This is a genomic window from Pseudomonas sp. R3.Fl (genome assembly GCF_023516765.1).
GTDB classification, from domain to species: Bacteria; Pseudomonadota; Gammaproteobacteria; order Pseudomonadales; family Pseudomonadaceae; genus Pseudomonas; species Pseudomonas citronellolis.
Genome location: NZ_JAMGSO010000001.1, coordinates 3,928,001 through 4,040,786, shown reverse-complemented (window position 1 = coordinate 4,040,786; position 112,786 = coordinate 3,928,001). Strand labels below are relative to the sequence as shown.

The 112,786-nt window shown below is 65.5% G+C and carries 102 protein-coding genes and 1 pseudogene (2 of these 103 cut by a window edge); 63 read left to right on the top strand and 40 right to left on the bottom strand.

Translation table 11 applies throughout. The features are described from left to right. The 19 genes from M8R19_RS17830 to M8R19_RS17740 all read left to right on the top strand — a co-directional run. Positions 1 to 272, top strand: partial view of an NAD-dependent epimerase/dehydratase family protein gene (locus M8R19_RS17830; RefSeq protein WP_249918472.1) — the end only. Its footprint begins 667 nt before the window's first position; only the last 272 of its 939 coding nucleotides appear in the window; its start codon lies beyond the left edge, outside the window; its stop codon occupies positions 270 to 272. Next, positions 269 to 1,312, top strand: coding sequence for a glycosyltransferase family 2 protein (locus M8R19_RS17825; RefSeq protein ID WP_249918471.1), 1,044 nt, complete (start codon positions 269 to 271; stop codon positions 1,310 to 1,312). The genes M8R19_RS17830 and M8R19_RS17825 overlap by 4 nt, the downstream gene beginning before the upstream one ends. A gap of 48 nt (positions 1,313 to 1,360) precedes the next feature. Continuing rightward, complete coding sequence (locus M8R19_RS17820) at positions 1,361 to 2,677, top strand: ABC transporter ATP-binding protein (RefSeq protein WP_249918470.1); 1,317 nt, start codon at positions 1,361 to 1,363, stop codon at positions 2,675 to 2,677. After that, positions 2,674 to 4,653 carry a methyltransferase gene (locus tag M8R19_RS17815; protein WP_249918469.1) on the top strand — a complete coding sequence of 660 codons (1,980 nt, stop codon included), beginning with the start codon at positions 2,674 to 2,676 and terminating at the stop codon, positions 4,651 to 4,653. Before M8R19_RS17820 ends, M8R19_RS17815 begins: the two co-directional genes overlap by 4 nt. Positions 4,654 to 4,808: 155 nt before the next feature. Then, positions 4,809 to 6,782, top strand: a complete 1,974-nt coding sequence (locus tag M8R19_RS17810) for an ArnT family glycosyltransferase (protein ID WP_249918468.1) — start codon at positions 4,809 to 4,811, stop codon at positions 6,780 to 6,782. Positions 6,783 to 6,876: 94 nt separating this feature from the next. Further along, entirely contained in the window at positions 6,877 to 8,688 is a 1,812-nt protein-coding gene (locus M8R19_RS17805; RefSeq protein ID WP_249918467.1) for a sensor histidine kinase, read from the top strand. Continuing rightward, on the top strand, positions 8,685 to 10,070 hold the full coding sequence (locus tag M8R19_RS17800; protein WP_249918466.1) for a sigma-54-dependent transcriptional regulator: 1,386 nt from the start codon (positions 8,685 to 8,687) through the stop codon (positions 10,068 to 10,070). The genes M8R19_RS17805 and M8R19_RS17800 overlap by 4 nt, the downstream gene beginning before the upstream one ends. 133 nt (positions 10,071 to 10,203) lie before the next feature. After that, complete coding sequence (locus M8R19_RS17795) at positions 10,204 to 11,625, top strand: UbiA family prenyltransferase (protein WP_249918465.1); 1,422 nt, start codon at positions 10,204 to 10,206, stop codon at positions 11,623 to 11,625. Beyond that, positions 11,625 to 12,947, top strand: a complete 1,323-nt coding sequence (locus M8R19_RS17790) for an FAD-binding oxidoreductase (protein ID WP_249918464.1) — start codon at positions 11,625 to 11,627, stop codon at positions 12,945 to 12,947. The genes M8R19_RS17795 and M8R19_RS17790 overlap by 1 nt, the downstream gene beginning before the upstream one ends. Beyond that, entirely contained in the window at positions 12,944 to 13,684 is a 741-nt protein-coding gene (locus M8R19_RS17785) for an SDR family oxidoreductase (RefSeq protein ID WP_249918463.1), read from the top strand. The genes M8R19_RS17790 and M8R19_RS17785 overlap by 4 nt, the downstream gene beginning before the upstream one ends. 168 nt (positions 13,685 to 13,852) lie before the next feature. Beyond that, the gene (locus M8R19_RS17780; protein WP_249918462.1) at positions 13,853 to 14,803 is read left to right on the top strand and encodes an NAD-dependent epimerase/dehydratase family protein; all 951 of its coding nucleotides are present in this window, start codon (positions 13,853 to 13,855) and stop codon (positions 14,801 to 14,803) included. After that, complete coding sequence (locus M8R19_RS17775) at positions 14,803 to 16,098, top strand: NAD(P)/FAD-dependent oxidoreductase (protein WP_249918461.1); 1,296 nt, start codon at positions 14,803 to 14,805, stop codon at positions 16,096 to 16,098. The genes M8R19_RS17780 and M8R19_RS17775 overlap by 1 nt, the downstream gene beginning before the upstream one ends. Further along, the gene (locus M8R19_RS17770; RefSeq protein WP_249918460.1) at positions 16,095 to 16,589 is read left to right on the top strand and encodes a GtrA family protein; all 495 of its coding nucleotides are present in this window, start codon (positions 16,095 to 16,097) and stop codon (positions 16,587 to 16,589) included. Before M8R19_RS17775 ends, M8R19_RS17770 begins: the two co-directional genes overlap by 4 nt. Continuing rightward, a complete protein-coding gene (locus M8R19_RS17765) occupies positions 16,513 to 17,187 on the top strand; it encodes a class I SAM-dependent methyltransferase (protein WP_249918459.1) in 675 nt (224 codons plus the stop codon). The genes M8R19_RS17770 and M8R19_RS17765 overlap by 77 nt, the downstream gene beginning before the upstream one ends. Positions 17,188 to 17,823: 636 nt before the next feature. After that, complete coding sequence (gene arcD / locus M8R19_RS17760; protein ID WP_074980310.1) at positions 17,824 to 19,272, top strand: arginine-ornithine antiporter; 1,449 nt, start codon at positions 17,824 to 17,826, stop codon at positions 19,270 to 19,272. Between the two features lie 17 nt (positions 19,273 to 19,289). After that, positions 19,290 to 20,546 (top strand): arginine deiminase, encoded by a 1,257-nt coding sequence (gene arcA, locus M8R19_RS17755; RefSeq protein WP_116425116.1) that lies wholly within the window; start codon positions 19,290 to 19,292, stop codon positions 20,544 to 20,546. A 108-nt stretch (positions 20,547 to 20,654) separates the two neighbouring features. Next, complete coding sequence (locus M8R19_RS17750; RefSeq protein ID WP_074980312.1) at positions 20,655 to 21,665, top strand: ornithine carbamoyltransferase; 1,011 nt, start codon at positions 20,655 to 20,657, stop codon at positions 21,663 to 21,665. A gap of 69 nt (positions 21,666 to 21,734) precedes the next feature. Beyond that, positions 21,735 to 22,667 carry a carbamate kinase gene (gene arcC, locus M8R19_RS17745; RefSeq protein WP_074980313.1) on the top strand — a complete coding sequence of 311 codons (933 nt, stop codon included), beginning with the start codon at positions 21,735 to 21,737 and terminating at the stop codon, positions 22,665 to 22,667. 284 nt (positions 22,668 to 22,951) lie between these two features. After that, on the top strand, positions 22,952 to 24,856 hold the full coding sequence (locus M8R19_RS17740) for a beta-ketoacyl synthase (protein WP_249918458.1): 1,905 nt from the start codon (positions 22,952 to 22,954) through the stop codon (positions 24,854 to 24,856). Between the two features lie 409 nt (positions 24,857 to 25,265). On the opposite strand, the gene M8R19_RS17735 is transcribed toward M8R19_RS17740, so the two are convergent. Further along, entirely contained in the window at positions 25,266 to 26,090 is an 825-nt protein-coding gene (locus tag M8R19_RS17735; RefSeq protein WP_116425215.1) for an HDOD domain-containing protein, read from the bottom strand. A 243-nt stretch (positions 26,091 to 26,333) separates the two neighbouring features. Here M8R19_RS17735 and M8R19_RS17730 point away from each other — a divergent pair, with 243 nt between their 5' ends. After that, the gene (locus M8R19_RS17730; protein ID WP_009613909.1) at positions 26,334 to 27,530 is read left to right on the top strand and encodes a class I SAM-dependent rRNA methyltransferase; all 1,197 of its coding nucleotides are present in this window, start codon (positions 26,334 to 26,336) and stop codon (positions 27,528 to 27,530) included. 285 nt (positions 27,531 to 27,815) lie between these two features. Further along, positions 27,816 to 29,654 (top strand): dihydroxy-acid dehydratase, encoded by a 1,839-nt coding sequence (gene ilvD, locus M8R19_RS17725; protein ID WP_249918457.1) that lies wholly within the window; start codon positions 27,816 to 27,818, stop codon positions 29,652 to 29,654. Between the two features lie 87 nt (positions 29,655 to 29,741). Here ilvD and M8R19_RS17720 read toward each other — a convergent pair whose 3' ends face one another. Next, a complete protein-coding gene (locus M8R19_RS17720; protein WP_283939476.1) occupies positions 29,742 to 30,179 on the bottom strand; it encodes a pilin in 438 nt (145 codons plus the stop codon). Positions 30,180 to 30,498: 319 nt separating this feature from the next. Here M8R19_RS17720 and M8R19_RS17710 point away from each other — a divergent pair, with 319 nt between their 5' ends. Beyond that, entirely contained in the window at positions 30,499 to 31,887 is a 1,389-nt protein-coding gene (locus M8R19_RS17710) for a nucleobase:cation symporter-2 family protein (RefSeq protein ID WP_116425121.1), read from the top strand. A gap of 49 nt (positions 31,888 to 31,936) precedes the next feature. Beyond that, complete coding sequence (locus tag M8R19_RS17705) at positions 31,937 to 32,404, top strand: metallophosphoesterase family protein (protein ID WP_249918456.1); 468 nt, start codon at positions 31,937 to 31,939, stop codon at positions 32,402 to 32,404. 90 nt (positions 32,405 to 32,494) lie between these two features. Here the strand turns inward: M8R19_RS17705 and M8R19_RS17700 are convergent, their stop codons facing one another. Both M8R19_RS17700 and M8R19_RS17695 read right to left on the bottom strand, forming a co-directional pair. Beyond that, positions 32,495 to 33,868, bottom strand: a complete 1,374-nt coding sequence (locus tag M8R19_RS17700; RefSeq protein WP_249918455.1) for a GTPase/DUF3482 domain-containing protein — start codon at positions 33,866 to 33,868, stop codon at positions 32,495 to 32,497. Beyond that, positions 33,861 to 35,252 carry a DUF2868 domain-containing protein gene (locus M8R19_RS17695; protein WP_249918454.1) on the bottom strand — a complete coding sequence of 464 codons (1,392 nt, stop codon included), beginning with the start codon at positions 35,250 to 35,252 and terminating at the stop codon, positions 33,861 to 33,863. The genes M8R19_RS17700 and M8R19_RS17695 overlap by 8 nt, the downstream gene beginning before the upstream one ends. A gap of 170 nt (positions 35,253 to 35,422) precedes the next feature. On the opposite strand from M8R19_RS17695, the gene M8R19_RS17690 reads away from it, so the two are divergent. Genes M8R19_RS17690 through M8R19_RS17680 form a run of 3 tightly spaced genes read left to right on the top strand, consistent with a single transcriptional unit; the run spans position 35,423 to position 38,041 of the window. Then, positions 35,423 to 36,442: a hypothetical protein gene (locus M8R19_RS17690; RefSeq protein ID WP_249918453.1), complete on the top strand. Its 1,020-nt coding sequence runs from the start codon at positions 35,423 to 35,425 to the stop codon at positions 36,440 to 36,442. Beyond that, positions 36,439 to 37,500, top strand: coding sequence for a hypothetical protein (locus M8R19_RS17685; protein WP_249918452.1), 1,062 nt, complete (start codon positions 36,439 to 36,441; stop codon positions 37,498 to 37,500). The genes M8R19_RS17690 and M8R19_RS17685 overlap by 4 nt, the downstream gene beginning before the upstream one ends. A 19-nt stretch (positions 37,501 to 37,519) precedes the next feature. Next, complete coding sequence (locus M8R19_RS17680; protein ID WP_249918451.1) at positions 37,520 to 38,041, top strand: dihydrofolate reductase; 522 nt, start codon at positions 37,520 to 37,522, stop codon at positions 38,039 to 38,041. 188 nt (positions 38,042 to 38,229) lie between these two features. Here the strand turns inward: M8R19_RS17680 and lgt are convergent, their stop codons facing one another. Together lgt and M8R19_RS17670 are read right to left on the bottom strand one after the other, a co-directional pair. Continuing rightward, positions 38,230 to 39,063 carry a prolipoprotein diacylglyceryl transferase gene (lgt, locus tag M8R19_RS17675; RefSeq protein WP_074980323.1) on the bottom strand — a complete coding sequence of 278 codons (834 nt, stop codon included), beginning with the start codon at positions 39,061 to 39,063 and terminating at the stop codon, positions 38,230 to 38,232. Between the two features lie 9 nt (positions 39,064 to 39,072). Then, entirely contained in the window at positions 39,073 to 39,861 is a 789-nt protein-coding gene (locus tag M8R19_RS17670) for a sulfite exporter TauE/SafE family protein (RefSeq protein ID WP_249918450.1), read from the bottom strand. Positions 39,862 to 40,054: 193 nt separating this feature from the next. On the opposite strand from M8R19_RS17670, the gene M8R19_RS17665 reads away from it, so the two are divergent. Beyond that, the gene (locus tag M8R19_RS17665; RefSeq protein ID WP_249918449.1) at positions 40,055 to 40,807 is read left to right on the top strand and encodes an NRDE family protein; all 753 of its coding nucleotides are present in this window, start codon (positions 40,055 to 40,057) and stop codon (positions 40,805 to 40,807) included. Between the two features lie 258 nt (positions 40,808 to 41,065). Here the strand turns inward: M8R19_RS17665 and M8R19_RS17660 are convergent, their stop codons facing one another. From M8R19_RS17660 to M8R19_RS17650, 3 genes are all read right to left on the bottom strand, one after another. Beyond that, complete coding sequence (locus M8R19_RS17660) at positions 41,066 to 42,088, bottom strand: sensor domain-containing diguanylate cyclase (protein ID WP_249918448.1); 1,023 nt, start codon at positions 42,086 to 42,088, stop codon at positions 41,066 to 41,068. Positions 42,089 to 42,163: 75 nt separating this feature from the next. Then, positions 42,164 to 44,443, bottom strand: a complete 2,280-nt coding sequence (gene ptsP, locus M8R19_RS17655; RefSeq protein WP_074980326.1) for a phosphoenolpyruvate--protein phosphotransferase — start codon at positions 44,441 to 44,443, stop codon at positions 42,164 to 42,166. A gap of 21 nt (positions 44,444 to 44,464) precedes the next feature. Further along, a complete protein-coding gene (locus M8R19_RS17650) occupies positions 44,465 to 44,944 on the bottom strand; it encodes an RNA pyrophosphohydrolase (RefSeq protein ID WP_009613927.1) in 480 nt (159 codons plus the stop codon). A 145-nt stretch (positions 44,945 to 45,089) separates the two neighbouring features. On the opposite strand from M8R19_RS17650, the gene M8R19_RS17645 reads away from it, so the two are divergent. After that, positions 45,090 to 45,749 carry a histidinol-phosphatase gene (locus tag M8R19_RS17645; RefSeq protein ID WP_116425133.1) on the top strand — a complete coding sequence of 220 codons (660 nt, stop codon included), beginning with the start codon at positions 45,090 to 45,092 and terminating at the stop codon, positions 45,747 to 45,749. 6 nt (positions 45,750 to 45,755) lie between these two features. On the opposite strand, the gene M8R19_RS17640 is transcribed toward M8R19_RS17645, so the two are convergent. The 3 genes from M8R19_RS17640 to ilvA all read right to left on the bottom strand — a co-directional run bounded on the left by M8R19_RS17640 (position 45,756) and on the right by ilvA (position 48,372). Beyond that, positions 45,756 to 46,223 (bottom strand): DUF2269 family protein, encoded by a 468-nt coding sequence (locus tag M8R19_RS17640; protein ID WP_074980328.1) that lies wholly within the window; start codon positions 46,221 to 46,223, stop codon positions 45,756 to 45,758. Positions 46,224 to 46,245: 22 nt separating this feature from the next. Continuing rightward, complete coding sequence (locus tag M8R19_RS17635; protein ID WP_249918447.1) at positions 46,246 to 46,713, bottom strand: DUF2269 domain-containing protein; 468 nt, start codon at positions 46,711 to 46,713, stop codon at positions 46,246 to 46,248. Between the two features lie 114 nt (positions 46,714 to 46,827). After that, complete coding sequence (gene ilvA / locus M8R19_RS17630; RefSeq protein WP_258872510.1) at positions 46,828 to 48,372, bottom strand: threonine ammonia-lyase, biosynthetic; 1,545 nt, start codon at positions 48,370 to 48,372, stop codon at positions 46,828 to 46,830. 107 nt (positions 48,373 to 48,479) lie between these two features. Between ilvA and rpiA the strand changes: the two genes are divergently transcribed. Together rpiA and M8R19_RS17620 are read left to right on the top strand one after the other, a co-directional pair. Further along, positions 48,480 to 49,151, top strand: coding sequence for a ribose-5-phosphate isomerase RpiA (gene rpiA / locus M8R19_RS17625; protein ID WP_043317469.1), 672 nt, complete (start codon positions 48,480 to 48,482; stop codon positions 49,149 to 49,151). A 74-nt stretch (positions 49,152 to 49,225) separates the two neighbouring features. Next, a complete protein-coding gene (locus M8R19_RS17620) occupies positions 49,226 to 49,558 on the top strand; it encodes a YegP family protein (protein ID WP_074980331.1) in 333 nt (110 codons plus the stop codon). A gap of 6 nt (positions 49,559 to 49,564) precedes the next feature. Here M8R19_RS17620 and M8R19_RS17615 read toward each other — a convergent pair whose 3' ends face one another. After that, positions 49,565 to 50,293, bottom strand: coding sequence for a CatB-related O-acetyltransferase (locus M8R19_RS17615; RefSeq protein ID WP_061563066.1), 729 nt, complete (start codon positions 50,291 to 50,293; stop codon positions 49,565 to 49,567). Between the two features lie 50 nt (positions 50,294 to 50,343). Beyond that, positions 50,344 to 51,276 (bottom strand): SdiA-regulated domain-containing protein, encoded by a 933-nt coding sequence (locus M8R19_RS17610; protein WP_064584824.1) that lies wholly within the window; start codon positions 51,274 to 51,276, stop codon positions 50,344 to 50,346. Between the two features lie 140 nt (positions 51,277 to 51,416). On the opposite strand from M8R19_RS17610, the gene M8R19_RS17605 reads away from it, so the two are divergent. The 7 genes from M8R19_RS17605 (at position 51,417) to M8R19_RS17575 (ending at position 59,543) form a co-directional block, all read left to right on the top strand. Then, positions 51,417 to 52,433: an AraC family transcriptional regulator gene (locus M8R19_RS17605; protein ID WP_043268257.1), complete on the top strand. Its 1,017-nt coding sequence runs from the start codon at positions 51,417 to 51,419 to the stop codon at positions 52,431 to 52,433. 396 nt (positions 52,434 to 52,829) lie between these two features. Further along, positions 52,830 to 53,879 (top strand): ABC transporter ATP-binding protein, encoded by a 1,050-nt coding sequence (locus tag M8R19_RS17600; protein WP_249918446.1) that lies wholly within the window; start codon positions 52,830 to 52,832, stop codon positions 53,877 to 53,879. After that, positions 53,876 to 54,790: an ABC transporter permease gene (locus M8R19_RS17595; RefSeq protein ID WP_074980333.1), complete on the top strand. Its 915-nt coding sequence runs from the start codon at positions 53,876 to 53,878 to the stop codon at positions 54,788 to 54,790. Before M8R19_RS17600 ends, M8R19_RS17595 begins: the two co-directional genes overlap by 4 nt. Further along, complete coding sequence (locus tag M8R19_RS17590) at positions 54,787 to 55,575, top strand: ABC transporter permease (RefSeq protein ID WP_116425138.1); 789 nt, start codon at positions 54,787 to 54,789, stop codon at positions 55,573 to 55,575. Before M8R19_RS17595 ends, M8R19_RS17590 begins: the two co-directional genes overlap by 4 nt. Positions 55,576 to 55,615: 40 nt before the next feature. Further along, entirely contained in the window at positions 55,616 to 56,668 is a 1,053-nt protein-coding gene (locus tag M8R19_RS17585) for an ABC transporter substrate-binding protein (protein ID WP_249918445.1), read from the top strand. Positions 56,669 to 57,098: 430 nt separating this feature from the next. Further along, positions 57,099 to 58,463, top strand: coding sequence for an APC family permease (locus tag M8R19_RS17580; protein ID WP_249920192.1), 1,365 nt, complete (start codon positions 57,099 to 57,101; stop codon positions 58,461 to 58,463). A gap of 48 nt (positions 58,464 to 58,511) precedes the next feature. Further along, positions 58,512 to 59,543, top strand: coding sequence for a histone deacetylase family protein (locus tag M8R19_RS17575; RefSeq protein ID WP_043268250.1), 1,032 nt, complete (start codon positions 58,512 to 58,514; stop codon positions 59,541 to 59,543). 360 nt (positions 59,544 to 59,903) lie between these two features. On the opposite strand, the gene M8R19_RS17570 is transcribed toward M8R19_RS17575, so the two are convergent. From M8R19_RS17570 to M8R19_RS17555, 4 genes are all read right to left on the bottom strand, one after another. Continuing rightward, on the bottom strand, positions 59,904 to 60,278 hold the full coding sequence (locus M8R19_RS17570; RefSeq protein WP_249918444.1) for a NirD/YgiW/YdeI family stress tolerance protein: 375 nt from the start codon (positions 60,276 to 60,278) through the stop codon (positions 59,904 to 59,906). Between the two features lie 82 nt (positions 60,279 to 60,360). After that, entirely contained in the window at positions 60,361 to 61,293 is a 933-nt protein-coding gene (locus M8R19_RS17565) for an SdiA-regulated domain-containing protein (protein ID WP_249918443.1), read from the bottom strand. An 82-nt stretch (positions 61,294 to 61,375) separates the two neighbouring features. After that, positions 61,376 to 62,041: a fumarylacetoacetate hydrolase family protein gene (locus M8R19_RS17560; RefSeq protein ID WP_116425143.1), complete on the bottom strand. Its 666-nt coding sequence runs from the start codon at positions 62,039 to 62,041 to the stop codon at positions 61,376 to 61,378. Between the two features lie 143 nt (positions 62,042 to 62,184). Then, a complete protein-coding gene (locus tag M8R19_RS17555) occupies positions 62,185 to 63,579 on the bottom strand; it encodes a D-2-hydroxyglutarate dehydrogenase (RefSeq protein WP_074980338.1) in 1,395 nt (464 codons plus the stop codon). A 191-nt stretch (positions 63,580 to 63,770) separates the two neighbouring features. On the opposite strand from M8R19_RS17555, the gene serA reads away from it, so the two are divergent. Further along, positions 63,771 to 65,000, top strand: coding sequence for a phosphoglycerate dehydrogenase (gene serA / locus M8R19_RS17550; RefSeq protein WP_009613962.1), 1,230 nt, complete (start codon positions 63,771 to 63,773; stop codon positions 64,998 to 65,000). Between the two features lie 281 nt (positions 65,001 to 65,281). On the opposite strand, the gene M8R19_RS17545 is transcribed toward serA, so the two are convergent. Together M8R19_RS17545 and M8R19_RS17540 are read right to left on the bottom strand one after the other, a co-directional pair. Then, positions 65,282 to 65,719, bottom strand: a complete 438-nt coding sequence (locus tag M8R19_RS17545; RefSeq protein WP_043268240.1) for a DUF4399 domain-containing protein — start codon at positions 65,717 to 65,719, stop codon at positions 65,282 to 65,284. Between the two features lie 161 nt (positions 65,720 to 65,880). Continuing rightward, the gene (locus M8R19_RS17540) at positions 65,881 to 66,375 is read right to left on the bottom strand and encodes a 2-thiouracil desulfurase family protein (RefSeq protein ID WP_249918442.1); all 495 of its coding nucleotides are present in this window, start codon (positions 66,373 to 66,375) and stop codon (positions 65,881 to 65,883) included. Positions 66,376 to 66,567: 192 nt separating this feature from the next. Here M8R19_RS17540 and M8R19_RS17535 point away from each other — a divergent pair, with 192 nt between their 5' ends. Continuing rightward, the gene (locus M8R19_RS17535; RefSeq protein ID WP_116425144.1) at positions 66,568 to 67,122 is read left to right on the top strand and encodes a DUF6160 family protein; all 555 of its coding nucleotides are present in this window, start codon (positions 66,568 to 66,570) and stop codon (positions 67,120 to 67,122) included. Positions 67,123 to 67,125: 3 nt separating this feature from the next. On the opposite strand, the gene M8R19_RS17530 is transcribed toward M8R19_RS17535, so the two are convergent. Next, positions 67,126 to 67,749 carry a 2OG-Fe(II) oxygenase gene (locus M8R19_RS17530; RefSeq protein ID WP_249918441.1) on the bottom strand — a complete coding sequence of 208 codons (624 nt, stop codon included), beginning with the start codon at positions 67,747 to 67,749 and terminating at the stop codon, positions 67,126 to 67,128. Between the two features lie 98 nt (positions 67,750 to 67,847). Between M8R19_RS17530 and M8R19_RS17525 the strand changes: the two genes are divergently transcribed. After that, positions 67,848 to 68,579: a DUF2059 domain-containing protein gene (locus M8R19_RS17525; RefSeq protein WP_043268232.1), complete on the top strand. Its 732-nt coding sequence runs from the start codon at positions 67,848 to 67,850 to the stop codon at positions 68,577 to 68,579. On the opposite strand, the gene bipL is transcribed toward M8R19_RS17525, so the two are convergent. After that, complete coding sequence (gene bipL / locus M8R19_RS17520) at positions 68,576 to 69,514, bottom strand: phospholipase BipL (RefSeq protein WP_043317445.1); 939 nt, start codon at positions 69,512 to 69,514, stop codon at positions 68,576 to 68,578. The two genes, M8R19_RS17525 and bipL, sit on opposite strands and share 4 nt — an antisense overlap. A 77-nt stretch (positions 69,515 to 69,591) precedes the next feature. Between bipL and M8R19_RS17515 the strand changes: the two genes are divergently transcribed. Together M8R19_RS17515 and M8R19_RS17510 are read left to right on the top strand one after the other, a co-directional pair. After that, entirely contained in the window at positions 69,592 to 70,233 is a 642-nt protein-coding gene (locus tag M8R19_RS17515) for a DUF6436 domain-containing protein (RefSeq protein ID WP_074980342.1), read from the top strand. 32 nt (positions 70,234 to 70,265) lie between these two features. Further along, a complete protein-coding gene (locus M8R19_RS17510; protein WP_064584833.1) occupies positions 70,266 to 70,769 on the top strand; it encodes a hypothetical protein in 504 nt (167 codons plus the stop codon). Between the two features lie 17 nt (positions 70,770 to 70,786). Here the strand turns inward: M8R19_RS17510 and M8R19_RS17505 are convergent, their stop codons facing one another. Further along, positions 70,787 to 71,821: an AraC family transcriptional regulator gene (locus M8R19_RS17505; protein WP_116425147.1), complete on the bottom strand. Its 1,035-nt coding sequence runs from the start codon at positions 71,819 to 71,821 to the stop codon at positions 70,787 to 70,789. 106 nt (positions 71,822 to 71,927) lie between these two features. Between M8R19_RS17505 and M8R19_RS17500 the strand changes: the two genes are divergently transcribed. Then, positions 71,928 to 74,318: a penicillin acylase family protein gene (locus M8R19_RS17500; protein ID WP_249918440.1), complete on the top strand. Its 2,391-nt coding sequence runs from the start codon at positions 71,928 to 71,930 to the stop codon at positions 74,316 to 74,318. A 408-nt stretch (positions 74,319 to 74,726) separates the two neighbouring features. Here the strand turns inward: M8R19_RS17500 and M8R19_RS17495 are convergent, their stop codons facing one another. From M8R19_RS17495 to M8R19_RS17460, 8 genes are all read right to left on the bottom strand, one after another. Further along, positions 74,727 to 75,599 carry an ABC transporter permease subunit gene (locus tag M8R19_RS17495; protein WP_074980345.1) on the bottom strand — a complete coding sequence of 291 codons (873 nt, stop codon included), beginning with the start codon at positions 75,597 to 75,599 and terminating at the stop codon, positions 74,727 to 74,729. After that, complete coding sequence (locus tag M8R19_RS17490; RefSeq protein WP_173427895.1) at positions 75,596 to 76,477, bottom strand: ABC transporter permease subunit; 882 nt, start codon at positions 76,475 to 76,477, stop codon at positions 75,596 to 75,598. The genes M8R19_RS17495 and M8R19_RS17490 overlap by 4 nt, the downstream gene beginning before the upstream one ends. Before the next feature lie 26 nt (positions 76,478 to 76,503). Continuing rightward, positions 76,504 to 77,658 (bottom strand): ABC transporter ATP-binding protein, encoded by a 1,155-nt coding sequence (locus M8R19_RS17485; RefSeq protein WP_074980346.1) that lies wholly within the window; start codon positions 77,656 to 77,658, stop codon positions 76,504 to 76,506. 55 nt (positions 77,659 to 77,713) lie between these two features. After that, on the bottom strand, positions 77,714 to 78,787 hold the full coding sequence (locus M8R19_RS17480; protein ID WP_245323049.1) for a polyamine ABC transporter substrate-binding protein: 1,074 nt from the start codon (positions 78,785 to 78,787) through the stop codon (positions 77,714 to 77,716). A gap of 244 nt (positions 78,788 to 79,031) precedes the next feature. Next, the gene (locus M8R19_RS17475; protein ID WP_074980348.1) at positions 79,032 to 80,132 is read right to left on the bottom strand and encodes a polyamine ABC transporter substrate-binding protein; all 1,101 of its coding nucleotides are present in this window, start codon (positions 80,130 to 80,132) and stop codon (positions 79,032 to 79,034) included. Positions 80,133 to 80,248: 116 nt separating this feature from the next. After that, complete coding sequence (locus M8R19_RS17470) at positions 80,249 to 81,613, bottom strand: aspartate aminotransferase family protein (RefSeq protein ID WP_074980349.1); 1,365 nt, start codon at positions 81,611 to 81,613, stop codon at positions 80,249 to 80,251. 62 nt (positions 81,614 to 81,675) lie between these two features. Beyond that, positions 81,676 to 83,034: a glutamine synthetase family protein gene (locus M8R19_RS17465; protein ID WP_074980350.1), complete on the bottom strand. Its 1,359-nt coding sequence runs from the start codon at positions 83,032 to 83,034 to the stop codon at positions 81,676 to 81,678. A 42-nt stretch (positions 83,035 to 83,076) separates the two neighbouring features. Beyond that, a complete protein-coding gene (locus tag M8R19_RS17460) occupies positions 83,077 to 83,829 on the bottom strand; it encodes a gamma-glutamyl-gamma-aminobutyrate hydrolase family protein (RefSeq protein WP_074980351.1) in 753 nt (250 codons plus the stop codon). A gap of 277 nt (positions 83,830 to 84,106) precedes the next feature. Between M8R19_RS17460 and M8R19_RS17455 the strand changes: the two genes are divergently transcribed. The 5 genes from M8R19_RS17455 (at position 84,107) to aguA (ending at position 89,771) form a co-directional block, all read left to right on the top strand. After that, on the top strand, positions 84,107 to 85,483 hold the full coding sequence (locus M8R19_RS17455) for a glutamine synthetase family protein (protein ID WP_074980352.1): 1,377 nt from the start codon (positions 84,107 to 84,109) through the stop codon (positions 85,481 to 85,483). 164 nt (positions 85,484 to 85,647) lie between these two features. Next, complete coding sequence (locus tag M8R19_RS17450; RefSeq protein WP_249918439.1) at positions 85,648 to 86,706, top strand: polyamine ABC transporter substrate-binding protein; 1,059 nt, start codon at positions 85,648 to 85,650, stop codon at positions 86,704 to 86,706. Between the two features lie 86 nt (positions 86,707 to 86,792). Further along, on the top strand, positions 86,793 to 87,425 hold the full coding sequence (locus M8R19_RS17445; protein ID WP_009614000.1) for a TetR/AcrR family transcriptional regulator: 633 nt from the start codon (positions 86,793 to 86,795) through the stop codon (positions 87,423 to 87,425). Between the two features lie 295 nt (positions 87,426 to 87,720). Continuing rightward, complete coding sequence (gene aguB / locus M8R19_RS17440) at positions 87,721 to 88,602, top strand: N-carbamoylputrescine amidase (RefSeq protein ID WP_249918438.1); 882 nt, start codon at positions 87,721 to 87,723, stop codon at positions 88,600 to 88,602. Positions 88,603 to 88,667: 65 nt separating this feature from the next. Next, the gene (gene aguA, locus M8R19_RS17435) at positions 88,668 to 89,771 is read left to right on the top strand and encodes an agmatine deiminase (protein ID WP_249918437.1); all 1,104 of its coding nucleotides are present in this window, start codon (positions 88,668 to 88,670) and stop codon (positions 89,769 to 89,771) included. A 253-nt stretch (positions 89,772 to 90,024) separates the two neighbouring features. Here the strand turns inward: aguA and M8R19_RS17430 are convergent, their stop codons facing one another. The 4 genes from M8R19_RS17430 to desA all read right to left on the bottom strand — a co-directional run bounded on the left by M8R19_RS17430 (position 90,025) and on the right by desA (position 95,719). Next, positions 90,025 to 91,197 carry an IS4 family transposase gene (locus tag M8R19_RS17430; protein WP_249918175.1) on the bottom strand — a complete coding sequence of 391 codons (1,173 nt, stop codon included), beginning with the start codon at positions 91,195 to 91,197 and terminating at the stop codon, positions 90,025 to 90,027. Between the two features lie 276 nt (positions 91,198 to 91,473). Further along, positions 91,474 to 92,838 (bottom strand): OprD family porin, encoded by a 1,365-nt coding sequence (locus M8R19_RS17425; RefSeq protein ID WP_249918436.1) that lies wholly within the window; start codon positions 92,836 to 92,838, stop codon positions 91,474 to 91,476. Between the two features lie 601 nt (positions 92,839 to 93,439). Next, positions 93,440 to 94,411: a GGDEF domain-containing protein gene (locus M8R19_RS17420; RefSeq protein ID WP_074980357.1), complete on the bottom strand. Its 972-nt coding sequence runs from the start codon at positions 94,409 to 94,411 to the stop codon at positions 93,440 to 93,442. Between the two features lie 126 nt (positions 94,412 to 94,537). Continuing rightward, positions 94,538 to 95,719: a delta-9 fatty acid desaturase DesA gene (gene desA, locus M8R19_RS17415; RefSeq protein ID WP_249918435.1), complete on the bottom strand. Its 1,182-nt coding sequence runs from the start codon at positions 95,717 to 95,719 to the stop codon at positions 94,538 to 94,540. A 162-nt stretch (positions 95,720 to 95,881) separates the two neighbouring features. Here desA and M8R19_RS17410 point away from each other — a divergent pair, with 162 nt between their 5' ends. The 7 genes from M8R19_RS17410 to M8R19_RS17380 all read left to right on the top strand — a co-directional run bounded on the left by M8R19_RS17410 (position 95,882) and on the right by M8R19_RS17380 (position 103,183). Next, positions 95,882 to 98,158: a putative bifunctional diguanylate cyclase/phosphodiesterase gene (locus M8R19_RS17410; RefSeq protein WP_249918434.1), complete on the top strand. Its 2,277-nt coding sequence runs from the start codon at positions 95,882 to 95,884 to the stop codon at positions 98,156 to 98,158. Positions 98,159 to 98,287: 129 nt separating this feature from the next. Continuing rightward, entirely contained in the window at positions 98,288 to 98,470 is a 183-nt protein-coding gene (oscA, locus tag M8R19_RS17405) for a sulfur starvation response protein OscA (RefSeq protein ID WP_009614015.1), read from the top strand. Positions 98,471 to 98,559: 89 nt separating this feature from the next. Continuing rightward, positions 98,560 to 99,558, top strand: a complete 999-nt coding sequence (locus M8R19_RS17400; RefSeq protein ID WP_074983137.1) for a sulfate ABC transporter substrate-binding protein — start codon at positions 98,560 to 98,562, stop codon at positions 99,556 to 99,558. Positions 99,559 to 99,647: 89 nt separating this feature from the next. Further along, complete coding sequence (gene cysT / locus M8R19_RS17395) at positions 99,648 to 100,466, top strand: sulfate ABC transporter permease subunit CysT (protein ID WP_074983139.1); 819 nt, start codon at positions 99,648 to 99,650, stop codon at positions 100,464 to 100,466. Between the two features lie 10 nt (positions 100,467 to 100,476). Beyond that, the gene (cysW, locus tag M8R19_RS17390) at positions 100,477 to 101,349 is read left to right on the top strand and encodes a sulfate ABC transporter permease subunit CysW (protein WP_058070856.1); all 873 of its coding nucleotides are present in this window, start codon (positions 100,477 to 100,479) and stop codon (positions 101,347 to 101,349) included. 3 nt (positions 101,350 to 101,352) lie between these two features. Further along, the gene (locus M8R19_RS17385) at positions 101,353 to 102,342 is read left to right on the top strand and encodes a sulfate/molybdate ABC transporter ATP-binding protein (RefSeq protein ID WP_249918433.1); all 990 of its coding nucleotides are present in this window, start codon (positions 101,353 to 101,355) and stop codon (positions 102,340 to 102,342) included. Between the two features lie 91 nt (positions 102,343 to 102,433). Continuing rightward, the gene (locus tag M8R19_RS17380) at positions 102,434 to 103,183 is read left to right on the top strand and encodes a sulfite exporter TauE/SafE family protein (protein WP_249918432.1); all 750 of its coding nucleotides are present in this window, start codon (positions 102,434 to 102,436) and stop codon (positions 103,181 to 103,183) included. 436 nt (positions 103,184 to 103,619) lie between these two features. Here the strand turns inward: M8R19_RS17380 and M8R19_RS17375 are convergent, their stop codons facing one another. Next, a complete protein-coding gene (locus M8R19_RS17375) occupies positions 103,620 to 104,192 on the bottom strand; it encodes a TetR/AcrR family transcriptional regulator (protein WP_249918431.1) in 573 nt (190 codons plus the stop codon). 99 nt (positions 104,193 to 104,291) lie between these two features. Between M8R19_RS17375 and M8R19_RS17370 the strand changes: the two genes are divergently transcribed. After that, a complete protein-coding gene (locus tag M8R19_RS17370; protein WP_061563079.1) occupies positions 104,292 to 105,035 on the top strand; it encodes an SDR family oxidoreductase in 744 nt (247 codons plus the stop codon). 29 nt (positions 105,036 to 105,064) lie between these two features. Further along, entirely contained in the window at positions 105,065 to 105,655 is a 591-nt protein-coding gene (locus M8R19_RS17365) for a 2-hydroxychromene-2-carboxylate isomerase (RefSeq protein ID WP_249918430.1), read from the top strand. A gap of 36 nt (positions 105,656 to 105,691) precedes the next feature. Here M8R19_RS17365 and M8R19_RS17360 read toward each other — a convergent pair whose 3' ends face one another. Then, entirely contained in the window at positions 105,692 to 106,096 is a 405-nt protein-coding gene (locus M8R19_RS17360; RefSeq protein ID WP_249918429.1) for a hypothetical protein, read from the bottom strand. 129 nt (positions 106,097 to 106,225) lie between these two features. Between M8R19_RS17360 and M8R19_RS17355 the strand changes: the two genes are divergently transcribed. Next, positions 106,226 to 107,014: an MmyB family transcriptional regulator gene (locus M8R19_RS17355; RefSeq protein ID WP_249918428.1), complete on the top strand. Its 789-nt coding sequence runs from the start codon at positions 106,226 to 106,228 to the stop codon at positions 107,012 to 107,014. Between the two features lie 6 nt (positions 107,015 to 107,020). On the opposite strand, the gene M8R19_RS17350 is transcribed toward M8R19_RS17355, so the two are convergent. Beyond that, positions 107,021 to 107,545 carry an Mpo1 family 2-hydroxy fatty acid dioxygenase gene (locus M8R19_RS17350; protein ID WP_249918427.1) on the bottom strand — a complete coding sequence of 175 codons (525 nt, stop codon included), beginning with the start codon at positions 107,543 to 107,545 and terminating at the stop codon, positions 107,021 to 107,023. 79 nt (positions 107,546 to 107,624) lie between these two features. On the opposite strand from M8R19_RS17350, the gene M8R19_RS17345 reads away from it, so the two are divergent. Both M8R19_RS17345 and M8R19_RS17340 read left to right on the top strand, forming a co-directional pair. Continuing rightward, positions 107,625 to 108,320 carry a Crp/Fnr family transcriptional regulator gene (locus tag M8R19_RS17345; protein WP_043315039.1) on the top strand — a complete coding sequence of 232 codons (696 nt, stop codon included), beginning with the start codon at positions 107,625 to 107,627 and terminating at the stop codon, positions 108,318 to 108,320. A gap of 224 nt (positions 108,321 to 108,544) precedes the next feature. Further along, a complete protein-coding gene (locus M8R19_RS17340) occupies positions 108,545 to 109,309 on the top strand; it encodes a hypothetical protein (RefSeq protein ID WP_249918426.1) in 765 nt (254 codons plus the stop codon). Here the strand turns inward: M8R19_RS17340 and ppk2 are convergent. Continuing rightward, positions 109,284 to 110,215, bottom strand: a pseudogene (ppk2, locus tag M8R19_RS17335) (polyphosphate kinase 2). The gene M8R19_RS17340 and the pseudogene ppk2 overlap by 26 nt on opposite strands. 226 nt (positions 110,216 to 110,441) lie before the next feature. Further along, positions 110,442 to 111,428, bottom strand: coding sequence for a magnesium transporter CorA family protein (locus M8R19_RS17330; RefSeq protein ID WP_043315036.1), 987 nt, complete (start codon positions 111,426 to 111,428; stop codon positions 110,442 to 110,444). A gap of 89 nt (positions 111,429 to 111,517) precedes the next feature. Between M8R19_RS17330 and M8R19_RS17325 the strand changes: the two genes are divergently transcribed. The 3 genes from M8R19_RS17325 to M8R19_RS17315 form a co-directional block, all read left to right on the top strand. Continuing rightward, positions 111,518 to 111,790: a hypothetical protein gene (locus M8R19_RS17325; protein WP_074983159.1), complete on the top strand. Its 273-nt coding sequence runs from the start codon at positions 111,518 to 111,520 to the stop codon at positions 111,788 to 111,790. A 61-nt stretch (positions 111,791 to 111,851) separates the two neighbouring features. Further along, complete coding sequence (locus M8R19_RS17320) at positions 111,852 to 112,085, top strand: TIGR02647 family protein (protein WP_249918425.1); 234 nt, start codon at positions 111,852 to 111,854, stop codon at positions 112,083 to 112,085. A 132-nt stretch (positions 112,086 to 112,217) separates the two neighbouring features. Continuing rightward, positions 112,218 to 112,786, top strand: the start of a protein-coding gene (locus tag M8R19_RS17315) for a class I adenylate cyclase (RefSeq protein ID WP_249918424.1). 2,275 nt of this gene lie beyond the right edge of the window; 569 of the gene's 2,844 nt are visible here — the first part of the coding sequence; it begins with the start codon at positions 112,218 to 112,220; its stop codon lies off the right edge, out of view.

Genomic DNA, 112,786 nt, shown 5'->3' with positions numbered 1-112,786 from the left:
ACTCTTCGATCTCCGGTGAAGTATTCAACATCGGCACTGGCACCGGCACCTCTATCATCGACTTGCTCGAAAAACACTTACAGCCGCTGGTCGAAGCCTCCGGGTATAGCCTAATCCTAGAAAGGAAACCCGTTCGCAGTATGGATGTCGGTTACAACGTCCTAGATAGCGAAAAACTCAAAACGCACATTGAGTACTCTCCCATTCCGCTAAGGGATGGCCTGCCGGAAACCTGGGGGTGGGTGAAGGACCAATGGAGCAAAGTGACATGAACAAAGTTTCGGTAGTCATTCCCAGCTACAACCACAGAGTTTATATCGGCAAAGCTATCGATAGCGTCCTGACCCAGAGCCACGAAGATCTGGAGCTTATCGTCATCGACGACGGCTCCAGCGATGACTCGCTGGAGTACCTGCGGGAGATCAAGGACCCGCGCTACACGTTGGTCGAGCAGGCCAATGCCGGCGCGCACAATGCAATAAACCGGGGCTTGGACCTGGCCACTGGAAATTACCTGGCCATCCTGAACTCGGACGATATCTTCCATCCGGATCGCCTGAAGCGTTGCCTCGAGGCCATGCGGGCGAACGACAGTGAACTGGTCACCAGTTGGATCGAAGTCATTAACCAGCAGGGGCAACCACTGGGGGTGAAACAAGGCTGGCAGAACATGTTGCCATGGCCGATTGCTGATCTGAAAAACTCCTTTGCCGGAACCAATAGTTTCGAGTTGAATCTGTTCGTTTCCAATTTCGTGTCTACAACCAGCAACATGTTATTCACACGAAATCTCTATAAGACCATCGGTGGCATGCGAAACCTGCGATTCGCCCACGACTGGGACTTCATGTTCAGAGCAGTGCAACAGTTCCGCTGCTCGCTCATTGAGTCACCACTGATGCAATATCGGATTCATGGCAGCAATACCATTTCCTCCAACAGAGCCTGGATGCTGTTCGAGATATGCTGGGTACTGGCCAGCGGCATGCGCCGCTTGGAATCTTCTCTGTTCTATACCGGCACCGACCATCAGCAATGGATGCGCGACGCCGAGCGCATCTACAACTCGGTAAACCTGCAGGGCAATGACAAGATCTACTGGATGATCCGCCAGTTCGTCGATGTCCAGGAGAAGCAGGGAAATACAGATGCAGAACTCCTCCTGCTGGATGACGCCGAGCTTCGCCAGGCTTTCATCAGACATATAGTGACAGGAGCCGACGGCGCCCCGACTAACTCGGCACAAACGGCCGGAACAGAGAACGTCATAAGCCGCCTGAAACGTCGCCTACGTCAGTCGCTGAAAAGCTGACCTCTGCTGTCAAGCCCTCAGAAAACGAACTCTCTCAAAGATATAAGCATGCCATCTAACAGCGCGATAATCGTTTCAGGCGTCAGTAAATGCTACAACATTTACGACTCACCCCAGGACCGTCTGAAACAGATGATCCTTCGCGGGAGGCGAAAGCTCTATCGCGAGTTCTGGGCGCTTCGAGACGTTTCCTTCGAGGTTCCTCGCGGCGAGACGGTCGGTATTGTGGGACGTAATGGATCCGGCAAGTCAACACTCCTGCAGATCATCGCAGGCACCCTCACTCCCACCTCCGGCAGCGTCACCACAAGCGGACGAGTCGCGGCGCTTCTGGAGCTTGGCTCGGGCTTCAACGCCGACTTTACAGGACGTGAAAACGTCTATCTCAATGCCGCCCTGCTGGGACTGACGCAGGAAGAAATCGACGATAGATTCGACAGTATCGCCAGCTTCGCGGACATCGGCTACTTCATCGACCAGCCGGTCAAGACCTACTCCAGCGGGATGTTGGTTCGCCTCGCCTTCGCAGTGCAGGCACAAATAGACCCAGAGATTCTCATCGTCGATGAGGCACTTGCCGTTGGTGATGCGAAATTCCAAGCCAGATGCTTCGACAGGCTCAAGAAGCTCAAGGACTCGGGCACCAGCATTCTTCTCGTCACCCATAGCAGCGAGCAAGTTGTTACCCACTGCTCTTCCGCGGTCCTGCTGGACAGTGGCTCGGTCGTCACCCAGGGTAAGCCGCGCGAAGTCATCAACAACTATCTCGACCTGCTATTTGGTCGCGAGAAGCTTGATATCAGCGAGCCCACTGCAACTGCACTGCCCCCTGACCGAGGGGAAGCCACTGTCGAGCCAACCTACTCACAAGTCGATACCGCCAACGATGTATTCTCCTCCCGGCAACTCTACAACCCCTACGAGTATCGCTGGGGTGATGGCTCAGCGATCATCACCGACTTCGCCCTGATCAGTGATGGAGCCGAATACCCCACCTTGGTCAGGAACGGATCCGAGGTCATCCTGAAAGTAGGAGTGAAGATTCTCAGTCCCCTGGTCCGTCCTATTCTCGGCGTTACGATAAAGACCAAAGACGGTGTAACCCTGTCCGGAAGCAATTCCGAGCTGCTGCAATGCGAGGAGACGAAATCCGAGTACGCTACTGGCAGCACCTTTGTCGCTACGGTTCGTTTCGACTGCACTCTGGGCGAAGGTGACTTCTTCATCTCGCTTGGCGTTGCGACGCGGAACGGCGAAGACATAGTCCCCCACGATCGACGCTATGACTCGATTCATTTCGCGGTGGGCACAGATTCCCGGTTCTTTGGCCTGACGAACCTCAACATGAAAATGAGCATAGAATGAGCCAGATTTCTCAAGAGCTGGAACCACTCGGCTACATCTACCAACCGGAAAGTCGAATTTGGGCTCGCTCAAAGCCTGTCGACTTCGACTACAGCGATGGTGACGAAACCGAAAACCGTATCCATAGAATCATCGCGCAAGCCAACGACATTTCGGTTTTTTCCCGGGAACTTCAAGCTGCCTGTACCGACTGGCCTACCACCTATCACTTGAGTTCGGCTCGGGGAAATCTCCTGCGCCCACTGGAGCGCTTCCTGCGTGCAGAAGTGCTCGAAATCGGCGCAGGCTGCGGCGCCATCACCCGTTTCCTCGGGGAGGCTGGCGGTAACGTCATCGCCATCGAAGGTAGCCCGCGCAGAGCCGCTATCGCGGCACAACGCACCCGTGACCTAGCCAACGTCACTGTGGTCAATGACCAGTTCGAGAATTTCGGGACGACAGCGAAGTTCGACGTCATCACCCTGATCGGGGTTCTCGAATACGCTGGAAAATTCAGTCCGTCAGACGATCCCGTCAATGCAATGCTTCGATCCGTGAAGCAACTACTGAAGCCAGATGGAATCCTTATCATCGCCATCGAGAACCAATTGGGGCTCAAGTATCTCGCTGGAGCTCCAGAGGATCACTTAGGAGTTCCTCGTCTCGGCATCCAGGGTCTTTACGAAAATCCAGGGGTAGAAACCTTTGGTCATGTCGCACTGCGGCAAAAGTTGACTACAGCCGGCTTCAAAAATATAGAGACTGCGCTTCCCTTCCCGGACTACAAAATTCCAGCCAGCATAATATATCCGGCAGCCCATACGACTGAAACAAATTTTGACGCATCATCCTTGGCAGCTCAAGTTTCATCTCGGGATGTTCAAACCACCTCCAGACAAGTAAATTTCTCGCTTGAGTGTACTTGGAGGGAGATTGGAAAAAACCGGCTTTTGCCCGAACTCTCCAACTCTTTCCTAATAGCAGCCTCCAGCGAAGAAGCTGGCTCGAGAATTTTTTTTGAAAGCGATATCCTAGCTAGCCATTATTCCACGAATCGGCAACCCGCTTTTTGCAAATCTGTTGAGTTCATAAAAACACCGAGCGGAGACGTCCTAGCTCGAAATAGCCTGATAAATCCGGAAGCGGCACTAAGACAAGCGCCCACGAGATTTATGCATAAGCTCCCCGAGGAAGCATACTTTCCTGGGGAAGCGTTAAGCACCGAATTCATTCGTGAACTCCAGCGACCAACGTGGACAGCCAAAAGCGTAGCAGCCTACATGAGGCGCTATCTCTCGATTTGCCTGTACGAATCAGGTGCAATTCCAAGCACCGATACGGCTATCGACTTGTCCATGAGCGTATCAGGAAAGCACATAGACCTTATCCCACAGAATATCCTTGTACAGGGAAAGCAGGTTCAGATAATTGATCGCGAGTGGGAATACGATGGTGATATCTCCGTTGCCTATCTGACTTTCCGAGCCCTGACTACGTTAATAAGAATGATATCCAGCTTTGCCGTCCCGCAAGAGCCGAGGTGGTTGCAGCAAGGTAGATTATTCGAATGCGTCTTTGCTCATCTCGGCAAGGATTTTCTACAAAGCGACTACGAGGAGTTTGCTCGACAGGAGGCTGACTTCATGTCTTTCGTATCGTCGATACCCTGTGCCCCTATCCCGTTCAACGACTGGTATCAGCATATCCTGCCCTCCTATCTGGATCATGCCCAAGACTTGACAAGGCCTTTGCTGGCACACCTCCAAGAAGTTGAAAGTCTTGCGGAAACCTACATATCCCAGATCAAATGGCTCGAATCAGAAAACGCCTCTCTTCATACACAACTGGAAGATATGCATCAGGCCGTCTCTGAGCTGAAGTCAGGCTTCGAAGACGAACGACTAAAGCTAGAAAGCAAAATAGCACAATCAGGAGAAGAGCTTTTGGCAATTAAATCATCGAGAGCCTGGCGATTTGGCAGCCGTCTATTCAGGTAACTCCGCGGCTAGCAGGATGGGCAGCCAGCCACTCCGAAGGCCACCGCACCAGCAGTGAAAGCTCTTCGCGGTGGAAAAAATAAAAGTCCAAGGCTGTGGAAATAAATTATTGGCTGCGTCAACACAAGGACGTCACACTAAAAAAGTGAAATACCATGAAGAGCACGAGTCAAAAGAAGCAGCACTCAATGATCCAACGCACACTTCTCTCTCTGCAGACACAACTCCAGATATTGAAGCTGCTCAGCCTGGCCATTCTTGCGTTTTCATGCTTCATTGCTCTCTATTACGCCGATCAGCTACCACTTGAAGCGCATGCATTCAGACAGACACAAACCGCATTGACATCTTACTGGTTCATCAAGGACGGCTTCCAACTGGCCTATGAGACGCCTGTAGCCGGAGCCCCGTGGTCTGTTCCGTTCGAATTTCCTATCTATCAGATCATCGTTTCAGTGATATCGAAGACGCTGAGTCTTAGCCTTATAGGAACCGGCCGAATTGTCTCTTATGCATTCCTATTACTTTGCATAATACCTACCTGGGCTATTTGCAGGACACTTAAACTCCCAAAGACCACGATATACATATTTACTAGCCTTTTCCTATCCAGCCCCATTTATCTATTCTGGGGCAGGACCTTCATGATAGAAACCACCGCGCTATTCTTTTCCATACTAGCAATCTACTATTTCATAAAATATCTGCAAACCAGAAGCATCGAAAACGCTCTAATTTTTTCTTTAATAGTTTCAATATCAGCACTACAGAAAGCAACTACGGCCCTACCTACGCTGGCCACTTTATGCGCCATACTCTTGCTGATAGAACTGCAATACTCGAAAAACTTCTCTACACTTCTTTCAAGAAGAAACATCCTGCACTTGGTGATACTGTTTGCCGTGCCACTCATAGTCTGCATTGCCTGGACACATTACACTGACCTCATAAAGCTGAGAAGCCCTATGGGGCAACAACTGACATCTAGTGCCCTAAGCAAGTGGAACTGGGGTACGATCTGGCAGCGTTTCTCCTCAGACTTGTATGTCAATGTAATATGGCAAAGAACGCTCAATGGAAACCTCGGTGGTTTTCTAGGGCTATCAGTGGTACTCGGCGGGTTATCTTTCACTCCACCCAAAGCAAAGTTGGTAATAGCTGCATCGCTCGCCCTCGGTCTGGCTCCGTTCCTCATATTCACCAACCTTCATATAATCCATGACTATTATCAAACAGCAAATACCGTATTCCTTATATTCTCAGTCTCGATAGCACTAGCCTATGGACTCGAAGAGATATCGAAACCCAGCCTGATTTCTTTCATCCTACTATTCATCATTACCAATAACTATTTGCAATACAGTGGAAACTACTATCAAAGAACCCTAGCTACTTTCGGGCCAGAAACTGAAGACCGCCTGATAGCCAGCGCCATAAAAGGCAACACAGACAGCAATGAAAGCGCAGTGATTTTCGGTAAGGACTGGAGCTCTGCAATTTCTTTTCTCTCCCAAAGAAAATCACTGACAGTACCAGAGTGGCTGTATGAGCACGAGAAAGTACTAAAATTCCCTGAAAAATACTTAGGAACATCAAAGCTTGGCGCCATAGTTGTTTGCCCGAAGACAACAAAAACAACACCTGCAGAACTCATGAGTTGGGCAACAGAAAAGGGCTGGAAGGTATCTGAGCTATCAGAGTGCTACATAGCACTACCCGAAAAGAGACTTCCGCACACCAATCAAGATGCCAAATTCCCCTCGTGCATCGGCAGCCTGGATTATGCCAGACCGACCAGTCCTATTATTTCTGGAGGTCTATATGTCGGTGGCTGGACCATGAATGACTCGATGCAGCACAGCATTCCAGACGTTGTCTATATAACGCTCACGAATGAGAGTGGAGTTTCGACATTCAATGAAGCCGTGCAGTTCCCCCGCCCAGATGTAAGCGACTACTATCACCGCCCCGACCTTGGCACCGTGGGCTTCGGCCTTATCATGAGATATCCCACAGGTGCACATGAGTATAAAGTTGGGGTTGCAAGAGTTACGAACGGCCAACTGGAAATCTGTCAGTTCAGAAAGGAATTGCGCATAGAGAATGACGAAATCCGACTGATTCATTAATAGAACTCTATCGTCCTAGGCTAGTTCGTCATTAACATTCTCACTACGCTGTACTAGGAAAAATTTGCGGCACGAGGGCAGAAGTCTTTACACGATGGCAATCACATTGAGCCACTACCTGTCCCGATGGCGTGCACTGGCCATATTGGCCGGCCTTTTAGCACTGCTCCTCTGGCCCCTCCACCACTTCGCCGAGCGCTACTACAACGACCAACTGGCCAAGCAGAACCAGCAGACCCTCGACCTCTACGTCGGCAACCTGCTCGGCACGCTGCGTCGCTACGAGGATCTGCCGCCGATCCTCAGCGAGCTGCCGGCACTGCGGGCCCCCCTGCGGCAGACCGAAGACCTGGAAACCCGGGACACGGCGAACGCCCGCCTGGCGGAGATCCGCCAGCGCACCGGCGCCGACGTCATCTACCTGATGCGTCCCGACGGGCTGACCCAGGCCGCCTCCAACTGGGACCAGCCGGACAGCTTCGTCGGCCGCAACTTCGCCTTCCGCCCCTATTACAAGGACGCGATCCAGGGTAAACCGGCGCGCTTCTTCGGCCTGGGCACCACTTCCAACCGCCGTGGCTACTATTTCGCCAGCGAAGTGCGAGATGGCCCCCGGCTGCTGGGCGTGCTGGTGGTCAAGCTGGACCTGGAACACATGGAACAGCTCTGGGGCAATACTCCGGAGCAACTGCTGGTCACCGACAGCAATGGCGTGGTCATCCTTTCCTCCAACAGCGCCTGGCGTTTCCATGCCAGCCGTCCGCTGTCGCCGGCCAAGCGGCGTGAGATCGCCGAGAACATTCCCTATCCGGTGCTCGATCCCAAGCCGCTGCGAATCAATGAGAAACGCTGGATCAGCCTCAGCCGCGAACTTCCGGAAACCGGCTGGACGGTGAGCATCTATACGCCGAAGGCGCAGATCGACCGGCCAGTACGCAGCGTGCTGCTGATAGGCGGCGCGACCCTCATGACCCTGCTGCTGTTGCTCGCCCTGCTGAGCATCAGCCGCCGTCACTATCTCGAGCGCATCGCCCTTGAGGCCCAGGCCAAGCGCCAGTTGGAGATGCGCGTGTTGGAGCGTACCCAGGAACTGGAAGGCGCCAACGCCCGTCTGCAGCAGGAGGTGCATGACCGCGAGCAGGCCCAACGCGAGTTGATGCACGCCCAGGACGAAGTGGTCCAGGCTGGCAAGCTGACTGCATTGGGAACCATGTCGGCGAGCATCAGCCACGAGCTCAACCAGCCGCTCGCCGCCATCCGCAGCTATGCCGACAACGCCCGGGTGCTGCTCGACCACCAGCGCCTCGACGACGCCCGCGGTAATCTCGATCAGATCAGCTCGCTGACCGAGCGCATGGCCTCGATCATCGCCCATCTCAAGGCCTACGCTCGCGGTGCCCGGCGCGCGCCGGAGAACGTCGCACTGCAGCCTGCGATCAACGATGCCTTGGCGCTGGTAGCCAGCCGGCGCCAGGCGATGAACGTCGAACTGCAGCGCGACCTGCCCGACGCGCCGATCTGGGTGCAGGCCGGGGAAACGCGCCTGCGGCAGATTCTCGCCAACCTGCTCTCCAACGCGCTCGACGCCCTCAGCGAGAAGGCCCCGCCACGGCGCCTCTGGCTCACCGCCGAGCAGAAGCCGGACGGCATCGTCCTGTACCTGCGCGACAACGGCCCGGGGTTCTCCGAACAGGCCCTGGCCCACGCCCGCGAACCCTTCTTCACCACCAAGACCAGCGCCAAGGGCCTGGGCCTTGGCCTGGCCATCTGCGACACCCTGCTGCGCGCCCTCGGCGGCCGCCTGGAACTGGGAAATCACCCCGAAGGCGGCGCTCTCGTACAATTGCACCTGTTGCCGGGCATCCCCGGCGTGATGCCGACGCCCCAGGAGGAAACCCGCGCATGACGAGCAGCGCCGCATTCGCAGCCGATACCCAGGTCCTGCTGATCGACGATGACCCACACCTGCGCCAGGCGCTGGGCCAGACACTCGACCTCGCTGGCTTCCGCGCCACCAGCCTGGGCGATGCCCGGGAGCTGGACGCCAGCCTCGCGCGCGACTGGCCGGGCGTGGTGGTGAGCGATATCCGCATGCCCGGCGTCGACGGCCTGCAACTGCTGGAACAACTGCACGCCCAGGACCCGGACCTGCCGGTGATCCTGATCACCGGGCACGGCGACGTCCCCCTGGCGGTCAAGGCCATGCGTGCCGGCGCCTACGACTTCCTCGAGAAGCCCTTCCCCAGCGATGCCCTGCTCGACAGCGTGCGCCGCGCCCTGGAGGTGCGCCGACTGGTCCTGGAAAACCGCAGCCTGCGCATGGCCCTGGCCGAACGCAAGGAAGTGCGCGGGCGCCTGGTCGGCCAATCGGCCGGCATGCAGCGCTTGCAAGAGCAAGTGGCTGCCTTGGCCGGGCTGCAGGCCGATGTGCTGATCCTCGGCGAGACCGGCTCCGGCAAGGAGGTGGTGGCCCGTGCACTGCACGACCTTTCCGGCCGGCGCAACGGGCCCTTCGTCGCCATCAATGCCGGCGCCCTGGCCGAGTCGGTGGTGGAAAGCGAGCTGTTCGGCCACGAGCAAGGCGCCTTCACCGGCGCGCAAAAGCGCCGCATCGGCAAGTTCGAGTTCGCCAACGGCGGCACCCTGTTCCTCGACGAGATCGAGAGCATGAGCCTGGACGTCCAGGTCAAGCTGCTGCGCCTGCTGCAGGAACGGGTGGTCGAGCGCCTGGGCTCGAACCAGTTGATCCCGCTGGATATCCGCATCATCGCCGCGACCAAGGAAGACCTGCGCCTGGCCGCCGACGACGGCCGCTTCCGCGCCGACCTCTATTACCGCCTGAACGTCGCCAGCCTGCGTATTCCGCCTTTGCGCGAGCGCGGCGAGGACATCCTGCTGCTGTTCCAGCACTTCGCCGAGCGCGCCGCGCAGCGCCACGGCAGTGCGGCCCGTACCCTTTCCCCCGCGCAACGCGCGCAACTGCTGGGGCACAGCTGGCCGGGCAATGTGCGCGAACTGCAGAACGTCGCCGAACGCTTCGCCCTGGGCCTGGACCTTGGCCTTGACGAATACCAGGCCAACGCTCCCACCCAGACACTCGGCGGTTCGCTGAACGAGCAGGTGGAAGCCTTCGAACGCGCCTTGATCGCTGCAGAAATAGCCAACCAGCACACTTCGCTGCGCAGCCTGTCCGAGGCGCTGGGCGTGCCGCGCAAGACTCTGCACGACAAGTTGCGCAAGCACGGGCTGCTGTTCAACCAACCTGAAGGCGGCACAACGGAGGACTGACGGAGTTGCCATCAGGCATCGGCTTTTTCTTCTGGAACGCTGCAGTTAGTATCCAATGCCTGCGCATCTACAAGAATGTAAAAGCATCGTGCTGGATTGACTCTTTCTCATGGACTCGCCGAGGTAGCCGTAAGTGTCAGCCCCCTTGGTCGTCGATCTTGACGGCACCCTTATCCACAGCGACCTCCTCCTTGAGTCCGGACTGTGCTTCCTCAAGCGGAACCCCTTGAAAGCCTTGTCCCCTATCGGCTGGCTGGCTGGCGGCAAGGCCAACCTCAAGAGCCGACTGGCCCGATCGGCACCGCTGGACGTCTCAGTCCTGCCCTACAACGATGCGGTCCTCGAACTGATCCGGCGGAAGAAACAGGAGGGGAACCGCATCGTCCTAGCGACTGCCAGTCATCGCAGCTATGCCGAGCAGATCGCCGAGCACCTTGGCCTGTTCGACCAGGTCATGGCCAGCGACGAAAACATCAACCTCTCAGCACAACGCAAGCGCGATGCATTGGTCGCCGAGTTCGGCATACGAGGTTTCGACTATGCGGGCAACTCCAGCGATGACTTACCAGTCTGGCAGGCAGCTCGCCGCGCCTACGTGGTCAACTCTACGGGCAAGATCAGCCAGCGTGCCCACAGTCATGGCAATGTCGAGGAAGAGTTCGAGCATGACGTCCAGGTCGTCCGTACCTGGACCCAGGCCTTGCGCATACACCAATGGGCAAAAAACGCGCTGATCTTCGTCCCCTTGCTCGCCAGCCATCGTCTGCTCGAACCCCAGTTACTGCTCAACGGTCTCTTGGCATTCCTATTCTTCGGCCTGTGCGCGTCAAGCGTCTATCTGCTGAACGACCTGCTAGACCTTGAAGACGACCGCCATCACCCGAGCAAATCCCTGCGTCCTTTCGCGAGTGGCGCACTATCCATCCAGAGCGGCATGCTGGCTTTCCCGATACTGCTTCTGGCCGGATCCAGCGGTGCCCTGTTGCTGCTGCCATGGAAGTTCAGCCTGATGCTCCTGGCCTATTACCTACTCACACTGGGCTATTCCTTCTGGCTGAAACGCCGGATGGCGGTCGACGTACTGGTCCTGGCCATGCTCTACACCTCGCGCATCATCGCCGGGACCTTCGCCTTCGGGGTGAAGCTGACTTTCTGGATGTTGGCATTTTCTATGTTCATCTTCCTCAGCCTAGCCCTGGTCAAGCGCTATGCCGAACTGCGCGAGGCGCGACTGAAGGGCAAGAACCAGAAAACTCGAGGCCGAGGCTACTACCCGGATGACCTGGAAATGGTTTCTTCGCTGGGAGCTTCGTCCGGCTATCTGTCGGTAATGGTTCTGGCACTGTACATCCAGGAGGGCACCACAGCGGCGATGTACCACTATCCGCAGTTGATCTGGCTGGCCTGCCCTTTGTTGCTTTACTGGATCACCCGGACATGGATGCTGACCCACCGGGGTCTCATGCATGACGATCCGGTAATCTTCGCCATCAAGGACCGCACCAGCCTGCTGATCGGTATCTGCTTCGCGTTGATCTTCTGGGTGGCCAGCTGATGGCCCGCGAACTGGCATCCTGGGGGCGCTATCCATATGCCCCCCAGCAACTGCATCCCTGCATCTGGCGTGATGAGCTACCACCGCTGCTCCAGCGGCTGGCAACCAACACCGCGGGAACACTGCCCTACGGCAATGGCCGCAGCTATGGCGATAGTTGCCTGGCGGTCAGCGGCGAACTGCTGCAAACACGCCAACTGGATCGCTTGCTGGCTGCCGACTGGGAGCGAGGGCTGATCCGCGCTGAGGCGGGAGTGATCCTCGCCGAACTGCTGGCGGTAGCCATTCCCCGCGGCTGGTTCCTGCCGGTCACCCCAGGAACCCAGTTCGTCACCCTCGGTGGTGCGGTGGCCAACGACGTGCATGGCAAGAACCACCACGTCCGCGGGACCTTTGGCAACCATGTACACCGTTTCTCCCTGGTCCGTTCGGACCAGGCTGCCCCACTGGAATGCAGCGCCGCGGAAAACCCCGAACTCTTCCACGCCAGCATCGGCGGCCTTGGTCTGACTGGCGTCATCGCCTGGGTCGAGTTGCAACTGATGCCTATCACCTCTAGCCGGATCGACAGCCTCACTGTGCGCTTCGACTCCCTGGGCGAGTTCTTCAGGCTGTCGGACGAGTTCGACAAGACCCATGAATACACTGTGGCCTGGATCGACTGCCTGGCCAAGGGCAGTGCCGCTGGGCGCGGCGTGTTCTCGGTGGGCAATCACGCCCGACAAGGCGCTCTGGAAGTCGATGGACAGACGCGTCTGAGCGTTCCGCTGACCCCGCCAGTCACCCTGATAAATAGCCTCAGCCTGTGTCTGTTCAACAACGCCTACTACCACCTGCACAAGCCCGGGCGGCACGCCGCCCAGGGTAGCTACGCCCCCTTCTTCTACCCACTGGACAGCATCCTGCACTGGAACCGCATATACGGGCGCAAGGGGTTTCAGCAGTACCAATGCGTGATTCCCGACGCTGTCGCCGAGCCCGCGATGACGGACATGCTGGCCGCCATCGCGGCCAGCGGCAGCGGCTCCTTCCTAGCAGTGATGAAGCGCTGCGGCGATGTCCCCTCACCGGGGCTGATGTCGTTCCCAATGCCCGGTGTCTCCCTGGCCTTGGACTTTCCCCAACAGCAGCGCCTGGATTCAGGGTTGTTCCGCCGCCTCGACCAGATCGTCAGAACCGCAGGCGGGCGTCTCTACCCGGCGAAGGACGCGCACATGTCGGGTGAGGATTTCCGCACCTTCTATCCTGCCTGGCAGCAAGTCGAAGCACTGCGCGACCCGCCACTTTTATCCCTCTTCTGGAAACGTGTGACCCAAGCATGAAGAACATCCTGATCGTCGGAGCCAACTCCGCCATTGCCACCGCCTGTGCTCGGACCTGGGCCGCGGAGAGCGCCCGGTTCTTCCTGGTGGCACGCAACGCCGAAAAACTCGAGCAGGTCTCTGCCGATCTTGGCGCCCGTGGCGCCGCAGAGGTCAAGACTTACGAGTTGGACCTGAACCACCTCACCGATCACGAGACCATGCTCGCCAAGGCTTTCGACAGCCTGGGCAGGGTGGACATCTGCCTGATCGCCCACGGCACCTTGCCGGATCAAGCCGCGTGCGAGCGCGACCTTGATCTCGCCCTGTACGAGTTATCGAGCAATGGTCTGAGCGTGATCGCCCTTCTGACGCGCCTGGCCAACCGCATGGAGGAACAACGAACCGGAACCATTGCGGTGATTTCCTCTGTGGCCGGTGACCGAGGTCGCCCCTCCAATTACCTGTATGGTACGGCCAAGGCTGCTGTGAGCACCTTCTGCGAAGGCTTGCGTGCACGTCTGTACAAGGTCGGCGTACAGGTATTGACCATCAAGCCGGGTTTCGTCGACACCCCCATGACACAGGGGCTGTCGCTTCCCAAGGCGCTGCTTGCCACCCCAGGCCAAGTCGCCAGGGACATTACCCAGGCCATCGACAAGCGCTGCAATTCGATCTACACGCCCTGGTTCTGGTCGCCGATCATGTTGCTCATTCGCAACATACCTACCTTCATCTTCAAGAAAATCCATCTATGAACCCCTACAGCCCAAGTGCCTGACGGCAGGAGCTGCAGATTGCCGGCGATCATGAACGGTACCGGCGCCTGCAGCACAGGATCGTGATCAACTGGATTGTTCGGTCCCTCATATCATGTGCGCTTCCCCCCAAAAATCGTTTCAGTCCAAGGAAAGAGACAACCGCAGATGAGCCCTTCGAGTGCTGACAAAAAGATCGTCCTCCCCGGCGGAGCCGGCCTTGTCGGCCAGAACCTGGTCGCCCAGCTCAAGGAGCGCGGTTACACCAACCTAGTGATCCTCGACAAACACCGGGCCAACCTGGACATCCTGCGTAGCCTGCACCCCGAGCTGACCATCGAATATGCCGACCTCGCCGAGAGCGACGACTGGGAAAAACACTTCGAGGGTGCGGATACCGTGGTCATGCTGCAGGCCCAGATCGGCGACCCAAACCCCGAGCCCTTCGTACGCAACAACATCACCTCGACCGAACGCATCCTCGAGCTGATCAAGCGCTATGAAATCCCGTACACGGTGCACATCAGTTCCTCGGTGGTGGAATCGGTCGCCGACGACCACTACGCCAACACCAAGAAGGAACAGGAGCGCATCGTCCTGCAGAGTGGAATCAACTGCGTGGTACTGCGCCCAACCCTGATGTTCGGCTGGTTCGACCGCAAGCACCTGGGCTGGCTGTCGCGCTTCATGCAGAAGGTGCCGGTATTCCCGATCCCCGGCGACGGCCGCTACATGCGCCAGCCGCTGTACGCCGGCGACTTCAGCAGCATCATCGTCAGCTGCATCGAGTCGCGCATCGCCGGCCAGGTGTACAACATCACCGGTCTGGAAGAGATCGACTACATCGACATCATCCGCACCATCCGCAACACCACCGGCGCTAAGTGCCTGCTGCTGAAGATTCCCTACGGGCTGTTCTACGTGTTGCTGAAGATCTGGGCCCTGTTCGACAAGAACCCGCCCTTCACCGCCGATCAGCTCAAGGCCCTGGTAGCCCGCGACGAGTTTGAAGTCATCGATTGGCCGGGTATCTTCCGGGTCCGCCCCACGCCTTTCGCCAAGGCCGTGGAGGAAACCTTCAAGCACCCCACCTACAGCAAGGTCGTACTGGAATTCTGATGAAGGACAATCAACGCATCGCCGTGCTCGGCGCAGGCCCCATGGGCCTGGCGGTCGCCTATCAACTGGTCAGGGACGGCCATCGCCCGGTGATCTTCGAGGCCGACGATCGGGTCGGCGGCATGACCGCCCATTTCGACTTCGGCGGCCTGTCGATCGAGCGTTACTACCACTTCCACTGCATCTCCGACCACGCCTTCCTCAAGGTGCTGGACGAACTCGGCCTGGCCGACAGGATGCGCTGGGTGGAAACCAGGATGGGCTATTGGTACCAGGACAAGGTGCAGGCCTGGGGTAACCCGTTCGCCTTGCTGAAATTCTCCGGCCTGGGCTTGATCGCCAAGTTCCGCTACGGCCTGCACGCCTTCCTGTCCACCAAGCGCAACGACTGGCGTCCGCTGGACCACGTCGAGGCGACCGGCTGGATCAAGCGCTGGGTAGGTGCCGAAGCCTACGAGGTGCTCTGGCGCCGACTGTTCGACTACAAGTTCTACGACTATTCGGACAACCTCTCGGCGGCCTGGATCTGGAGCCGCATCCGCCGCATCGGCCGCTCTCGCTACAACCTGTTCAAGGAGAAGCTGGGTTATCTCGAAGGCGGCTCGGAAACCTTGCTGCATGGCCTGCGCGACTACATCCAGCAACATGGCGGCGAGTTCCGCCTGGGCACGCCGGCAAGCAAGGTCGTGATCGAGGACGGCAAGGTCAGTGGCGTAGAGGCCGGCGGCGAGTTGCATACCTTCGACAAGGTCGTCAGTACCATCCCGCTGCCTTATGTGCCACGGCTAATGCCGGATCTGCCGGCAGCGACACTCGACGCCTTCCGCTCGGTGAAAAACATCGCTGTGGTCTGCGTGATCGCCAAGCTGCGCAAGGCGGTAACCGAGAACTTCTGGCTCAACACCAACGACCCGGAAATGGACATCCCCGGCCTGGTGGAATACAGCAACCTGCGTCCGCTGGACGAGCATATCGTCTACGTCCCCTTCTACATGCCCGGCGAACATCCCAAGTTCCAGGAGCCGGACCAGGCTTTCCTCGACAAGGTGAAACGCTACCTGCAGAAGATCAACCCGCAGCTCACCGACGCCGACTTCCTGGAGATGCGCGCCAGCCGCTACCGCTATGCCCAGCCGATCTGCGACCCGGGCTACCTGGAGCACCTGCCGCCGATGGAGCTGCCGGTGCGCGGTTTGTGGGCGGCGGACACCTCCTACTATTACCCGGAAGACCGTGGCATCTCGGAGAGCATCGACTTCGGCCGCAAGATGGCCAGGCAGGCGGCGGAGAAATGATCAGGCATTTCTTTTCCGTACAGTTCCTGACCTTCGTCGGCGTAGGCGTTACCGCCGCGTTGGCGAACTGGTTCACGCGCTACCTCCTGAGCTTCGAGTTGAACTATTCGTTGTCGGTCGTGCTGGCCTATCTGATGGGCATCAGCGTGGCCTTCCTGCTCAACCGCCGATTCGTCTTCCCTGGCTCTCCCCGACCAATGGTCGTGCAGGCTCGGGAGTTCCTGCTGGTCAATGTCGCCTTCCTTCCGGTCGTCTGGATAGCGGCATTGGCGCTACGCCAAGTGTTCATCCATGCCGGGATGGAGTCCATGGCGGATGGACTCGCCCATGCAATATCGTTGACGGTACCGGCTTTCGCCACATTCCTGATCTATAAGTTCTTCACCTTTGGTAAGCCCCATCCAGGAGAAGAGCGTGAGAACCCAGCAGGAAGAACTCTCGAGCCTCTATCGCATACGCTTTCCGGAAAAAGAGCTGCAGAGAAAGAATGAAATCTGGAAGGTTCTGACCCGGGACTTCCTACAACGCTGGGTTGCTCCGGAGGATACGGTGGTAGATGTGGCCTGCGGCTACGGAGAGTTCATCAACAATATCCAGGCCAGGCGCAGGATTGGGGTGGACCTCAATCCTGACACCCGATTCAAGCTGGAGAGAGGCATAATCTTCCATCAGGAGTCAGCCACCCAGCTCTCCAATATCGGGGAGAGTTCGGCTAACGTAATCTTCACGTCGAACTTCCTCGAACATCTGCCAGACAAGAAGTCCCTGGACATCTTCCTCGAGCAAGTCCTCATGACACTGAGGCCCGGCGGCCGCTATCTGATTCTGGGCCCCAACCTGCGCTACCTCCCGGGTGAGTACTGGGACTTCTATGACCACCACCTGGGACTGACCCACCTGTCCCTCGCCGAAGCGCTGAAGCTTGCTGGCTTCCAGATCGAGGTCAACACTCCCCGCTTCCTGCCCTATACCACCCAGGGAAAACTTCCAACCCACCCTCTTCTGGTCAAGCTTTACCTGAAGTGCCCCTGGGCCTGGCCAGTCATGGGTAAACAGTTCTTCCTGGTCGCCAGAAAACCCGGACAGTAGTCCATGGCGGCACTGGCGGAAATCCCGCCGAAGAAGCCGACGCATAAGCGGAATCTTGCCGACTCCGGCCCTACCCGCCCGCTGAGCCCCAGGCAACATGGGCGCTCCAGCGCACCTCGCGTATGGCACGGAGCTTGCGATACGCCTCCCCGATGCCTTGCGCATCCTTCTCGCCCCGGCTCCGCGCCGTGGCGCCCGTCGGGCCACAAGCCCGGCGGTGTCCCTTCGGCCACCCGGCCCTGCGCCCCTCCACACGGTGGGCGCGCCGCCTGTGCAGCGACCCTGTATGGGCACCTTCTTATAGAAAGCAGCCCGGCCATGCCGGGCTTTTTTCTGCCTACCTGAAGCCTGCAACAAGTTCTGACAGATTTTCCCGACCGATGCCCCGACGCGGGAATCCATTCACGCAATCAATAGAAAGCCTGACGGTCACCGAAACGCCATCCAGATTTCACATGGATCCCCTCTAAATCAGGCGATAACGGCAAACCTCTCCTATCGTTGCTCTCAAGCGGACCGGCACCGCTACGTAGTTGGAAACATTTGTTAGCAGGCTATTGATTTAGGTCAGGGGGGTTCCCTGACAGTCGGCGCCTAATGACTACACTCTCCAACTCCTATAGGGAGATTCCGAAAATGTCGCAAGAAAGCAGCCAAAAACTACGACTTGGGGCACTCACCGCTCTCGTCGTCGGATCCATGGTCGGCGGGGGTATCTTCTCTCTCCCGCAAAACATGGCCGCCAGTGCAGACGTCGGCGCCATTCTCATCGGTTGGGCCATCACCGCGGTCGGCATGCTGACCCTGGCCTTCGTCTTCCAGACCCTCGCCAACCGCAAGCCAAACCTCGACGGCGGTGTGTATGCCTACGCCAAGGCCGGTTTCGGTGACTACATGGGCTTCTCCTCGGCCTGGGGCTACTGGATCAGCGCCTGGCTGGGCAACGTCGGCTACTTCATGCTGCTGTTCAGCACCCTGGGCTACTTCTTCCCGGTCTTCGGCAAGGGCGACACCATCCCGGCGATCATCGCCGCGTCAGTGCTGCTATGGGCCCTGCATTTCCTGGTGCTGCGCGGGATCAAGGAAGCGGCGTTCATCAACACCATCACCACCATCGCCAAGATAGTGCCGCTGTTCCTGTTCATCCTGATCTGCCTGTTCGCCTTCAAGCTGGACATCTTCACCACCGACATCTGGGGCCTGGGCAATCCCGACCTGGGCAGCGTGATGAACCAGGTGCGCAACATGATGCTGGTCACCGTGTGGGTGTTCATCGGCATCGAAGGCGCGAGCATCTTCTCCTCCCGCGCGGAAAAACGCAGCGACGTCGGCAAGGCCACGGTCATCGGCTTCATCACCGTGCTGCTGCTGCTGGTGCTGGTGAACGTGCTGTCCATGGGCGTGATGACCCAGCCGGAACTGGCCAAGCTGCAGAACCCGTCGATGGCGCTGGTGCTGGAGCACGTGGTCGGCCACTGGGGCGCGGTGCTGATCAGCGTCGGCCTGTTGATCTCCCTGCTCGGAGCCCTGCTGTCCTGGGTGCTGCTGTGCGCCGAGATCATGTTCGCCGCGGCCAAGGACCACACCATGCCGGAGTTCCTGCGCAAGGAGAACGCCAACCAGGTGCCGGCCAACGCCCTGTGGCTGACCAACATCTGCGTGCAGGTCTTCCTGGTCATCGTCTTCTTCACCTCGGGCGACTCCAGCGGCATGGACCCGTACACCAAGATGCTGCTGCTCTCCACCTCGATGATCCTCATCCCGTACTTCTGGTCGGCGGCCTATGCGCTGCTGCTGACGGTGCGCGGCGAGACCTACGAGCAGGACGCGAGCGAGCGCAACAAGGACCTGATCATCGCGGGCATCTCGGTGATCTACGCCGTCTGGCTGATCTATGCCGGCGGCCTGAAATACCTGCTGCTGTCGGCGCTGCTGTACGCACCAGGCGTCATCCTCTTCGCGAAAGCGAAACGTGAAGTCGGCCAACCGATCTTCACCAACGTCGAGAAGCTCATCTTCGCAGGTGTCGTGATCGGCGCACTGATCGCGGCGTACGGCCTCTACGACGGCTTCCTTACTCTGTGACATCACTGGAGACACTCATGAGCACGGAAAAAACCAAACTTGGCGTCCACTCCGAAGCTGGCAAATTGCGCAAAGTGATGGTCTGCTCGCCCGGTCTTGCCCACCAACGCCTGACCCCTAGCAACTGCGACGAGTTGCTGTTCGACGACGTAATCTGGGTAAACCAGGCCAAGCGCGACCACTTCGATTTCGTCACCAAGATGCGCGAGCGCGGCGTCGACGTCCTGGAAATGCACAACCTGCTGACCGAGACCGTCCAGAACCCCGAAGCGCTGAAATGGATCCTCGATCGCAAGATCACCGCCGACAGCGTCGGCCTGGGCCTGACCCACGAACTGCGCGCCTGGCTGGAAGGCCTCGAGCCGCGACGACTGGCCGAATTCCTCATCGGTGGCGTGACCGCCGACGACATCCCGGAAACCGAAGGCTCCAAGCCGCTGAAGATGTTCCGCGACTACCTGGGCCACTCCAGCTTCCTGCTGCCGCCGCTGCCCAACACCCAGTTCACCCGCGACACCACCTGCTGGATCTACGGCGGCGTGACCCTGAACCCGATGTACTGGCCGGCGCGTCGCCAGGAAACCCTGCTGACCACCGCCATCTACAAGTTCCACCCGGAATTCACCAACGCCGAATTCGAGGTCTGGTACGGCGACCCGGACAAGGACCACGGTTCCTCCACCCTCGAAGGCGGCGACGTCATGCCCATCGGCAATGGCGTGGTACTGATCGGCATGGGCGAGCGGACTTCCCGCCAGGCCATCGGCCAGGTCGCCCAGTCGCTGTTCGCCAAGGGCGCGGTCGAGAAAGTCATAGTCGCCGGCCTGCCGAAATCCCGTGCGGCCATGCACCTGGACACCGTGTTCAGCTTCTGCGACCGCGACCTGGTCACCGTCTTCCCGGAAGTGGTCAAGGAAATCGTCGCCTTCACCCTGCGCCCGGACGAGAAGAGCCCCTACGGCATCAACGTGCAGCGCGAGGAGAAGGACTTCATCAGCGTGGTCGCCGAGGCCCTGGGCCTGAAGAAACTGCGCATCGTCGAGACCGGCGGCAACAGCTTCGCCGCCGAGCGCGAGCAGTGGGACGACGGTAACAACGTGGTCTGCGTCGAGCCCGGCGTGGTCATCGGCTACGACCGCAACACCTACACCAACACGCTGCTGCGCAAGGCCGGCGTGGAAGTCATCACCATCAGCGCCGGCGAGCTCGGCCGCGGCCGTGGCGGCGGCCACTGCATGACCTGCCCGATCATCCGCGACCCGATCGACTACTGATCGCCACAGCCCACCCTACTCAACGCGGCGGCCCCAGCCAGGGCCGCCCGCCCCGCCAGCCACAAGCTGTACTGACGAGGCCGATCCCATCCCACAAGGAGAAAGAACATGGCTTTCAACATGCACAACCGCAACCTGCTCAGCCTGATGCACCACAGCACCCGCGAGTTGCGCTACCTGCTCGACCTGTCCCGCGACCTCAAGCGCGCCAAGTACACCGGCACCGAGCAGCAACACCTCAAGGGCAACAACATCGCCCTGATCTTCGAGAAGACCTCCACCCGCACCCGCTGCGCCTTCGAGGTCGCCGCCTATGACCAGGGCGCCAACGTCACCTACATCGACCCCAACTCCTCGCAGATCGGCCACAAGGAGAGCATGAAGGACACCGCCCGCGTGCTCGGCCGCATGTACGACGCCATCGAGTACCGTGGCTTCAAGCAGGAGATCGTCGAGGAACTGGCGACGTACGCCGGCGTTCCGGTGTTCAACGGCCTGACCGACGAATACCACCCGACGCAGATGCTGGCCGACGTGCTGACCATGCGCGAGCACAGCGACAAGCCGCTGCACGACATCGCCTACGCCTACCTGGGCGACGCCCGCAACAACATGGGCAACTCCCTGCTGCTGATCGGCGCCAAGCTCGGCATGGACGTGCGCATCGCCGCGCCGAAAGCGCTGTGGCCGAGCGACGAACACGTCGCCGCCTGCAAGAAATTCGCCGAGGAAAGCGGCGCCCGCATCACCCTCACCGAGGATCCGAAGGAAGCCGTCAAGGGCGTGGACTTCATCCACACCGACGTCTGGGTCTCCATGGGCGAGCCGGTGGAAGCCTGGGGCGAGCGCATCAAGGAACTGCTGCCCTACCAGGTCAACATGGACATCATGAAAGCCGCCGGCAACCCGCGGGTGAAATTCATGCACTGCCTGCCGGCCTTCCACAACAGCGAGACCAAGGTCGGCCAGCAGATCGCCGCCCAGTACCCGAACCTGAAGAACGGCATCGAAGTCACCGAAGACGTCTTCGAATCCCCGTACAACATCGCCTTCGAGCAAGCGGAGAACCGCATGCACACCATCAAGGCGATCCTCGTTTCGACCCTCGCCGACATGTGATCGACGGATGCGTACCCCGGGCCCGGCCTGCCGGTCCGGGGGCGTTTTCAGCTTCAGGAGGAAATGACTATGCGTATCGTCGTCGCATTGGGCGGCAACGCCCTGCTGCGTCGTGGCGAACCCATGACTGCGGCCAACCAGCGTGAAAACGTAAGGATCGCCGCCGAACAGATCGCCAAAGTGGCGCCTGGCAACGAACTGGTAATCGCCCACGGCAACGGCCCGCAAGTGGGCCTGCTGGCCCTGCAGGGCGCCGCCTACGACAAGGTCACGCCGTACCCGCTGGACGTCCTCGGCGCCGAGACCGAGGGCATGATCGGCTACATGATCGAACAGGAAATGGGCAACCTGCTGCCCTTCGAAGTGCCCTTCGCCACCATCCTCACCCAGGTCGAGGTGGACGCCAAGGACCCGGCCTTCCAGCATCCGACCAAGCCGATCGGCCCGGTCTACGCCAAGGAAGAAGCCGAAGCCCTGGCCAAGGAAAAGGGCTGGAGCATCGCCCCGGACGGCGACAAGTTCCGCCGCGTGGTGGCCAGCCCGCGGCCCAAGCGCATCTTCGAGATCCGCCCGGTGAAATGGCTGCTGGAGAAAGGCACCATCGTCATCTGCGCCGGCGGCGGCGGCATCCCGACCATGTACGACGAATCCGGCAAGAAACTCTCCGGCGTCGAAGCGGTGATCGACAAGGACCTGTGCTCCTCGCTGCTGGCCCAGGAGCTGAACGCCGACATCCTGATCATCGCCACCGACGTGGACGCGGCCTACATCGACTGGGGCAAGCCGACGCAGAAGGCCATCGCCCAGGCCCACCCGGACGAACTGGAACGCCTCGGCTTCGCCGCCGGCTCCATGGGCCCGAAAGTCCAGGCCGCCGCCGAATTCGCCCGCGCCACCGGCAAGGACGCGGTGATCGGCTCGCTGGAAAACATCGTGGCCATCACCCAGGGCAAGTCCGGCACCCGCGTCAGCACCAAAAAACCCGGCATCGAGTACCGCTGAGCCTGTTCTGCAACCCCGCCCGGGAGCCACGCTGGCTCCCGGCGCCTTCGCGCATCCGTTCCACCCCCTCCTTCCTGGCAAGTTCGTCGCCTTTCGCCGTCAATCCCTGGCCAAAAGCGTGACTCGGCAGTCATCATCCTCGTCAGCATAAGCATTCCAATCACAGAGCTGCCGCCGGGCTTGTGCCCCTGATCCGTGATGTCGCCTCCCTGCGCCTCGCGTGCACCCTGGTCGCGCCATCCGGTCCTGCACAGGACGGGCCTATATGAAGGAGTTTGCGAGAGATGTCTCGACTACCGGTCATCGTTGGTTTTGGTGGGTATAACGCCGCGGGTCGCAGTTCCTTCCACCATGCGTTCCGTCGCACCGTCCTGGAGTCCCTGGACGAGCAGGCCCGCCAGCAGACCCTCGCCGGCCTGGCCGTGATGATGAAGCTGGTGAAGTTCGAGGACGGCCACTACCTGGACGCCGCCGATGGCGCGCGCCTGGACCTGGCCGCCATCGAACGGCGGCATGCCGCGCAGATCCTCGGCTCCACCCTGATCCGCCGCATCGAGAAGCAGTACTTCGATGTCGATGCCGCGCACTGGCACAAGAACCTCACCCTGGAAGCCGACGGCGCCCAGCCGCTGAGCTTCACCACCGCGCGCAAGCAGCTGCCCGAGCCGCTGCCGGCCAACTGGTCGGTGGAAGAACTGGCCGACAACCAGGTGCGCGTCACCCTGCACGACAGCGTCGAGGTCAAGGTCGACAGCTACCGCGAGATGCCGGTGAAATCCGCCGGCCAGCTGCCCACCGGCTTCGAGCCGGGCGAGCTGTACGCCTCGCGCTTCCACCCGCGCGGCCTGCAGATGGCCGTGGTGGGCGCCACCGACGCGATCCGCTCGGTGGGCATCGACTGGCAGCGCATCGTCGACCGCGTGCAGCCCGACGAAATCGCCGTGTTCTCCAGCAGCATCATGAGCCAGCTCGACGACAACGGCTTCGGCGGCCTGCTGCAATCGCGCCTGAAAGGCCACCGCGTCAGCGCCAAGCAGCTGCCGCTGGGCTTCAACAGCATGCCCACCGACTTCATCAACGCCTACGTGCTGGGCAGCGTCGGCCTCACCGGCAGCGTCACCGGCGCCTGCGCCACCTTCCTCTACAACCTGCAGAAAGGCATCGAGGCCATCACCTCCGGCCAGGCGCGGGTCGTGGTGGTGGGCAACAGCGAAGCGCCGATCACCTCGGAAATCGTCGAGGGCTACGCGGCCATGAGCGCCCTGGCCACCGAGGAAGGCCTGCGCAACATCGAGGGCCGTCCGGACGTGGACTTCCGCCGCGCCAGCCGCCCGTTCGGCGAGAACTGCGGCTTCACCCTGGCCGAATCCAGCCAGTACGTGGTGCTGATGGACGACGCCCTGGCCCTGGAGCTGGGCGCCGACATCCACGGCGCGGTGACCGACGTCTTCATCAACGCCGACGGCTTCAAGAAATCCATCTCCGCCCCCGGCCCGGGCAACTACCTGACCATGGCCAAGGCCGTGGCCGCCGCCATGCAGATCGTCGGCGAGGAAGGCGTGCGCCGCCACAGCTTCGTCCACGCCCACGGCTCCAGCACCCCGGCCAACCGCGTCACCGAGTCGGAAATCCTCGACCGCGTGGCCAAGGCCTTCGGCATCGCCGACTGGCCGGTGGCCGCGGTCAAGGCCTTCGTCGGCCACTCCCTGGCCACCGCCAGCGCCGACCAGCTGGTCTCCGCCCTGGGCACCTTCAAGTACGGCCTGCTGCCGGGCATCAAAACCGTCGAGACCTTCGCCGACGACGTGCACAAGGACCGCATCGCGCTGTCCAACAAGGACCGCCGCCGCGACGACCTGGACGTCTGCTTCATCAACTCCAAGGGCTTCGGCGGCAACAACGCCACCGGCGTGCTGCTCTCCCCGCGCCTGGCCGAGAAGATGCTGCGCAAGCGCCACGGCGCCGCCGCCTTCGACGCCTACCAGGCGCGCCGCGAACAGACCCGCGCCGCCGCCCAGCGCTACGAGGAGCAGGCGCTCAAGGGCCAGTTCGACATCATCTACAACTTCGGCAACGACATGATCGACGACCGCGACATCCGCATCAGCGCCGAGGAAATGAGCGTGCCGGGCTTCGCCCAGCCGCTGGTGTACAAGAAGGACGAGCGCTTCAGCGACATGCTCGACTAAGGCGCCGCGGTCATGAAAAAGCCGGGCAGATGCCCGGCTTTTTTCATTGTGCTGTCCCGCGCCTTGGCGCACTTCGGTCGGTTCTCTCTTGCGCGCCCTGCGCGCGAATCGCGGGCAGGGCCCGCTCCTACGTTTCCAGGAAACACTGCTTTTCGTAGGAGCGAGCACCTCGGCGCAGCCGGCAAGACAGTTGCTCCTACGTTGCTTTCTGGGTTCCCGGGGGTATGAGGACGGTGCCTGACCTCCACGCCGCTCAGGACAGCCCCCTCTCCCGCTTGCGGGAGAGGGTTGGGGAGAGGGCGCTCTTAAAGGGCATCGGTATTCCCGCCAACGGCGTATAACCGCGAACGGTTATACGCCCTACGGTTGCGGGGAAGCACGATCGCAGGAGCGGACCCATCCGCGATCCCTAGTAGCTCCCCTGCCCCACACCCAGTTCGAGGATGCTCGACTTCAGGTTCTCGAAGTCATATTCGGTCAGCCCCACGTAATCCAGCACCAGGGCGCGGATGCTCTCCCACTCGTGGTCCTCCGGCTGGTTGCCGAGGATGCGGTGCGAGCCACAGATGTGCTCGGCCATCTTGAGGATCGCCAGGAGGTTCTTCAGCTGAGTGTTGCGGCTGCTTTCCTCGCTGAACACCGTGAGCGCGTTGTGGTGGTTGGCGATGGCCTCGCAGACGTGCTCCGGCAAGCGCCAGGAGCGCGCGGTGAAGTAGCCGACCACGGCGTGGTTGGTGTTCAGCACGCGGTTCTCGGTGTCCACCACGCGGCGCTCGTCGCTGGCGCTGGCATAGGCCTCCTCCAGCACCGCCATGTAGTGCGGGAAGCGCTTGAGCATCAGCGGGATGCCGCAATTGTGGAACAGCCCCAGGGCGTAGGCTTCGTCCACCGACTCGTAGCCGATGCGCTTGGCCAGGGTCAGGCAGCTCATGGCCACGTCCTGGGCGGTGTCCCAGAAGCGGTTGAGGGTGACGATGGTGTCGTCGCTCATCTCGCCCTTGATCGACTGGGCGTTGATCAGGTTGATCACCGAGCGGCTGCCCAGCAGGTTGACCGCGCGCTGGATCGAGGTGATGCGGTTGGCCAGGCCGAAGAACGGCGAGTTGACCAGCTTGAGCAACGCGCCGGACAACCCGGGGTCCTGGCTGATGAGCTTGGCGATGGCCTTCAGGTCGGGGTTGGGCATGACCTGTTCCATCTGCAGGTCGACCATGATCTGCGGTTGCGGCGGCACGCTGATGCCCTGCAGGGTCTGGCGGATCTGTTCGGCGGAGAGTTCTTGGACCATGGGGACGGTCTGGGAAAGTTGACGGGGCGCACAGTTTACCCAGACGGACGACTTCTGGAACTGCCGATTTGGACAGAACCGTATCGGCAGTCGCGGCGCGAACTTTATGCCTGCTCGTCACGCCCGCGCGGCATCGGCAACCCCGGCGGCCAGCGGTTATAATCTCGCTCTTTTTCCCGGAGCACCGCCATGACCCTGCCCAGCTTGCGTCTGAAAGCCAACGCCGAGCGCCGCCTGCGCGCCGGCCACCTGTGGGTCTACAGCAACGAGGTGGATGTCCAGGCCACGCCGCTGAACGCCTTCGCCGCCGGCGACCAGGCGATCCTCGAGATGGCCAACGGCAAGCCGCTGGGCGTAGTGGCGCTGAGCCCCAACAACCTGATCTGCGCACGCCTGGTTTCCCGCGATACCAAGCACGTTCTCGACAAGTCGCTGCTGGTTCACCGCCTCAACGTCGCCCTGAGCCTGCGCGAGCGCCTCTTCGACAAGCCCTTCTACCGCCTGGTCTACGGTGACGCCGACCTGCTCCCCGGCCTGGTGGTGGACCGCTTCGGCGACGTGCTGGTGGTGCAGCTCGCCTCGGCGACCATGGAGAAGCATCGCGACGACGTGCTCGCCGCCCTGCTGCAGGTGCTCAAGCCCACTGCCGTGCTGTGGAAGAACGACTCCAGCGCGCGCGATGCCGAGGGCCTGGAGCGCTACGTGGAGAATGCCTACGGCGAAGTGCCCGAGTGGGTCGCCCTGGAAGAGAACGGCGTACGCTTCGAGGCCCCGGTGCTGGCCGGGCAGAAGACCGGCTGGTTCTACGACCACCGCATGAACCGCGCGCGCCTGGCGCCCTACGTGAAAGGCAAGCGCGTGCTCGACCTGTTCAGCTACATCGGCGGCTGGGGCATCCAGGCCGCGGCCTTCGGCGCCAGCGACGTGATGTGCGTGGACGCCTCCGGCTTCGCCCTCGACGGCGTGGAGCGCAATGCCACCCTCAACGGCCTGTCCGAGAAGGTCGCCTGCGTGGAAGGCGACGTGTTCGACGCCCTGCGCGAGCTGAAGGCCGCCGACGAGCGCTTCGACGTGGTCATCGCCGACCCGCCGGCCTTCATCAAGCGCAAGAAGGACCTGAAGAACGGCGAGGCCGCCTACCGCCGCCTCAACGAACAGGCCATGCGCCTGCTCTCCAAGGACGGCATCCTGGTCAGCGCCTCCTGCTCCATGCACCTGCCCGAGGACGACCTGCAGAACATCCTGCTCGGCAGCGCCCGCCACCTGGACCGCAACCTCCAGCTGCTGGAACGCGGCGGCCAGGGCCCGGACCACCCGGTGCACCCGGCCATCGCCGAGACCCGCTATATCAAGAGTCTGACTGTGCGGTTGTTGCCGAATAGCTGATGACTGGAAGCTGGAAGGGATTCTGGGCTCTGCCCTTGCTTCCAGCTTCAGGCTTCCAGCTGCCGACCATCAGCCTTTCCCTGGCGGCGGCGGCCGGCGTAGAATCCTGCACATCCCTCGCCAACATCCCCCGGCGGGCCCGTGAGCCCCGGCCGCGCGGGCGGTGACCCCGCCCCGTCTTGCAGCCCCCTCCGAGCATGCAGCTCCATCTGCCGTTTGCATGTGCCTCGTACGACGCTCACGATAAGACTCTTACCGAAGCCTGATTAGCCGCAGGAACTCGTCATGCCCGATTACCGCTCGAAAACCTCCACCCACGGCCGCAACATGGCCGGCGCCCGCGCCCTCTGGCGCGCCACCGGGATGAAGGACGAAGACTTCAAGAAGCCGATCATCGCCATCGCCAACTCCTTCACCCAGTTCGTGCCCGGCCACGTGCACCTGAAGGACCTGGGCCAGCTGGTCGCCCGCGAGATCGAGAAGCACGGCGGCGTGGCCAAGGAATTCAACACCATCGCCGTCGACGACGGCATCGCCATGGGCCACGACGGCATGCTCTATTCGCTGCCGAGCCGCGAGATCATCGCCGACTCCGTCGAGTACATGGTCAACGCCCACTGCGCCGACGCCATCGTCTGCATCTCCAACTGCGACAAGATCACCCCCGGCATGCTGATGGCCGCCCTGCGCCTGAACATCCCGGTGGTGTTCGTCTCCGGCGGCCCGATGGAAGCCGGCAAGACCAAGCTGGCCAGCCACGGCCTGGACCTGGTCGACGCCATGGTGGTCGCGGCGGACGATTCCTGCTCCGACGAGAAGGTCGCCGAGTACGAGCGCAGCGCCTGCCCCACCTGCGGTTCCTGCTCCGGCATGTTCACCGCCAACTCGATGAACTGCCTGACCGAGGCCCTGGGCCTGTCGCTGCCGGGCAACGGTTCGACCCTGGCCACCCACGCCGACCGCGAGCAGCTGTTCCTGCGCGCCGGGCGCCTGGCCGTGGAACTGTGCCAGCGCTACTACGGCGAAGGCGACGACAGCGTGCTGCCGCGCAACGTCGCCAGCTTCAAGGCCTTCGAGAACGCCATGACACTGGACATCGCCATGGGCGGCTCGACCAACACCATCCTGCACCTGCTGGCCGCAGCGCAAGAGGCGGAGATCGCCTTCGACCTGCGCGACATCGATCGCCTGTCGCGCAAGGTGCCGCAGCTGTGCAAGGTGGCGCCGAACATCCAGAAGTACCACATGGAAGACGTGCACCGCGCCGGCGGCATCTTCTCCATCCTCGGCGAGCTGGCCCGTGGCGGCCTGCTGCACACCGACGTACCGACCGTGCACAGCCCGAGCATGGCCGATGCCATCGCCCAGTGGGACATCACCCAGACCCGTGACGAAGCCGTCCACACCTTCTTCAAGGCAGGCCCCGCCGGCATCCCGACGCAGACCGCATTCAGCCAGTCCACCCGCTGGCCGAGCCTGGACGACGACCGCGCCGAAGGCTGCATCCGCAGCGTCGAGCATGCCTATTCCGCCGAAGGCGGCCTGGCCGTGCTGTACGGCAACATCGCCCTCGACGGCTGCGTGGTGAAGACCGCCGGCGTGGACGAGTCGATCCACGTGTTCGAAGGCAGCGCGAAGATCTTCGAAAGCCAGGACGCCGCAGTGAAGGGCATTCTCGCCGACGAGGTGAAGCCGGGCGACATCGTGATCATCCGCTACGAAGGCCCGAAAGGCGGCCCGGGCATGCAGGAAATGCTCTACCCCACCAGCTACCTGAAGTCCAAGGGCCTGGGCAAGCAATGCGCCCTGCTCACCGACGGCCGCTTCTCCGGCGGCACCTCGGGCCTGTCCATCGGCCACGCCTCGCCGGAAGCCGCCGCGGGCGGCGCCATCGGCCTGGTGCAGGACGGCGACAAGGTGCTGATCGACATCCCCAACCGCAGCATCAACCTGCTGGTCAGCGATGAAGAACTGGCCGCCCGCCGCATCGAGCAGGACAAGAAGGGCTGGAAGCCGGCGCAGCCGCGTGCACGCCGCGTCAGTACTGCGCTGAAGGCTTATGCGTTGCTGGCTACCAGTGCGGATAAGGGAGCGGTGCGGAACAAGGCGTTGCTGGACGGTTGATCGTCCAGCTCTGAAAAAATAAGCCTGGCACATGCCAGGCTTATTTTTTGGCTGAAGCACTTAAGCGTCATACCCCTCAAGCAAGCATCAACGGCAACCTGACGGAATATGCGAAGTATTGGTCAGCCCAGTACATCTCCAGCGGGAAATCTGATTTGTGTTAGCAACGAAGGTTGGAGTGATTGTCAGCGTCTGGCCAGCAAGAGCACCACTTGCGAACGTGACTGCTATGGCTCCAGTTGTCGCGGTAACAACAACACCGCCGGCGTTGAAGTATTTGCCCTCAAGAGCAGCCGCTGCTGCCTGGGTTTGAGCACTTGCTGCTGGAGCTCCCGCCTCAGCAGTATCTATTGCAATATCTGCCTGTAAACCCGCAGTAGTCTTCAACCCCTCGGAGGCCTGCGCCCGAGCGGTATAGTCCTGATAAGCGGGAAGCCCTATCGCCGCCAGAATCCCGATGATCGCCACCACGATCATCAACTCGATCAGCGTAAAACCTTTCTGCGTTGCCCGATAATTTCTCATTTCACTACTCCATGGGTTCTCGTCTGAAGCCCCCATCCCCACACGGGAAATGGAGGGTGACGCGGATTTAATTCCCCACGGATAAGCCAGATATGTAGTCCCCTTCCCCCGAAAGACAGCGAAATATCCCCAATCTCGAAAATCGCTCGATAACTCTCAATAAGACCGCCAGCGCAATGCCGCTCCACGTCAGAAGCTGACACCACAGCCGTCACTTTGCGCCGAACTTCGACATCCACGCCGGAAATCCCTGCCCTATGGCACTGTGCGATCGGCACCAGTCCCCGTAAAATCCCGCTCTTTTTCCCGGACTGCCGCCATGAGCTCCCTCGAGAACCCCGTCACCGCCGACAAGGCCCAGCGCGACCTGGTCTACGGCCTGGAAGACCGTCCCGCCCTGCCCGTCGCGCTGCTCGCAGCACTGCAGCACCTGCTGGCGATCATCGTGCCGATCGTCACCCCCGGTCTGCTGATCTGCCAGGCGCTGGGCGTTTCCGCCCGCGACACCAACCTGATCGTGTCTATGTCGCTGGTCATCTCCGGCATCGCCACCTTCGTCCAGTGCAAGCGCTTCGGGCCGTTCGGCGCCGGGCTGCTGATCGTCCAGGGCACCAGCTTCAACTTCGTCGGCCCGCTGATCGCCGGCGGGGCGCTGATGGTCAAGCAGGGCACGCCGGTGGAGCAGGTGATGGCGGCCATCTTCGGCGTGGTCATGGCCGGCTCCTTCGTGGAGATGGGCGTGTCGCGCATCCTGCCGTTCGTGAAGCGACTGATCACCCCGCTGGTGACCGGCATCGTGGTGCTGATGATCGGCCTCACCCTGATCAAGGTCGGCCTGATCAGCATGGGCGGTGGCTTCAGCGCCATGGGCAACGGCACCTTCGCCAATGGCGAGAACCTGCTGCTGTCCGGCACCGTGCTGGCGATCATCGTGGTGCTCAACCGCATCCCGGTGGTGTGGATGCGCAGCGGCGCCATCGTCATCGCCCTGGCCGTGGGCTACGTGCTGGCCGGCTACCTGGGCCGCCTGGACTTCAGCGGCATGCACCAGGCCGCGCTGTTCCAGGTGCCGACGCCGCTGCACTTCGGCCTGAGCTTCTCCTGGGCGCTGTTCATCCCCATGCTGGTGATCTACCTGGTCACCTCGCTGGAGGCCATCGGCGACGTCACCGCCACCAGCCAGGTGTCGAAGCAGCCGGTGGAAGGCCCGCTGTGGATGCAGCGGATCAAGGGCGGGGTGCTGGTGAATGGCGCCAACTCGCTGCTGGCGGGCATCTTCAACACCTTCCCCAGCTCGGTCTTCGCGCAGAACAACGGGGTGATCCAGCTGACCGGCGTGGCCAGCCGCCACATCGGCCTGTGGATCGCCGCGATGCTGGTGGTGCTCGGCCTGTTCCCCAGCGTCGCCGGGGTGATCCAGGCGGTGCCCGAGCCGGTGCTCGGCGGCGCGGCCATGGTGATGTTCGGCGCGGTGGCCGCCTCGGGCATCAACATCCTCGCCGGCACCCACCTCGACCGCCGTGCCCTGCTGATCATCGCGGTCAGCCTGGCCCTGGGCCTGGGCGTGTCGCAGGTGCCTGAATTCCTCGCGCACATGCCGGCGGCGCTGCGCAACGTACTGGAGTCCGGCGTCGCCACCGGTGGCATCTGCGCCCTGCTGCTGAACTGGTTCCTGCCGGAAGCACCGGCGGCCAGGGCCCCGCACTGAGCCAGCCACGACGCCACCCTCGGGTGGCGTCGTCGTTTATGCTGGATGCATGAGCACTTCCCTGCGCGTCGGCGTGATCGCCGACACCCACAACCTGTTGCGTCCCGAAGCCCTGGAAGCCCTGCGCGGCTGCCAGCGCCTGCTGCACCTGGGCGACATCGGCAAGCCGGTGATCCTCGATGCGCTGCGCCAACTGGCGCCGCTGGACGTGGTGCGCGGCAACAACGATACCGAAGCCTGGGCCGAGGCCATTCCCGAAACCCTGAGCCTGGAACTGGGCGGGCTGCGCCTGTACCTGATCCACGACCTCAAGCAACTGGCCATCGATCCACGGGCCGAAGGCTTCGACGTGGTGCTGGCCGGGCATTCGCACAAGCCGCTGCAGGAAGTGCGCGACGGGGTGCTCTATCTCAACCCCGGCAGCGCCGGGCCGCGGCGCTTCAAGCTGCCGATCTCGCTGGCGATCATCGCTATCGAGGATGGGCGCGCCGACGTGGAGATGATTACGCTGGGTTAAGAGCGTTCGCGAGCAAGCTCGCTCCTACAGGGGGCGTGGCTCTTCGTAGGAGCGAGGGGGACGCCTAGTTCTTGCTCGCGAACCGACAGATCACGGTTCCAGCAGCTGTTGAGCCAGGGCGTCGACCTGCTCCTGGCGTTCGCTCTTGTCCACCCGCTTGCGGCCATTCAAGGTCGACCACTCCGGATGCGCCCGCGCCTTGCGCAGCGCCTCGGGCAGCTTGCCCTCGCGCCATTGCTTGTCTTCCGGCGAAGCAACGCGGATCGCCTCCATGGCCGCATGGCCCCGCGCCTGCAATGCCGCCAGCAACTGGCGCTGGCGCAGGGCGAGCAGGCGCAGCACGCTGTCGTCCACCGAGAGTTCGCGCTGGCCCTTGAGCTTGCCCAGCAGGCGCTGGCCGTAATGGCCAACGGTCTGCCAGGCACCTCCGGCCAGGGCGCCGAGGGCGGTGGCGGCGCCCAGGGTCAGGCCGCCCACCAGCAGGTCTATGCCCGCGCCAGCCGCGGCGCCGGCAGCGACTCCGCCACCCAGGCGCACGCCGAGCTGGCGCAGGGTTTCGGGGTTGAACAGATCATCGCCCCAGCGTCCATCCAGCAGCGGCAGATCGGCGGCGCGGGCGTCGTCCTTGCGGAAGGCATAGAGGCGCAGCAGGGCCTGCACGCAGGCTTCCTCGCGCTTGCGCACGCGGTCGCGCAGGGCTTCGGTGGCTTTGCGGATGGCCTCGGCATCGCCCGGAACCATGTCGCGGCAGGCAGCGACGTCCACCAGCAGTTCGGCGATCAGCTTGGCGCCGGCTTCGCGGCGAGCCACGGCCTGGGCCTCGTGGTCCCGGATCAGCCGTTCCAGCTGCGGGCGCGACTTCTCCAGCAGCAGCGCCAGGCTTTCGTAGAGCCGGCGTTCGCCGTCCAGCGGCGGCGCCACGCTGTCGAAGCGCACCAGCGCGTGCAGGCCCAGGCGCGACAGGGCCTCGCGCCATTGCTCCTCGCGGTGGTTGGCGCTGGCGACGAAGTTCAGCACCGGCAGCAGCGGCCGCGCACAGCCGGCTAGCACCGCCAGTTCGTCGCGGTACTTGGCCAGCACCGGTTCGCGGGCGTCGATCACGTAGAGCCCGGCGTCGGATGCCTGCAACTGGCGCAGCACTTTTGCCTCCTGCTCGAAGCGACCGCGCGCCTCGCTGCCGTCGAGGAAGCGGCGCAGCTTCTCCGGGCCATCCAGGCGCTCGCCGGGGCGTTCCAGGGCGTCGAGGAAGTCGCGCAGGGCGATGGCATCCTCCAGGCCCGGCGTGTCGTACAGCTCCAGCAGCGACTCGCCGTCCACCGACAGGCGCGCGCCCTCGACGTGGCGGGTGGTGCTGGGGCGGTGCGAGACCTCGCCGAAGCCGACGTCGCGGGTCAGGGTGCGCAGCAGCGAGGTCTTGCCGACGTTGGTGTGGCCGACCACGGCCAGCCTGAGGAGCTCAGTCATGTCCACTCTCCAGCCAGGCCAGGGGCGATGCGCCGCTGTGCGCCAGGTTCAGCTTGTCGATCGCAGCATGCCAGTCGGCCAGGCGGTCGCTGTCCAGGCCGCTGCCCGCTGGCGGCTGCAGCAGCCAGACGCGGGTGGCGCCGGCGCAGCGCGACAGCTCGGCGATCAGCGCCAGGGTGCCGCGGTCCGGCGAGCGCCGCGGGTCGCAGGCGATGGCCAGGCGCGCCGGCGGGTAGCGGGTCAGCTGTTCCAGCAGGCGGCGGCGTTGCGCGCCATCGTCCAGCACGCCGGCATCGGCCACGCCGGCCGGCAGCTTCGGCGGCCAGGCCTGGCTGTCGTCCAGTTCGATGGCCACCAGCAGGGCGCCATCCGCGCTGGCGGCGGGATTCTGCGCCTGGGGCTCGACCAGGCTGGCCGGCGCGGCATCGTTGACGCCCAGGCGCTCGCTGCTGGGCAGCAGGCGTTCGCGCAGCAGGCTGTAGCCGGGCAGCGAGAGGTCCAGGCGCAACGCCGCGCGGCCGCGGCGCCAGCGCCACAGGCAGAAGGCCCAGAGCAGCAGGCGCGGCAGCAGGCCGTAGACCAGCAGAATGCCCACCAACCAGCCGGCCCAGGCATGGCGCGCCGCCTCGCTGGCCACCAGGGCATCGCCGCTGGCGCGCACCAGTTCGCTGTCCGGCAGCGGGAAGCCCAGCAGCGAAGGCAGTGCGCCGAGGCCCTGGGTGAGGAAAACGAAGGTGTCGCCGCCGAGGATGGTGGTTTCCCAGACGAAGCCGTAGCGCCGCGTCGACAGCAACGCCAGCAGCACCACCATGGCCGCGCCCAAGGCCAGCAGCCACAAACCGTGGACCAGCATGCCCAGCGCCCAGCGCGTCAGACGCTGGCGGCCGAGCAGCACCAGCAACGCCGGCGCCAGTTGCGCGGCGCGGGCATCGCGCGCCAGCTTGCCGCTCAGCCATAGCCAGAGACGGCCCAGGGCGCCGGCCGCCTCGCTGCCGCCAAGGGCGAAACCCGCGGCCCAGCCGAGCAGCATCAGCAGGTCCAGGCCGAGCAGGCTGGCCAGGGCCCAGAACACGTTGACCGGGCGCTGGCCGTCGCCGAGGGCGGCCAGGGCCAGGCCGGCGCCGCTGAGCAGGGCGAGGAAGATCAGCAGGTAGAAGGCCAGTTGCGCACCCTGTTTCCACAGGTGCAGGGCGCTGTCCAGCTCGTCGCGGCCGGCCAGCCACAGGGCGCGGTTCTCGATGCGCCGGGGCAGCTCGCCGCCGGCGGCGATGGCGCGGCGGTTGGCCTCGGCGTCCTCCAGCGGGCCGGCCTGCTCCTCGCGCAGGCGCACGGCTTCGCACAGCCACAGTCGGTCGAAGGCGGAAGGTGGGGCGCTATCGCTCACAGTGTCTCCGGCACGGGTTCCTGGGGCGCAAGCATAACCGCTGTGCCGCGCCGCGTCCGCCCACCGGGGTAACACCGGCGCCCGCCGACCGAACCAAGGAAGGGCTTACCCGGCGCGCCCACGGGTATAGGGTGCAAAAGCCAACCAGAACAACAACAACGAGGCCCGCCATGCTGCGCGTCCTGCCCTGCGCCCTGCTCCTGCTGGCCGCCGCCCACGCGGCGGCCGTGGAAACGCCCCCGGTGCGCCCCTCCGACTGGGGCCCGGACACCCCGCTGATGCAGGCGGTGCCGCCGCGCCAGCTGGACGACAAGGTCGGCCAGCGCGCCTCCGACAGCGACGAGTCGAAGCTGTGGATAAGCCACACCGACTTCCGCCTGCACGACGACATCGGCTTCTTCATCCGCCGCATGCTGATCCGCATGAGCTCCAACGGCCCCAAGGGCACGCCGCTGATGCTCGACGACCCACGGGCCATGATCGCGCGCATCCAGGCCGGCGACATCTTCGTCGCCGACGCCACCCTCGCCACCCTGCTAAACGCCGAACTGCGCAGCGCCGACGCGCCGGTGCGCAACCTGGTCCTGGCCACCCGCAAGGACGGCCAGGAAGTGCGCGGCGAGCTGCTGCGCAAGGGCCGCTGGCGGCCGCTGCGGATGCTCACTGGCATCGAGCAGGCCGGCCCGCTGAAGGTGGCGCTGGTGCCGCAACGCATCTTCGTCGACGGCGTGGACGTCACCCCTTCGCTGAGCGCCGCCTCCATCGAGATGTCCGAGGTGCTGCAACTGCACACCGCGCACATGCAACTGCTCGGCAACCGCATCCTGGTCGACCTCGACGGCCTGTTCCCGCCGCCGCGCCTGGAGTTCGCCGTGAGCAGCCTGAAGCTGGCCGACGGCGGCATGGACCTGCTGCTGGGCGAGGACCTGGCCAGCCTGCAATGGCCGCAGTTGCAGGCGCCGGAGAGCTACATGTTCATCCAGGGCGGCGACATCAAGATGGCCCGCACCATCCTGGTCAAGGCCTACGCCCTGTTCACCAGCCTCAGTCCCGGGCAGCCGCTGCTGTTCAACCTCTACGACTACCGCCGCCAGCTGCAATACGGCGAAATCCGCCTACGCCAGGACGGCATGGTGCACATCGCGGTGTCGCCGGTGAAAGCTCCCGCCCCGCAGGAGAAAGCCCTATGAAGCGCCTGCTGCCCCTGCTCCTCGCCCTGCCCCTGTTCGCCCAGGCGCAAAGCGTCATCGACCGCCAGCAGCAGGAGCTGCAGCTGCTGCGCCAGGGCTGGTTCCAGCAGACGCCGCCGGACGCCGGGCACGCCGCCAGCCGCCCGGGCGGCGTGCGCGATTCCGGCCAGGACGGCGTCGGCCTGCTGCTGCACAACGTGGACATGTACTTCGAGGGCGGCATCGGCTTCCACAGCCCGCAGCTCAAGGGCTGGCTGGTGCCGCTCAAGGCCGGCGCGCCGGTGGATTTCGACCGTCCGCAGGACATGCGCATCCAGGTCACCGAGGGCGAGGTGATCCTCGACCCGCAACAACTGGCCAGCCTGTTCAACGAGCGCATCCTGGCTTATCCACAGAGCATGCTGCGCAATTTCAGCATGAGCATCGACGGCGAGCGCCTGCGCGTCAGCGGCGAGGTGCAACCCCTGGGGATCGGCCCCTGGCTGCCGCTGCGCCTGGCCGGCAGCGTGCGCCTGGAGGGCGACGAGATCCTCTACCAGCCGGACCAGGTCAAGGTCCTCGGCGTGCCGGCCTACGGCGCCATGAGCCTGGTCGGCCTGCATCTGGACTCGCTGGTCGACCTGCAGCGCCCCGGCGCCCTGCTGCGCGACAACGCCATGCGCCTGGACTACCACCAGGTGTTCCCGCTGGTGGGCATCGACGGCAAGGTCGACGCCGCCTGGCTCGATGCGCAGGGCCTGCACCTGCGCTTCGCCCGTCCGGCCGGCAGCCCGCCGCCGCGCTTCGAGCCGCCCACCCTGGCCGGCCCTTCGTACATCTGGCTGCAATCGGGCGACCTGAAGATCTTCGAGATCCTCATCACCTACGCGCAGGTGCTGCTCAAGGCCGAGCAGCCCGGCCAGACGCTGGTGTTCAGCCTCAAGGACTACCGCAAGGTGCTGGCCACCGGCATCACCCAGGTCAACGAGGACGGCACCTTCTTCATGCGCGTGCCGCCCTACGCGAACGACGCGCCGGCCCAGCAGCTGGTATCCTCTGCCACCGATGGATCACCCTGAGCACATGACCGGAGCCACGATGTCCCAAGCCCCTTCCCGCCTGCCGCTGGCGATGATCGCCGCCCTCGCCGAGAACCGCGTGATCGGCATCGACAACCGCCTGCCCTGGCACCTGCCGGCCGACCTCAAGCACTTCAAGGCGCTGACACTGGGCAAGCCGATCATCATGGGCCGCAAGACCTGGGACTCCTTAGGCCGCCCGCTGCCCGGCCGGCTCAACCTGGTGGTCAGCCGCCAGGCCGGCCTGCGGTTGGAAGGCGCCGAGGTGTTCACTTCGCTGGACGCTGCGCTGCAGCGTGCCGATGCCTGGGCGCGGGAGGAGGAAGCCGAGGAGCTGATGCTGATCGGCGGCGCCCAGCTCTACGCCGAGGCCCTGCCCGTGGCCGAGCGCCTGTACCTGACCCGCGTGGCCCTGAGCCCGGCGGGCGACGCGCGCTTCCCCGAGGTGGACGAAAGCCGCTGGCACCTGGCGTCCAGCATCGAGCATGAAGCGACGGCGGAAACACCGGCCTATGCCTTCGAGGTCTGGGACCGCGCTTGAGCGGCTCTTGGCTTGGCAGAAGCGAGCTTGCCCACTGCACCGAGGTGCTTTTCGTAGGATGGGTTGAGCTTGAGAAACCCATGCGGTCTCGGTGATGGGTATCGCTTCGCTCAACCCATCCTACGGGTGTCGCGTTTGCCGGAGGACGTAGGCGGGCTTGCCCGCTTCTACGAAAAGCCGCCGTCCCGTCAGTTGGTCGCCGGCTTCGCCGCCGCGCGGCGGTAGGCCCAGACCATCAGGGCGATGCCGCCGAGGATCATCGGCACGCACAGCAGCTGGCCCATGGTCAGCCAGTCCCAGGCCAGATAGCCCGGGCCGCCGTTGCCGCCGGCGCCCTGGTCGGCGTCGGGCAGGCGGAAGAACTCGACGAAGAAGCGGAAGCAGCCGTAGCAGAGGATGAACAGGCCCGACACCGAGGCGGTCGGCCGCGGCTTGCGCGAGAACATCCAGAGGATGGCGAACAGCACTATGCCTTCCAGGGCGAACTCGTACAGCTGCGACGGGTGGCGCGGCAGCTGCGCCGGGTCGCTGTAGGGCGGGAAGATCATCGCCCAGGGCACGTCGGTGGGCTTGCCCCACAGCTCGGCGTTGATGAAGTTGCCAATGCGCCCGGCGCCCAGGCCGATCGGCACCAGCGGGGCGATGAAGTCCATCAGCTGGAAGAAGCTCTTGCCGTTGCGCTTGCCGAACCACCAGGTGGCCAGCATCACTCCGATCAGCCCGCCGTGGAACGACATGCCGCCTTCCCAGACCTTGAACAGGTTCAGCGGGTTGGCCAGGTAGAAGTCCAGCTTGTAGAACAGCACGTAGCCCAGGCGCCCGCCGAGCACCACGCCGCAGGCGACCCAGAACACCAGGTCGGAGAGCTTCTCCTTGCTCCAGGTCGGGTCGAAGCGGTTCAGTCGGCGCGAGGCCAGCAGCCAGGCGCCGCCGATGCCGATCAGGTACATCAGCCCGTACCAGTGGATCTTCAGGGGGCCGAGCGACACCGCGACGGGGTCGATCTGTGGATAGGGCAGCATCGCTTACTCCTAGGGTTTGATCAGGAAACTCATGCCGATGCAGAACATCAGCAGAGCGAACAGGCGCTTGAGCACCTTGGCCGGCAGGCGGTGCGCCAGGCGCGCGCCGATGCGGGCGAAGAACATGCTGGTGACGGCGATGCCCACCAGCGCCGGCAGGTAGACGAAGCCGAGGCTCCACTGCGGCAGCTCGGGCCGGTGCCAGCCGACCATGATGAAAGAAATCGCCCCGGCGATGGCGATGGGCAGACCGCAGGCCGAGGACGTAGCCACCGCCTGCTGCATGGAGACGCCGCGCCAGGACAGGAAAGGCACGGTCAGCGAGCCGCCGCCGATGCCGAAGATCGCCGAGGCCCAGCCGATGAAGCCGCCGGCCACGCCCAACCCGCCCTTGCCCGGCAGGCTGCCGCCGGCCTTGGGTTGCAGGCCCAGGGTCATCTGGATGGAGATGAGCACGGCGAAGACGCCGATGATCTTCTGCAGCACCGCTCCCTTGATGGCCGAGGCGGTCAGCGCGCCCAGGGCGCTGCCGACGACGATGCCCACGGTCATCCACAGGAACACCGGCCAGAGCACCGCGCCACGGCGATGGTGCTCGAGGATGGAATTGACCGAGGTGAAGACGATGGTCGCCAGCGAGGTGCCCACCGCCATCTGCGTCAGCACCTCGACGGGAAAGCCATGGGCGGTGAAGCTGAACACCAGCACCGGGACGATGATCAGGCCACCGCCGACGCCGAACAACCCGGCCAGCACGCCCGCGCAGGCACCCAGCACCAGGTAGAGAAGGAACTCCATGGAGACCTCGGGTGGCAAAAGCGGCATGGTACCGAAAATGCGCCGGCGACGGCAGCCGCCCGCGGTGCGACGGACCTTTTGGTACCGAAATGAAGGAAATTTCATCGTGCGCCGCGCCCGGACGACGGCGGCTATTGAGTTGCCACCGCCAGTTACCTACCCTGCCAGGACCACCACCGCAGGGCCCTGCCCCATGTGCCTGATCGTCCTTGCCTGGCGCCCCGGACACGCCATGCCGCTGATAGTCGCGGCCAACCGCGACGAGTTCTATGCCCGCCCCACCCTGCCGCTGGCGGCGTGGGAGGATGCGCCGGGCGTCTATGCCGGGCGCGATCTGGAGGCCGGGGGTACCTGGATGGGCCTGGGGCCTGGCGGGCGCTTCGCGGCGCTGACCAACGTGCGTGATCCCGGCCAGCCGCTGGGGCCGCGCTCCCGCGGCGAGCTGGTGGCCGGTTTTCTGCGTGGCCGTCAGGCGCCGCTGGACTACCTGGCCGAGGTGCAGCGCCGCGCCGCCGAGTATTCCGGCTTCAATCTGCTGGTCGGCGATGCCCGCCAGCTCTGCTACTTCAACCCCCGCGATGGCGAGCCACAGGAGTTGCCGGCCGGGCTGCATGGGCTGTCCAACGCCTCGCTGGACACGCCCTGGCCAAAGCTGCTGCGTGCCCGCGCCGCGCTGGAGGAACACCTCGACGAAGCCGAACCCGGGGCATTGCTGGGGCTGCTCGGCGACCACGAGCGCCCCGGCGACGAACGGCTGCCGGAAACCGGCGTCGGCCTGGCCACCGAGCGCCTGCTGTCCAGCGTGTTCATCGCCAGCGCCAACTACGGCACCCGCGCCAGCAGCGTGCTGCGCGTGCATGCCGATGGGCGCCGGGAGTTCATCGAGCGCAGCTTCGGGCCGGAGGGGGCCCATCTGGGCGAAGTGCGCCTGGAGCTCAACGCCTAGGGAAGGTTGGTTTTGTAGGAGCGAGCTTGCTCGCGAACGAACCCCGCTGCGAAGTCCGTTCGCGAGCAAGCTCGCTCCTACGAAAAGCATCCCGGCGCCCAGGCGGCGGCGTATAACCGCGAACGGTTATACGCCCTACGGTTCCTGGGAAGCACGGACGTAGGAGCGGACTCCGTCCGCGATGGCCAACCTACCGCGCCAATCCCATGTAGGAGCGCGCCCTGCGCGCGAAATCGCGGGCAGGGTCCGCTCCTGCGCCTAGCACACCTCGATGGCGTCGCGCAGGCGCTTGGCCCGGTAGAGGGCGTCGTCCAGGCGGCGCAGCAGGTTTTCCAGGGGTTCGGCGCGGCGCATGCCGGCCAGAGCGAAGCTGGCGGTGAGCGGTTGTTCCAGGTCGGTGCAGGCCTCGCGGATATGCAGGCGCAGGCGCTCGGCCAGGCGGCTGGCGGAGGCCACCGGGGTGTTGGGCAGCAGTACGATGAATTCCTCGCCGCCCCAGCGGGCGAAGCAGTCTTCTTCGCGCAAGGTCTGGCGCACCGCCTGGGTCACCGTCACCAGCACGCGGTCGCCGACGGGATGGCCCAGCAGGTCGTTGATGCGCTTGAAGTGGTCGAGGTCGAACATCAGCAGGCTGACCGGCTGGTCGTGGCGCTGCAGGCGCTGCCATTCCTGCTGCAGGCTGCTTTCGAAGCGGCGCCGGTTGAAGATCTGCGTCAGCGGGTCGGTCTCGCTCAGGCGCACCGCCACCGCGGCCTGTTCGGCCAGGGCCAGGTTGGCCTGGCGCAGGGCCTCGGTGCGTTGTTCGACCAGTTGCTCCAAATTGCGGTTGAGTTCGTGCAGTTCCTCGTTGCGCCGTTTCAGTTCCAGCTCGATCAGCTTGCGCTCGTGGATGTTGTGGTGGGCGCCGATCATCCGTGTAGCGCGGCCCTCGTCGTCGAATTCGACGAAGCGGCCGTGATCCCTTATCCACAGGTACTCGCCGTTGGCGCAAAGGCAGCGGTACTCCTCGGCGTAGGCCGCCTGCCGGCCGTCCAGGTAGGCCTGGAAGCTGCGCATGACGCGGGGGAAGTCGTCCGGATGGATCACCGAGTGCCAGGTGGCGACGTTTTCCGGCAGGCCATCGATGGGGTAGCCGAGCATGCGGTACCAGCCGGGGCTGCGCTTGACGTCGTCGTTGCGGATGTCCCAGTCCCAGATGCCGTCGCTGACGATCTCCAGGGCATAGCGCAGGGTCTTCTCGATGGCTTCGCGGTCGCCCGCGAGCGCTTGCTGCTCGTCCATAAGCCTTCTCCCGGCACTGCCGGTTGTACAGGGCCCCGGGGACGACTCAGCTCCGGGGAGGGCAGCGCTCCAGGCTCAGCCCTGGACGGTCGCCGCCGGGTTGATCACCCGGCCGAGGCCGAGATTGCGCAATGCCAGGTGCAGGGAGCTGTGGATCACCTGCGGGTTGTCGAAGGTCATCAGTTGGCCGAGCAGCTCGCGGGCCTTGCCCAGGGTGATCTGGCGCAGCAGCCACTTCACCTTGGGCAGGTTGGTGGCGTTCATCGACAGCGAGTCGAAGCCCATGGCCATCAGCAGCACCGCGGCCGCCGGGTCGCCGGCCATCTCGCCGCAGATGCTCACCGGCTTGCCTTCGGCGTGGGCGTCGTCGACCACCTTCTTCAGCGCCTGCAGCACCGCCGGGTGCAGGTAGTCGTAGAGGTCGGCCACGCGCGGGTTGTTGCGGTCCACCGCCAGCAGGTACTGGGTCAGGTCGTTGGAGCCGACCGAGAGGAAGTCCACCTGGCGCGACAGTTCGCGGGTCTGGTACACCGCCGCGGGGATCTCCACCATCATGCCGATCGGCGGCATGGGGATGTCCACGCCTTCGTCGCGGATCTCGCCCCAGGCGCGGTGGATCAGGTGCAGCGCCTCTTCCAGCTCGTGGGTGCCGGAGATCATCGGCAGCAGGATGCGCAGGTTGTTCAGGCCCTCGCTGGCCTTGAGCATGGCGCGGGTCTGCACCAGGAAGATTTCCGGGTGGTCGAGGGTGACGCGGATGCCGCGCCAGCCGAGGAATGGGTTGTCTTCCTTGATCGGGAAGTAGGACAGCGCCTTGTCGCCGCCGATGTCCAGGGTGCGCATGGTCACCGGCAGCGGGTGGAAGGCCGAGAGCTGCTCGCGGTAGATCGCCAGCTGCTCCTTTTCGCTGGGAAAGCGGTCGTTGATCATGAACGGCACTTCCGTGCGGTACAGGCCAACGCCCTCGGCGCCGCGCTCCTGGGCGCGGGCCACGTCGGCCAGCAGGCCGGTGTTGACCCACAGCGGCATGCGGTGGCCGTCGAGGGTCTCGCAGGGCAGCTCGCGCAGCGCGGCCAGGCCCTTGCTCAGTTCCTTCTCTTCGGCGACCACTTCGCCGTACTGCTTGACCAGCTGCGGCGACGGGTTGGTGTAGATCTCGCCGTGGTAGCCGTCGACGATCAGGTCGATGCCGTCGACCTTGGAATACGGCAGGTCGACCGCGCCCATCACCGTGGGGATGCCCATGGCGCGGGCGAGGATGGCCACGTGGGAGTTGCCCGAGCCGAGCACCGAGATCAGCCCCACCAGCTTGCCCTCGGGCACCTCGCCGAGCATCGCCGGGGACAGTTCCTCGCTGACGATGATGGTCTGGTCCGGGTAGGTGAGGGTCTGCTTACGTTCTTCCTGCAGATAGGCGAGGATGCGCCGGCCGATGTCCTTGACGTCGGAGGCGCGCTCGCGCAGGTAGGCGTCGTCCATCAGCTCGAAGCGTGCGACGTGTTCCATCACTACCTGGCGCAGGGCGCCCTGGGCCCACTGGCCGGAGCGGATGATGCGCTTGACCTCCTGGCCGATGGAGGCGTCGTCGAGCATCATCAGGTAGACGTCGAACAGCGCGCGCTCTTCCTTGCGCAGCTGGGTGGCCAGCTTGCTGGAGAGGTTGCGCATGTCTTCGCGGACGGCTTCCAGGGCCTGCTTGAACAGCTCGACCTCGGCCTCGACGTCGTCGATGGGCTTGTCCGGGACCACTTCCAGGTCGGCCGGCGGCAGCACCACCACGGCCTTGCCCACGGCCACGCCGGGGGCGCCGGGCACGCCGACGAACTTGGCTTCCTGGATGCCCTTGCCGAGCTTGCCCAGGCCGCGGATCGAACCGGTGGCCTCGGCGTGGGCGATGACCCCGGCCAGCTGCGCGCTCATGGTCACCAGGAAGGCTTCCTCGCCTTCGTCGAACTGGCGCTTTTCCTTCTGCTGCACCACCAGCACGCCCATCACCCGGCGGTGGTGAATGATGGGGGCACCGAGGAAGGAGGCGTAGCGTTCCTCGCCAGTCTCGGCGAAGTAGCGGTAGCGCGGGTGCTCGGAGGCGTTCTCCAGGTTCAGCGGCTCCTCGCGGGTGCCGACCAGGCCCACCAGGCCCTCGTTGGGGGCCATGCTGACCTTGCCGATGGAGCGCTTGTTCAGGCCCTCGGTGGCCATCAGGACGAAGCGGTTGGTCTCGGCGTCGAGCAGATAGACCGAGCACACCTGGGTGCCCATGGCTTCCTTGACCCGCTGCACGATGATGCCCAGCGCCGCCCTCAGGTCCTTGGCGGCGTTCACTTCCTGGACGATCTTGCGCAGCGTGTTGAGCATGCTCAGGGCCTTATCTCCTCTTCAGTCCCGCGCCAGAAGGCGCGGCGCCAGTTCCTTCAGGGCGCGCCGGTAGACCTCGCGCTTGAAGGTCACCACCTGCCCCAGGGGGTACCAGTAACTTACCCAGCGCCAGCCATCGAATTCCGGCTTGCCGGTCACATCCATGCGTACCCGGTTCTCGTCGCCGGTGAGGCGCAGCAGGAACCACTTCTGTTTCTGGCCGATGCACAGCGGCTGGCTGTTGGTACGCACCAGCCGCTGCGGCAGACGATAGCGCAACCAGCCGCGGGTGCAGGCGAGAATGCGCACATCCTGCTCCTCCAGGCCGACTTCCTCGTTCAACTCACGGAACAGCGCCTCTTCAGGAGTTTCCCGGGCGTTGATGCCGCCCTGCGGGAACTGCCAGGCCTCCTGGTTGATGCGCCGCGCCCACAGAACCTGACCGGCCTCGTTGGAGAGGATGATGCCGACATTGGGGCGAAAACCATCGGGATCGATCACGGCGGTACATCCTCGAAAACGCGTGTGCCCGCATTGTTCCACAAAGCCTGTGACAGCGGCAACGCGAGGCTTGGCGCGCATGGGCAGGGCCGGCAAAAGCCGTTACTCTAGGCGACTTTTCCGCTTTCGCAATTAATGGTGAACCATGGCGCGTCTGGCCCTTTTCGACCTCGACAACACTCTGCTGGCCGGCGACAGCGACCACAGCTGGGGCGAATGGCTGTGCCAGCGCGGCCTGGTCGACGCCGGCGAATACCAGGCGCGCAACGATGCCTTCTATGCCGACTACCAGGCCGGCACCCTGGACGTGTTCGCCTACCAGGCCTTCACCCAGGCGATCCTCGGCCGCAACAGCCTGGAGCAGCTGGCCGTCTGGCATCGCCAGTTCATGGAGGAGGTCATCGAGCCGATCATCCTGCCCCGCGGCGAAGCCCTGCTGGCCGAGCACCGCGCCGCCGGCGACCGCCTGGTGATCATCACCGCCACCAACCGCTTCGTCACCGGCCCCATCGCCGAGCGCCTGGGCGTGGAAACGCTGATCGCCACCGAGTGCGAGATGCGCGACGGCCTCTACACCGGCCGCACCTTCGACGTGCCCTGCTTCCAGGGCGGCAAGGTGACCCGCCTGCAGCGCTGGCTGCAGGAAACCGGCATGAGCCTGGACGGCAGCTACTTCTACAGCGACTCGCGCAACGACCTGCCGCTGCTGGAAGTGGTGGCCCACCCGGTGGCGGTCGACCCGGACGAGGTCCTGCGCACCACCGCCCAGGAGCGCGGCTGGCCGGTGCTCAGCCTGCGCGACTGAGGCGCCTCACAGCGGCTTGTTGACCATCAGCCAGAAGATCGCCAGGAAGGCCAGGAACGCCGGCCAGCCCAAGGCGAACCACCAGCGCATATAGAAGAAGGCCTGCGGCGGCAACGCGGTTCCCGCCGCCGTCGCCGCCTCGGCCAGGTCGCGCACGCGAATCTGCAGCCACACCACCGGCAACCAGCAGAGCCCGGCGAACACGTACAGCCCCAGGCTCCACAGCAGCCAGCCCTGCGCCAGCGGCCAGCCGGCCCAGTACGCCAGGCCCAGGCCGCTGAGCGGCTGGAACACGGCGCTGGTGGCGATGAACAGCCAGTCGGCGCTGACCAGGTGGCGGAAGGTCGTGGCGATGACCTGCAGCTGCCCGCTGCGCCAGGCCCGCCAGGCGTAGTAGGCCGAGCCCAGGCCGGTGCCGAACAGCAGGGTGGCGGTCAGGATGTGCAGGGTCTTGAGCAGCAGGTAGGGACTCATCGGCGCTCCATCGCCATCGGATTCACAGTGGCTTGGCCAGCATCAGCGCCAGTATCGCCAGCCAGCTGAGCAGGGCCAGGGCGAAGAACGCCGCGCCGAAGCGCAGCTCGCGCACCACGCGCTCGGCCAGCGGCTCGCCGCTGTCGCGGGCGCTCGCCGCCAGGGCGCGGATGCGCCACAGGCGGCTGGTGAACAGCAGCCAGAAGATCGCCACCAGGATCAGCAGGCAGGCGCTGGCCAGCAGCCAGGTCTGCCCCAGCGGGAAGCCGGCGCGGTGGACCATCTGCCAGCCGGTCAGCGGCAGGCTGACGACGCTGCCGGCCACCAGCACCCAGGCCGCCAGGCCGATGCGCAGCAGCGCCTTGGCCAGCGCGCCGGCATCCCCGCCGCGCCAGCTGCGCCAGCCGTACCAGGCGAGGCCGGCGATGGCCAGCAGCGGCACGGCCACGGCGACGCCGTGGAGGATCTTGAGGGTCTGGTAGGTTTCCATGCGGGCGGTCCCTGTCGCGATTCGGGCTGTTCCATCAGCCTAGCAGTGCTGCCAGCCGGTGGACCGCACTGGGACAGCGGAGGCTGCCCCGGCGTTCCCCGGCGGCCCTTCGGCTCAGCCGAGGAATAGCCTGTAGGCCGGGTTTTCGGTCTCGTCCCAGTAGGGATAGCCGATTTCCTCCAGCGCCTGCGCCACCAGGTGGCGCTCCTCCTCCGGCACCTGCAGGCCGGCGACCACGCGGCCGTCGGCGGCGCCGTGGTTGCGGTAGTGAAACATGGTGATGTTCCAGCGCCCGCCGAGCTTGTTGAGGAAGTTGAACAGCGCGCCGGGGCGCTCGGGGAACTCGAAGCGGAACACCTGCTCGTCGCTGACCCGCGGCGAATGGCCGCCGACCATGTGGCGGATGTGCAGCTTGGCCAGTTCGTTGTCGGTCAGGTCCAGCACCGGGAAGCCCTGCTCGCGCAGCTGCTCGACCAGCACCGCGCGCGGGTCGCTGTCCGGGTGGGTCTGCACGCCGACGAAGATGTGCGCTTCGCTGTCGGTGTTGTAGCGGTAGTTGAACTCGGTGATCTGGCGCTTGCCGATAGCCTCGCAGAAGGCCTTGAAGCTGCCCGGGCGCTCGGGGATGGTCACGGCGATGATGGCTTCGCGCTTCTCGCCCAGCTCGGCGCGCTCGGCCACGTGGCGCAGGCGGTCGAAGTTGATGTTGGCGCCGGAATCGATGGCCACCAGAGTCTGCCCGCGGGCGTTGTCGCGCTCGACGTACTTCTTGATCCCGGCCACGGCCAGGGCGCCGGCGGGCTCGGTGATGGAGCGGGTGTCGTCGTAGATGTCCTTGATCGCCGCGCAGATTTCGTCGGTGCTGACGGTGATCACTTCGTCGACGTACCGCTTGCAGATGTCGAAGGTGTGCTGGCCGATCTGCGCCACCGCCACGCCGTCGGCGAACAGCCCGACCTGGCTCAGCACCACGCGCTCGCCGGCGACCATGGCGGCCTGCAGGCAGTTGGAGTCATCCGGCTCGACACCGATGACTTTCACTTCCGGGCGCAGGTACTTCACGTAGGCGGCGATGCCGGCGATCAGCCCGCCGCCGCCCACCGGCACGAAGATGGCGTCCAGGCGGCCCGGGTGCTGGCGGAGGATCTCCATGGCCACGGTGCCTTGCCCTGCGATCACGTCCGGATCGTCGTAGGGGTGGATGTAGACGTAGCCCTTCTCTTCCACCAGCTTCAGCGAATACGCCAGCGCCTCGGGGAAGGCGTCGCCGTGCAGCACCGCCTTGCCGCCGCGGGCGCGCACGCCCTGGACCTTCAGCTCGGGCGTGGTGCGCGGCATCACGATGGTCGCCTTCACCCCCAGCTCCTTCGCCGCCAGGGCCACGCCCTGGGCGTGGTTGCCGGCCGAGGCGGTGACCACGCCGCGCGCCAGTTCCTCGCGGCTCAGCTGCGCCAGCTTGTTGTAGGCGCCGCGGATCTTGAAGGAGAACACCGGCTGCAGGTCCTCGCGCTTGAGCAGCACCTGGTTGTCCAGGCGCTCGGAGAGGCGACGGGCCGGTTGCAGGGGCGTTTCCTCGGCGACGTCGTAGACGCGCGAGGTGAGGATCTTCTTGACGTACTGTTCGAGCATCGGGGCGGGCTTCGCAGGGACGGGGCACAAAGCCGGCAGTCTACTCCAGTCGGCGGCGGCCGGGAGCGGCGAATCCACATTCGCCCGGCGGCCCCGCTATAATCCGCGCCCCAAGCCCTCTTTGCCGGAACCCAGAGATGAACCAGGACCAGCTCAAGCAGGCCGTGGCCCAGGCCGCCGTCGACCACATCCTCCCGCACCTCGACAGCAAGAGCATCGTCGGCGTCGGCACCGGCTCCACCGCCAACTTCTTCATCGACCTGCTGGCCAGGCACAAGGCCGAGTTCGACGGCGCCGTGGCCAGCTCCGAGGCCACCGCCCAGCGCCTGAAGGGCCACGGCATCCCGGTCTACGACCTGAACAGCGTCAGCGAGCTGGAGTTCTACGTCGACGGCGCCGACGAGAGCAACGAGCGCCTGGAGCTGATCAAGGGCGGCGGCGCCGCACTGACCCGCGAGAAGATAGTCGCGGCCGTGGCCAAGCAGTTCGTCTGCATCGCCGACCAGAGCAAGCTGGTGCCCCTGCTCGGCGCCTTCCCGCTGCCGGTGGAAGTCATCCCCATGGCCCGCAGCCACGTGGCCCGCCAACTGGTCAAGCTGGGCGGCGACCCGGTCTACCGCGACGGCGTGCTGACCGACAACGGCAACATCATCCTCGACGTGCACAACCTGCGCATCGACAGCCCGGTGGCCCTGGAAGAGAAGATCAACAACATCGTCGGCGTGGTCACCGTGGGCCTGTTCGCCGCGCGCCCGGCCGACCTGCTGCTGCTCGGCACCGCCGAGGGCGTGAAGACGCTCAAGGCCTGATCTCGTCGCGCCCATGGACGGGCGCCCGGCAACGACTAGGCTTAGGCTGTTCGCGCAACGCGCCGGAGGCCGCCATGTCCGCAAAATACCATCTGAAGAAGGCCAGCGACGGCCAGTTCCATTTCACCCTGCACGCCAGCAACGGCGAGGTCGTGCTCAGCAGCGAGCTGTACCGGGCCAAGACCTCGGCCATCGAAGGCATCGAGTCGGTGCGCAGGAACTCGCAGCGCGACGGCGCCTTCGAGCTGAAGGAGGCTAGCAACGGCAAGCACTACTTCGTGCTCAAGGCCAGCAATGGCCAGGTGGTCGGGCAGAGCCAGATGTACGCCAGCCAGGCCAACGCCGAGAACGGCGTCGCCTCGGTGAAGCGCTACGCGCCGGACGCCGGGATCAGCGACGACAGCTGAGCCGCCTCAGTCGGCCAGCAGCGCCACGCCCCAGGGCTTGGAGTCGATCCGCAGGCGCCGCGGCCGTGGCGCGGCGGGCGGCGCTTGGCGCTCCAGCTGCGCCAGGCAGGCCTCGGGATCGTCCAGCGGCAACTCCCCCAGCACTTCCAGCGGCAGTTCCCACCAGCGGCTGGCCAGCAGGCGCTCGATCACTTCCGGCGGGAAGCGGTAGCGGATCACCCGCGCCGGCGTCCCGGCCACGATCGCGTAGGGCGGCACGTCGGCATTCACCAGGGATTGCGCGCCAATCACGGCCCCGGTGCCCACGTTAACGCCGTCGAGGATCAGCACGTCGCGGCCGATCCACACGTCATGCCCTAGCGAGGCCGGCCGCCACGGCGCTTCGCGCACCAGGGGCCGGCGAACCAGCTTGGGGTTGACCGGGAAGTTGTGCGTGGTCAGCCAGTCGACGGGGTGGGAGTGGCGCCCCTGGCCGATCACCACGCCGGTGGCGATCGAGCAGTAGCGGCCGATCCGCGCCACGTCGAGGAACTCGCAGCCGCTGACGGCATCGGTGTGCGCGCCTATCTCCAGCTCGCGCGAGTAGATCTTCGCCTTGCCCAGCTTCACCCCCGGCTCCAGGGTCAGGCGCGCGCCGTCGCGCAGCGACTTGATCCCGCCGGCCAGGCGGCAGCCGTGTTCGCTCAGCGCCTTGTTCAGGCGGCGGTTGATCAGGGCTTCGCGGATGATGTTCAAGGTCGCTCCAGGGGCGGGACAACAGGTGGGGCGACAATGTAAGCCTTTTGTTACTCGGACTCCACGCCCGGCGCCTTGCGGAACACGTAGAACAGGTTGGGCTCGCTGACCAGGTACAGCGTGCCCGCCTCGTCCATGGCCAGGCCCTCGGCCTGCGGCACGCTGCGCTTGAGCCCCTGCATGCCGCGCAGCAGCGACAGGCTGCTGATGGGCTCGCCATCGACGTCCAGTTCCAGCACCAGGCGCGACTCGTCCGACAGCGCCAGCAGGTGGCCGCTGCCCTCGTCGTACTGCAGGCTGGAAAGGTCGCGGACGAACAGCCGGCGGTCGCGCTTGAGGTCGTCCAGCACGTGCACGGCGAAGGGCTTGTCGGGCTGCGTGTGGGGGAAGCCGTGGACCTCGTAGATGCGCACCGGGTCGCGTTCCTTGGCGACGAACAGGCGCTGGCCGACCGAGTCGTAGGCCAGCCCCTCGAAGCCCTTGTTGCCCATCGGCCCCAGGCCCAGGGACAGTTGTTGCGCCTGTTCGGCATCCAGCTCGCGGGTGCCGTTGTCCAGGCGCACCTTGAACAGGCGCTGGCGGCGCTCGTCGCTGAGCACGTAGAGGCCGGGGCCGATGTATTCGATGGCCTCGGTGTCGCCGAAATCGTGCAGGGTGATCTTGCGCAGCACCTTGCCGTCCAGGGACAGCTCGACGATCTGCGCCGGCTGGTTGGTGACGGTGAACAGGCTGCGCCGCTCGGGATCGTAGGTCAGCGCCGAGACGTCGTCGTCCAGGCCCTCGATGGGCTGCGCCTCGATCTCGACGCGGTAGTCGGGCAGCCAGATCGAGCGCTCACGCCAGTTTTCCGCATGGTGCCATTCGCGCACGGCGAACCAGGCGCGCTCGTAGACGCGGAACTGCTGGCCGAGCCAGGCCAGGGCGAGCAGCAGGAGGATCAGCAGCGCCGCCAGGCAGCGGCGCAAGGTGAGGAAACGGAACATCGCAGGTCCATGTCGATGGGGGCACGCCGTAATAGCACAAGGCCGCTGAAGCCAGGCTTAATCCCCGTGCAGGAAAATTCCTCGAGGCTAAAGTCAGGCTAGCGTAATCCCGTGTCCTCGCCGCCCCGCAAGGAGTTCCGATGAGCGCCGTCCAGCTTCCCGAGCAGCGTACCCTGACCACCCTGCACACCGTGGTGCTGGCCACCGAGGTGCTGAGCCAGGCCGGCATCCCCCGCGGCCGGCTGCTGGAGGGCAGCGGCATCGCCGAGGCGGACCTGCTGACGCCGGAGAAATTCGTCAGCCATGCCCAGGAACTGCGGGTATTCGCCAATGCACTGAGCTGCTACCAGGATCCGGCCCTGGGCCTCTACCTGGGCCTGCGCATGCACGTTTCGGCCTACGGCATGCTCGGCTACAGCATGCTGGCCAGCCGCACCCTGCGCGACGCCCTGCAACTGGCCCTGGCCCACCCCGACCTGCTCGGCACCTACTTCCGCCTGGCCCTGCAGGACCACGGCGACGAGGTCTGGCTGAGCGCCGAGGGCTACCGCTACGCGCCGGAGCTGACGGTGTTCAACACCGAGCTGTGCCTGACCTCGCTGCTCACCGTGGTGCGCGACCTGCTCGGCGAATCGGTGCGCCCGCGGCGCCTGCTGCTGGCCTACCGCCCGCCGCTGCATGCCAGCACCTACACCGAGCGCCTGGGCTGCCCGGTGGAGTTCGGCGCCGCCACCAGCGCCCTGTGCCTGGGCCCGGCGCTGCTCGACCGCGCGCTGCCGCTGGCCGACCCGGTCAGCTGCCACAACGGCCTGCAGCAATGCCAGCGCCTGAGCGCGGCCATGAGCGGGCGCGACGACATCCTCGAACTGATCCGCCGCCACCTCGCCAACCACCTGCAGGAAGCCCGCGGCCTGGACGAGGTGGCGCGCCACCTGCACCGCTCCAGCCGCACCCTGCGCCGGCACCTGCAGCAGCACAACACCAGTTACCAGCAGGTGCTGGACGAAGTGCGCTACGACAAGGCCCGGCAACTGCTCAAGGACACCGACCTGCCCATCTACCTGATCGCCGAACGGCTCGGCTACAGCGAGACGGCCAGCTTCCGCCATGCCTTCCAGCGCTGGAGCGGGGCGAGCCCGAGTCTGTATCGCGGTTGAGCCCGAGCCGGCCTGGCGGCCGGATCGCGGATGAGATCCGCTCCTACACCATCCTCAACACCCGTGCTCCTTGTAGGAGCGCGCCCTGCGCGCGAAATCGCGGGCAGGGCCCGCTCCTACAGGAGGGGTCGACGGTGGGCGCATCGTAGGAGCGGATCCCATCCGCGAAACGCGCCGGAACCTCCGGCTATCGCGAGCAAGCCCGCTCCTGCGAAGAGCCGGCCAGGCTGGTGAAAACGGCCCTTCAACTTGGCCTGATTTATCCCTTATTGGCCTGTTCTATCGTTCTGCCGCTGCGAAAAGGAGGGCCATTATCAAGCCGCAGCTAGGTGAAGCGGCCGCCAGAGCCGTAAAACCGCAAACAATAACAACTGCTTAACTGCATGGTATTGAAGCATGACCAGCGCGATTGCCATCGAGCGAATCGGCATGGAATTCGGTACCCCCGGCCAAGGCCTCAAGGCCCTGGACGACGTGTCCCTGGACATCCGCGCCAACGAATTCTTCACCCTCCTCGGCCCCTCGGGCTGCGGCAAGACCACCCTCCTGCGGCTCATCGCCGGCTTCGAACAACCCACCTCCGGCAGCATCCGCCTCTACGGCGAGCCCATGCAGGGCCTCCCGCCATTCCGCCGCCCGGTCAACACCGTGTTCCAGAGCTACGCCCTGTTCCCGCACATGACCGTGGCGCAGAACATCGCCTTCGGCCTGGAGATGCAGGGCAAGCCCAAGGCCGAGACCGAGGCCACGGTGAAGGCCATGCTCGAACTGGTGCGCCTGCCCGACGTCGGCTCGCGGCGCGCCGACCAGCTCTCCGGCGGCCAGCAGCAGCGCATCGCCCTGGCCCGCGCGCTGGCCAGCAGGCCCAAGGTGCTGCTGCTGGACGAATCGCTCTCGGCGCTGGACCTGAAGCTGCGCAAGGAAATGCAGATCGAACTCAAGCGCCTGCAGCACGAGACCGGCATCACCTTCATCTTCGTCACCCACGACCAGGAAGAAGCCCTGACCATGTCCGACCGCATCGCGGTGATGAACAAGGGCCAGGTCCTGCAGATCGGCACCCCCACCGAAATCTACGACGCCCCGGCCAACCGCTGGGTGGCCGACTTCATCGGCGAGACCAACTTCCTCGAGGCCGAGGTCAACGGCGACGGCGTGGTCCTCGCCGATGGCCAGCGCCTGACCGCCGCCACCACGCTGCCGGGCAAGGTGACCCTGGCGATCCGCCCGGAACGTACCGAGCTGGCCCAGGACGGCGAATTGGAAGGCGTGGTGGAAACCGTGGTCTACGTCGGCACCGACACCGTCTACCACCTGAAGGTCGCAGGCGCCCCCGGCTTCCGCGTGCGCCAGCAGAACCGCCAGGGCGCGGCCGGCGCCCACGAGCCCGGCGCGCGGGTGCGCGTGCGGGTGCCCGGCGACGCCATCCGGGTGCTGGCCGAATGAGCACGCTGCGCCTGCAAGCCGAGCGCAAGAGCCTGCGCGCCCGGCTGGCGCTGACCACCCCGGCCATGCTGGTGCTGCTGGTGTTCCTGGTGCTGCCGCTGGGCATCATGTTCGCCGTGTCCGTCCAGGCGCCCGGCGACTACGGCGGCGTGAAATGGGGCCAGCACACCCTGGAGGCGTACATCAACTTCCTCTGGGAACGCGACCTGGACGACGCCCTGGTGTTCAACACCGACTACCTGGGCATCTTCCAGCGCTCCTTCTGGCTGTCCATCCTGACCACCGCCGGCTGCCTGCTGATCGGCTTCCCCACCGCGCTGTACCTGGCGCTGCAGGACGAGCGCCGGCGCAACATGCTGCTGTTCCTGGTCACGGTGCCGTTCTGGACCAACCTGCTGGTGCGCGTTTACGCCTGGATCCTGCTGCTGCGCAACGGCGGCCTGATCGACGAGGGCCTGCACAAGCTGGGCTTCAGCGACGCCGCCATCGGCCTGCTCTACACCGACAACGCAGTGATCATCGGCCTGCTCTACACCTACCTGCCGTTCATGGTGCTGCCCATCTACACCAGCCTGGAGAAGATGGACTGGCGCCTGGTGGAGGCCGCCTTCGACCTCGGCGCCAACCGCTGGAAGGCGCTCAAGCGGATCATCATCCCGCTGGCGATGCCCGGCATCGTCGCCGGCTGCATCCTGGTGTTCATCCCCTCGCTGGGCAACTACATCATTCCCGAGCTGCTCGGCGGCGGTAAGTCGCTGATGATCGGCAACCTGATCCAGCTGCAGTTCGGCACGGCGCACAACTGGCCGTTCGGCGCGGCGCTGTCCTTCGCCCTGCTCGCCTTCGTCCTCGCCGCCATGCTGGTCTACAGCATGCGCTTCAGGCAGGGCGCCGCCGGAGGTCACCCATGAATTCGCTGAACCCGCTGTGGCGCTTCGCCGGCGTGCGCCCGGCCGCCTGGCTGTTCTTCGCCTTCCTCTACGTGCCGATCCTGGTGCTGGTGGTGCTGAGCTTCAACAGCGGCCAGTCGGCAACGCTCTGGGAAAGCTTCAGCTTCAAGTGGTACGCGGTGGTGGCCAACGACCCGGAGATCGTCCGCGCGGCGAAGAACTCGCTGATAGTCGCAAGCCTGGCCACAATCTTCGCCACCCTGCTCGCCACCCTGGCGGCGCTGGGCATGCGCGGCCGCGCCTTCCGCGGGCAGAGCCTGATGAACGGCGTGCTCGGCCTGCCGCTGCTGGTGCCGGAAATCGTGGTGGCGGTGGCCACGCTGATGTTCTTCGCCTTCATCGGCCTGAAGCTGTCGCTGTTCACCATCCTCATCGCCCACGTGGTGTTCTGCATCCCCTTCGCCTACCTGCCGATCCGCGCCCGCCTGGAGGGCATGGACCCGCGCCTGGCCGAAGCCGCGGCGGACCTCTACGCCTCGCCGTGGAAGGCCTTCTGGAAGGTGACCTGCCCACTGCTGATGCCCGGCATCCTCTCCGGGGCGATGCTGGCGTTCATCATCTCGATGGACGACTTCGTCATCACCTACTTCGTCGCCGGCGCCGGGGCCACCACCCTGCCGGTGTACATCTTCAGTTCCATAAGAATGGGGATATCGCCGAAGATCAACGCGATCTCGTCGATCATCCTGCTGATTTCCATCGCGTTCGTTGCGTTGTCGTACTACGTCGGCCAGCGCCGGCGTTGACTGCCTCCCGATAAAAACCATTCGCACAGGAGCTTCACCGATGACCATCCGCCGCCTTCCCCTGGCCCTCAAGGCCGCCGCCCTGGCGGGCCTGACCCTGGCCGGCCAGGCCCACGCCGACGGCACGCTGCACTTCGCCAACTGGTCGGACTACTTCCCGCCGGAGCTGCTGAAGAAGTTCGAGAAGGACACCGGCATCCACGCCACCCTCGACTCCTACGACAGCAACGAGACGCTGCTGGCCAAGCTCAAGGCCGGTGGCGGCGCCTACGACGTGGTGGTGCCCTCGGACAGCTTCATCGAAATCTTCGTCAAGGAAGGCCTGCTGCAGAAGCTGGACAAGTCGCAGCTGCCGAACCTGGCCAACCTCAAGGACAAGTTCAAGACACTCAGCTACGACCCCGGCCACGACTACACCGTGCCCTACCTGTGGGGCAGCACCGGCTACAGCTACGACAGCGCCAAGGCCCCGGGCGGCAAGTTCGACGAGAGCTGGAAGCCGTTCTTCGAGCCGCCGGAGGCGTTCAAGGGCAAGGTGGTGGCGCTCAACTCCATCGAGGAGCTGTGGGCCCCGGCCACCTACTACCTCGGCGTGAACGAGTGCACCGAGGACCCGAAGGAGGCCGAGAAGGTCCTCGACCTGCTGCTCAAGCAGAAGCCGCTGCTGGCCATGTACAACAGCGACGGCACCATCGAGCGCATGGCCGCCGGCGAGGTGTACATGCACCAGCAGTGGAACGGTGCCTTCCACCGCGCCCACGCCCAGCGCGCCAGCCTGGTCTACGTCTATCCGAAGGAAGGCGTGCGGCTGTTCATCGATAACCTGGCCATTCCCAAGGACGCCACCAACATCAAGGAAGCCCACGTCTTCCTCAACTGGATGATGCAGCCGGAGAACATCGCCGCCGCCTCCAACTTCGCCAAGTACAACAACGCCATCACCGGTTCCGAGAAGTTCATGGACAAGGAGCTGTTCGACGACCCGGCGATCAACACCCCGGAAGACAAGATCGACCGCCTGAAGCCCTTCCAGCTGTGCTCGCCGAAGTCCCTGTCGTTGCGCGCCAAGGTCTGGACCAAGCTGAAGAAATGACCGGCCGGGCCTGCGGCGGGACGGGCGCCCGCCGCCGGGCCTGACAGTCAATCTGGCCACTTCGATCCCTTTTTGACCCTTTACAGGGTTCTGCGGGGCGGCGCGGCGGCCTAAAGTCCGGGTACTCGCCCAGGGAATGGCCGCCAGGGCCGCGATCACCGCCGCAGCACGCGCCGCGCCGGTATCCAGGGAGCGCCGCCAGCGAGCATCCACAAGAACAATGCCCCGAGAACGCTCATGACCAGCCCTTGCTCCACCCCGGTTCGCGGCCGTCACCGCGCCCACCCCTTCCTCGCCCGTTACGCCCGCCGGCAGCGCTGCGGCTGACCGCCCCGCTCCCTCCGCGCGGCCGCCAGCGGCGCCCCGCGCCAGCGCAACAACGACAAGAATTCGCGAGGAAACATCGATGGCCATCGAACAAGGCGCCCGCATGAGCGCCAGCACCGGCAACGCCCCCCAAGCCCAGGCGTACGCCCGCCTCAAACGCATCCTGGGGCTGCCCGCCCTGGTCTTCTTCGGCCTGGTCTACATGGTCCCGCTGACCATGTTCACCACCTACGGCGTGGTCACCGAGATGACCGGCGGACGCACCGCCAGCGCCTACCTGATCACCCTGCTGGCGATGCTGTTCACCGCCGCCTCCTACAGCTTCATGGTGCGCAAGTACCCGATCGCCGGCTCCGCCTATTCCTACACCAGCCTGAGCTTCGGCCCGGCGGTGGGCTTCCTGTCCGGCTGGTCGCTGCTGCTCGACTACCTGTTCCTGCCGATGATCAACTACCTGCTCATCGGCCTGTTCATGAACATCGCCTTCCCGGAGATTCCCGCCTGGGTCTTCGTGGTCGCCTCCATCGCCCTGGTCACCGTGCTCAACGTGGTGGGCATCAGCCAGGTGGCCGGCATGAGCAACGCCATCGTCGGCGCCCAGCTGGTGTTCATCGTGGTGTTCGTCGGCATGTCGCTGAAGAGCCTGGCCGGCGCCCCGGCCCTGGACCTGGCCGCGCCCTTCATCGGCGACGGCAGCAAGCCCGGCTTCGCCCCGCTGATGGCCGGCGCCGCGGTGCTGTGCCTGTCATTCCTGGGCTTCGACGCGGTCTCCACCATGGCCGAGGAAACCCGTGACGCGCGCCGCGACATCCCGCGGGCGATCATCATCACCACGGTGCTGGCCGGCCTGATGTTCACCCTGCTGGCGATCATCAGCCAACTGGTGTTCCCCGGCAGCGTGTTCGAGAACGCCGACTCGGCGGCCAACGAGGTGATGCTCAAGGCCGGCGGCCAGTTCCTCGGCAACTTCTTCACCGCCGCCTACATCGCCGGCTGCATCGGCTCGGCGCTGGCCTCCCAGGCCTCGGTGTCGCGCATCCTGTTCACCATGGGCCGCGACGGCATCCTCCCGCGCAGCCTGTTCGGCACCCTGCACGCGCGCTTCCAGACGCCGGTGGTGGCGATCCTGGTGGTCTCGGCCATATCCCTGCTGGCCCTGGTGCTGGACCTGACCACCCTGGCCTCGATGATCAGCTTCGGCGCCCTGGTGGCCTTCTCGGTGGTCAACCTGGCGGTGATCCGCACCTACCTGGGCGTCGAAGGACGCCGCGCGCCGGCCGACCTGCTGCGCTACGGCCTGGTGCCCTTCATCGGCCTGTGCCTGACCCTCTGGCTGTGGACCAGCCTGTCGCAGCTGACGCTGATCGTCGGCCTGAGCTGGTTCGCCGTCGGCTTCGTCTACCTGGCGCTGCACACCGGCGGCTTCCGCCGCAAGGCGCCGAGCGTGAGCTTCGAGGAAAACGCCTGATACCCCACGGACCCACCGGGCGCCGCCGGGCGCCCCCAGGAGTGCATGATGTTGACGATCTACACCGACGACCATCGCTTGCACCACGGCCAGCATGAGCTGATCGGCGGCCAGTTCACCCCCTGCTTCGAGAAGCCCAGCCGCGCCGACATGGTCCTGGACCGCGTCAAGGCGGTGGGCCTGGGCGAGATCCAGGCCCCGCGCGACTTCGGCCTGGAGCCGATCCGGCGCATCCACACCGAGGGTTTCGTCAACTTCCTCCAGCACGCCTGGCGCGACTGGCTGGCCACCGGCAGAACCCACGACATGCTGCCCATCGCCTGGCCGACCCGCCGCCTGCTGCAGAAGGAGCCCGACAGCATCGACGGGCGCCTGGGCTACTACAGCTTCGACGCCGGCGCGCCGATCACCGCCGGCACCTGGCAGGCCATCACCAGCTCGGCGAACGTGGCCCTGACCGGCCAGGCCGAACTGGCCAAGGGCGCCCGCTCGGTGTTCAGCCTGTGCCGCCCGCCGGGCCACCACGCCTCGGCCGACTACATGGGCGGCTACTGCTTCTTCAACAACGCCGCCATCGCCACCCAGGCCATCCTCGACCAGGGCGCGGCGCGGGTGGCCATCCTCGACGTGGACTACCACCACGGCAACGGCACCCAGGACATCTTCTACGACCGCGCCGACGTGCTCTTCACCTCGATCCACGGCGACCCGCGCTTCGAGTACCCCTACTTCCTCGGCTACGCCGACGAAAAGGGCCGGGGCGTGGGCGAAGGCTTCAACTTCAACTACCCGCTGGCCTCGGGCAGCGACTGGTCGGTGTGGAGCCTGGCGCTGCAGGCGGCGATCCGCCAGATCGCGGCGTACGGGCCGGATGTGCTGGTGGTTTCCCTGGGGGTGGATACCTTCAAGGAGGATCCGATTTCGCAGTTCAAGCTGGACTCGCCGGATTACCTGCGCATGGGCGAGGCCATCGGGAAGCTGGGGCTGCCGACGTTGTTCGTCATGGAGGGGGGGTATGCGGTGGAGGAGATCGGGGTCAATGCGGTGAATGTGTTGCAGGGGTTTGAGAGTGTCGGTTGAGCGCCATTCCCTGTAGGAGCGAGCTTGCTCGCGAAGGGAGTTCTGCCGGATGAGTTCGGTGTGCAGCTTGAGAGCGCCCTCTCCCTAACCCTCTCCCTGAAGGGAGAGGGGACCGTTCGGAGTGCGCTGATGTTTCGGCGCTAGCCGGCCACTCCGCGGGCATCAGGATGAAACCACACCTTCTCTCGACACGGACAAGCCCCCTCTCCCTTCAGGGCGGGGCGCGCAGTCGAGGGCTGGGGAGAGGGAGCGGAGCCGCCGGGAGACGCGGTTCGCGAGCAAGCTCGCTCCTACGAAAAGCCGAATGCAAAAAAGCCGCGCCAGGATCACTCCCGGCGCGGCCTTTTCATATGCATCTCGTTACTGCAGGACGTCCACCCGATCCACATCGATCTCCACGCCCTTGCGGTCATGGTCGACCTCGCCGGTCAGGCGCACCTTGGTCTTGTCGGAAACATCCACGCCCTGCGGCCAGTCCTCGTGGTCGATCTCCACCTGCATGCTGCCGGTGGCGTCCTTGAACTCGTAGTGCTCGCCGTGCAGGCGCTTGGTGATCACGCCTTCCAGCACGGCCGGGGTGTCGTCGGCGGCGGCCTGGGCGGCTTTCACGGTGTTCACCGGGCCGGTCGCCGCGGGTTTGGCGGCGTCGCTGCCCGGGCCGGTGTAGCCGGCGGCGAAGGTGGCGCCGGAGAACAGGGCGATGGCGGCGATCAAGGGAAGACGAATGGATTTCATGAAGTAGCCTCCTGGCTGTTTTCGTTGAAATCAGATTAGCCAAACAGCCTGAAACCAGCCTGAATCCGCCCTTAATCCAGGCTTAACCGCCCTTGCCATCGTCCTTGAGCTTGCGGAATACGTAGAACAGTTCCGGCTCGCTGACCATGTAGATGGTGCCCTGCTCGTCGATGGCCACGCCCTCGGCGCGCGGGATCTTGTCATGCAGGCCGTTGAGTCCGCCGAGCAGGCTGATGAAACTGACCGGCTCGCCGTTCTCGTCCAGCTCCAGCAGCAGGTGCGACTCCGCCGACAGCACCAGGGTGTGGCCGGTGCGCGGGTCGACGCTGAGCGCCGAGACGTTGCGCATGTACAGCTGTTCGCTGGGCAGCGGCCGCATGCTGCCGGTCAGGCCCGGGCTGCCGTCGCTGGCCCAGCTGAAGAGAGTCATGGGGTCGCGCTCGCGGCCCAGCAGCAGGCGTTTCTGCGCCGGGTCCCAGGCGATGCCCTCGAAGCCCTTGTTGCTCTTTTCGCCGAGGTTGCCCAGGTCGAAGCTGGCCAGCTTGGCGGTGCTCAGCTCGTGGGTCTGCGGGTCGACGTGGAAGATGGTCAGGGAGTTCTGCCGCTCGTCGGTCACCGCGACGTTGCCGTTGGGCAGCACCGCCACGCCTTCGGGGTTCGCCAGACCGAGCAGCGGGATCACCCGCAGCACCTCGCCGTCCAGCGACAGCTCGCCGAGCAGCGGCTTCTTGCCGGTCACGGTGAACAACGTGCGGGTCACCGGGTTGTAGGCCAGGTCGGAGGTTTCCTGGCCTTCCAGGCCGCCCTTGAGCGCCTTGCCCTGGATCACCGCGCGGTAGCCGGGCAGCCAGACGCTGTCGGCGCGCGCCTGCGCGCTGGTGTTCTCTTCCTGCCACCACAGGCGGGCGCGGTCGTCCCAGTGGAACAGCTTGGCCAGTACCACCAGCACCACGGCGGCGAAGAGCAAGGCCAGCAACAGCCAGCGCAGAAGACGGGAGGATCGGACCTGGGTCATCGGGGAGTTCTTGTTGTCTGGATTGGGAACGCCCCGCAGAAAGCGAAGGCCGCGCGAACGGCGGCCTTTGGCGGGGTGCGGCTCAGAGGACGCGGCTTTCGAACCGGCTGGCGCCGGGAAGTTCCAGCACCAGCTCGCTGCCGCGCTTGAGCGGGCCGACGCCCACCGGCGTACCGGTGGAGACCACGTCGCCCGGTTGCAGCGAGAAGTGCCCGCAGATGTGCTGGATCAGCGGCACGATGGGGTTGAGCATGTCGCGGCTGTTGCCGTCCTGGCGCACTTCGCCATCGATGCTCAGGCGGATGCCGATGTCGGCCGGGTCGGGGAAGCGGTCGGCGCTGACGAAGGGCGCCAGCACGAAGGCGCCGTCGAAGGACTTGGCCAGCTCCCAGGGCAGGCCCTTTTCCTTGAGCTTGGCCTGCACGTCGCGCAGGGTCAGGTCCAGCGCCGGGGCGTAGCCGGAAATGGCGTCCAGCACTTCCTCGCGGCTGGGCGTGCGCGACAGCGGTTTGCCGATCAGCACGGCGATCTCCGCTTCGTAGTGCACGTCGCCACGACCCTCGGGGATGGCGAAGCCGCCCTCGGCCGGCACGGTGCAGGAGCCGGGCTTGATGAACAGCAGCGGCTCGGTGGGCACCGGGTTGTTCAGCTCCTTGGCGTGCTCGGCGTAGTTGCGCCCGACGCAGACCACCTTGCCCAGCGGGAAGTGGATGCGGGTGCCGTCGACGTACTGATGCTGGTAACTCATGACCGACTCCTGGACGGATGAATGGGATGCCCCGCGGCGCTCGTGGCGCTGCGCGGTGCCCGCCTCCCGCGGGCGCTGCCGGCCGTTCCGTCGGCCCCGAACATGAGAAGGGCCGGTGAACCGGCCCTTCTGGGATGACTGGCTTACTCGGCGAAGATCTTGCCGGGGTTCATGATCCCGTTGGGATCGAACACCGCCTTGACCGCCTTCATGTAGCCGATCTCGGCTTCGGAGCGAGAGTAACCCAGGTAGTCGCGCTTGGTCATGCCCACGCCGTGCTCGGCGGAGATGGAGCCGTTGTACTTCTCCACGGTCTCGAACACCCACTTGTTGACCGTGGCGCACTTGGCGAAGAACTCGTCCTTGGACAGGTTTTCGGGCTTCAAGATGTTCAGGTGCAGGTTGCCGTCGCCGATGTGGCCGAACCAGACCACTTCGAAGTCCGGGTAGTTGGCTTCGACGATGGCGTCGATGTCCTTGAGGAAGGCCGGGACCTTGCTGACGGTGACCGAGATGTCGTTCTTGTACGGCGTCCAGTGCGAGATGGTCTCGGAGATGTACTCGCGCAGCTTCCACAGGTTCTGCAGCTGCTGCTCGCTCTGGCTCATCACGCCATCCAGCACCCAGCCCTGCTCGACGCAGTGCTCGAAGGTGGCCAGGGCTTCGTTGGCCACTTCCTCGGTGCTGGCCTCGAACTCCAGCAGGGCGTAGAACGGGCAGTCGGTCTCGAAGGCCGGCGGCACGTCGCCGCGGGCCAGGACCTTGGCCAGGGCCTTGTCGGAGAAGAATTCGAAGGCGGTCAGGTCGAGCTTGCTCTGGAAGGCGTGCAGCACCGGCATGATCGAGTCGAAGTCGGGGGTGCCGAGGACCATCGCGGTGAGGTTCTTCGGCGTGCGCTCCAGGCGCATGGTGGCCTCGACCACGAAGCCCAGGGTGCCTTCGGCGCCGATGAACAGCTGGCGCAGGTCGTAGCCGGTGGCGTTCTTGATCAGGTCCTTGTTCAGCTCCAGCAGGTCGCCCTTGCCGGTGACCACCTTCATGCCGGCCACCCAGTTGCGCGTCATGCCGTAGCGAATCACCTTGATCCCGCCGGCATTGGTGCCGATGTTGCCGCCAATCTGGCTGGAACCGGAGGAAGCGAAGTCCACCGGGTAGTACAGGCCCTGCTCCTCGGCGAACAGCTGCAGCTGCTTGGTCACCACGCCCGGCTGGCACACCACGGTGCGGTCGAAGGCGTTGAAGTCGAGGATCCTGTTCATGTAGTCGAACGACACCACCACCTCGCCGTTGGCGGCGACGGCGGCGGCGGAGAGCCCGGTACGGCCGCCCGAAGGCACCAGGCCGACCTTGTGCTCGTTGGCCCAGCGCACCACGGCCTGCACCTGCTCGATGCTCTTGGGGAAGGCGATGGCCAGCGGCGCCGGGGCGAAGTGCTTGGTCCAGTCCTTGCCATAGGCATCCAGGGAATCGGCATCGGTCAGCAGCTTGCCGGGCTCCAGCAGGGGCTTGAGCGATTCGATCAGGGCTTCGCGGGTCATCGAGGGAACTCTCAAATGGTTCATGGTCGTCCTGAGAACAGCTCAGGTCGCAACCGGACAAGGAAAAGGGAGAACATGCTAGCATACGCACCCCACGCAGTTCGCCACCTGGCGCCGAGCTGCGGCACCGGCCGGTTCGGCCAGAGCTGTTCATTTTCTAGCCATTATCCCGGGACTACAGGTTCAAGCAGATGAGCAAGACTTCTCTCGACAAGAGCAAGATCAAATTCCTTCTCCTGGAAGGCGTGCACCAGAATGCCGTTGATACCCTCAAGGCCGCCGGCTACACCAACATCGAGTACCTCAAGACCGCGCTGTCCGGCGACGAGCTGAAGGAAAAGATCGCCGACGCCCACTTCATCGGCATTCGCTCCCGCACCCAGCTCACCGAGGAAGTCTTCGACTGCGCCAAGAAGCTGATCGCGGTGGGCTGCTTCTGCATCGGCACCAACCAGGTCAACCTGAACGCCGCCCGCGAACGCGGCATCGCGGTGTTCAACGCGCCCTACTCCAACACCCGCTCGGTCGCCGAGCTGGTGCTGGCCGAAGCCATCCTGCTGCTGCGCGGCATCCCGGAGAAGAACGCCTCCTGCCACCGCGGCGGCTGGATCAAGTCGGCGGCCAACTCCTTCGAGATCCGCGGCAAGAAGCTGGGCATCGTTGGCTACGGCTCCATCGGCACCCAGCTCTCGGTCCTGGCCGAAGCCCTGGGCATGCAGGTGTTCTTCTACGACGTGGTGACCAAGCTGCCGCTGGGCAACGCGCAGCAGATCGGCTCGCTGCACGAGCTGCTGGGCCTGTGCGACATCGTCTCGCTGCACGTGCCGGAACTGCCGTCCACCCAGTGGATGATCGGCGAGAAGGAAATCCGCGCCATGAAGAAGGGCGGCATCCTGATCAACGCCGCGCGCGGCACCGTGGTCGAGCTGGACCACCTGGCCAACGCCATCAAGGACGAGCACCTGATCGGCGCCGCCATCGACGTGTTCCCGGTCGAGCCCAAGTCCAACGACGAAGAGTTCGAAAGCCCGCTGCGTGGCCTGGACCGCGTGATCCTGACCCCGCACATCGGCGGCTCCACCGCCGAGGCCCAGGCCAACATCGGCCTGGAAGTGGCCGAGAAGCTGGTCAAGTACAGCGACAACGGCACCTCGGTGTCCTCGGTCAACTTCCCCGAAGTCGCCCTGCCGTCGCACCCGGGCAAGCACCGCCTGCTGCACATCCACGCCAACATCCCGGGCGTGATGAGCGAGATCAACAAGGTGTTCGCCGACAACGGCATCAACATCTCCGGCCAGTACCTGCAGACCAACGAGAAGGTCGGCTACGTGGTGATCGACGTCGACGCCGAGTACTCGGACCTGGCGCTGGAGAAGCTGCAGCACGTCAACGGCACCATCCGCAGCCGCGTCCTGTTCTAAGGACCGCTCGGCAGCAAGAAAAAAGGAGGCTTCGGCCTCCTTTTTTCGTTTCTGCGGCAGGAGCAATGGCCTTACAGGCTATGCCAAGGCGCTTTTCGTAGGATGGGTTGAGCTTGCGAAACCCATGCGGGACGGTGATGGGTATCGCTTCGCTCAACCCATCCTACGTGGTGCATTGCCGGACTCCGTCCGCGATAGGTTATCCGCTGCTCAAGAGCATCGCGGATAAATCCGCTCCTACGGACATATCAGCCCGATCTTGCCGGCCCTAGAGCCAACCATCACTTCACGTTGACGGTGATCTGCTTGGATTCCACGTTCGGCTCGAAGGGCACGTGGTTCTTGTCGCCCAGCAGCAGCTGCAGGGTGTGCTTGCCCGGCGGCAGGGTGATCTTGGTTTCCGTCTGGCCCTTGCCGAAGTGGCGGATGTTGTCGGTCATCGGCAGCGGCATGTCCATGGCCGGCTGCTCCTTGAGGTCCACCAGCAGGTGGTGGTGCCCGGTGCTGGGCGAGTCGACGCCAGCCGGGGCCACGCCCATGCCTTCCAGGCCGAACTTGACGGTGAAGGTCTGGCCGACGGTGGCGCCGTCCTTCGGTTCGATGAAATACACCTTGGCCCCCTCGGGCGCCGGGGTACGCGGCATGCCGGCCGCCAGCGCGGCGGTGGAGGCGGCGAGCAGCAGGCCGGCGAGGCCGAGGCAAGGCAACGTGAGCTTCATGGAGTTCTCCTTATGAGCGGGATGGGGAGGCCCGGCACGCTGCAGCGAACCTCCGGCGGGACTCTTCAGCATAGGTCGCCACGCCGACGGCTCAAGGGAAAGAGTGCTACAAGGGCTGTCGGAAGGCTCTACGCCGAGCCCCGCAGGCTATCACAACGAACTCAGCCGCCGGCTTCCAGGCCGGCCAGGCAGACCGCCGCGGCGTCCAGCTCCTCCTCGCTGAACACCAGCACGCCCATGCGCTTGAGCGCCGCCGCGGTGACGCCCTCGCCGGGCACGCGCAGGCCGGAGAAGCTGCCGTCGTAGTTCTCGCGGTTGCCGCAGGAGGGACTGCGCGCCTTGAGGATGGCCAGGCGGATGCCGTGGCGGTCGACCAGCGCCATGGCCTGTTCGGCGCCGCGGACGAAGGCGCGGGTGACGTCCGCGCCATCCACCGTCACCACCGGCGCCCGGCCTTCCAGCACCAGGGCGCCGCGGCCGCCGGGAATCTCCGCCGGCGCGCGCGGCGTGGGCAGGCCGCCGGCCACTTCCGGGCACAGCGCGACCACCCGGCCCTGGGCCTGCCAGCGTTCCAGCAGGTCGAAGGGGCCGTGGCTGCCACCGTCGTAGCGCACCCGGTGGCCCAGCAGGCAGCGGCTGACGAGAATCTTCTGCATGGGCGAAACACTCCCTTTTCGATCGCAACAGACTAGCCCGCGCATCGGACCCGGTCACCTGGCAACCGATGGCGGCCACCCTCCGATGGTCGGGCCCATCCTTCGGCTGGAACTGCCGCGCCGGCATGGCGGGCCTGGCGCATCGCGCGCAGACTGCCTCGCCATATCGCCCACCGCGAGGGAACCGCCACCATGCTCAAGCCTCTCAGCCTGCCGCACCTGATCGGCGGCCTGCTGCTGTGCGCCGCCGGCGCCAGCCAGGCCGCGCTCGAACCGCTGGACAACGAAAACCTCGGCCGCATCACTGGCCAGGAGGGCCTGAGCATCCGCGCCGACGTCATGGCCAGCATCGGCAAGGCCGCCTGGGTCGACGACGGCGGCAGCGTCTCGCTGCGTAACCTGAAGATCGACAACGGCTGCACCAGCGCCGCCGTCTGCCCGGATGGCCGCGGCGGCGCGCTGCCCCTGGGCGCGGCGCAGCTGGGCCTGAGCCTGCCGATCTTCGGCGTCGAGCTGCCTACCCTGCAGGTCGACGTGGTCCAGGGCAGCAACGGCCAGCAGCAGCTGGCGCTGACCCTGCCGGACCTGACCACCATCAACAAGCAGCTCAATGACGGCGGCCTGCCGGCGCAGACCATCCGCGTTCGCGTGGCCGGCGACCTCTACGTCGGTGAAAGCCGCCTGGGCAGCCTGGAGGTGCGCGACATCCAGGACATCAGCGGCACCATCCGAGTTTGGGGCCACTGAGCCCTAGAGCGAGGCATCGCCGCGGCGGCGGAACCAGCCGGTCAGCGACAGGCGCTCGCGGTGAGCCGGCAGCACCTCGTGGGGGAATTCGCCGGAGAGGAACAGCACCAGGCTGCCGCCCAGCGGCGGCACATCGTCGTGGCTGCCGTCGGCGAAATACAAGCGCAGTTCGCCGGCGTGCTCGGGTAGCCAATCGTCGTTGAGGTAGAGCACCGCCGACACGCAGCGCCGGTCATCGTCGCGGAAGCGGTCCAGGTGTTTCTGGTAGAAGGCGCCCGGCGGGTACAGGGCGAAGTGGCACTCGAAATCTTCCAGGCCCAGGAACAGCGCGCGGTTGAGCGCCACGCGCAGTTCATCCATCAGCTCCAGGTAGCGGTCGCAGGCCTCGGCCTGCCCCGGTTCCAGCCACTGGATGCGGTCGCCACGGATGCCCTCGCGCACCGCCTGGCCGGCGCCGCGCCCCACCGAGGCCGAGGCCAGCTCGCCGGCAGCAGCGCGGTTGCGGCACTCCGCGGCCAGGGCGGCGATCAGGTCCGCGGGCAGGAAGTCGCGTTGCAGCGACCAGCCGCGTTCGGCCAGGTCGTCGACGGCGTTTTGCAGGGGGGAGGAATCGGCGTGCGGGTTCATGCGCTATTGTAACGCCGGCGACAAGCGCCTCGACAAGCGGGGCCGGGCTTGCCGACAATAGCCGCGGCGGATGGCCACTGCCGCCAGGAGGACCCGATTTGCGTGCACTGCTTGCCCTTGCCCTGCTGATGCTGGGCCTACCCGTACTGGCCGACGATTATCAGCGCCTCTACCAGGCCGCCGGCTGGCCGGAACAACGCGCGCACTTCAACGATGCCCTGCACGCCGCGCAGAAGCGCTACCAGGCCAACCTGCCGCCGGCGCTGTACCAGGCCCTGGTGAACAACAGCGACCAGCGCTTCGCCCCGGCGCAGATCGACGCCCGGGCGCTGGCCGGCCTGCGCCGGAACCTGGCGGACAGCGGCCCGGCGCTGGCCTTCTTCGAATCGCCCCTGGGGCGCAAGATCGCCGCCGCGGAAACCCTCGCCACCCGCAGCGACCAGCTCGCCCAGTACGCCAACGGCCTGCCGCGCCAGCAGGCCACGCCGCAGCGCCAGCAGCTCGCTCAGCGCCTGAGCCGGGCCCTGCCGGCCAGCGAGGCCGGCGCCGAGGTCAGCATGGCGCTGGCCAGCGTGGCCGCCGACAGCCTCAGCCAGATGCTCCCCGGCCTGCTCGGCCAGGGCCAGGGGCTGCTCGAAGGGCAGCGGCAGAACGTCGTGCAGCAGATCGGCGCCGACCTCGACAACACTCTGCTGTACGTCTACCGCGGGCTCTCCGACGCCGAGCTGCAGCAGTTCGCCGACTTCGCCGAGTCGCCCGCCGGCCAGGCCTACTACCAGGCGGCCCTGGCCGCGGTGAAGGCCGGGCTGGCCTCCGCCCCCTCGAACTAGCTCAGGCGCTCGCCGAGGAAGTCGAAGTAGCGCCGGCGCAGCGCCTCGCTCTCGTTGGCCAGGTGGTGCCGCGCGCCGGTGAGCAGCAGGCACTCGATGCGCTCGAACTTCTCCTCCAGCACCCTCAGGTTGTAGCGCCAGTCCACCGTCTCGTCGGCGTCGCCCTGCACCACCAGCAGGTTGCGCGCGCTGGGCGGCGCGCCCTCGATGTGCGGAATCCAGCGCGCCAGCGCGCCCACCCAGGCGGTGGGCAGGATGCGCGGCTGCAGCGGGTCGCGATCGCGGAGGAAGGCGAGGAAGCCGGCGTCGTTGGAGTTGTCGGTGAACTTGCGCGGAATGGAGTCGACGAAGGGCCGCAGCAGCTGGTAGCTGAGCTTCGACCAACCCCAGGCGCGCGGCCGCACCAGCGGCGCCAGCAGCAGAGTGTGGCCCAGCTCCGGGCGCGGCGCGCCGGTGAGCAGGTAGTCCAGCAGGATGGCGCCGCCGGTGCTCTGCCCGAAAAGGTGCCAGGGCTGCGGCAGGTCCAGCTGCGCCGCCGCGTCCAGCAGGCCGGCAAGCACCGCCTGGTACTCGGCGAAGTCGTTGATGCTGGCCGCCGCGCCGTTGGACAGGCCGTGGCCCGGCAGGTCGCAGGCGATCACCGCCAGGCCCAGGTCCAGCGCCCAGTCGATGACGTGGCCATAGAGCCCCATGTGGTCGTAGTAGCCGTGCAGCAGCAGCAGGCTGCCGCGGGCCAGGGGCGGGCGCCACAGCTGCGCGGCGATGCGGTAGCCGGCGCACTCGAAGTAGCCCAGGCGGCTTTCCAGGCCCGGGTAGCGGGCCGCCAGGTCGAGCCCGTAGAAGGACTGGTAGGCGAGGACCTGGGCGTCGCGTTCGGCTGCGGTCAGGGGTCGCAGGCGCTGGCGCAGCAGATCGGGCTGGAAGGCTTCTGGCATCGGGGTTTTCCGCGGTTTCCGGTGACGCTGGGACGAGCGCCCGGCGGCATCCGGGCGGTTCTGCCACAAGCGACGGCATGGCACTCTTGAGGGCTATCTTACCGGGATTCGCCATGCCTGCCCGCCGCACGCTCATCCTCGCCTGCCTCGCCGCGCTGCTCGCCGCCATGCTGCTGGGCGCCTACCAATGGTTCCAGCAGCGCTACATCCGCCCCTTCGACGCCCAGCCGACGCTGTTCAGCGGCGCCGGCCTGCAGCTGCCGGCCGAACTGGCCGGCCCCGGCGCCATCCGCCTGGTGCATTTCTGGGACCCGGCCTGCCCGTGCAACGTCGGCAACCAGCAGCACCTCGCCGAGTTGCTGGCGCGCTTCGCCCCGCTTGGCGTGCAGTTCTTCGCCGTGCAGAAGCCCGGCAGCCACGGCCAGTTGCCCGCCACCCTGCAGGCCCTGCGGCCATTGGCCACGCCGCCTGGCGCCGAGGCGCTGCCGGCGAGCCCGGCGGTGGCCATCTGGGACCGCCAGGGCCGCCTGGCCTATTTCGGCCCCTACAGCGAGGGCGCGGTGTGCAGCTCGGCCAACAGCTTCATCGAACCGGTGCTGCAGGCGCTGATCGACGGCCGCCCGGTGCAGTCCACCCAGAGCCTCGCCCAGGGCTGCTATTGCCCCTGGCGGGCAGACAGCCGGGCGCCAGCATCTACACTAGCCGGAGCCGGCCCATGAAGGGCCGGCGCGCGACTACCAAGGAGCCTCCCATGCCGCTACGCCCCACCCTCGCCCTGTGCGCCCTGCTCAGCCTGCCGCTGCTGGCCAGCGCCGACGACCAGGCGCCCAGCCCCGACCAGGTAATGTCCGAGCACAAGGCGGAGATCGACAACCGCCTGGCCGACATCGACTACAAGCGCAAACGCATCGTCGAAGCCAACATGAACCTCACCGGCAAGGAAGGCGAGGCATTCTGGCCGATCTACAACACCTACCGCAGCGAGGCCGAGAAGCTGAGCAAGCAGCACCTGGCGCTGATCCTCGACTACGCCAAGTCCTACAACACCGGCAAGGTCTCCGACAAAGACGCCAGCGCCCTGCTCAAGCGCGCCGAGAAGCTCCAGCAGCTGCGCCTGGACCTGCGCAACCGCTACATCGCGCGCATGGCCAAGGCCGTCTCGCCGACCCGCGCCATGCGCTTCCTGCAGATCGAGACGCAGCTCGACGCCATGGCCCTGCTGGACATGGCCAGCGAGATCCCGCTGGCCGAATGAGCCCGGCGCGGGACGCCTCAGTGCGCCTGCGCCATCTCCTGCAAACGCCGCCGGTACACCTCCGGCGGCACCCCGAACCAGCGCCGGAAGGCGCGATAGAACGGCGACAGCTCGGCGAAACCGCAGGTTCGCGCCACTTCGCGGATGGCCACGCCTTCGGCCAGCAGCTCGGTGGCGCGCTGGCGGCGCACTTCCTCGTGCAGTTCGCGAAAGCCGCTGCCCTGCCCGGCCAGGCTGCGCTGCAAGGCGCTGGCCGGCAGGCCCAGCAGCTCGGCGCAGGCCTGCAGGGTGCAGGGTTCGCGGCCCAGGCGGTGGGCCAGCAGGTAGCGCAGGCGGTTGAGCAGGTCGTTCTCCTGCAGGCGCTGCAGTTCTTCCTCCGCATAGCGGGTGAGCACGCCGTGCAAGGCGGCGTTGGCCGTGCGCGACGGGCGCCGCAGCAGGGCGCGCGGGAACAGCAGGGCGTCGTGTGCGCAGGCGAACCGCGGCGTCAGCCCGAACAGCCGGCGGTGCTCGGCCAGGCGCCGTGGCGCGGCATGGCGGAACTCGATGGCGGAACAGGCGAACTCGTCGTCGCTGACCGCCTTCAGCAACTTGATGAACAGCAGCAGCAGGCATTCCATCTGCTGGCGCAGCGGCGGGCAGTCGCGGTAGTGGATGTCGAGGACCAGCCGCGCCTGCTCGCCCTCCTCGCGCAACTGCGCGGCCAGGCCGCCGGAGAGGATGTGCTGGAAGCGCAGGAAGCTGTGCAGCGCCTGCTCCAGGTCGCGGCTGGCCAGCAGCAGATAGCCGACCACATCGAGCAGGCGCGGCTTCATCGCCTCGGCCAGGTGCAGGCCGATGTCCACGTCACCGCTCAGCTCCGGCAGCGCCGCCCAGAACAGCGGCACCTCGTCGTGCAGCAGGCGGCCGTCGGCGCTCACCGGCGCCAGGCGCACGCGCCGCAGCGCCTGGCGGTAGATGCGCGCCGGCTCCAACCCCAGGTTGGTAAGCGCCTCGTAGAGCAGGCGGCGCAGGGTGGCCGAATGGGTGAGTGGCGCGCTGGAGAGGGACATGTGGCCTCCTTTTGACCAAAGACTTTCAGCTTGCGCGCGTTTGGTCAATGAAAGCGCCCGGCGCGAATGCGCAGAATCCGCCCAGAACAACAAGGAGAGCCGCTACATGAAACGTACGTTGACCGTTCTTGCCGTGCTGGTGGCGGCCGCTGCCGCCGGGGGCGCCTGGTACCTGCATGGCAAGCAGCCGACCCGCGACGGCCTGGCCGGGCTGCCCGGCCTGCAGGCCGAGGTCGAGGTGCGCTACGACGAGCGTGGCGTGCCGCACATCCGTGCGCAGAACGAAAGCGACCTGTACCGCGCCCTGGGCTACGTGCACGCCCAGGACCGGCTGTTCCAGATGGAGATGCTGCGCCGCCTGGCCAAGGGCGAGCTGGCCGAGGTGCTGGGGCCCAAGCTGGTGGACACCGACCGCCTGTTCCGCACCCTGCGCCTGCGCGACCATGCCACCGAGTACGCCGCCCGCCAGGACCAGCAGTCGCCGGCCTGGAAAGCCCTGCAGGCTTACCTGGACGGCATCAACCAGTACCAGGCCAGCCACCCGAAGCCGCTGGAATTCGACGTGCTGGGCATTCCCAAGCGGCCCTTCACGGTGGAGGACACCCTCGCCGTGTCCGGCTACCTGGCCTACAGCTTCGCCGTGGCCCTGCGCACCGAGCCGGTGCTCACCTACATCCGCGACGACCTGGGCGCCGACTACCTGAAGGCCTTCGACCTGGCCTGGCACCCGGAGGGCGTGCTGCAGCGCCCCACCGCGCTGGCCGCCGGCGACTGGAAGGACCTCGGCGCCCTGGCGCAGATCAGCCAGCTGGCCCTGGAAGCCGCCGGCCTGCCGCAGTATGAGGGCAGCAACGCCTGGGTGGTTTCCGGCAGCCGCACGCGCAGTGGCCGGCCACTGCTGGCGGGCGACCCGCACATCCGCTTCGCCGCGCCCTCGGTGTGGTACGAGGCGCAGCTCAGCGCCCCCGGCTTCGAACTCTACGGCCACCACCAAGCCCTGGTGCCATTCGCCATGCTCGGCCACAACAAGGACTTCGGCTGGAGCCTGACCATGTTCCAGAACGACGACATGGACCTGGTGGCCGAGAAGACCAACCCGGCCAACCCCGAGCAGGTCTGGTACCACGGCCAGTGGGTGGACCTCGCGCGCGAGGAGCAGAGCATCGCGGTGAAGGGCCAGGCGCCGGTCAAGCTGGTGCTGCGCAGCTCGCCCCACGGGCCGATCGTCAACGACGCCCTGGGCGCCGCCTCGGGCAAGACGCCCATCGCCATGTGGTGGGGCTTCCTGCAGACCGAGAACCCGCTGCTGGACGCCTTCTACCACCTCGACCGCGCCGACACCCTGGACAAGGCCCGCGCCGCTGCCGCGCAGATCCACGCGCCGGGGCTCAACGTGGTCTGGGCCAACGCCCGCGGCGACATCGCCTGGTGGGCCTCGGCGCAACTGCCGAAGCGCCCGGCCGGCGTCGATCCGAACTTCATCCTCGACGGCAGCACCGCCGCGGCGGACAAGGACGGCTTCTACCCCTTCGTCGAGAACCCCCATGAAGAGAACCCGGCGCGCGGCTACATCGTCTCGGCCAACTTCCAGCCGGTGCCCGCCAACGGCCGGCCGGTGCCCGGCTACTACAACCTGGCCGACCGCGGCCAGCGCCTGGACCAGCACCTGGCCGACGCCTCGGTGAAGTGGGACCTGCAGAACAGCCAGGCACTGCAACTGGACACCGGCACCGACTACGGCCCGCGCACCCTGGCGCCGCTGCTGCCGAGCCTGCGCCAGGCCGCGGCCGGCGAGCAGGAGAAGGCGCTGGTGGAGCAGCTGGCGGCCTGGAAGGGCGACTACCCGCTGGATTCGCTTGCCGCCACCCTGTTCAGCCAGTTCCTCTACCAGCTGGCCTACGGCGCCATGCACGACGAGATGGGCGACGCCTTCTTCAACACCCTGCTGAACACCCGGGCGATAGATAGCGCCCTGCCGCGGCTGGCCGCCGACGACGCTTCGCCCTGGTGGGACGACCGCGCCACGGCGCAGAAGGAAAGCCGCGCGGACATCGTCAAGGCCGCCTGGCAGGCCAGCCTGAAGCACCTGCGCGACACCTTCGGCCAGGACCCGGCCAATTGGAAATGGGGCGCGGCGCACACCCTCACCCACGTGCACCCGCTGGGCATGCAGAAGCCGCTGGACCGCCTGTTCAACATCGGCCCCTTCGCCGCGCCGGGCGGCCACGAGGTGCCCAACAACCTCTCGGCGCCCATCGGCCCGGCGCCCTGGACCGTCACCTACGGGCCCTCGACGCGGCGCCTGGTGGACTTCGCCGACCCGACCCACGCCCTGGGCATCAACCCGGTGGGCCAGAGCGGCGTGCTCTTCGATGCGCACTACAAGGACCAGGCCGAGGACTACGTCGAAGGCCGCTACCACGCCGAGCATTTCGCGCCCGACGAGGTCGCCGCCAACAGCCACGGACTGCTCAGGCTGGTGCCGCAGGCCCGCTAGGCCGCGCCAGAAACGACGAACCCCGCATGATGCGGGGTTCGTCGTTTCCGTGAGAAGGGACTGCGGGAGGCGCCGAAGCTCCCTGGCGCGTTATTCCCCCTAGGGATAACTATTGGGGTGTTGTATTGGGCGCCACCTCCCGCCTGGGTGCTGTGGAAAGCACTGGCAAATTGCCCGGGATCACGGAGGCCGACCAAGCTGCGGGGAATAGCCGGCAACCGCCAACGGACACACTGAATAGTAGTTGGCAAATGCAGGGAAGTTGCGGCGATTAGCTGTCAGATTCTTCTGAGAAGACCGACTCTTCTTGCCCTACGGCATATGCCCGCCTCCCCCAAAAACATGGGCCACCCGAAGGTGGCCCATGGTTTTCGCAGGCACCGGCTGCAGCCGGCCGACAAGACGACGTCAGACGGTGGCCGGCGAACCTTTCTGCCAGTCGGTGGCCGTGGCTTCCATGGCCTCCTGGACGGCACGCTTGCGACGCTCCTCGGCCTGGCGTGTGAAGTACCAGGCGAAGAAGGTGAACAGCGAGACGGTCAGCAGAATCAGGCTGGCCACCGCGTTGATCTCCGGCTTCACGCCCAGGCGCACGGCGGAGAACACTTCCATCGGCAGGGTGGTGGAACCGGGGCCGGAGACGAAGCTGGCCAGCACCAGGTCGTCCAGCGACAGGGCGAAGGACATCATGCCGCCGGCCGCCAGCGAAGGCGCGATCATCGGGATGGTGATCAGCAGGAACACTTTCCAGGGCTTGGCGCCCAGGTCCATGGCCGCTTCCTCGATGGACAGGTCCAGTTCACGCAGGCGCGCCGACACCACCACCGCCACGTAGGACGAGCAGAAGCTGGTGTGGGCGATCCAGATGGTGACGATGCCGCGCTCCTGCGGCCAGCCGATCAGCTGGGCCATGGCCACGAACAGCAGCAGCAGCGACAGGCCGGTGATCACCTCGGGCATGACCAGCGGCGCGGTGACCATGCCGCCGAACAGCGTGCGGCCGCGGAAACGCGGGATGCGCGTCAGCACGAAGGCCGCCAGGGTGCCCAGGATCACCGAGGAGACCGCCGTGTACACGGCGATTTCCAGGGAGCGGAACACCGAGCTGATCAGCTGGGTGTTGTCCAGCAGGCCGACGTACCACTTCACCGACCAGCCGCCCCACACGGTCACCAGCTTGGAGCCGTTGAACGAGTAGATGACCAGGATGACCATCGGCACGTAGATGAACAGCAGGCCGACGATCAGCATGATGTTGGAGAAGGACCAACGCTTGTTCATACCTTGCCCTCCAGTTCTTTCGCCTGGTTCTTGTTGAACAGGATGATGGGCACGATGAGGATCGCCAGCATGACCACCGCCAGGGCGGACGCCACCGGCCAGTCACGGTTGTTGAAGAACTCCTGCCACAGCACCTTGCCGATCATCAGCGTCTCGGGGCCGCCGAGCAGTTCCGGGATGACGAACTCGCCCACCGCCGGGATGAACACCAGCATGCAGCCGGCGATGATGCCGTTCTTCGACAGCGGCACGGTGATCTTCCAGAAGCTGGTGAAGTTGCGCGCACCCAGGTCGGAAGCGGCCTCCAGCAGGCTCATGTCGTGCTTCACCAGGTTGGCGTACAGCGGCATCACCATGAACGGCAGGTACGAGTAGACGATACCGATGTACACCGCCAGGTTGGTGTTGAGGATGGTCAGCGGTTCGTTGATCACCCCCAGCCACATCAGGAAGCCGTTGAGCAGGCCGTTGTTGGACAGGATGCCCATCCAGGCGTACACGCGGATCAGGATCGCCGTCCAGGTCGGCATCATGATCAGCAGCAGCAGCACGGTCTGCATTTCCTTGCTGGCGCGGGCGATGGCGTAGGCCATCGGGTAGCCGATCAGCAGGCACAGGAAGGTGCTGATCGCCGCCATCTTCAGCGAGCCCAGGTAGGCGTCGATGTAGAGCGGGTCGTCCGTCAGCATCAGGTAGTTGCCGAGGTTCAGCACCAGTTGCAGGGTCTGGTCGGCGTACTGGAACACTTCGGTGTACGGCGGAATGGCCACGTCCGCTGCCGCCAGGCTGATCTTCAGCACGATGGCGAAGGGCAGCAGGAAGAACAGGAACAGCCAGATGAACGGCACACCGATCACGGCGTGCCGGCCACGCGGCAGGCGCTTCATGAGCGATTTGCTGATGTTCATGATTGCAGCACCACACCGCTGTCGTCGTACCAGCTGATGTACACCGGCTGGTCCCAGGTCGGGCGGGCCACGTGGCGCTCGGCGTTGGCCATGAAGGCCTGGACGATCATTCCCGAGGCCAGCTTGATGTAGTACACCGAGTGGCCGCCGAGGTAGGCGATGTCGTAGACGGTGCCCTGGGCCCAGTTGAAGCCTTCGTGCTCGAGGTTTTCCGGCTTCTGCGCGCTGACCATGACCTTCTCCGGACGCAGCGCGTAGGTGATGCGCTTGTCTTCGGCGCGGGTGCTGATGCCGTGGCCGATGTAGATCGGGTTTTCCAGCTGCGGGCAGGCGATCACCGCGTGGTCCTGCACGTCCTCGACCAGTTGGCCGTCGAACATGTTGACGTTGCCGATGAACTCGCAGATCAGGCGGCTGGCCGGGGTCTCGTAGATGTCCATCGGGCTGCCGATCTGCTCGATGCAGCCCAGGTGCATGATGGCGATGCGCTGGGCCATGGTCATGGCCTCTTCCTGGTCGTGGGTCACCATCACGCAGGTCACGCCCACGCGCTCGATGATCTCCACCAGTTCCAGCTGCATCTGCGAGCGCAGCTTCTTGTCCAGGGCGCCCATGGGCTCGTCGAGCAGCAGCAGCTTCGGCCGCTTGGCCAGCGAACGGGCCAGGGCCACGCGCTGGCGCTGACCGCCGGAGAGCTGGTGCGGCTTGCGCTTGGCGTACTGGGTCATCTGCACCAGCTTGAGCATTTCCTCGACGATCTTGTCGATCTCGGCCTTGGGCAGGCCGTCCTGCTTCAGGCCGAAGGCGATGTTCTGCGCAACCGACATGTGCGGGAACAACGCGTAGGACTGGAACATCATGTTGATCGGCCGCTCGTAGGGCGGCAGGTCGGTGATGTCCTGGCCATCCAGGAAGATGCGACCTTCGGTCGGCCGCTCGAAGCCGGCCAGCATGCGCAACAGGGTGGATTTACCGGAACCGGAACCGCCGAGCAATGCGAAGATTTCGCCCTTCTTGATGGTCAGGGAAACACTGTCCACCGCAAGGGTTTCGTCGAACTGCTTGGTGACCCGGTCGATTTTTACCAACACCTCTTTGGGCTGCTGGTCGCCCGCGAGGGCTTTCTTGTAGGCACCGGAGGCTATAGCCATTACCACAACTCCCAACTTTTTGGACGCCCGGCCCCCGCGGCCGGGCGTACTTGGATTACTTACCGGACTTGATCTTGGTCCAGGAACGGGTCATGAGGCGCAGGATCTTCGGCGGCAGCTCGTGCTGCACGAAGAGCTTGTCGAGCACTTCCTGAGGTGGGTAGACCTCGGGATTGTCGCGCACGGACTCATCCATGAATTCGCCAGCCTTGGGGTTCGGGTTGGCGTAACCGACGTAATCGCTGACCTTGGCGATCACCTCGGGCTTGAGCAGGTAGTTGATGAAGGCGTGGGCCTCTTTCGGGTTCGACGCATCCTTCGGAATGGCGAGGATGTCGAACCACAGGTTGGCACCTTCCTTCGGAATCGCATAGGCGATGTTGATGCCCTTGCCGGCTTCCTTGGCGCGGTTGGCCGCCTGGAACACGTCGCCGGAGAACCCGGCGGCGACGCAGATGTTGCCGTTGGCCAGGTCCGAGATGTACTTGGAGGAATGGAAGTAGGTGACGTACGGGCGAACCGCCATCAGCTTGGCCTCGGCCTTCTCGTAGTCGGCCGGGTTGGTGCTGTTGGGGTCCAGGCCCAGGTATTTGAGCACGGCCGGCATCATTTCGTCGCCCGAATCGAGGAAGGCGACGCCGCACTGGCTGAGCTTCTTCATGTTCTCGGGCTCGAAGAGCACGGCCCAGGAATCGATCTTGTCGACGCCGAGCACGGCCTTGACCTTGTCGACGTTGTAGCCGATGCCGTTGGTGCCCCACAGGTAGGGCACGCCGTAGAGGTTGCCCGGGTCGTTGGCCTCGAGCTGCTTCATCAGGTGCGGGTCGAGGTTCTTCCAGTTCGGCAGCTGGCTCTTGTCCAGCTTCTGGAAGGCGCCGGCCTTGATCTGGCGGCCGAGGAAGTGGTTGGACGGCACCACGATGTCGTAGCCGGTGCGGCCGGCCAGCAGCTTGCCCTCGAGGGTTTCGTTGGAATCGAAGACGTCGTACACCGGCTTGATGCCGGTTTCCTTCTCGAAATCGGCCAGGGTGGTCTCGCCGATGTAGTCGCTCCAGTTGTACACGTGGACGGTCGGCTGGGCCTGCGCCACGGCGGCGCCCAGGCCCAAGGTCGAGATGGCGGCGATCAGGGTATTGCGGAAGGGAATGCGCACACGTCGGTCCTCTCTGTTGTCATGAAGCTTCTTGGTGTTGGCGTTTACAGCTTGTCCGGGCCTTCCGTGGCGCGCGCGAGCGCTTCTGCAGCCCTAGCTGCAACCAGCGGTCATCCCACTGCAGATGATCCGTGCCTGCAGAACGGTGGCGGGCCTGCGACCGCCCCTCCACCGCCCTGCACCCGCCCGGCCGTTCGGGACGAACGACCGGGCCGGGCCGTCACTTGCCGGACTTGATGGTGGTCCAGCTGCGGGTCATCAGGCGCTGGACCTTCGCCGGCAGGTCCGGGAAGGCGTACAGCTTCTTCATGACCGCGTCGCTCGGGTAGATGCCCGGGTCGTTACGGATTTCCTCGTTCACCAGCGGCGTGGCCGCGGAGTTGGCGTTGGGGTAGGAAACGGTGTCGGAGATCTCGGCGATCACCTTCGGCTCGAGCAGGAAGTTGATCCACTTCAGGGCGCTTTCGGGGTTCTCGGCGTCCTTCGGAATGGCCACGGTGTCGAAGAAGGCGCCGGCGCCTTCCTTCGGAATGTGGTAGGCCACCTTCACGTTGTTCTTGGCTTCCACGGCGCGGGACTTGGCCTGGTAGATGTCGCCGGAGTAGCCGATGGCGACGCAGATGTTGCCGTTGGCCAGGTCCGAGATGTACTTGGAGGAGTGGAAGTAGGTGATGTACGGACGGATCTTCAGGAACAGGTCCTCGGCGGCCTTGATTTCCTTGGGATCCTGGCTGTCCGGCTTGTAACCCAGGTAGTGCAGGGCCGCGGGGATCATCTCGGTGGGCGAGTCGAGGAAGCTCACGCCGCACTGCTTCAGCTTCTGGATGTTCTCGGGCTTGAATACCAGGTCCCAGGAATCCACCGGGGCGCCGTCGCCCAGGGCGGCCTTGACCTTGTCCGGGTTGTAGCCGATGCCGATGGTGCCCCACATGTAGGGGATGGCGAACTTGTTGCCCGGGTCGCTGACCTCGAGGGTCTTCATGATGTCCGGGTTCAGGTTCTTCCAGTTCGGCAGCTTGTCGCGGTCCAGCGGCTGGTAGACGCCGGCCTTGATCTGCTTGGCCAGGAAGGAGTTCGAGGGAACCACCACGTCGTAGCCCGACTTGCCGGCCAGCAGCTTGGCTTCCAGCACTTCGTTGCTGTCGTAGACGTCGTAGACGACCTTGATGCCGGTGGCCTTGGTGAACTCGTCGACCGTGTTCGGGGCGATGTAGTCGGACCAGTTGTAAACGTGCAGTACCTTGTCATCGGCCTGTGCCATACCGGCCACAGCGCCCGCCAGAGTCACGGCGAGCAGGGTCTTGCCGAAGGTTTTGAACATGCGGGTAGCTCCAATTGTTTTTGATGTTCCAGGTGGCGTCGGCGGCTGCCCGCCTTCACCACCCGGTGAGCCTGGCCAACGCACAGGCGCAGTCTGTCAAAGGTCCGGTGAAAGACTCAAGACAGCGCTACGGCGGCGGTTTGATCGAGGCACTTGCGCGCCAGGGTGATCAACTCGTCGATCTCCGGCTTGGTGATGACCAGCGGCGGCGAAATAATCATAGTGTCTCCCACCGCACGCATGATCAGGCCGTTGCGGAAGCAGTGCTCGCGGCACAGCATCCCCACGCCGTTCTCGAAGCGCTCGCGGGTCTTCTTGTTCTTCACCAGCTCCAGCGCGCCCACCATGCCGACGCCACGGGCCTCGCCCACCAGCGGGTGGTCGGCCAGCTCCTGCCAGCGTTTCTGCAAGTAGGGTGCCGTTTCCGCCTTCACGGTCTCGACGATCTTCTCCTCGCGCAGGATGCGGATGTTCTCCAGGGCCACCGCCGCGGCTACCGGGTGACCAGAGTAAGTGAAGCCGTGGTAGAACTCGCCACCCTCATTCAGGGTATCGACGATCTCGTCGCGGACGATTACGCCGCCCATGGGGATGTAGCCGGAAGTCAGGCCCTTGGCGATCGGCATCAGGTCCGGGGCGTTGCCGTAGTACTGGCTGCCGAACCATTCGCCGGTACGGCCGAAGCCGCAGATGACTTCGTCGGCGATGAACAGGATTTCGTACTTGGCGAGGATTTCGCGGATCTTCGGCCAGTAGGTGTCCGGCGGAACGATCACGCCGCCGGCGCCCTGGATCGGCTCGGCGATGAAGGCGGCGACGTTCTCCTCGCCGACTTCGAGAATCTTCTTCTCCAGCTGCTCGGCGGCCCAGACGCCGAACTCTTCCGGCGACATGTCGCCGCCCTCGCCGTACCAGTAGGGCTGGGCGATGTGCACGATGCCCGGGATCGGCAGGTCGCCCTGGCTGTGCAGGGCCTTCATGCCGCCGAGGCTGACGCCGGCAACGGTGGAGCCGTGGTAGCCGTTCCAGCGGCCGATGACCACCTTCTTCTGCGGCTTGCCCTTGATGCTCCAGTAGTGGCGGACCATGCGCAGCACGGTGTCGTTGGACTCCGAGCCGGAACCGGTGAAGAACACGTGGTTCATGCCTTCGGGGGCGATGTCGGCGATGGCCTTGGCCAGCTCCAGCACCGGCGGGTGCGCGGTCTGGAAGAACAGGTTGTAGTAGGGCAGCTCGAGCATCTGCTTGTAGGCGACCTCGGCGAGCTCCTTGCGACCATAGCCGACGTTCATGCACCACAGGCCGGCCATGCCATCGAGGATCTTGTTGCCCTCGCTGTCCCACAGGTACACGCCTTCGGCCTTGGTGATGATGCGCGCACCCTTCTCGTTCAGCTGCTTGTAGTCGGTGAACGGAGCCAGGTGGTGTTCGCGGCTGAGCGCCTGCCAGTGTTGGGTCTGGGCGCTGGTCTGTTTCGTCATTTTGGTAAAACCTCTCTGTAATGAACACGGGGCCCGGCCGGCAGAGCCGGGCCCCACGCCGATCAGACGGACAGCAGGAGGAACTCCCGCTCCCAGGAACTGATCACCCGCTTGAAGTTCTCGTGCTCGGCACGTTTCACCGCGACGTAGGCGCGGATGAACTTGCTGCCCAGGTACTGTTCAAGGGTCTTGCTGCCTTCCATGGTTTCCAGTGCCGCCTCGATGGTCAGCGGCAGGCGCAGGTTACGTCGTTCGTAGCCGCGGCCCTTGACCTGGGCACTGGGTTTGATGCCTTCGACCATGCCGATGTAGCCGCACAGCAGGCTGGCGGCCAGCGCCAGGTACGGGTTGGCGTCGGCGCCGGCCAGGCGGTTTTCCACGCGGCGGTTCTCCGGGTTGGAGTCCGGCACGCGCAGGCCCACGGTGCGGTTCTCCTCGCCCCACTCGACGTTCACCGGCGCCGAGGTGTCGGGCAGGAAGCGGCGGAACGAGTTGACGTTCGGGGCGAACAGCGGCAGGGCCTCGGGGATGAAGCGCTGCAGGCCGCCGACGTGGTGCAGGAACAGCTCGCTCATGGTGCCGTCGGCATTGGAGAAGATGTTCTTGCCAGTCTTGAGGTCGACGATGCTCTGGTGCAGGTGCATGGCGCTGCCCGGCTCGCCGGTCATCGGCTTGGCCATGAAGGTCGCGGCCACGTTGTGCTTGAGCGCGGCCTCGCGCATGGTGCGCTTGAACACCAGGATCTGGTCGGCCAGGTCCAGGGCGTCGCCGTGACGGAAGTTGATTTCCATCTGCGCGGTGCCTTCCTCGTGGATCAGCGTATCCAGGTCCAGGCCCTGGGCCTCGCACCAGTCGTACATGTCCTCGAACAGCGGGTCGAATTCGTTCGCCGCGTCGATGGAGAAGGACTGGCGGCCGGTTTCCTGGCGCCCGGAACGGCCCACGGGGGCCTGCAGCGGGTAGTCGGGGTCGTCGCTGCGCTTGGTCAGGTAGAACTCCATCTCCGGCGCCACGATCGGCTTCCAGCCCTTGTCGGCGTAGAGCTTGAGCACGCGCTTGAGAATGTTGCGCGGCGACAGCTCGATGGGGTTGCCGAGCTTGTCGTAGGTGTCGTGGATGACCATCGCGGTGGGCTCGATGGCCCAGGGGACGAGGAACACGGCATTCTCGTCCGGGCGGCAGACCATATCGATGTCGGCCGGGTCCAGCAGGTCGTAGTAGATGTCGTCCTCGACGTAATCACCGGTCACGGTCTGCAGGAGCACGGACTCCGGCAGGCGCATGCCCTTCTCGTTGAGGAACTTGTTGGTCGGCGCGATCTTGCCCCGGGCAATCCCGGTCAGGTCGGCGATCAGACATTCCACTTCGGTGATCTTGCGTTCCTTCAGCCAGCTGGTCAGCTGGTCTAACTTGGTAGTCATAAAGACCTCAGGGTTTTGAGAGCCCGGCCCCAACCGCCGGACTCAACGTTGCCCCGCCCTCTTGCTGCAGGCTTTGCCGAATGCCTGGAAGATGGCGAGATAGTTGGGATTGGATCGGACCTGCCATTCGGGGTGCCACTGCACGCCGAGGGCGAAGGCCGTGGCGCCTTCTACGGAGAAGGCCTCGACCAACCCGTCAGGCGCCAGTGCTTCTACGCGAAGGCCCGGCGCCAGACGTGCAACGCCTTGGCCATGAATGGAATTGACCTGGATCTGCGCCGGCAAGCCGATGCCGGCGAGAATGCCGCCCGGCTGCACGTCGACGACGTGGCGCGGGGCGTACTGCACCTCGACCGGCTGGTTGGCCGGCTCGCGGTGGTCCATGAAGCCTGGAGTTTCGTGCACCTTCTGGTGCAGCGTGCCGCCTAGAGCCACGTTGATCTCCTGGAACCCGCGGCAGATGCCGAGCAACGGCACGCCGGCGGCGATCGCAGCGCGAATGAGCGGCAGTGTAGTAGCGTCACGGGCGATGTCATGCAAAGTGCCTGCATCGCTCTCGGGGCCACTATAATGATGGGGCTCGACGTTCGACGGTGATCCGGTGAACAGCAGCCCATCGAGGCTGGAGAGCAAGGTGTCCTGGTCAAGCGATTCGCCCAGGGCTGGAATGATCAGCGGTAGACCATTGGCCCCGGCCACCACGGCACTGACGTATTTGTCACCGACGGTATGGCTGGGTTTATGACCGACTTGCCTGACGCAGGCGGTCACGCCGATTAACGGCAGGCGAGACATGGGACACCCGTGTTTGTAAGTGTTATGGGTTGCGACCGAGCTTAGCGCTGTTCATTTTTTTACACAATAGCCCTGTAAAAAATTGCACACGCCTCTCTGCACACCCCATGGCAGCACGCTTTCACGGCCCCTGAGACAAGCCGAAATGCCCCAAAAATGGCCGCCTTGCACCATCAACGGGCAGGAAGTGGCGCTATTGACATCAACAGGCCTTTCGGATTGACTCACAGCCTAGCCCCCGCATGATTGATATTTTTAACAATAAAGGTGTTGCACCATGTCGGTACCCCCGAGTGCCGTTCCGCTCTCAGAAGCGACCGAGTTCCTCAAGGAACACCCCGAGGTCCAGTTCGTCGACCTCCTTATTGCAGATATGAATGGCGTGGTTCGCGGCAAGCGCATCGAGCGCACCAACCTGCCGAAAGTCTACGAGAAAGGCATCAACCTCCCCGCCTCGCTGTTCGCCCTCGACATCACCGGCTCCACCGTTGAAAGCACCGGCCTGGGCCTGGATATCGGCGACGCCGACCGTGTCTGCTATCCCATCCCCAACACCATCGCCATGGAACCCTGGCAGAAGCGTCCGACCGCGCAACTGCTGATGACCATGCATGAAATGGAAGGCGAGCCGTTCTTCGCCGACCCTCGTGAGGTACTGCGCCAGGTCATCCAGAAGTTCACCGACATCGGCCTGAGCATAGTCGCGGCCTTCGAGCTGGAGTTCTACCTGATCGACCAGGAGAACGTGAACGGCCGTCCGCAGCCGCCTCGTTCGCCGATCTCCGGCAAGCGCCCGCAATCGGTGCAGGTCTACTCCATCGACGACCTCGACGAGTACGCCGACTGCCTGCAGGACATCATCGACGGCGCCCGCGCCCAGGGCATCCCGGCCGACGCCATCGTCAAGGAGAGCGCCCCGGCGCAGTTCGAGGTCAACCTCCACCACGTCAACGACGCGCTGAAGGCCTGCGACTACGCGGTGCTGCTCAAGCGCCTGATCAAGAACGTGGCATACGACCACGAGATGGACTCGACCTTCATGGCCAAGCCCTACCCGGGCCAGGCCGGCAACGGTCTGCACGTCCACGTGTCGCTGCTGGACAAGGACGGCAAGAACATCTTCGCCAGCGAGGATCCCGAGCAGAACGCCGCGTTGCGTCACGCGATCGGCGGTGTGCTCGAGACCCTGCCCGCCTCCATGGCCTTCCTCTGCCCGAACGTCAACTCCTACCGCCGCTTCGGCTCGGCCTTCTTCGTGCCGAACGCGCCGAGCTGGGGCCTGGACAACCGCACCGTGTCGCTGCGCGTACCCACCGGCGCGCCGGAAGCGGTGCGCCTGGAACACCGCGTGGCCGGTGCCGACGCCAACCCCTACCTGCTGCTGGCCGCGGTCCTCGCCGGCGTCCACCACGGCCTGACCAACAAGGTCGAGCCGGGCGCGCCTATCGAAGGCAACGCCTACGAGCAGTTGGAGCAGAGCCTGCCGAACAACCTGCGCGACGCCCTGCGCGAGCTGGACGACAGCGACGTGATGAACAAGTACATCAGCCCCGAGTACATCGACATCTTCGTCGCGTGCAAGGAGCACGAGTTGCAGGAGTTCGAATATTCGATCTCCGACCTCGAGTACAACTGGTACCTGCACACCGTATAAGAAACACCCCAGGCGACGCCGGCCCCGCGCCGGCGTCCGTCTGACCGCCTTGCCCGCCGGGCGGGCGGCCCCGCCGCACCCTGCTCTGCCGCACCACGCTGCAACCAAGCCCCCGGGATGGCCGCCGGCCGTCCATGCTGTGCCTTGACATAGGGAGAATGCCAATGCCACGCCTGCTCGCCCCGCTGTTGCTGCTGCTCTGCCCGCTGTTCGTCCAGGCCGAGGACGTCATCCGCGTCTACAACTGGAACGACTACATCGCCCCGGAAGCGCTCAAGGACTTCGAGAAGGCCAGCGGCGTCCGCGTCGAGTACCACACCTACAGCACCGCCGAAGAACTCAAGCAGGCGCTGCGCTCCGGCGAGAAGATCGACGTCGCCGTCCCCTCCCACAACGACCTGCCGCAGCTGATCAAGGACAAGCTGATCCAGCCGCTGGACTTCACCCGCCTGCCCAACCGCAGCCACCTCGACCCGCAGCTGATGAGCAAGCTGGCCGCCGTCGACCCCGACAACCGCCACGCCGTGCCCTACCTGTGGGGCGCCGTGGGCCTGGCAGTGAACCAGCCGCAGGCCGAGAAGGCCCTGGGCGGGCCGGTGCCGGACAGCTGGGGCCTGCTGTTCGACCCGCAATACAGCGCGCGCCTGAAGAGCTGCGGGCTGAGCCTGCTGGACGCGCCCGACGAGACCTTCTCGGTGCTGATGAACTACCAGGGGCGCAACTTCGCCCGCAGCGCGCCGACGCAGATCCGCCGCGCCGGCCAGGTGCTCGAGGCGCTGCGCCCGAACCTGCGCTACATCGACAGCGAGCGCTACATCCAGGACCTCAACGACGGCAAGCTGTGCGTGGCCATGGCCTGGGTCGGCGACGCCCTGCATGCGGCTCGCGCCGGGCAGCCGGTGCACTTCATGGTGCCGCAGGAGGGCTCGGTGCTGTTCATCGACAACCTGGTGGTGCCCAGCAGCGCCCAGCATCCGGACCTGGCCCTGCGCTTCATCGACTTCATGCTGCAGCCGAAGGTCGCCGCCCAGGTCACCGCCGCCACCCTCTACCCGAACGCCAACGTCGACGCCGCGGCCTTCCTCGACGCCGAGCTGCGCCAGCAGCCGGGCCTGTACCCGGACCAGGAGACCAAGCGCCGCCTGTTCGCCCTGGAAACCGCCCCGGACAAGACCGCGCCGGTCCTCAAGCAAACCTGGGACAAGCTGCTGGCCGACCACTGACGGCCAGCGGCGCGCGCCAGGGGCCGCGAACTTGCTCCGGACGCATGAGCTGGCGTCCAATAGCCCGCTCATGCTCGGAGAACCCCATGCCCGCCCCCACCAGCTCCCGCAAGCCCCGCGCCAGCAGCCAGGCGCGCATCGCCAGCATCCTCGACGCCGCCCGCGCGCTGCTCGCCGAAGACGGCACCGCCGGCCTGTCGATCTACGCCGTGGCGGAGCGGGCGGACATACCGCCGTCCTCGGTCTACCACTTCTTCCCCAGCGTGCCGGCGCTGCTGCAGGCGCTGACCGGCGAGGTCCACGCCGCCTTCCGCGCCTGCCTGGCGGCGCCGGTGGACCACGACGCCCTGCGCGACTGGCGCGACCTCTCGCGGCTGGTGGAGGAGCGCATGCTCGCCGTCTACGCCGGCGATGCCGCGGCGCGCCAGCTGATCCTCGCCAGCCACGGCCTGGCCGAGGTGACCCTCGCCGACCGCCAGCACGACATGGAGCTGGGCCGCTCCATGCAGGCCCTGTTCGACCACCACTTCCACCTGCCCGAACTACCCCGGGACATCGAAGTGTTCAGCCTGGCCATGGAACTGGGCGACCGCGTCTACGCCCTCTCGGTGCAACGCCACGGACGCATCGAACCGCGCCTGGCCGAGGAAGGGATGCGGGTGTTCGATGCCTATCTGTCGCTTTACCTACCGCCCTTCCTACCCAAACGGCAGCTATAGCCGACACGGGCTCTTCGTAGGAGCGAGCTTGCTCGCGAACGCTCTGGTACGCGCGATGTTCGCGAGCAAGCTCGCTCCTACAGTCCCTTCTTGCCCGCAGCTTAAGTCCGATATTTATCTGTCTTTTTATCGGATTCGATGCCGCGATAGAGAAATACCGCTTCAAAAGTCGATTTTTATCGGATATAAATCGCCCCAGCGCCGCGAAAGACGTCGACCTCACGCCTTCTCGCAGCACCCCACGGCCACCGCCCAACCCGGAAGGCCGATAAGTATCCGAATAAAAAGGTGTTCCATGACCCGTACCGTCACCGTCGCCGCCACCCAGATGGCGTGCTCCTGGGATGTCCAGGCCAACATCGCCAACGCCGAGAAGCTGGTGCGCCAGGCGGCCGCCCAGGGCGCGCAGATCATCCTGATCCAGGAACTGTTCGAGACCCCCTACTTCTGCCAGAAGCCCAACGCCGACTACACCCAGCTGGCCACCCCGGTGGAAGAGAACCCGGCGATCCTGCACTTCCAGAAGGTCGCCGCCGAGCTGAAAGTCGTGCTGCCGATCAGCTTCTTCGAACGCGCCGGCCGCGCGCGCTTCAACAGCATCGCCATCATCGACGCCGACGGCAGCAACCTGGGCGTCTACCGCAAGAGCCACATCCCCGACGGCCCCGGCTACCACGAGAAGTACTACTTCAACCCCGGCGACACCGGCTTCAAGGTCTGGGACACCGCCTACGCGCGCATCGGCGTCGGCATCTGCTGGGACCAGTGGTTCCCCGAGTGCGCCCGCAGCATGGCGCTGATGGGCGCCGAGGTGCTGTTCTACCCGACCGCCATCGGCAGCGAGCCGCACGACGCCAGCATCACCTCCCGCGACCACTGGCAGCGCGTGCAGCAGGGCCATGCCGGCGCCAACCTGATGCCGCTGGTGGCCTCCAACCGCATCGGCAAGGAAGCGCAGGACGGCTACGACATCACCTTCTACGGCTCCTCCTTCATCGCCGACCCGTTCGGCAAGAAGGTCCAGGAACTGAACGAGACCGAGGAAGGCATCCTGCTGCACAGCTTCGATCTGGACGCCCTGGAGAAAGTCCGCACCGCCTGGGGTGTGTTCCGCGACCGCCGTCCGAACCTATACTGGCCGATCGCGACCCTCGACGGAGAGAACCTCTCCGAATGACCTCGCGCGGCGGGAGGCGATCCCTCCCGCCGCTTCGTCCGTAGCTGCCCGCATCTGGTGACCCCATGACCACTCTGACCAGTACCCCCCGCGCCGATGGCTTCCGCATGCCGGCGGAATGGGAACCCCACACCCAGACCTGGATGGTCTGGCCCGAGCGCCCGGACAACTGGCGCCTGGGCGGCAAGCCGGCGCAGGCCGCCTTCAGCGTCGTGGCCGAGGCCATCGCGCGCTTCGAGCCGGTCACCGTCTGCGTTTCCGCCGCGCAGTTCGAGAACGCCCGCGCGCGCCTGAGCGACGCCATCCGGGTGATCGAGATCAGCAACGACGACGCCTGGGTGCGCGACACCGGGCCGACCTTCGTGGTCGACGACCAGGGCGGCGTGCGCGGCGTGGACTGGACCTTCAACTCCTGGGGCGGCCTCGACGGCGGCCTGTACTTCCCCTGGCTGCGCGACGACCAGGTGGCGGCGAAGATCCTCCAGGTCGAGCGCTGCGATCGCTACCGCACCGAAGGCTTCGTGCTCGAGGGCGGCTCCATCCACGTGGATGGCGAAGGCACCCTGATCACCACCGAGGAATGCCTGCTCAACCGCAACCGCAACCCGCACCTGTCCCGCGAGGAGATCGAGCAGGTCCTGCGCGAGCACCTGGCGGTGGACAGCGTGATCTGGCTGCCGGACGGCCTGTACAACGACGAGACCAACGGCCACGTCGACAACTTCTGCTGCTACGTGCGCCCGGGCGAAGTGCTGCTGGCCTGGACCGACGACGCCAACGACCCCAACTACCCGCGCTGCCAGGCCGCCATGCGCGTGCTGGAGCAGGCCCGCGACGCCAAGGGCCGCCAACTGGTGGTGCACAAGATGCCGATCCCCGGCCCGCTGCACGCCACCGAGGAAGAATGTGCCGGCGTCGACCTGGTGGAAGGCAGCCAGGAGCGCGACCCGTCGATCCGCCTGGCCGGTTCCTACGTGAACTTCCTGATCGTCAACGGCGGCATCGTCGCGCCGAGCTTCGACGACCCGAAGGACGCCGAGGCCAAGGCCGTCCTCCAGCGCGTGTTCCCCGAGCACGAAGTGGTGATGGTGCCGGGCCGGGAAATCCTCCTGGGCGGCGGCAACATCCACTGCATCACCCAGCAGCAACCGGCGCCGCAGAAGCGCTGAGCCGGTAGCTGCAAAAGAAAAGGCTCCCATCGCAAGATCCACAGGCGAGCATGGCTTCTCGTAGGAGCGAGCTTGCTCGCGAACCGCATGGCACCGCGTCTGTTCGCGAGCAAGCTCGCTCCTACGAAGAGCCCCCGGTGCGGCCTGTTGCTTCTAGGCGGTTTTCTGGGTTCCCGCGTTCGCGGGAATGACGGGGTGAGAGTCGTGTTTCCCGGCGTCATTCCCGCGAACGCGCACTGCTGTCCGGCACGCCTCATGCTATTAACAGCTGCCCCTGACGCAGGTTGATTTCGCGCATTCGCTCCTGTCGTCGTCGGTAACGTTCGGCCTCTAGACCAGGGCGCTGAAACAACGTCGCCTGCACCTCCACCATCAACATCCACAGGCTCTGCTGCGTTCCCGTTCTGCGTTGGTAAAGACTCAGCAGCAAATAGCTGATCAGCGCACAGAGAATCTGGATGCGCACGGCATTCTCGCTACGGCCCAGGAAACGCCTGACCTTCAGGTGTTGCTTGATCCATTTGAAAAACAGCTCGATCCGCCAGCGATCCCGGTAGCGCTCGGCGATTTCTGCCGCCGGGCTACTCAGGTCGTTGGTCGCCAGGCTCAGAGGCGGCTCATCGCCTGGGCGGTTCACCAGGATCCGCCGCAGGGGCTGGGTGTAGTGATTACGCCGCCGGCCACCTGGGTTGCGGTTGGAGAAACTCACCTCTTCGTCTCGCAGGATCGTTTCCCGGTCTTGCTGGGGGATCTCGCGCTGAGCCAGGACCTTGAGCTGCACATTGGACTTGAATCGTGTGACGAAGCGGGCCTTCTGGGCATCCAGGCTCGCCCACCAGTTGAAGTCGTAATAACCCTTGTCAAACACGTAGGTGGCCTGCGGTTCGATGTTCAGCCTCCTGCCTTCATCAACGTCGTTGACGTTGGCTGCGCTGAAGCTGCAGTGCACGGGCGCAGCCGCCTGCTCGGCATACAGCACATGGACTTTCAGCCCCTGGGAGCGGGTTCGATTGGACAGCGTCCATTCGTCGAAGCCAGGGCCCTTGAGGGGGATCGTGGTGGAATCCAGCAGGTACAGCAGTTCTTTCCCGTCACGGCGTAACTGCCGGCAGACGCCCGCCATCAGGTAGTGCGCTGCCTGGGCGAAGACCTCGGTATTACGGCGTTCGTTGGCGTCGGCCAGGGTGGAACGTCGGATCGGGCCCGTACCCAAGTGATAGTGCTGATGGGGATGGCTGTTGAAGCGGGTTTCAAGCGCTCGCAGGCTGCTCACGCCGGCCAGTTGGGCATACACCATGGCGACCAGGTGATCCCAGCAGCCAAAGCGCTTGCTGTGCTTGTCAGCGTTTTGTTCGGCGACCAGTCGATCGAAGACGCCGCGAGGCAGCGCTTTTAGAACATCGTGAAAACGGCTTATCCTGAACATCTTGCGGGGCTGTGAGGTTGAGTTGGCGCTCAACGGTTTAACCCGTGCCTTCAGCCCCCGCAAGCCCTCCAGACTTTCCCCGATAAATATTCCGGACAGTAGTGCGCGTTCGCGGGAACCCAATAAAACATGTAGGAGCGCGCCCTGCGCGCGAAATCGCGGGCAGGGCCCGCTCCTACAGTTCACCTCGCCGTGAGGCATGGCATCCCCCCGTAGGAGCGGACCTTGTCCGCGATAGCCGCAACCTTCGGCGCGCTCCTACGGAAAGCCCCGGATCTAGAACAGCGGCAGGGTGTAGCTGACGATCAGGCGGTTCTCGTCCTGGTCGCGCTGGGCCGGGGTGGCGCCCTGGGCCGGCAGGCCGCTGCGCAGCGAGGCGTTCTTCCAGGTGAAGCCCAGGCCCTTGAAGGTGCCGTCCGGGATCACGTAGGCCAGGGTGATGTCGCGCTCCCACTCGCTCTGGTCGCCGCGGGCGGTGTCGATGTTGTCGCCGCGCAGGTACAGGGCCTGGAAGGTCAGGCCCGGCAGGCCGGCCTGGGCGAAGTCGTAGCCGTAGCGGGCCTGCCAGGTACGCTCACCGGCGCGCAGGAACTTGCCGATCTGCACGTCGGTGATCAGGTAGGCGGTGGCGCCGTCGCCGTTGTTGATGAACGGGAAGTCGCTGTCGCCGCTGAGCTGCTGGTAGCCGACGCCGAAGCTGTGGCCGCTGACGATGTAGGTGAACAGGCCGCTGTATGCCTTGTTGTCGACCTCGCCCTTGGTCACGCCGTTGCCGTAGTAGCCGGAGGTGTAGTAGCGCGAGTCGTGGCTGTTCTTGCCGTCGTCGCTGCTGTTGAAGTAGCGCAGGTCGGTCTTCAGCACGCCCGGGCCGATCGCCCAGTTGTGCTGCAGGCCGAGGAAGTGCTGTTTGTAGAAGTCCTGCAGGTTGCCGTAGTAGTACTGCAGCGTCAGGTCCTTGGTCAGCTTGTAGTCGACGCCGCCGTAGTAGAACTTGTTGACGAACTCGCCGGTGCGCGCGTTGTTGGCGCCGGCGATGGACAGGCCCTCGTTGTTGCTCGAACTGCGGCCCTTGCTGTGCTCCAGCTGGCCGCCGATCAGGGTCAGGTCCTTGAATTCGTTGGAGGTGATCTGGCCGCCGTCGAAGGTCTGCGGCAGCAGGCGGCCGTCGTTGTAGGTCACCACCGGCAGCTTGGGCAGCAGGGTGCCGTAGCGCAGTTCGGTGGAAGAAACCTTCACCTTGGCGGTCGCCCCCAGGTGCGAGAAGTCGTCCACCGCGCGGCCGTCGCCATCGGTGGGGAACACGGTGCCCGAGAAGCTGGAGCTGGTCGGGTTGTAGTGGGTGCCCTTGCCGCTGTCCAGGCGCACGCCCAGCAGGCCCAGGGCATCGACGCCGAAGCCGACGGTGCCTTCGGTGAAGCCGGAAGTGTAGTTCAGCAGGAAGCCCTGGCCCCACTCCTCCTGCTTGCTCGGCTCGGCGGTGCCGTTGCGGTTGTCGCTGTTGATGTAGAAGTTGCGCAGGGTCAGGCTGGCCTTGCTGTCCTCGATGAAGCCGCCGGCGCTGGCCAGCGGAACATGGGCGCCAAGGGCAGCGGCCGCCACGGCCAACGCCAGGGTGGATTGCGTGATGTTACGACTCTTCATTGGTAATCCCCATTTATTGATCTTGTGTGAAGTCGGCAAAGCGCCAGGCGCCGCGCGGCGCGAATCCCACCGGACAGCCGCGCGGCCGGGCACGGCCCGGGCCGGCAGGCGAACGGCGGTCGTCAGATCGGTCGCCCCTGGGCGGGGTCTCTACGTGGGCAAGCAGGCAGGAAGGAACTTGCGGAAAGGCATGGCAACGTCATGGTGAATGCTCGTGTCTTGTTCTTGTGGGCGAAGCCTGAGGCTTCACCCCGACATGGCAATCCGCGGGCCAATCGGCCCGGCACACCCCGACACGTGGATTGGCGCGGGTTGGCGTCCCGTAGCCTGGTCCTTCGCTGCGCGCTGGTCAGCGGAAATCCGCCACCTTTCCCGGCCTGGCTGGCGGTTTGTCGCCATGCTCGCCGGACTTCATTGCCTGGACCCTGCGGCCACGCTGGGGGCAACGATAAGCAATCGGAAATAAATCCAAAAAGAATTAATTATTAAAATGTAATTCATTATTGGAATAAATAATGCGCCCGTATCCCTTCCCGGTCCATTTCCCGGAAGGGGTACGCGCAGGGCGCAAGAGAGGCAGCAACCCGGGCCGGGCCGCCGATCAGGCCTGTTCGATACGGTCCTTGCCGTTGCGCTTGGCCTGGTAGAGCGCGGCGTCGGCCCGGCCGTAGAGCGCCGAGAGGTTCTCGTCATGGGGCTGCAGCAGGGTCAGGCCCTGGCTGACGCTGATACCGAAGGTCTGCTCGTCTTCCTTGAAGCGCAGCCGCTGCACCTCGCGCTGCAGGCGCTCGCCGATCTGCCGGGCGGTCACCTGGTCGCAGCCGGGCAGCAGCACGGCGAACTCCTCGCCGCCGATGCGGCCGAACAGGTCGCCGCGGCGCAGCGCCCCGGAGGCGCACTGGGCCACGCGCTGCAGCACGCGGTCGCCGACCTGGTGGCCATAGCGGTCGTTGACCTTCTTGAAGTCGTCCACGTCCAGCAGCAGGAAGGCCAGGGCCGCGCCGGCCTGCTTGGACTCGTTGAAGGCCTGCTCGGCATTGTCGAAGAAGTAGCGGCGGTTGCTGCTCTGCGTCAGCACGTCGGTGGTGGCCAAGCGCTGCAGCTCGCTTTCCAGGTGTTTCTTGTCGGTGATGTCCTCGGCGATGCCGACCACCATCAGCGGCAGGCCCGCCTCGCTGTGCTGGCTGATGAAGCACTTGTCGCTGAGCCAGCGCACCTCGCCGTCGGCGCGCAGGATGCGGTACTCGCGCTGCTCCACGGCGCCGCGCTCGAGCACCTGCAGCAGGCTGCTGGCGGCGTAGTCGAGGTCGTCGGGGTAGATGGCGTTGAGCCATTCGTTGTAGTCGGCCAGCAGCAGGGCCGCCGAGCGGCCGAAGATGCTTTCGTAGGCGGGGCTGACGTAGACCATGCGCTGGGCCTGCCAGTCGAAAGCCCAGAGCACCGCGTTGACGCTGGCCAGCAGGGCGCTGAAGAGTTGCTCGCGTTCTTTCAGGCGCTCCACCTCGGCGCGGCTGTGCAGCAATGCCAGCAGCGCTTCGTCGAGATCCTGCGGCGCCCTGTACCTGTCATCCATGTCTCAGCTTCCCACAACTAATCGAGAGGTCTATGACCGCAAAATTAGCTAAGCGCTCGACAAAAAAAGAAAAAGCCCGCCGAACGGCGGGCTTTTTGTGATGCACATCTCAGTTATCAGGCCAACTCAGACAGCCGGGCGCAGCGAGTAGGTCTTCAGCTGTTCGGCGAAGTCGCGCAGCGACTGGATGCCGCTGGCCTCGGCCTCCTGCACCCACAGCTTGATGGCGGCCAGCATGTCGTGGCCGTTGGCGCTGGTCTTCAGCCAGATCTGCTGCAGCGCCAGGCGCTTCTCGTAGATCACCTGCAACGCCTGGCTGTGCTGCAGCAGGCGCTCGATGCGCGCGTGGTGGCGTTCCTCCAGCAGGCTGGTCTCGCGCGAGAGCAGGCGCTTGCCACGGCGGAACAGGTGGCGCACCGAGGCATCGGCCTTGGCCAGCTCCTGCTTGACCAGCGGGCCGATCACCAGCTTGCGGTACTGGGCCATGATCTGGAAGCGGTTGTTGAGGATGGCCATGGCGGTGTCCATGTCCAGGCTGCCCTTGCCTTCCACCCGGTGGGCGATCGGCGCGACCCGCGCCACCTTGGCCAGGCGCAGGAAGCAGAACAGCTTGATCCAGGCCCAGCCCAGGTCGAACTCCCACTTCTTCACCGACAGCTTGGCCGAGTTCGGGTAGGTGTGGTGGTTGTTGTGCAGCTCCTCGCCGCCGATGACGATGCCCCAGGGCACCAGGTTGGTGGCGGCGTCGCGGCATTCGAAGTTGCGGTAGCCCACGGCGTGGCCCAGGCCGTTGATGACACCGGCCGCCCAGAACGGGATCCAGGCCATCTGCACCGCCCACACGGTCAGGCCGAGGGCGCCGAACAGGGCGACGTCGATCAGCACCATCAGGGCGATGCCGCCCAACGGGAAGCGGCCGTAGAGGTTGCGCTCCAGCCAGTCGTCCGGGCAGTTCTTGCCGTAGATGCGCAGGGTGTCGGCGTTCTTCGCTTCCTCGCGGTAGAGCTCGGCGCCCTTGCGCAGCACGGTGCCCAGGCCCTTGTACACCGGGCTGTGCGGGTCCTCGGCGGTCTCGCACTTGGCGTGGTGCTTGCGATGGATGGCGGTCCACTCGCGGGTGTTCATCCCGGTGGTCATCCACAGCCAGAAACGGAAGAAGTGTTGCAGCGCCGGATGCAACTCGAGGGCGCGGTGGGCGGAATAGCGATGCAGGTAGACAGTCACGCTGACGATGGTGATGTGGGTGAGCACCAGCGTGACCACGATCAGCTGCCACAGCGGCAGATCAAGGAAACCGTTGTACCACATGAATGATAATGAACCTCGGCAATGGTCGATGGGCCCGGCGAAACAGGCCAGCTCGCATTATCACCAAGCGTGGCGGGAAAACCATCCGGTCTTTTTGATATGAACAGGGGCCAATGGCCATCCTCTATACTGCGCAGCCAATAACTCGCTCCCCTCGCGATAATGAATCCACGCCCGAGTGCCCTCCGCATCTGTTTGCTGTACCTGCTGTTCGCCTGCTTATGGGGGCTTACGAGCGACCAGTTGTTGCGCCTGGCGGTCGGCGACGCTGACCTGCTGCCCTGGCTGGTGGCGAAAAAGTATCTTTTCTTTGCCATCAGCGCCGGCGTGCTGTTCCTGCTGCTGGCCCGGCAGTTCAAGTGGATGCAGCGCACCTTCGCCGCCCGCGAGAGCAGCGAACGGCGCTTCGAACGGGCCCTGGACGCCCTGGACGACGGCCTCTGGGAATGGGACGTCGAGCGCCACCAGGTGTTCTACTCGCCCGGCTACGCGCGGATGACCGGCCTGAGCGAGGCGGAACTGGGCGACAGCTTCGAGGCCTGGGAACGGCGGCTGCACCCGGACGACCGCGACAGCGTGCTGGCCCAGCACCGCGACCTGCTGCAACGGCGCAGCCAGCGCCTGGAATGCACCTACCGCCTGCGCCACGCCGACGGCAGCTACCGCTGGGTGCATGCCCGCGCGCGCCTGAGCGGCGGCCACGACGGCGAGCCGCTGCGCATGACCGGCATCAGCCGCGACGTCACCGAGCAGCGCGAGGCCAACGACCACCTGCGCCAGGCCGCGGCGGTGTTCGAGGCGACTCAGGAAGGCCTGCTGGTGACCGACGACAAGGGCGTGATCCTCCACGTCAACCCGTCGTTCCAGCGCATCACCGGCTACAGCACCGACGAGGTGGTGGGGCGCAATCCCTCGATGCTCAAGTCCGGGCGCCAGGACGACGCCTTCTACCAGCGCATGTGGCAGGCCCTGAACAGCGAAGGCCTGTGGTGCGGGGAAATCTGGAACCGGCGCAAGAGCGGCGAGGTGTACCCGCAGTGGCAGCACATCTGCGCCGTGCACGACGAGCAGGGGCGCCTGACGCACTACGTCGCGGTGTTCTCCGACCTCAGCAGCATCAAGCGCTCGCAGCACGAGCTGGACTTCCTCGCCCACCACGACCCGCTCACCGGGCTGCCCAACCGCCTGCTGCTGCGCGAGCGCATCGAGCAGGCCCTGGCCCGCGCCGACCGCGAACAGGGCAGCGGCGCCCTGCTGCTGCTCGACCTGGACCACTTCAAGCACGTCAACGACAGCCTCGGCCACAGCGCCGGCGACCAGCTGGTCAAGACGGTGGCCGAGCGCCTGCGCGGCTGCCTCGACGAGCACGCCTCCCTGGCGCGCCTGGGCGGCGACGAGTTCGCCGTGGTCCTGGAGAGCCAGCAGCCGCACCACGCCAGCAGCCTCGCCCAGCGCCTGCTGGAGGCCATGCACGCGCCCTTCGAGGTGCAGGGCCAGCCGATCTACATCTCCGCCAGCATGGGCGTCAGCCTGTTCCCCGACGATGCCCGCGACGTCGACCACCTGCTGCGCCACGCCGATGCCGCGCTGTTCCAGGCCAAGGCCAGCGGGCGCAACCTGTACGCCTTCTACACCCCGGAGCTGACCGCCCGCGCGCGTTCCCACGTGCAGGTGGAAGCCGCCCTGCGCCAGGCGCTGGAACACGACGAGCTGCGCGTGTACTACCAGCCGGTGCACGACCTGGCCAGCGGCCAGGTGGTCGGGGTGGAGTCGCTGGTGCGCTGGCAGCACCCGCAGCGCGGCCTGGTGCCGCCCTGCGAATTCATCCCGGTGGCCGAGGAATGCGGGCTGATCGCCGCCATCGACGCCTGGGTGCTGGACCAGGCCTGCCGGCAGATGCGCCAGTGGCTGGACGACGGCGTGGCGCTGGATTTCGTCGCGGTGAACCTGTCCAGCCGCCTGTTCGGCCGCGACGGCCTGGAACAGCGCGTGGCCCGCGCCCTGCAGGAAAGCGGCCTGCAGCCGCGGCACCTGGAGCTGGAAGTGACCGAGAGCGCCATCATGCAGAACATCGACCAGTCGGTGGCCCTGCTGCAGCGCCTGCGGGCGCTGGGCGTGCAACTGGCGATCGACGACTTCGGCACCGGCTATTCCTCGCTGATGCGCCTGAAACGCATGCCGGTGCAGAAACTGAAGATCGACCAGGGCTTCGTCGCCGGCCTGCCCGGCGATGCCGAGGACGCCGCCATCGCCCGCGCCATCATCGCCCTGGCCCGCAGCATGGGCCTGAGCGTGGTGGCCGAGGGCATCGAGCGCCCGGACCAGGCGGCCTTCCTCCTCGACCACGCCTGCGACTTCGGCCAGGGCTACTGGTACGGCCGTCCGCAGCCGGCCGACGAGCTGCCCTGGGCCCGGGCGACGGCGACCGAATCGAATTAAAACCTGGTGGAATATAAAAATTCTTAAATAGTATTTTTAAGAATATTCGACTCCTGCCTAAGATGCGCTCACACCGCACGCGCCGCCCATCCGGGACGGCCCGGCGAAGCCCACCAAGGAGCCCAGATCATGAGCGCAACCCTCCGTAGCCTGGAAGGCCAGGACGAAGCCAACATCCTGCGTGAAGTGCAGAGCGCCCTGCGCGGTCTGCGTTTCGGCGCCGTCGAGATCACCGTGCACAACGGCCAGGTGGTGCAGATCGAGCGCAAGGAGAAGTTCCGCCTGCAGCAGCCCGCCAGCCGCCAGAGCTGACCCCCGGGGCCCATGCGCCCCACCGCGACGCCCCCGATAAGAACACGCCAACAAGCACAACACTGAAGATTCGTATCCAGGAGCTGCACATGTCCATCCGCCGTTTCGCCCTGGCCGCCCTGGCCAGCGCCTTGATCGCCGGCCCCGCGGCCGCGGCCACCCAACTGCTGAACGTCTCCTACGACCCGACCCGCGAGCTGTACCAGGCCTACAACGCGGCCTTCATCAAGCACTGGAAGGCCCAGGGCGGCGACGACCTGACCGTGCAGCAATCCCACGGCGGCTCCGGCAAGCAGGCCCGCGCGGTCATCGACGGCCTGAAGGCCGACGTGGTGACCCTGGCCCTGGCCGGCGACATCGACGAACTGCACAAGCTCGGCAACCTGCTGCCGGCCGACTGGCAGGCGCGCCTGCCGGACAACAGCACTCCCTACACCTCGACCATCGTGTTCCTGGTGCGCAAGGGCAACCCCAAGGGCATCAAGGACTGGGCCGACCTGACCAAGCCGGGCGTCGAGGTCATCACCCCGAACCCGAAGACCTCCGGCGGCGCCCGCTGGAACTTCCTGGCCGCCTGGGCCTGGGCGAAGAAGCAGTACGGTAGCGACGACAAGGCCCAGGACTACGTCAAGGACCTGTACAAGCACGTGCCCGTGCTGGACACCGGCGCCCGCGGCTCGACCATCACCTTCGTCAACAACAACATCGGCGACGTGCTGCTGGCCTGGGAGAACGAAGCCTTCCTGGCCAAGAAGGAACAGGGCGGCGAGAACTTCGAAATCGTCGTACCCTCGCTGTCCATCCTGGCCGAGCCGCCGGTGGCGGTGGTCGACAAGACCGTCGACAAGAAGGGCACCCGCAAGGTCGCCGAGGAATACCTGAAGTACCTGTACAGCGAGGAAGGCCAGCGCATCGCCGCGCAGAACTTCTACCGCCCGCGCAACGCCAAGGTCGCCGCCGAGTTCGCCAACCAGTTCCCGAAACTGGACCTGGTGACCATCGACAAGGACTTCGGCGGCTGGAAGGTCGCGCAGCCGAAGTTCTTCAACGACGGTGGCATCTTCGACAAGATCTACCAGGCGCAGTGAACCGCGCAGCCACAAGCGGCGAGCCATAAGCTGCAAACAGCTCGCTTGCCGCTTGTGGCTTTCGGCTTGTAGCTAACCGAGAGGTTTCAATGTCACGACGCATCTCCCCGGTCATACCCGGCTTCGGGCTGACTCTGGGCTACACCCTGGTGTATCTCAGCCTGTTGGTGCTGATTCCGCTGGGGGCCCTGTTCCTCAAGACCACCGAGCTCACCTGGGAACAGTTCTGGACCATCATCACCGCCCCGCGCGTGCTCGCCGCGCTCAAGCTGAGCTTCGGCACCGCGCTGATCGCCGCCCTGATCAACGGCGTGATCGGCACCCTGCTGGCCTGGGTGCTGGTGCGCTACCGGTTCCCCGGGCGCAAGATCATCGACGCCATGATCGACCTGCCCTTCGCCCTGCCCACCGCCGTGGCCGGCATCGCCCTGACCGCGCTCTACGCCCCCAACGGCATGATCGGCCGCTTCGCCACCGAGCTGGGCTTCAAGATCGCCTACACCCCGCTGGGCATCACCCTGGCGCTGACCTTCGTGGTCCTGCCCTTCGTGGTGCGCACGGTGCAGCCGGTGCTGGCGGACATCCCCCGCGAGGTCGAGGAAGCCGCCGCCTGCCTGGGCGCCAAGCCGCTGCAGGTGTTCCGCCACGTGCTGCTGCCGGCGCTGCTGCCGGCCTGGCTGACCGGTTTCGCCCTGGCCTTCGCCCGCGGCGTCGGCGAGTACGGCTCGGTGATCTTCATCGCCGGCAACATGCCGATGAAGACCGAGATCCTGCCGTTGCTGATCATGGTCAAGCTGGACCAGTACGACTACACCGGCGCCACCGCCATCGGCGTGCTGATGCTGGTGGTGGCCTTCGTCCTGCTGCTGCTGATCAACCTGCTGCAACGCCGCATCGAGACCCCGTAAGGAGCGCGCCATGAGTTCCGCAACGCTTTCCACCGCACAAGCGGCGAACGCCGCCCGGCGTGGCAACCCCTGGGGCCGCCGGGCGCTCATCGGCCTGGCCTGGCTGGCCTTCGCCCTGTTCCTGCTGATGCCGCTGTTCGTGGTCCTGAGCGAGGCGCTGAAGCAGGGCTTCGGCACCTTCCTCGAGGCTATCGTCGAGCCCGACGCCTTGGCCGCGCTGAAACTCACGCTGATTGCCGTGGGCATCTCGGTGCCGCTGAACCTGGTGTTCGGCGTGGCCGCCGCCTGGTGCGTGACCAAGTTCGAGTTCCCCGGCAAGAGCATCCTGGTGACGCTGATCGACCTGCCGTTCTCGGTCTCGCCGGTGATCGCCGGCCTGATCTACGTGCTGCTGTTCGGCGCCCAGGGCTACTTCGGGCCGTGGCTCAGCGACCACGACATCCAGATCGTCTTCGCCGTGCCCGGCATCGTCCTGGCCACCATCTTCGTCACCTTCCCCTTCGTCGCCCGCGAACTGATCCCGCTGATGCAGGAACAGGGCACCCAGGAGGAAGAGGCCGCGCGCCTGCTCGGCGCCAACGGCTGGCAGATGTTCTGGCACGTGACCCTGCCGAACATCAAATGGGGCCTGATCTACGGCGTGGTGCTGTGCACCGCGCGGGCTATGGGCGAGTTCGGCGCGGTGTCGGTGGTTTCCGGGCACATCCGCGGCGTCACCAACACCCTGCCGCTGCACGTCGAGATCCTCTACAACGAATACAATCACGTCGCCGCTTTCAGCGTCGCCACCCTGCTGCTGCTGATGGCCCTGGTCATCCTGTTGCTCAAGCAGTGGAGCGAGTCGCGCCTGTCCCGATTGAAAGTCAAAGCTGACGAGGAATAAGCCATGAGTATCGAAATCCGTAACGTCAGCAAGAACTTCAACGCCTTCAAGGCGCTCGACGACATCAACCTGGACATCCACAGCGGCGAGCTGGTGGCCCTGCTCGGCCCCTCCGGCTGCGGCAAGACCACCCTGCTGCGGATCATCGCCGGCCTGGAGACGCCGGACGCCGGCAACATCGTGTTCCACGGCGAGGACGTCTCGCAGCACGACGTGCGCGACCGCAACGTCGGCTTCGTGTTCCAGCACTACGCGCTGTTCCGCCACATGACGGTGTTCGACAACGTCGCCTTCGGCCTGCGCATGAAGGCCAAGAAGGAGCGCCCGAGCGAAACCCGCATCGCCGAGAAGGTCCACGAGCTGCTGAACATGGTGCAGCTGGACTGGCTCGCCGACCGCTACCCGGAGCAGCTCTCCGGCGGCCAGCGCCAGCGCATCGCCCTGGCCCGCGCGCTGGCGGTGGAGCCGAAGATCCTGCTGCTGGACGAGCCCTTCGGCGCCCTCGACGCCAAGGTGCGCAAGGAATTGCGCCGCTGGCTGGCGCGCCTGCACGAGGAGATCAACCTCACCAGCGTGTTCGTCACCCACGACCAGGAAGAGGCCATGGAAGTCGCCGACCGCATCGTGGTGATGAACAAGGGCGTGATCGAGCAGATCGGCTCGCCGGGCGAGGTCTACGAGAACCCGGCCAGCGACTTCGTCTACCACTTCCTCGGCGACTCCAACCGCCTGCACCTGGGCAACGACGAGCACGTGCTGTTCCGCCCGCACGAGGTCTCGCTGTCGCGCCAGGCGGTGGAAGCGCACCGCGCGGCGGAAGTCCGCGACATCCGCCCGCTGGGCGCGATCACCCGGGTGACGCTGAAGGTTGACGGCCAGGACGAGCTGATCGAGGCCGAAGTGGTCAAGGACCACGACAGCCTGGTCGGCCTGGCCCGCGGCGAGACGCTGTACTTCAAGCCCAAGGCCTACCAGCAGGTGGCCAATATCTGAGCCGCCACCCGTTGAAGAAGAACCCCGCCGCGGCGGGGTTTTTCGTTTGCGGCTATCCTGCCCCGCTCCACCGCCTAGGCAAGGCCCGCCCATGTTCGACTCGCTGCCCGCGCACCTGGACCTGATCGTCCTCACCTTCCTCCTCGCCGGCCTGGTCAAGGGCGTGGTCGGCCTCGGCCTGCCGACGGTGGCGGTCGGCCTGCTCGGGCTGGTGATGCCGCCGATGCAGGCGGCGGCCATCCTGGTGGTGCCCTCCACCGTCACCAACGTCTGGCAACTGGCCGCCGGGCCGCGCTTCCTCGGGCTGCTCAGGCGGATGTGGGGCATGCTCGCCGGCATCGTCGCCGGCACCCTGGCGGTAGGTTGGTGGCTGGGCGGCGAGCACTGGGCGGCGGCCACACCGCTGCTGGGCGTGGCGCTGGTCCTCTACGCGCTGCTCGGGCTGTCGGCGAAGCGCTTCCAGGTGGCGCCGACACACGAGCCCTGGCTGTCGCCGCTGATCGGCCTGGCCACCGGCGCCGTCACCGCGGTCACCGGCGTCTTCGTGATCCCCGCGGTGCCCTACCTGCAGGCCCTGGGCCTGGAGAAGGACGACCTGGTGCAGGCCCTCGGGCTGTCCTTCACCGTCTCCACCCTGGCCCTGGCGCTCACCCTCGGGCAGCAGGGCTCGCTGTTGCATGCCTCGGTATTGGGGGTGTCATTGCTGGCGCTGCTGCCGGCGTTGGCAGGGATGTACCTGGGGCAGTGGCTGCGCAACCGCATCAGCCCGACGGCCTTCCGCCGGTGCTTCTTCGGCGGGTTGTTGTTGCTTGGTGCGGACCTCGCCCTGCGCGGGCTCTGAGGCCCTGGGGCTCTGGGGGCTTTTCGTAGGAGCGAGCTTGCTCGCGAATGGTGTTTCCCTCTGGCTACGGTGCTTTGGATTGACTCCGCTCCCTCTCCCCAGCCCTCTCCCTGAAGGGAGAGGGGGCCGTTCGGCGTGTGCTGATGCTTCAGCTCTCCCTGACGCTATGCATAAAGCCTGATACCTCCATGAGGCACGGCCTTCGCGCCGGCACGGACTAGCCCCTTCTCCCTTCAGGGAGAGGGGCCGTTCGGCGTGTGCTGATTTTTCAGCTCTCCCTGACACTACGCATAACGCCTGATACCTCCATGAGGCACGGCCTTCACGCCGGCACGGACTAGCCCCCTCTCCCTTCAGGGAGAGGGCTGGGGAGAGGGGCGGCGTTCAGATTGGTACCGATGTTTCCGGGAGGCACCGTTCGCGAACAAGCTCGCTCCTACGAAGAAACCCCATCCTCCAACCGCCGCAGCAGGAACGCTTTACTCGACTCGATGATCGCCCGCTGCGTCTCCTCACTCGCCGTCATCCGCGCCAGCAACAACGCCCCGACGCACTGGGCAAGCATCGCCCACGCATCCTCCACATTCCCCAGCTCCTCGGCCCAGGCCTGCTGCAGCCCGAGCATCGCCGCCTCCACCGTGCCGCGCACCTGCTCGTCGGCGCGGGCGATGTCCGCGCCCAGGGCGGGAATGGCGCAGCCGCCGTCGACGTTCTGCACGTGGGCCAGCGTCAGGTAGCGCTGCAGGCAGCGCTCCAGGCGCTCGCGGCCGTGGCTGTCGCCGGCCTTGCCCAGGCGCTCGGCGCTGCGCGTCAGTTCGCGTTCGACGATGGCGGCGAACAGCGCATCCTTGGACGGGAAGTGGTTGTAGAAGGCCCCGCCGCTCAGCCCCACCGCCTTCATCAGCGCGTCCACGCCGACGCTGGCGAAGCCTTCGCGCTTGGCGATGGCGCCGCTGCTCTCCAGCAGGCGCTGGCGGGTTTCTTCCTTGTGGCTGGCTGAGTAGCGCATGGCGTGGGCTCCGGAAACGGCTTGACGGCTGCCGGAAGCATAACATAACGTTCGTTTACCAAACGATCGTTTACCCATAACAAACAGAGGAAACGAACCATGAGCGCTGCCTCCCCCAACGAAAAGAAAGTGGTGCTGGTGATCGGCGCCGGGGACGCCACCGGCGGCGCCATCGCCCGCCGCTTCGCCCGCGAGGGCTACGTCGCCTGCGTCACCCGCCGCTCGGCGGACAAGCTGCAACCGCTGGTCGACGCCATCCGCGCCGAAGGCGGCGAGGCCCACGGCTTCGCCTCGGACGCGCGCAAGGAGGAGCAGGTGGCTGAACTGGTGGAGACCATCGAGCGCGACATCGGCCCCATCGAGGCCTTCGTCTTCAACATCGGCGCCAACGTGCCCTGCAGCATCCTCGACGAGACCGCGCGCAAGTACTTCAAGATCTGGGAAATGGCCTGCTTCTCCGGCTTCCTCACCGGCCAGGCGGTGGCCCGGCGCATGGTCGCGCGCCAGCGCGGCACCCTCCTCTTCACCGGCGCCACCGCCGGCCTGCGTGGCGCTGCCGGATTCGCCGCCTTCGCCGGGGCCAAGCACGGCATCCGCGCCCTGGCCCAGAGCATGGCCCGCGAGTTGGGGCCCATGGGCCTGCACGTGGCCCACGTGGTGGTGGACGGCGCCATCGACACCGAGTTCATCCGCGACAACTTCCCGGAGAAGTACGCGCAGAAAGACCAGGACGGCATCCTCGATCCCGAGCACATCGCCGACAACTACTGGTACCTGCATAGCCAGCCGCGCGACGCCTGGACCTTCGAGCTGGATCTGCGCCCCTGGATGGAACGCTGGTAATCCACAACGACAACAAAGAGGGATCACCCATGAGCAAAAGCGTCGAGTTCTACTTCGACTTCGGCAGCCCCACCTCCTACCTGGCCTACACCCAGCTGCCGGGCATCTGCGCCGAAGCCGGCGCCAAGCTGGTCTACCGCCCGGTGCTGCTGGGCGGGGTGTTCCAGGCTACCGGCAACGTCTCGCCCATCGCCGTCCCGGCCAAGGGCCGCTATACCCTGATCGACATGCAACGCTTCGCCCGCCGCTACGGCGTGCCGCTGAAGATGAACCCGCACTTCCCGATCAACACCCTGCTGCTGATGCGCGCCGCCACCGGCGTGCAACTGCGCCAGCCGGAACGCTTCGCGGCGCTGCTGGCCTGCGTGTTCAAGGGCATGTGGGTGGACGCCCTGAACCTGGGCGACGCGGCGGTGCTGGGCCCGCTGCTGGCCGAGGCCGGCTTCGAGCCGCAGGCGCTGCTGGCGCTGGCGGCGGACCAGGAAGTGAAGGACGCGCTCAAGGCCAACACCGAGGCGGCCATCAAGCGCGGCATGTTCGGCGCGCCGACCATGTTCGTCGGCGACCAGATGTTCTTCGGCCAGGACCGCCTGGACTTCGTCCGCGAGGCGCTGGCCTGAGGCGAAGGGCGGCCCCGCAAGGCCGCCCCTCGCGCCTCACAGGCCATGGAGCACGGCGGAGCGGCGCAGGCCGAAGAACTCCAGTTCCGCCAACACCCCGACCACCAGCGCCTGGCCGATGACGAAGGCGCAGCCCAGCACGGTCGGCTGCACCCAGCCGCTGAGCAGCAGGAACAGGCTTTCCAGCACCCACAGCAGGTTGGCGACGATCACCGCCCAGACGCCGATGCGCGACAGCAGTTCGCTATTGGCCATCCAGGCCAGCACCAGGGCGAAGGGCAGCAGCACGATGCCGGCCACCATCAGCAGTACGGCGGGCAGGCCGAACAGTTCGCTCAGCGGGTTGGCGGCCAGCGCCAGCAGCAGGCCGGTGGCGCCGCCGGCGAGGGCGTCGAGTTGCAGGGAACGGCGGAGCAGCGGGGACGGTTGCAGCAGAGTCATGGCGAATCCTCCTGAACGAAGCGCCGCCGGTCCGCGGCACCTGGCCGAAGAATCCGCCGCGGCGGGCACAGCGTCGATTACCTGCCAGGTAATGGCCGGGCCCCGGACGGAGGTCTATCGTTCGTTCCCATGGACAGCCAAACCCTCCCCGTCGGCGCCCTGCTGCGCCAATGGCGCCAGCGCCGCCGCCTCAGCCAGCTCGACCTGGCCTGCGACGCGGACATCTCCACGCGCCACCTGAGCTTCGTCGAGACCGGCCGCGCCCTGCCCAGCCGCGAGATGCTCCTGCACCTGGCCGAACAGTTGGACATCCCGCTGCGCGAGCGCAACCGCCTGCTCGGCGCCGCCGGCTACGCGCCGGTGTATTCCGAGCGGACGCTGGACGACCCGGCGCTGACCGTGGCGCGGCAGGCCATCGACCAGTTGCTCAAGGCCCACGAGCCGAACCCGGCGATGGTGGTGGACCGCCACTGGAACCTGCTGGCCTCCAACCACGCGGTGAGCGTCTTCCTCATCGGCGTGGCCCCCGAGCTGCTCGCCGCGCCCTGCAACGTGCTGCGCATGAGCCTGCACCCGCGCGGCCTGGCGCCGAACATTCTCAACCTGGGACCGTGGAAGGCGCACGTGATGGCGCGCCTGCAGCGGGACATCGACGCCAGCGGCGACCCGCAGTTGCAGGCCCTGCGCGATGAACTCGCGCTCTACCCGGCGCCGCCCCACGAAGAGCAGGCCAGCGGCGACATGGTGCTGATACCGGTGCAACTGAACACCGAGCTGGGCGTGCTCAGCCTGATCGGCACCATCACGGTGTTCGGCACGCCGGTGGACGTGACGCTCTCGGAACTGGCGCTGGAGACCTTCTTCCCCGCCGATGCGCGCAGCGCGGAAATCCTGCGCCGGCTCACCGGCGCGGGCTAGGAGAGATCAGGCAGCCGCCTTGCGCTCGCGGATGCAGGTCGGCCCGGCGCGCTCTTCCACGGCGTGGCGCACCTCGTCGCGCAGGCCGAGCAGGAAGGCCGCCTCGGCGGCGACGAACAGCGGGCCGACCACCAGCCCCACCAGGTCGTCGACGAAGGCCGGCTTGCGCCCCTCGTACCAGTGGCCGACGAACTGGATCACCCAGCCCACCACGAACAGGCCGATGCCCCAGGCCAGCCAACTGGCTGTGGAGCCCGCGGCCAGCACCGCGCCGGCCCACAGCGACAGCGCCAGGAGCACGCCCATGAGCACGCCAAAGCGCAGGTCCAGGCGCAGGTAGAACGCCAGCGCGGCCAGCGCCAGCAGGGTCGCCGGGGCCAGCAGCAGGCCGCCGACCTCAAGACCCGGGCGCGACAGCAGCACGGCGATGGACAGGACGATCATCGGGATGCCGATGAAGTGGCTGAGGATGTTGCGCCGGTCGCGGTGGTAGGCCGCGTACTGCGCCAGGTGGTCGACGAGTGTTTTCATTGTTCTGTCGTTCTCGGGCAAGGTACTGGCATCATGGCTTGGACTGCCGTACCACTCTGTCAACTAGCCGACAAAGCCCATGCCCGACACCGCCGACTGCCTGCAACGCATCGCCTCCGGCCGCTGGTTCCAGCACCTGCCCGCCGAACTGCGCGAAGCCCTCGGCCAGGCCGCCATCGTCCGCCGCCTGCCCGCCGGGCAGCGCCTGTTCGCCCGCGGCGACGCCCCCTGCGGGCTGTATTGCGTGGTCGAAGGAAGAATGCGCGTCGGCGCGGTGGGCGCCAGCGGCAAGGAGGCGCTGCTGGCCCTGGTGGAAGCGCCCAACTGGTTCGGCGAGATCTGCCTGTTCGACGGCCAGCCGCGCACCCACGACGCCTACGCCGAAGGCCCCACCACCCTGCTGCAGGTGCCGCTGCCGGCGCTGCACGCGCTGCTCGCCGAAAAGCCGCAGTACTGGCGCGACTTCGCCCTGCTGATGAGCCACAAGCTGCGCCTGGCCTTCACCGTGCTGGAAGAGCAGGCCCTGCTGCCGGCCGCCCAGCGCCTGGCGCGGCGCCTGCTGATGCTGGCCGCCAGCTACGGCGAGGCGCAGGCCAGCCAGCGCGAGCTGCACCTGCCCCAGGAACAGCTGGCGGCCATGCTCGGGCTGTCGCGGCAGACCACCAACCACCTGCTCAAGGAGCTGGAAGCCCGCGGCGTGCTGCGCCTGAGCTACGCCGGCATCGAGATCCTCGACGCCCATGGCCTGCGCCTGGCAGCGGGCGAGGAAGCATGACGCCGTCGGCAAATCACTCTTTCGATCAGTTGCAACGGCCAACACAGGCGCTAGCCTTTGCTGGCCCGGAGCATCGGGCGGGGCGCCAGGGGGAGCGCGCCCCGGTACGGTGACCCCTCGCAGGAAACCGGCCGGCCAGGCAAGGCCGGCGCTGTTCGCGAAATCACCCACGCCCGCCAAGGCGTGGCCAGGCGGCCAACAAGAACAACAGGGAAACTCCCGCCATGCACCGCAAATACCTCCTGCAGTACCTGTTCGTCTGTGTTCTCACCCTCCTCGCCCTGCCCGCCCGGGCCAACCTGCCCAGCGACGAGCAACAGCTGCAGGCCATGCAGGTCGACGCCTGCCGGGCCCTGGGCAGCCTGATGCTGTTGCGCGGCGAAGGCTTCCAGGAGAACCACGCCAACCAGCTGAAGGCCGACCTGGCCGCCCTGGACGCAGCGGTCAAAAGCTACGCCAAGGCCGACGACGGCCTGCGCAAGGCCCACCAGGCGCTGCTCGCGCAGATCCAGGCCGGCACCACCTATGGCCCGAAAGAGGAGGACCTGCCCTGGACCTACCTGCCGGACCTGAGCCGCGCCCTGCGCGAGTTCCTCGGCCAGGTCGAGCGCTTCGTGCCACCCTCCGGGACCGATGAGCTGCCGCTGTGGCAGGTGCCGGTGCGCATCGAATACCTTTCCGTGCAGTACCTGGCGCGTTCCTACCTGGGCGTGCTGGAGATCGCCCGCGAGGCGCCGCAGAGCTACCTCGGCCAGGACGAGAAGACGCTGCTGCCGCTGATCAGCCGCAGCCTCTCGCGCCTGCCGCCGGGCGCGGCGAGCGGCAAGCTGCAGACGCGCTGGAACTACCTGGAAACCGCCCTGGGCGACATGAACAGCAAGAGCAACGCGCTGGTCAGCGCCTCCGGCCGGCCCTGGGCGCCGATCATCGTCGAACGCCACGCCCGCGAGCTGGCCGGCCAGCTCATGCAGCTGAGCCAGGCGCAGTGAGGCAGGCCCGGCGGCCCCTCAGGCCGCCGGGGCGCTCTCGCTGGCCTCGACCTGGCGCGGCAGCGGCGGCGTGGCATGCGGGCGCGCCAGCTCGTCGCGGTCCAGCTGGGCCGCACGCCCCACCAGCAGCGGGTCGGGGGCGTGGGCGATGGCCAGGTCCTTGCCGGGGTAGTCCAGCGTGTGCAGGAAGTGGCGCAGGCAGTTCAGCCGCGCACGCTTCTTGTCGTCGGACTTGACCACCACCCAGGGCGCGTCGGCGGTGTCGGTGTGGAAGAACATCGCCTCCTTGGCCTGGGTGTAGTCGTCCCAGCGGTCCAGCGACTGGATGTCGATGGGCGACAGCTTCCAGTGCTTGAGCGGGTCGTCGCGGCGCGACACGAAGCGCCGCAGCTGCTCCTCGCGGCTGACCGAGAACCAGTACTTGAACAGCTGGATGCCGTTGCGCACCAGCATGCGCTCCAGTTCCGGCGTCTGCTGCATGAACTCCAGGTACTGGCGCGGCGTGCAGAAGCCCATCACCCGCTCGACGCCGGCGCGGTTGTACCAGGAGCGGTCGAAGAAGACCATTTCGCCCGCGGTGGGCAGGTGCTGGACGTAGCGCTGGAAGTACCACTGGCCGCTTTCCGCGTCGCTGGGCTTTTCCAGGGCGACCACCCGCGCGCCACGCGGGTTCAGGTGCTCCATGAAGCGCTTGATGGTGCCGCCCTTGCCGGCGGCGTCGCGGCCCTCGAAGAGCACCACGATGCGCTGCCCGGTCTCCTTCACCCAGCTCTGCACCTTCAGCAGTTCCACCTGCAGCTGCGCCTTGAGCGCCTCGTATTCCTTGCGCTGCAGGCGTTTGCGGTAGGGGTAGGACGAGGGCAGGCCGGCGGAGCCGGAATCCTCGTTGCTGCCGCGCGGCGCCATGGCCACGGTCAGGGCGACCGGGCCGTGGCTCTGGGCACGGATTTCCTCGCCGCCGCGGGTCGGCGTCGGGGCCTCCAGGGCAGCGAGGACGGGCGGGTTCTTGGCATCGGGCTGCGGCATGGTCTCCTCCTGTGAGACATGGGGCTCGGGCGAGCAATCCCCCCACTCTGCTAGCTGCCGGGTACGGCGATCTTGATCGATATCAAGGCCGCGCGCCCCGGCGACGCTACAGCCAGCCGCGGAACTTGAACCAGAGGTACGGGATGATCGCCGAGACCACCATGGCCACCAGCGCCAGCGGGTAGCCGCTGGCCCAGGCCAGTTCCGGCATGTGCTGGAAGTTCATGCCGTACACGGTGCCCACCAGGGTCGGCGGCAGGAACAGCACGGCGGCGATGGAGAACACCTTGATGATGCTGTTCTGCTCGATGTTGATCAGGCCCAGGGTGGCGTCGAGCAGGAAGGTGATCTCGCCGGACATCTTCGACTGGTACTCGCCCAGCGAACGCACGTCGCGCTCCACCGACTTCATGCCCAGGCGCGCCTCCTCGCTGATCCAGGCGTTGCCATTGCCGCTCTGGCGGAAATAGGCCAGCGGCCGGCTGACGCTGAGCAGGCTCTCGTTGAGCTTGGACAGCAGCGAGTTGGTGCGCCCCAACTGCTTGACGATCTGCTGCAGGTCGGTCTTGGGCACGCGGGAGCGGGGCAGCTCGCCGTGGTCGGTGAAGATGTCCCGCGACAGCGTGTCCAACTGGCCCTGCACCGACTCCAGCACGTCGGCGATGCGGTCGACCACCGCGTCCATCAGGTTGACGAACAGCAGGTCGCTGGCGCCCTTGCAGCCGCTGCGCTGCACCCGCGTCTCGAAGGTGCGGAACGACAGCACGTCGGCGTAGCGCACCGTCACCAGCCACTGCGGGGTGAGCACGCAGGTGACCTCGGCGGTGTTCGGCCGGTGCTCGCGGATGCCGCTGACCACCGAGGTGGTCATGTACAGCGCGCCCTTGCTCTCGTAGAAGCGCGAGGAATCCTCGATCTCGGCCATTTCCTCGCGGGTCGGCACGTCCACTTCGATGAAGGACTCCAGCAGGCGCTCCTCCTCTTCCGTGGGGTGCAGCAGGTCGATCCACAGCGTGCCCGCCGGCATGGCCGCGCCGACTTCGCCGGTGTGGCGCTGCAAGCGGTCGCCGTCGAGGGTGTAATAGGTGATCATGTCGCATCCGCGTCCTTCTGCGGCCATCCAGGTCAGCGCAGGTTGGACAACTTCCCCCGGCTGCACAAGCCCGCACGGAGCCACCCGGCATGAGCGACATCGACGACGGCGAAGAATCCTTCGCGGCAGAAACCCTGATCCAGGCCATCGAGAACCAGATCGAAAGCGGCGAGCCGGCGGCGGCCCGCGCGGTGCTCAACAAGCTGACGCTGGTCGGCTACGAGCGCGAGGAGGCCCTGGAAATGATGGCCCTGGTGCTGGCCCACGAGATCCAGGCGATGCTCGCCGAGGAACGCGCCTTCGACGGCGCCTGGTACGAGCAGGCCCTGCGCGCATTGCCGCAGCTGCCCGGCGAGGAATGAGCTTGCCGAGCGCGGGGTGGCTGTGGCTAAACTGGCGCAACATCGCCACCGAGGAGTCGCCATGGCCTTCACCCAAGAGCTGGTAGCGGAACTGGAATTGCTTGCCCTGTTCGATCTCGAGAACACCCAGGCAGGCCTGAAGATCCACCATGACGCGGCCCCGACGGCCATCTCTGCGGCCGGGCGATTGCACGCCAAGGGCCTGATCGACCAGCCCGACGGCGGCTACCTGACCAGCCTGGGGCTGGACGCCGCCGAACACGCCCAGGTGCTGCTGAACATCCTCAAGCCCTGAACCCCGCGGCCGCCATCCATCGGCGGCCCGCCCCATTTCCTTAAGGACAGCCCCGCCGCGGTCGATATACAGTGCAGATCATGCGGTAATGGCACTCAGCCATAACCGCCCGATAGCTGACCGCGGCAGGCCATGACCTTCACCCACGAGATTCGTCCGGACATCGACGACGGCATCGACCGCAAGGTCCTGGCGCGCCTGCGCAAGCGCTTCCTGGCGATCAACCAGGGGCGCCTGGAGCGCGCCACGGCCGCGCTGTCGAGCCGCCAGCAACTGGTGCTGCGCCTGCTGCCGCTGCTGCTGGACGTCAACCACCCGCTGCTGCCCGGCTACGTCTCCGGCGCCACCCCGGCGGGGCTGTGCGGCTTCGTCCCCGACGACGAGCTGCTGGCCGAAGCCCAGCGCCTGACCCGCTCGTTCAGCTACAAGCCGCGCCGCGGCGAGGCCGACCTGCCGATCCACGGGCTGTTCCTGATGGGCAGCCTGGGCACGGTGGCCCAGGAGGAGCGGAGCGACCTCGACCTGTGGGTCTGCCACGCCCCGGGGCTCGCGCCCGGCGCGGTGGCCGAGCTGCAGCGCAAGTGCGAGCTGCTGGAGCGCTGGGCCGCGGGCCAGGGCGCCGAGGTGCACTGCTTCCTCATCGACCCGCGCGGCTTCGTCAGCGGCGCGCGCAACGCCCGGCTGACCTCCGACGACTGCGG

Bases quoted from the DNA above. Each gene is read 5' to 3' on its own strand.
- M8R19_RS17825 (WP_249918471.1), top strand. From the start codon at position 269: ATGAACAAAGTTTCGGTAGTCATTCCCAGCTACAACCACAGAGTTTAT.
- M8R19_RS17820 (WP_249918470.1), top strand. From the start codon at position 1,361: ATGCCATCTAACAGCGCGATAATCGTTTCAGGCGTCAGTAAATGCTAC.
- M8R19_RS17815 (WP_249918469.1), top strand. From the start codon at position 2,674: ATGAGCCAGATTTCTCAAGAGCTGGAACCACTCGGCTACATCTACCAA.
- M8R19_RS17810 (WP_249918468.1), top strand. From the start codon at position 4,809: ATGAAGAGCACGAGTCAAAAGAAGCAGCACTCAATGATCCAACGCACA.
- M8R19_RS17805 (WP_249918467.1), top strand. From the start codon at position 6,877: ATGGCAATCACATTGAGCCACTACCTGTCCCGATGGCGTGCACTGGCC.
- M8R19_RS17800 (WP_249918466.1), top strand. From the start codon at position 8,685: ATGACGAGCAGCGCCGCATTCGCAGCCGATACCCAGGTCCTGCTGATC.
- M8R19_RS17790 (WP_249918464.1), top strand. From the start codon at position 11,625: ATGGCCCGCGAACTGGCATCCTGGGGGCGCTATCCATATGCCCCCCAG.
- M8R19_RS17785 (WP_249918463.1), top strand. From the start codon at position 12,944: ATGAAGAACATCCTGATCGTCGGAGCCAACTCCGCCATTGCCACCGCC.
- M8R19_RS17780 (WP_249918462.1), top strand. From the start codon at position 13,853: ATGAGCCCTTCGAGTGCTGACAAAAAGATCGTCCTCCCCGGCGGAGCC.
- M8R19_RS17775 (WP_249918461.1), top strand. From the start codon at position 14,803: ATGAAGGACAATCAACGCATCGCCGTGCTCGGCGCAGGCCCCATGGGC.
- M8R19_RS17770 (WP_249918460.1), top strand. From the start codon at position 16,095: ATGATCAGGCATTTCTTTTCCGTACAGTTCCTGACCTTCGTCGGCGTA.
- arcD (WP_074980310.1), top strand. From the start codon at position 17,824: ATGTCGCAAGAAAGCAGCCAAAAACTACGACTTGGGGCACTCACCGCT.
- arcA (WP_116425116.1), top strand. From the start codon at position 19,290: ATGAGCACGGAAAAAACCAAACTTGGCGTCCACTCCGAAGCTGGCAAA.
- M8R19_RS17750 (WP_074980312.1), top strand. From the start codon at position 20,655: ATGGCTTTCAACATGCACAACCGCAACCTGCTCAGCCTGATGCACCAC.
- arcC (WP_074980313.1), top strand. From the start codon at position 21,735: ATGCGTATCGTCGTCGCATTGGGCGGCAACGCCCTGCTGCGTCGTGGC.
- M8R19_RS17740 (WP_249918458.1), top strand. From the start codon at position 22,952: ATGTCTCGACTACCGGTCATCGTTGGTTTTGGTGGGTATAACGCCGCG.
- M8R19_RS17730 (WP_009613909.1), top strand. From the start codon at position 26,334: ATGACCCTGCCCAGCTTGCGTCTGAAAGCCAACGCCGAGCGCCGCCTG.
- ilvD (WP_249918457.1), top strand. From the start codon at position 27,816: ATGCCCGATTACCGCTCGAAAACCTCCACCCACGGCCGCAACATGGCC.
- M8R19_RS17720 (WP_283939476.1), bottom strand. From the start codon at position 30,179: ATGAGAAATTATCGGGCAACGCAGAAAGGTTTTACGCTGATCGAGTTG.
- M8R19_RS17710 (WP_116425121.1), top strand. From the start codon at position 30,499: ATGAGCTCCCTCGAGAACCCCGTCACCGCCGACAAGGCCCAGCGCGAC.
- M8R19_RS17705 (WP_249918456.1), top strand. From the start codon at position 31,937: ATGAGCACTTCCCTGCGCGTCGGCGTGATCGCCGACACCCACAACCTG.
- M8R19_RS17700 (WP_249918455.1), bottom strand. From the start codon at position 33,868: ATGACTGAGCTCCTCAGGCTGGCCGTGGTCGGCCACACCAACGTCGGC.
- M8R19_RS17690 (WP_249918453.1), top strand. From the start codon at position 35,423: ATGCTGCGCGTCCTGCCCTGCGCCCTGCTCCTGCTGGCCGCCGCCCAC.
- M8R19_RS17685 (WP_249918452.1), top strand. From the start codon at position 36,439: ATGAAGCGCCTGCTGCCCCTGCTCCTCGCCCTGCCCCTGTTCGCCCAG.
- M8R19_RS17680 (WP_249918451.1), top strand. From the start codon at position 37,520: ATGTCCCAAGCCCCTTCCCGCCTGCCGCTGGCGATGATCGCCGCCCTC.
- lgt (WP_074980323.1), bottom strand. From the start codon at position 39,063: ATGCTGCCCTATCCACAGATCGACCCCGTCGCGGTGTCGCTCGGCCCC.
- M8R19_RS17670 (WP_249918450.1), bottom strand. From the start codon at position 39,861: ATGGAGTTCCTTCTCTACCTGGTGCTGGGTGCCTGCGCGGGCGTGCTG.
- M8R19_RS17665 (WP_249918449.1), top strand. From the start codon at position 40,055: ATGTGCCTGATCGTCCTTGCCTGGCGCCCCGGACACGCCATGCCGCTG.
- M8R19_RS17660 (WP_249918448.1), bottom strand. From the start codon at position 42,088: ATGGACGAGCAGCAAGCGCTCGCGGGCGACCGCGAAGCCATCGAGAAG.
- ptsP (WP_074980326.1), bottom strand. From the start codon at position 44,443: ATGCTCAACACGCTGCGCAAGATCGTCCAGGAAGTGAACGCCGCCAAG.
- M8R19_RS17645 (WP_116425133.1), top strand. From the start codon at position 45,090: ATGGCGCGTCTGGCCCTTTTCGACCTCGACAACACTCTGCTGGCCGGC.
- M8R19_RS17640 (WP_074980328.1), bottom strand. From the start codon at position 46,223: ATGAGTCCCTACCTGCTGCTCAAGACCCTGCACATCCTGACCGCCACC.
- M8R19_RS17635 (WP_249918447.1), bottom strand. From the start codon at position 46,713: ATGGAAACCTACCAGACCCTCAAGATCCTCCACGGCGTCGCCGTGGCC.
- rpiA (WP_043317469.1), top strand. From the start codon at position 48,480: ATGAACCAGGACCAGCTCAAGCAGGCCGTGGCCCAGGCCGCCGTCGAC.
- M8R19_RS17620 (WP_074980331.1), top strand. From the start codon at position 49,226: ATGTCCGCAAAATACCATCTGAAGAAGGCCAGCGACGGCCAGTTCCAT.
- M8R19_RS17610 (WP_064584824.1), bottom strand. From the start codon at position 51,276: ATGTTCCGTTTCCTCACCTTGCGCCGCTGCCTGGCGGCGCTGCTGATC.
- M8R19_RS17605 (WP_043268257.1), top strand. From the start codon at position 51,417: ATGAGCGCCGTCCAGCTTCCCGAGCAGCGTACCCTGACCACCCTGCAC.
- M8R19_RS17600 (WP_249918446.1), top strand. From the start codon at position 52,830: ATGACCAGCGCGATTGCCATCGAGCGAATCGGCATGGAATTCGGTACC.
- M8R19_RS17595 (WP_074980333.1), top strand. From the start codon at position 53,876: ATGAGCACGCTGCGCCTGCAAGCCGAGCGCAAGAGCCTGCGCGCCCGG.
- M8R19_RS17590 (WP_116425138.1), top strand. From the start codon at position 54,787: ATGAATTCGCTGAACCCGCTGTGGCGCTTCGCCGGCGTGCGCCCGGCC.
- M8R19_RS17585 (WP_249918445.1), top strand. From the start codon at position 55,616: ATGACCATCCGCCGCCTTCCCCTGGCCCTCAAGGCCGCCGCCCTGGCG.
- M8R19_RS17580 (WP_249920192.1), top strand. From the start codon at position 57,099: ATGAGCGCCAGCACCGGCAACGCCCCCCAAGCCCAGGCGTACGCCCGC.
- M8R19_RS17575 (WP_043268250.1), top strand. From the start codon at position 58,512: ATGTTGACGATCTACACCGACGACCATCGCTTGCACCACGGCCAGCAT.
- M8R19_RS17570 (WP_249918444.1), bottom strand. From the start codon at position 60,278: ATGAAATCCATTCGTCTTCCCTTGATCGCCGCCATCGCCCTGTTCTCC.
- M8R19_RS17565 (WP_249918443.1), bottom strand. From the start codon at position 61,293: ATGACCCAGGTCCGATCCTCCCGTCTTCTGCGCTGGCTGTTGCTGGCC.
- M8R19_RS17560 (WP_116425143.1), bottom strand. From the start codon at position 62,041: ATGAGTTACCAGCATCAGTACGTCGACGGCACCCGCATCCACTTCCCG.
- M8R19_RS17555 (WP_074980338.1), bottom strand. From the start codon at position 63,579: ATGACCCGCGAAGCCCTGATCGAATCGCTCAAGCCCCTGCTGGAGCCC.
- serA (WP_009613962.1), top strand. From the start codon at position 63,771: ATGAGCAAGACTTCTCTCGACAAGAGCAAGATCAAATTCCTTCTCCTG.
- M8R19_RS17545 (WP_043268240.1), bottom strand. From the start codon at position 65,719: ATGAAGCTCACGTTGCCTTGCCTCGGCCTCGCCGGCCTGCTGCTCGCC.
- M8R19_RS17540 (WP_249918442.1), bottom strand. From the start codon at position 66,375: ATGCAGAAGATTCTCGTCAGCCGCTGCCTGCTGGGCCACCGGGTGCGC.
- M8R19_RS17535 (WP_116425144.1), top strand. From the start codon at position 66,568: ATGCTCAAGCCTCTCAGCCTGCCGCACCTGATCGGCGGCCTGCTGCTG.
- M8R19_RS17530 (WP_249918441.1), bottom strand. From the start codon at position 67,749: ATGAACCCGCACGCCGATTCCTCCCCCCTGCAAAACGCCGTCGACGAC.
- bipL (WP_043317445.1), bottom strand. From the start codon at position 69,514: ATGCCAGAAGCCTTCCAGCCCGATCTGCTGCGCCAGCGCCTGCGACCC.
- M8R19_RS17515 (WP_074980342.1), top strand. From the start codon at position 69,592: ATGGCACTCTTGAGGGCTATCTTACCGGGATTCGCCATGCCTGCCCGC.
- M8R19_RS17510 (WP_064584833.1), top strand. From the start codon at position 70,266: ATGCCGCTACGCCCCACCCTCGCCCTGTGCGCCCTGCTCAGCCTGCCG.
- M8R19_RS17505 (WP_116425147.1), bottom strand. From the start codon at position 71,821: ATGTCCCTCTCCAGCGCGCCACTCACCCATTCGGCCACCCTGCGCCGC.
- M8R19_RS17500 (WP_249918440.1), top strand. From the start codon at position 71,928: ATGAAACGTACGTTGACCGTTCTTGCCGTGCTGGTGGCGGCCGCTGCC.
- M8R19_RS17495 (WP_074980345.1), bottom strand. From the start codon at position 75,599: ATGAACAAGCGTTGGTCCTTCTCCAACATCATGCTGATCGTCGGCCTG.
- M8R19_RS17485 (WP_074980346.1), bottom strand. From the start codon at position 77,658: ATGGCTATAGCCTCCGGTGCCTACAAGAAAGCCCTCGCGGGCGACCAG.
- M8R19_RS17475 (WP_074980348.1), bottom strand. From the start codon at position 80,132: ATGTTCAAAACCTTCGGCAAGACCCTGCTCGCCGTGACTCTGGCGGGC.
- M8R19_RS17470 (WP_074980349.1), bottom strand. From the start codon at position 81,613: ATGACGAAACAGACCAGCGCCCAGACCCAACACTGGCAGGCGCTCAGC.
- M8R19_RS17465 (WP_074980350.1), bottom strand. From the start codon at position 83,034: ATGACTACCAAGTTAGACCAGCTGACCAGCTGGCTGAAGGAACGCAAG.
- M8R19_RS17460 (WP_074980351.1), bottom strand. From the start codon at position 83,829: ATGTCTCGCCTGCCGTTAATCGGCGTGACCGCCTGCGTCAGGCAAGTC.
- M8R19_RS17455 (WP_074980352.1), top strand. From the start codon at position 84,107: ATGTCGGTACCCCCGAGTGCCGTTCCGCTCTCAGAAGCGACCGAGTTC.
- M8R19_RS17450 (WP_249918439.1), top strand. From the start codon at position 85,648: ATGCCACGCCTGCTCGCCCCGCTGTTGCTGCTGCTCTGCCCGCTGTTC.
- M8R19_RS17445 (WP_009614000.1), top strand. From the start codon at position 86,793: ATGCCCGCCCCCACCAGCTCCCGCAAGCCCCGCGCCAGCAGCCAGGCG.
- aguB (WP_249918438.1), top strand. From the start codon at position 87,721: ATGACCCGTACCGTCACCGTCGCCGCCACCCAGATGGCGTGCTCCTGG.
- aguA (WP_249918437.1), top strand. From the start codon at position 88,668: ATGACCACTCTGACCAGTACCCCCCGCGCCGATGGCTTCCGCATGCCG.
- M8R19_RS17430 (WP_249918175.1), bottom strand. From the start codon at position 91,197: ATGTTCAGGATAAGCCGTTTTCACGATGTTCTAAAAGCGCTGCCTCGC.
- M8R19_RS17425 (WP_249918436.1), bottom strand. From the start codon at position 92,838: ATGAAGAGTCGTAACATCACGCAATCCACCCTGGCGTTGGCCGTGGCG.
- M8R19_RS17420 (WP_074980357.1), bottom strand. From the start codon at position 94,411: ATGGATGACAGGTACAGGGCGCCGCAGGATCTCGACGAAGCGCTGCTG.
- desA (WP_249918435.1), bottom strand. From the start codon at position 95,719: ATGTGGTACAACGGTTTCCTTGATCTGCCGCTGTGGCAGCTGATCGTG.
- M8R19_RS17410 (WP_249918434.1), top strand. From the start codon at position 95,882: ATGAATCCACGCCCGAGTGCCCTCCGCATCTGTTTGCTGTACCTGCTG.
- oscA (WP_009614015.1), top strand. From the start codon at position 98,288: ATGAGCGCAACCCTCCGTAGCCTGGAAGGCCAGGACGAAGCCAACATC.
- M8R19_RS17400 (WP_074983137.1), top strand. From the start codon at position 98,560: ATGTCCATCCGCCGTTTCGCCCTGGCCGCCCTGGCCAGCGCCTTGATC.
- cysT (WP_074983139.1), top strand. From the start codon at position 99,648: ATGTCACGACGCATCTCCCCGGTCATACCCGGCTTCGGGCTGACTCTG.
- cysW (WP_058070856.1), top strand. From the start codon at position 100,477: ATGAGTTCCGCAACGCTTTCCACCGCACAAGCGGCGAACGCCGCCCGG.
- M8R19_RS17385 (WP_249918433.1), top strand. From the start codon at position 101,353: ATGAGTATCGAAATCCGTAACGTCAGCAAGAACTTCAACGCCTTCAAG.
- M8R19_RS17380 (WP_249918432.1), top strand. From the start codon at position 102,434: ATGTTCGACTCGCTGCCCGCGCACCTGGACCTGATCGTCCTCACCTTC.
- M8R19_RS17375 (WP_249918431.1), bottom strand. From the start codon at position 104,192: ATGCGCTACTCAGCCAGCCACAAGGAAGAAACCCGCCAGCGCCTGCTG.
- M8R19_RS17370 (WP_061563079.1), top strand. From the start codon at position 104,292: ATGAGCGCTGCCTCCCCCAACGAAAAGAAAGTGGTGCTGGTGATCGGC.
- M8R19_RS17365 (WP_249918430.1), top strand. From the start codon at position 105,065: ATGAGCAAAAGCGTCGAGTTCTACTTCGACTTCGGCAGCCCCACCTCC.
- M8R19_RS17360 (WP_249918429.1), bottom strand. From the start codon at position 106,096: ATGACTCTGCTGCAACCGTCCCCGCTGCTCCGCCGTTCCCTGCAACTC.
- M8R19_RS17355 (WP_249918428.1), top strand. From the start codon at position 106,226: ATGGACAGCCAAACCCTCCCCGTCGGCGCCCTGCTGCGCCAATGGCGC.
- M8R19_RS17350 (WP_249918427.1), bottom strand. From the start codon at position 107,545: ATGAAAACACTCGTCGACCACCTGGCGCAGTACGCGGCCTACCACCGC.
- M8R19_RS17345 (WP_043315039.1), top strand. From the start codon at position 107,625: ATGCCCGACACCGCCGACTGCCTGCAACGCATCGCCTCCGGCCGCTGG.
- M8R19_RS17340 (WP_249918426.1), top strand. From the start codon at position 108,545: ATGCACCGCAAATACCTCCTGCAGTACCTGTTCGTCTGTGTTCTCACC.
- M8R19_RS17330 (WP_043315036.1), bottom strand. From the start codon at position 111,428: ATGATCACCTATTACACCCTCGACGGCGACCGCTTGCAGCGCCACACC.
- M8R19_RS17325 (WP_074983159.1), top strand. From the start codon at position 111,518: ATGAGCGACATCGACGACGGCGAAGAATCCTTCGCGGCAGAAACCCTG.
- M8R19_RS17320 (WP_249918425.1), top strand. From the start codon at position 111,852: ATGGCCTTCACCCAAGAGCTGGTAGCGGAACTGGAATTGCTTGCCCTG.